The sequence below is a fragment of the Eubacterium sp. MSJ-33 genome (assembly GCF_022174665.1).
Lineage (GTDB): Bacteria > Bacillota > Clostridia > Lachnospirales > Lachnospiraceae > Coprococcus_C.
In genome coordinates, this window is the sequence record NZ_CP076562.1 from 1,122,501 (window position 1) to 1,235,000 (window position 112,500).

Genomic DNA, 112,500 nt, shown 5'->3' on the forward strand with positions numbered 1-112,500 from the left:
GCCCGACTTACAATGGCAACTGTATTCTGCGCAGAAGCATCTGACAATGTACCGGAATCCTGCTGCACCGATTCTGTCGTTGCTGCCTGATTTGGCTTAAATAAATCCTGTGTCTGATGTTTTCCTTTTTTTAGGCTCATCATCCATATTACCAGAATAACTGCCACAAAAATACAGGCATATCTGCATAACACCTTCATTTGCCGACGTCTTTTTCTTCGTCTGCGTTCCGATATCTTTTTATTTCGGTTATTTCTTCTAATTTCTTCTCTCTGTCGTTCCTGCAAGATTGTTCGCCTCCTGACGGAATTTAAATCATTTGGAATTATACCCATATTTCCCATCTGTTCATTCCGTCTGTATCCTCTATTTTCCATATGTTACATGCACTCCTTTATGTATTAATAACAGTTTACATAACGAATGCATCGTTTTTGTCTCAAATGCGCATCATTTTTGCATCATTTTTTAATATACCGCATATCGTCAAATTATTCCATGCTTATTTTAACAATTTAATAAATTACATTTGACATATCCATATCTTCAATACCTGAATCCTCTGTTCCATCCCCTTCTTTCATCCACATACCTATCTGCACACTTTCCATATCCGAATCCAAATCAGACTCATACTCATCATAGCAATCCTGCACCAGGCTCCCATTCTCATCCATCTTACATACGGTTCCCTTCTCATTGTATATACCGTACTGGTATTTCTCTGCGATAACAGCTTTGGAAACACCCAGATTATCTGCCATATACTGTGCAATATCTGCTTTTAACAGTTCCTGCCACTCCTCTTGTGTTATTTCCGCGTAAACAGTATACCCTAATATTTTTCCGGTTTCCACGTCAACTTCAATATACACATAATCCATAGACACCTGATAGGTCATATATGCAAGCATCAGGTATTGATTCATATTTTCCAGATTCACCAGGCTTTCATAATTGAAGCCAATCGTATCGGCATCCATGTTTTCAATCTCAAAATCAAACTGTGGCAGCAAATGTATATCCTGCATCTGCTTCACCTGCATCTGCACCTGCGCCTGCAATTTTTCATTACCTTTGAACGCATACGCATTATCTGACGGATATGAGGATGATACATGGAGTTCCATATTTCTCCAATCCAGCAGATCCAGTTTTTCTTCCATAGACATTTTAGATGCCTCATCCAGATATGATACATCAGCTTCCTGGATATATATTTTATTCAACTCACTGTTATCCATCATTGCAAATATGGTTTTTGGAGCCAAAATACCAAGCAGCAGCACCCCCACGCCCGCAATTGAGCACAGCAAATTCTGAATCCAATGTTTTTGTGATCGTTCTTGTTGTTTCTCTGTGTTTTTCTTATTTATTTTCTTTGTATTTCCTGTTTTCCCCATTATTCATTTTCCTCCATATCTGTTTTCGCCATACTATGCCTGCATACAGATTCCGGAAAGCAGACGCTCACCTGTGTTCCAACACCTTTTTTGCTCATTATCTGCAAATTTGCCTGATGAAGTTTCACGATTTCACTGCAAATTGCTAATCCGAGTCCGGCTCCGCCATTGGCACGGGAACGGGACTTATCCACCATATAGAATGCTTCTGTCAGCCGGTTCACATTCTCGGCATCAATTCCACATCCATTGTCCTTGATTCCAATTCGGTATTCATCAGAAATCCAGACACCAAATAATGATATTTTTCCTTTTCCATCCATTGCTTTTCTGGCATTATCGAACAGATTGATTAAAACCGTCTTCATCAAGTCCGGTTCCATCTTCACTACCGCCGGCTGAACATTTACTGAAAGTGCAATGTCATATTTATCTGCAACCGGAAGCAGAGTCTCATAGACTGTGTCTGCAAAATTTTGTATATCCATTTCATAAAATAAAAAATCCTGCTTTTTTAATACAATCAGATCCATAAGTTTCATTGACATTTTCTCCAGCCGTTTTCCTTCCACCACAATCTGATTGGCATAAGTGATCAGATCTTCTTCTGACAGATGATTCGAACGAATCAGATCGGCATATCCAATCATAGAGGTAAGCGGTGTTTTGAGTTCATGTGCAAAATTATTGGTAAACATTTCCTGGCTTCTGTTTTTCTCCTTCAATTCCTCCATCGTCTTATTCAGGCTCATAGACATGCGGTTAAAATCATCCGCCAATATTCCAATCTCATCTTTTCCGCGTTTTTTTATCCGGATACCCGCCCGTCCGCCGGCAACCAGTTTCGTTGCTTTCGATAGTCTCCTTATCGGAGCGACAATCATGTTATTCAGAATCGCCACCAGCATCAGACACACAGCCATAACCATAATCATGATGACACGAAACATCCGTAACTGTGCATTCCGTTTTTCATATTCTCTTGTAATATCCAAAAATGTTTCCACATAGTAATCCCGTCCTAAGAATTGGAAACTGATTCCTGTATACAACAAATACCGATCTCCATTCTTTACGATCGAATACCCCTCCTGTCCGGATTCCAGACTGTTTCGGCATATGGAATCACTCATTTCAACATAATCTTTTGTACTGAATATCCGCACTCTTTTATCCGACCAAAGCGAAAATTGTATTTCTTCTCCTGCATTCCGAATGGATGTTGACCGAGCTGCCTGACGCATGATCACATTTTTCTTGTTCTCATACGCCTCATCCTGATAAATAAGATTTACAATTCGATTTGCATTCTGCACAAGATTCACACATACAATCGATGCATTATCATATCCGTTTTGAATATCCTTTTCTCTTGCACTTTCAAACCCGGAACGAATCAGAATAGTTCCGCAGACAGAGAATGCCAGCATCATACATGTGCAAACTGATAACAGTAATTTCCAGAATAATTTCAATCCTTTACCTCCAGCCGGTATCCCACTTTATATACCGGTACGATTTTCTCTTCAAGCCCAAGTTTCTTCCGTAAACGCTGTACATGCAGGTCTACCGTACGGCTGTCTCCATAATAAGGTTCGTGCCAGACGCTTTCAAAGATTCGCTCTCTGAAAAGTGCCACATTGGGATTGCGCATAAACATAACAAGAATCTCATATTCTTTCTTCGTCAGGTGAATTTCTTCCCCTGATTTTTTCACCCGGAAAGACTGTGTATCAACTTCAACATCATATACCCTCAATGTCTGTGATACTTTATTATAACGGCGCAGCACACGTTCTACCCGTGCAAGCAATTCAATGATTTCAAATGGTTTTACCATATAATCTTCCGCGCCGAGTTTCAGTCCTTTTACCTTATCCTGTACATCTCCCATTGCAGTCAGAAAAATAACAGGCACATGATAATAATTAAAATACTCCATCAAAGAAAAGCCATCCGGTCCGGGCAGCATAATATCCACCAAGGCAAGATCGTAGTTTTCTTTTTCCAACTGATCCGCAACCGACATACCATCATAAACGCAATCGCATAAATACCCTGCATTGCGCAGGCTTATGTCAATCACATTTGAAATAGATGTATCATCTTCCACAATTAATATTCGATTCATTCCAAAACATCTCCCAGATATATTATTCTCCTACAAGCTTACGCCCGAATACATGCTTCATACACAATCACACCAATTTATTGATTGCACAAAAACAGAGAGAGGCCATACCTGACTTCTCTCTGTTATAATACATCATTTTTGCATCATTTTAGCATCATAAATAACGGATTTTCGAAATTTATGTAAATTTTATGCAAATACCTGTTTAATACTGTCATAATGAAGAAACTTTCCCTGTACACCAAGCTCTTTGATTTCATCGGCTGTCGCAAGCATATAACCATCTGTCTCGGCTTTCTGCAAATGCAGATCCGACTCTGAAAAATCACCTGTGAAACAATAAATGTCCACAAAATAGTTATCTCCTTCATCCGGATTTTCACGTGTATAAGAAAAGACATAGCCACCCGCAAAATCCGATACATCCAGTCCCGTTTCCTCTTTGATTTCTCTCTTTACAGCATCCAAAGATTCCTCACCTGCCTGTGCCGCACCACCGGATACTTCCCAATGTCCCGGCGCCCATGCCTTTGTCATAACGCGCTTCGTAATCAAATATTTACCATTTACATGACGGATCACACCAAGTACCGTCAAATGAAAATCCCCTGGCTGCATATGCCAGTCATTTCGCTTCATTGTACGTCCGGTCCGCTGCTTATTCCGATCGTAGATGTCCCATAATTCCATATATGTCCTCCTGTTATTCCGCCATGTACTTACTGAGCAAGATTATACTTCTGTAAAAAGTTAAAGAGAGCCCCTAACAGATTTGAATCATTTCCAAACTTACACAAGTCAATCTTCATACGATCATAAATATACGATAACCGTCTCAGTTTAGTGACGTATTTTACAATGCCTTCCAGGAATTTTGGCTGTGCCGTAATACCACCGCCAATCAGGATTATCTCCGGTGCAAGTGTAATGTACAAATTACAACAATGCCATGCAATATTAAAATACATATCCTCCAGAATGTCCTGCACTTCCGGATCTGTCTCTGCCATCTCGTAAATTTGCTCTCCGCTGATATTTTTCCAGTCCATGCCTTTCAATTTGCCAACCTTTATCCGAAGCGACTGAACAGATGCCTGCTGTGTCCAGATTGCGGGATCCGGCAATATCCGTTTCTTACCATCGTACTTCTGGATTGGGAGGATTTTATCCACGTTATCTCTTGTTAATCCGTCATACAAAAATGACATTTCACCGGCAATCATGCCAACGCCATGACGAATTTTACGATCAATTACAATACCTCCACCGACACCGGTTCCAAACACAAGCACACATGCATCCTTACAATCTTTCGCATTTCCAATCCAGATTTCTGCAAGTGCTGCACATTTGGCATCATTTTCCAAAGCAACAGGCACATTTCCACAACGTTTACTAATCAGATTTCCAAGCGGCATACGATCTAAATATGGCAGACTTCCACCACCATACACAATTCCCTGTGCCACATTCACCTGTCCCGGCAGGCTCAATGCTATACCTGTAATCTGATACTCTTTGCTATACTTGCTATAAATAATATCAATCTGATTCAGAAACTCCTCGATTCCTACCTCCGGTTTTACTGTATATGGTGTAATCTCGACACCTTTCTCATCCAGTTTTCCCTCCCAGAAAGGTGTGGGAACCTTATACTTCTCATAGATTTTACCACTTTTGTCAATTATGGCATATTTGATAAATGTACCACCAACATCAAATACAAGATACATAGGCATACCTCCTTATATTTTTTATGTCATTACATGCCAGTGTAATAACATGTGCACACATCAGTGTGCTTTCTTATATAGTTTACTCCGCGCACCACAAACGATGCACGGAGTATTCTGTTCTTTCATTACTTATTCTGTTAACCAAATGCTGTCATCCACGCTTTACATTGTTACGCCACCACAGTAACGCAGGAAGATTACGATCATGGAAATCGTAACGACGATAATCATCGCCGGAGCGGCTGTCTTACAGTATCTGCCCCATCCGATCGGATAACCGTTCTTTGCTGCCACGGATGTACCAACAACGTTTGCAGAAGCACCGATTGGTGTTGCACTACCACCGATATCAGTTCCGATAGATAATGTCCATGCAAGGCAATCAAGCAATGGCTGGTTTGCGCCTGCCAGGCTCTTGATGATTGGAAGCATCGTTGCTGCAAATGGGATATTATCTACAAATGCACTTGCAATCGCAGAAATCCAGATGATGATTGCTACCATTACGTATACATTTCCGCCGCTGACCTTACCAATAAAGGATGCAATAGACTTCAGGATGCCTGTCTGCTCCAGTCCGCCAACAACAATAAATAATCCGATGAAGAATAACAGTGTCTTATAATCTACTTTTTTAATCAGTTCTAACGCATCTTTTCCCGATGTAACCAGCGTAATAATTGCGATAACTGTACCGATAAACGCAACCGTCAATCCTGTCGATGCGTGCGATACAAGAAGTACCACTGCACATGCAAAAATCACGCTGCTGATGATAAACTTCTTCTTGTCTGTAATAGCTGTAGAAGGGTCCGGGATGTTGGATGTATCCAGCTCCTGTGACTCCTCGGACAGCAGCTCCTTACGATATACAAGATAGAAATAAATAATAACTACAACAAGACAGATGCCGGCTATCAGACCTGTATTTGTCAAAAAGTCTGAGAATGAAAGTCCGAGCCCTGTTCCGATGATGATATTGGGCGGATCACCACACATCGTTGCGGAACCACCTAAGTTCGCACAGAATACCTCCGACAGAATCATTGGTACCGGATCTAAATGCAATAACTTCGCAAGTTCGATCGTAACAGCAGCAAGGAACAATATAACCGTGATACTGTCAATGAACATAGACAAAACAGCTGCCATAACCATAAATGTCACAAACAGCGGTATCGGCTTATAATGCACCAGCTTCGCAAGGCGTAAGCATAACCACCGGAAGAATCCGGCCTTTGCCATACCTTCTACCATTACCATCATACCTGCAAGGAATATAATCGTCGCCCAGTTGATACCGGATGACTCCTCGGAACCCTCACCGGATGTAATCCAGAATCCCTTCGTGAAAATATTCTTTACATTCAAGGTCTCGATGACCGCGTCCATGCTATGCATTGCTACACCAAATACAAGAATCAGTGTCAGCGCACCAGCCACGAGTGTGATGTACTGCTTCTCAATCTTATCCAGCACCATCAACACAAACATGACTACAAAGATGGATACAGCCAAAATCTGTGCTACTGTCATATCATCGTCCTCCTTTAATCTATGTTATGCCACATATGTACCTGTGACAAGTTGCACATTGATTTTTCAACCTGCATTATAATAGCATTAAACATCGAAAAAAGGAACAACTTTTTTTACTTTTTTTACATATTAAAAAGAGTTCTCAAAATATGTATATTTTATTGGTTATAGATATCCTCTTTGTTCATGGATGTAAATGCAAGGATTCCCTTTGCTTTTACCTTTCCATCAACCATTACCTTCGCATTAAACTTCACCAGTCCGGCACCGCCGCTTTCCTTACGGACTTCGATCTCCAGACAGTCGCCCGGAATGACCGGTCTTAAGAACTTGAATTCCTCGCACTTTAACAGCACATAAATCTTATCGTCCTCCGTGCCCTGACTCTCCATCGTAATCGAGCAAAGCTGCGCACACGCCTCAATCACAAGCACGCCCGGCATAATCGGTGCATCCGGAAAGTGTCCTGCAAAATATGGTTCATTCACAGAAACGCATTTGATTCCCTTTGCATATTCGCCGTCTTCCACTTCTAAAACCTTCTCAATCATCTGAAATGGCGGGCGCTGTTTGATTCTTTTTTGTACTTCGTTGATATTCATCATTACAGGCTCAACCCTCCATCCAATACAATCACCTGTCCTGTCATATAAGAACATGCAGGTCCGGCAAGCATCGTAACTACATCTCCAATCTCTTCGGCTGTGCCAAATCGTTTCATCGGAATATCCTTTAAGTATTCTTCCTTCTTATCTTCCGGCAATGCCTCTACCATATCGGTTGCGATAAAGCCCGGTGCCACTGCATTGACACGGATTCCATATGGTGCAAGCTCCTTTGCCATCGTGGCTGTCATAGAGTTTACAGCGCCTTTTGTTGCACTGTATACACTCTGTCCCGGTACTGCAAGCTTAGAACTTACAGATGATACATTCACGATCACGCCCTGTTTCTTCGAAAACATCTTTAAGACTGCCTGCTGGGTACAATACATGTATCCCTTAATGTTCAGGTCAAGACACTGATTGATCGTATCCGGATTCATCATCAGGACAAATTCATCCTTTACAATCCCGGCGTTGTTGACAAGGACATCTAACTGTCCAAATGCGTTTATTACCTCACGCATCATTGCCTTTACTTCGGCAAGGTCGGATACATTTGCCTTGATAGCAACTGCCTCGCTGCCTGCGGCCTTGATCTTCTCTACGACCTCGTTTGCGGCTGCTTCGTTTGAGTTATAATTGACAGCTACCTTGTAGCCTGCCTCTCCAAGCTTGATTGCACACGCGCGCCCGATTCCACGGGACGCACCTGTGACAAGCGCTACTTTACCATTTGTCATGTTTTTCTCCTTTATTCTGTATATTCTACAATTGCGAACCCCACATATCTCGAATATATATTTCCAGTTTGTTCATTCCATATACAATGTATTGAATCTAAGAAGTTCTAAATGTTCTGATATATGTATCTATAATATGCGCCACCGCCGTCAATTCGCCATCCATGGCTCAATGACGGCTTGTTTGAACATCGTGTTCAAACATGGCTAATATTATTACAGAACATTAAGAACTTCTAATATTCAAACATATCGTATATGTTCATGAAACAAACTGGAAATATATAATTCACTTTATCATTTTGTTCGCAATTGCCTCTATAATTATCTTTTTATAATCCATACTATACCACTTTCTTTAAGATGACTGCGGCGTAGCTGCCACCGATGGCACAGCTTGTTGCGAGTACATACTTGTATGCGGATGTATCGACAACTTCCTTCGTTACCTCTTCTGTTGTTACATAGTATGCATTCTGTCTTGCGGCAAGATCTCCGGACAATGTAAGTGCGGCATGTGCAACAGACAGTGCGGAGCTTGCGGCTCTGCCTTCACCTGTATAATCCCTGACCTGATGTACAGGAATCTTTCCTGCAAAAATTTCTTCATAGACATGGCGTTCCAATGTATCGACTTCATCTGCACCGTTTGCAAATCCGTAAACGGCATCGATCTGATCTAATGTGATACCTGCCATAGCAGCTGCATCTACGATAGCGTTCACAAGTCCCTTCTCGGTACCTGCGACATCACCATAAGCAACTCCTTCGTGAGTCATGGCATAACCACATACCTCTGCATACTTCTTCGCATTATGGCTTGCTGCATATATCTCGTTCTCTAACGCGATACTCGTACTACCATCTGCAAGCACGAATCCGTCGCCGCCGGCGTATGCCTGCTTTACATCACCGGCTACTTTACCAAGCTTCGCGTAAAGCTTCTCCATAACCTCGCTGTTCTCATCGGTACCGGTTGCAAGCATTGCCTTGCCACGATTCTGTTTGATCTCGTTATATGCATAACACAAGCTGCTCATACCGGACTGTGCACCATTTGTCACTGTCACATTGTAACCACGCATACCTGTCTTGATGGAAAGATATCCGCCGGCTGCATTGTAAACGGTATTCGGGAAGTTGAAGGCAGAGCCTGCGGTTGTTCCGTTCTCTGAGATATGCTCCTGGAACTCATATACCGTTGTAAGCGGACCATCGCCGGTTCCAACAATCATACCAAGCTCTTCTGCATTCTCCTCTGTCACCTCGATGCCTGCCTCCTGCAGTGCCTCAAGACCGGAAATCACCTGCATCAGACTGAATTTGTCGAGCTTTCTGTAGAATGCCATCTTCAAGCCATATTTATCGTAATCTTCTTTTCCAACATTTGCATGTACAGACGCTGCTTCCGGCTTTGCCTGTGCATTTATCTTGTCGATATAATTTGCTACACCATTTCCAAGTGGGCTGACGATACCGAGACCTGTGATATATACCTTCTCGTCATTTTCTGTCTCCTTCACATTGCCCGGCTCCTTCGAGAAGATGATACTTGCGTTGCTTCCTCCAAAGGCAAAGGAATTGGACATCACATAGTGAAGATCCTTTTCCTTCATTGTATTCGGCATGAAATCGAATGTGCCTGCCTTCTCACCGAGTGCTTCGATATCCTCCTCGGAATATCCGATTGTTGGCGGAATCTTGTTTTCTGTCAATGCCTTAATCGCGAATACAGCCTCAATCGCACCGGCTGCGCCTAAGCAGTGTCCAACCATTGCCTTTGTCGAGCTGACACTTAAATCCGGATTTGCCTCATCGAAGATTGTATGTAAGGAAAGGAATTCTGCCTCGTCGTTTTTCGCAGTTCCCGTTCCGTGTGCGTTTACATATGCAACATCCTTTGGCTCAATGCCGGACTTCTCGATTGCCTGACGGATTGCATACATCTGTCCAAGTCCGTCCGGACGTGGTGCTGTAATATGATGCGCGTCACTGCTGATACCTGCCGAAAGCACGTCACAGTAAATCTTCGCATTTCTCTTCTTTGCATGCTCATAGCTCTCCACGATGATCGCACCGGAACCTTCACCGAGTGTGATACCATTGCTATGGTTAAACGGCGAACATGCCTGCTCGGAAAGTGCATGGAGGGCTAAGAATCCCGAGAAAGGAACAGATGCAAACGCATCCGCACCTCCAACGATAAACGCATCTGCCACACCGGCACGGATCAGCTCACATGCATAGGCAATACTAATCGTACTTGCGGCACAGGCATTACCGACATTTGTGACAACGCCCTTAGCACCTGCCATATTTGCCACATGGTTTGCGATAGAGGCGATCGTCATCTTATTAATATCATCTGCATGCTCTCCCTTTGTTACATAATTTTCTACACTGACAACACCACCGACGCAGCTTCCCATGACAACACCGACACGACCGGCATTGCTCTCGTCAATCACAAGACCGGCATCATCGAGTGCTTCTTTCGAAGCCTTCAGACAGAGCTTGCTGACACGGTCAACCTCCTTTGCCTCATCAATCTCATCAAGAGTATCACAATGCACTTCTGCACCGAGGTTTGCATAACAGTCGGTTGTATCGACGGATGCCACCTTATCAATTCCGGTTTTTCCAGCCAGTGCATTTGCGAAGCACTCCTCCACGTTATTTCCGATTGCGCTGATCATACCAAGTCCGGTTACAACGCAACGTGTATTTGTAATCTTATCCATTGTTATCTCCTTTTTATGTCACCACGCATTCGCGCGTTTCCTATCTACCTGTTCAGAATACACAGGGCTGCCCCAAAGTTTTCTTTCGGGACAGCCCTCTTTGTATGACTTCCTATTACATGTTTGCTACAACGTACTTTGTAAGGCTCTCGATGTTGTAGAAGTGCTCTTTTGCAACACCTGTCATAGCTACGCCGTAAGCAGAATCGATACAAGCGATAATCTCCAGGGAATCAACAGAATCAAGTCCAATTCCATCACCAAACAATGGAACTTCATAATCTAATTCTTCCTCAGGGATTCTAAGATTCTTTGAAAGCATTCCTTTAATGTTCTCAGCGATTTCTAACTCTTTTTCGTTCATTCTATGTATCCTTCCTTTTCTTATATTTTCCCCCGAATAAACGGGTATATTTAAAGAGTGTTGCCACTCCAAATATCATGATTGTTTCTTTACGCCATAAGTATCACGCAGCTTATAGATTCTGTCTCTGCAGACACCGGCATATTTCTTTAAGACAACGGATGGTCTGCCCTCTTCATTCAAATTCATCTCAACCGGCTTACCGATGATGATGTGCATACGATGGAACAGCTTGAATTCCCCGTCAATCACGACCGGTACAACCTGCGCCTCTGCCTGCCTTGCAAGCATCAGAAATCCAGGCTTAAATTCATCCATCACTCCGGTATGGCTTGTATGTCCCTCCGGAAATATATAGACCGGACAGCCCTCATTCATCTTCTCCAGCCCCATAGACAACCAGCTTGTATCCATCTCCTGCCGGTTCATCGGGATATATGGAAGATTCCGGAACAGCCAGTTAATCTTCTTCCTGTCGTACCAATCTCTTGCAACAAAGGTGTGTACCTTATATCTGCCAAGCAGACGCGTCATATAGAAGCCATCCACATGACTTGTATGGTTAGAATAGACAACACAGCTGCCCTTCTTCAATGCTTCCTTCGCTGCTTTTTTGTCTTCCCATGTCACTTTTGGCGGATAGAGAATCCGAATCACGCCATTTGCAATAGCAAAAGCAAGCTTCGCCGCAAATCTCTTTAGCATCTCCATGATGTTACACCAGCTTTCCGTAAGGACCAACCTCCGGGTTGTCCCAGTTCATATTAATTGCCATCTCGAATGTACTGTGTCCAAGCAACGGCCGTTGCAGCTTATTCCATGTACGATCCGATAAGCAGCCTTCCCTAGCATACTCGCGGCCGGCATCCGTGAATTTCTCCAGATATCGCGCCACCTTCTGTGCAAAGCCCTGCTCCGAGAGCGGTCCACCCTGCGGTGCCAGCACCGTCGTGTATTTCCCTTCTCCGCAGATCCGGTCAAACTCTGCAAACACGGCATCGTAACAGTTGTCTGTCACCTCATAGCCACATGTAGATACTAATATCAGTTTTTTCTTTTCCAGCTCCGGATACCGCATATTATGTAGGAACCTATGATTTTCCTCATCTCCCGGATTCCCGCGATACTCCTTTACATAAGAGATCATACGATCCGTAAATGCCTTCATCTTCGAAGGCAGTCCAAAGAAATAAAGCGGAAAGCTCTCAACAATGATATCGCTGTCCATCACCATCTGCCGGAGCTCGTCCATATCGTCATGGATACAGCACTGTCCCGGTGTTGTCTTCCAACAGGCAAAGCATCCATGACAATGGTCAATCCGCTTGTCCTTCAATGCTACCTCACAGACTTCCGTGTCCTCTCCATATTCTTCCACCATACCCTTTACAAATGCATGGGCAACTTTTAAGGAAGAGCTGTACTCTCCACGCAAGCTTCCATTAATCAAAAGTATCTTCATCTTCGCTCACACTTTATCTTCTAATTTCGCTATATTCTCCTCGCATATATCCGTTTGTTACCAGTATATACGTAGAAAATCACTGTGTTATTTTCGCATATATTCGCATCTCCTACAAGTGTCAAAAAACGGAATGTGTATAGTTTTTACACATTCCGTCTGATTTGCACAACTTTTTATCCGTTCTTATTCGCCAAATACCCGCTTCATCACCGTATCTTCACGCAGCACCTGTTTTGCTTTCTCCCGATACTTTTCCTCATGCAGATAGGTATAACGGTTCGGCTTAATCTGTGGAGCCATATCGATTGCCGCCTCATAGTCTGCACGGTTTAATCCAAGTGTCGCTACAAAATCCCAAAAACCGGTATCCGTAAATATCTTGTTCACACGCACATACCGGTGATCTTGTACGACTGCCATCACATAGGTGGCGATTCCGACCTGTACCCCATGAAGCTGCGGCACTTCCAACAGCTTATCAAGTGCATGTGAGATCAGATGTTCACTTCCACTCGTTGGTGCACTGCCTCCTGCAATCTCATTGGCAATTCCACTCATCGCCAGTGAATCAACCAGTTCCTTCAAAAACAGGTTGTCCTGAATACTCTCAAACGGCGTCCGCACAAAGCTGTTGACCGCTTTCTTTGCAATCATCACAGCGAAATCATTTACCTCGGACACACCATGCTCTGCCTCGAAAATCCAGTCGTAAAGTGCTGTGATCTTTGATACCATATCTCCAATACCCGAATATAAGAACTTCGCCGGGGCTGATTTTAATACATCGGTATCGACCACAATACCATATGCCATACGCGCCGGCACAGAAGTACGCTTGCCATTTACCAGAAGAGATGCACTTGCCGAAGAAAATCCATCACTTGATGCGGATGTCGGCATGCTGATAAACGGAAGTTTCTTAAGATATGCGGCATATTTACCGGCATCAATCACTTTGCCACCGCCGATACCTAAGATGACCTGCGTCTTTGCATCAATTGTGAATGCAAGATCAATGATATCCTTGATATCCGTTGTATCCAGTTCGCAATACGAAAGTACTTCAATATCCGCCTCAGAAAGAGAGTCCATTACCGTATTCCCAAACATCTCAACAAGTCCATTGCCAAAAAATACAACCGCCTTTTTAAATCCGCTTGATTGCAGATATTTTCCTACGTTTCCAAGTGTTCCGCTCCCAATCTTCAAGATTGTCGGAATCGCAATATGAGATCCTGCCATGTGTATACCCTCCTGTCACTCTGTCCTTTTATTTTCTTGTGCTTAAGTTTTTGAAACAATCTAATGTTTTGTCTCTATCTATTATCTGGGGTTTTATTCAGATTATTCAATAGTACCTGGCCGACACCATCCACTGCTGCAATAGCCTTCTCCATCAGCGCTACCGGATCCTGTTCCACACGTCCGCGTATCCATTCAACTGCATTTTCCGAAAGCATCTTCGCAAGTATATAAGATGTATCCTTGATTGCCTGTTCCTTGTATGTGATGTCCGGATTTTGCACCATTTCTTTTTCTGCATACGCCTGCACGCTCCGATAAATGGATCCGTAGCTGATTTCCAAAAGCTGGTCGCCAAATGCATCCCGTCCCATCGACCGGTAAAGATTTCTTATAAAGCTTTCATTTTTCTTGCCATACTGTCCAATAAAACGCATATTACTCTTCCACGAGTTCTCCAGATTCTCCTCATCTAAGACAAATAATTTCTTCGCCTTTGTGACAACAATCTCCTCCAACAGTGCATAGATATCCTGATAGTGATAGTAAAATGTATTCCTTGTAATTCCGATATAATCGGTTACTTTTTTTACAGTAATTTTATCGATAGGCATCTGCTTGGACAGTTCGATAAATCCATCCATGATTGCCTGCTTTGTGAATTTAGACATGTCATCTTCCTTCCCGTACATTACATCTGTTCTGTTTTTCTGAGATAATCCTCACATTGTTTCCGTGCAAACGCCTGCAATTCTTCACCATATTCTAACCGCAATCTGCACAATGCACATTTCGCCTGCCGCACATAAGCAATATACGCTTCCCTGTCTGCAAATTTCCGTATGCCAAAAAGCACCGCCTGCATATAACCTGCGGCATCGTCTTCTTTCAAAAATGCACGCAGGGCAAAATCCCAACGTTCGTACCAGACATCCGTTCCAATCTCGCCACCAGCCAGCAGATCTTCTGCCTTCAGAAATCTTGGCACAGCCGCCAGCAGTTTTGCAATTTTTGCTTCTCGATCTCCACTGAGTGCTAAGATTTCCAGATTTTCGCAATCATCAAACACGCCATTTCCAAAGCGAAGATTTATAAATCCATCCATTCCATCTGCCACTACCTCGACCAGATGTTCACAACGGGCAAATGCATAATCGTCCAGATAACGCAAGTTTTTCCCAAGATGTACGCACTTTAAATTTTTCTTATCATAGCATGCCTTTTTCCCTAGCTCCGAAACTGGAAGAACACGTGTATAACTTTTTCCCTGTATATCAAACAACGTAACCGGAAGTTCATCCGGTAGCACTAAGGTCTCCGTGTCACTGTCGATATGTTCAATCCGGACACGATCTCCATCGAGCAATGCAAGCCCTTTTTTTATTATACAGGTAAATGAACTTTCTTCATAAAGGCAGCTAAATTCATCCTGCGTCATACTTTTTATCCCTCATTTTAAAGCTTATTCTCTTCTTCCATGCAGAGTTTGCATGTGATGAACATCCTGTTTCCTACATCCGTGTACTGTATCATACCACCATTTTCATCGACGATTCTCTGAATGATCTGTGTTCCATATCCATGTATACTTTGATCTGTCTTCGTTGTCTGATATCCCGTTCCTGTATCATTCAAACACAGTTTCTGCGTGCTGTTCTTTGAATTCTGTAATTTCAGATTCATCATCTGTGTCACCGGATCTTCAGTGATTGCAACCTGAATTTTTCTTGGTTCTGTCTGCACACATGCTTCGATCGCATTGTCCAGCAGATTCATGATCAGACTGACCAGTGCCATCTCATCCATACGCAGATTCCCGGTCATTTTGCCCTGTACATCACACACAATCTGCTTTTGTTCTGCTTCCTGTATTTTCTTCTGTAATACAAGTTCCAGTAACTGTCCATGTGTAACAGTTCCCATACTCTCCCGCATGACCTGCACAAGCCACTGGTATTTCTTCAGTTCATGGTTCATCTGTCGATATGACTGATTCTGTTTTGTTACATCTGCGTATTGCTTCTGCATCTGTCCGATACTCTGCTCCAGCCTCTCGCATTCTGCCTTTGCCCGCTGTCGTTCCTTAAAATAATGTGCCTGCACAAAGGAAACTCCCACAATCAACAAAACCAGAAGCAATATCCCCATCGCTTTTTCCATCGGCAATCTCCTTTATACATGCTGCTCTATTAACCGCATATACTGCTCATGAAACTGACTGCGATAAGTCCGTCCGATCGGCAATTCTACCCCGGATGTCATTTCAACAGTCTCCCGCTTGCATACCTGAATATAATTATAATTTATGATATATCCGCCATGGCACCGCAGAAAGTTTCTGCCTAATTGCTTCGCGATTTTTGACAGAGACTGATAGCAACAATATTCCTGATTCTTTGTGTGCAGAATAACTCTGCGTTCCTGCCGTTCAATATATTCAATATCACTTTGTCTTAAATATACCGTTTTTCCATGTTCCCGCAGCTCATAAATATCATGCTCTTCCTGATCCCGGTAAACCTGAAATGCTTTTTCCATTGCACGTGGCAGCATTTTCTCCATATTCTCTTTTAATACAAAATAACAATGGATGGTATCATACACTTCCGGTGCGAATTCGAGTACCCATGTCAGATAAATAATCTGGCAAACCGGAAGCTTCTGATTGATTTCTCGGCTCAAGGCAATCCCGTCAAAGTTCTGACCTGTATATTCGATATCCATAATTGCAATATCACACGCAATGTCTCCTACTTCCAGCATCAATCGCAATTCCTGCGGTGTAACGATTGCAATATCCGCTTCATTTACCGCTTCGCAAGTAAGTAAGACCCTTTTTGCATGTTCTGCATCCTTCTGTTCATCATCGCATATTATAATATTCATACTAACTGTTCCAATTCATTTTTTCTTCTTGTATCACACGTCAGCGTGCTTCATTATATCTTATGTCACCATGCGCCAGCATGATGACCTGCGCACGCATCAGCGTGCTTCATTATATCATGTCGCCCGGCGGCTCCATGTGTGTTTCGCAATATGCCGGCTTGTGCAAGCACAGCCGTCGCATTGCTCATTATATCATATTTTCAGACTGATTCGGCAGAAACACGCAAATCTGCCGTTCTCTTCCGTTTTTCCGCAGTTGCTTACTGCCATCATATTTCTTAATCAGCGCATCTGCAAGTGCCGGCTCCTTCTTGTGCAGCAGGCGTTTACCCATCACATAATCCACATCCAGAAACAGACTTCCTTTTCTCTGTCGAACGGTAAGCTGCACAAACGCATCCGTGTCTGTCGAAGTTTGTGCAAATGCCATCTCTAACATCGCATCGACAATAACCGTTACATCGAGCTCTGCCATATTGGATATGTGCAATGGTTCTACAACCGCGTCAAACAAAAGCGTCCGCCCCTGCGCACGTTTCGTATAATCTGCGACCACTGCATCCAGTGTAACATTTCCACTCAATGCCTGTCCATAGACAAATGGCTGTTTCACAAGATCCTCATAATGTGCCAGACTTTCTGCCTGCAGTTTTTGCAACATTTTCTGCTCCTGTTTTCGCCACACGATATCAAGTTTATTATACACATATGGTACATAATTACAAACCATAACCAGAGATACAACCCACACGATACCCAGTGCCAGAACCTCGTATCCTGTAATCGTATTTTTCCTCATCTGGTCAATCAGCTTCCAGCGGGATGCCAGTGACACATACGAGATAAACGTATAGCCAAACACAATCCGTTTATAGATATATCCGCTTCCCTCATACTCCTGCTTAAACATTTTCTTTAAGACAAGTGCCGAGAGAATAAATGCCAGTGACATCACGCCAAACACCAGAATGCACGCCCGAACAGGGGCAACCGGTGCAAAACTCACTAATTTTATCAGATCTTCACTTAAATCCGGAGATGCGTAACCGAAAATCGAAAATAACAGACTTGTCATGCCCTGTTCCAAAATCAGTATACAATAATTGCGCCAGAAACATCCCTCATTATTGATTACAATTAACAATGCCAGCATTAAAATCTCCGACAGTCCGGTATAAAACCAGATTTTCTCTCCATGATAGAACATCATAATTTCGTAAATTTCAAAATACCCGACAATCATAAGCAGAGACAGCATCCGCACCCATATGCTCCGCCGTCTCCGCTTAATCAAAACCATGCACGTTATAAACAGCCACACGGAAATCTCTAACCCCAGTGCCCACACGGAAAATAATTCTTCTACCATAGTACCCCCACGTACAATTTATCCTTCTGCTTCCAGTCTCTATACCTGTTTCGGCAGAAACACGCAAATCTGCCGTTCTTTTCCTTTTCTTCTGATCTGTCTACTGCCTTCATATTTCCTGATCAGTGCGTCTGTAAGCGTCTGTTCCTTCTTGCACAAAATTCGTTTTCCTGTCATATAATCGACATCCAGAAACAAGCTGCCCTTTCTCTGCCGCACGGTAAGCTGCACAAACGCATCCGTGTCTGTCGAAGTTTGTGCAAATGCCATCTCTAACATCGCATCGACAATAACTGTTACATCCAGTTCTGCCATACCCGATATATGTACCGGCTCTACGACAGCATCAAACAAAAGCGTTTGTTCCTGCGCACGCTTCGTATAATCTGCCACCACTGCATCCAGTGTAACATTTCCACTCAGCGTCTGTCCATAGGCAAACGGTTCTTCTACCAGCCGCTCATAATGACGTTCACTCTCTGCCAGCATCTGTGCCAACATCTGCTGTCCTTTTTTCTGCCTTTTTGATTCTGACCGATTATAGACATACGGTACATAATTGCAAAGAATAATAATTCCTATGATCCAAACCATATACAGGGCTATAAAATTACCGATTTCCACATCCCCCTGTCGTATCCGGTCAATCAATTTCCAGCGCGAAGCAAGGGATACATATGCAATCAGAATATACCCGATCATGATATTCCGGTACAGATGTCCATCCCCGGTATATTCCTTTCGGAAAATAAATTTCAGAACAAGTGTTGCAACGATACAGCTAACATTCATCAAACCCAAAATCAAAAAATTGGTAACAGTAATCGGAAGCGGACGAAATCCGACAATATTCATTTGATACTCCTGCAATTTTGGAAATGGCAGTGCCATCATTGAAAAAACCAGACTTCCAACCCCCTGCTGTAACACAACGATGCAGAAGTTTCTCCATAGATCCCCCTCGTTATTCACGGCAACGACCGTCATCATGACCGCAATCTCCACAAGTCCTGCCGGAAACCACGCTACCTCACCGTGATAACTCATCAAAAACTCATACAGTATAAAATATACAATCAACACAGCCCACATGCCTGCATGAAACAGAAACGATCTCGGTTTCCGTTTCAGCAGGAACATGGAGCTTATAAACAACCATGATCCGGTTACAAGCCCTAACATAACAAGCTTATAAGCGTTTTCTGTCATACCCACACCCGTTCTATTACAATGCCTTCATCCGGTCGATTGCCTTGACCGTATTCTCATAGGTTCCAAATGCAGTCAGACGGAAATATCCTTCGCCGCTTGGTCCAAATCCCGAACCCGGTGTACCAACGACATTTGCCTTCTCTAACAGATAGTCAAAGAACTCCCAGGAACTCATACCGTCCGGTGTCTTCAACCAGATATATGGTGCGTTCACACCACCGGATACGGAATATCCGGCACTCTTCAATCCGTCGAAGATATATTTTGCATTCTTCATATAGTACGCGATCTGCTCACCGGTCTGTTTCTTTCCTGCCTCAGAGTACACAGCTTCTCCGGCTGCCTGTACAATATAAGGTGCACCGTTGTATTTTGTTCCGTGGCGTCTTGCCCAAAGTGGATTTAAAGCAACACCATCCGCGGACTTTAACTCCTTCGGAATCACTGTGAAGCCAAGTCTTGTTCCTGTAAATCCGGCGTTCTTCGAGAAGCTTCGAAGCTCAATCGCACAGGTTTTTGCACCGTCACACTCATAGATGGTATGTGGTACATCCTTTTCACTGATATATGCCTCGTATGCAGCATCGTAGATGATCACTGCATGCTTTTCGTTCGCATAGTCCACCCATTTCTGCAACTGATCCTTTGTGATCGTTGCACCGGTCGGGTTGTTCGGGAAGCACAGATAGATGATATCCGGTGTCTCCTCCGGAAGCTCCGGTGCAAATCCGTTTTCTTCCTTACATGGCATGTAGATCACATCGCTCCAAAGTCCGGTTGTTGCATCATACGTTCCGGTTCTTCCTGCCATAACATTCGAATCTACATAGACCGGATATACCGGATCGCAGACAGCGATCTTATTGTCAAGGGAAAAGATCTCCTGAATATTTCCGGAATCACATTTTGCGCCGTCGCTGACAAACACTTCGTCGATTGCAATATCAACACCGCGTGCATTATAATCGTTCTTCACGATTGCGCTACGCAGAAATTCATAGCCAAGATCCGGTGCATAGCCCTTAAATGTCTCCTGCACGCCCATCTCGGATACTGCCTCATGCAGACGGTCGATGATGGCTGGTGCCAGTGGCTGGGTTACATCCCCGATACCAAGACGGATGATCTCCTTGTCAGGATTTGCTTCCTGATATGCACGTACTTTCTTGCCGATGGTTGAGAAGAGGTAACTTCCCGGAAGTTTCAAATAGTTGTCGTTTACTTTAAACATGTCTTTTCCTCCTAAATTGTACAATATACGTATTCTTATACGAGTTGCCCGGATTATACAATTCTCCGCAGACACGCTCTCGCTCAGTTCAACACGCAGTGGTACTAAACTCATGCCAGGCAAGCCGGCACTCATTAAGTACCAGCGTGTTTCAATGGTCTGCTTGAGAATTGTATAATCCGGTCAACTCTATTAACATTTTCTCTAATATAATAGTTTAAATTTCTAATCCGTCTCCATTATATTCTATCCGATTTTGCAAACAAAATATATGTTTTCGTAAACTCTGCCCTGTCTGGATTATAATCCCTATACTTCAATTTCTCCGTCGAAGACGACCTTGGCAGGACCGGTCATATAGACGATATTTTCGTCGCGGTCCCAGCGGATGATGAGCTCGCCACCAAGCAGCTTCACCGTCACTTCATCTTCTGTCTTGCCATTTAAGATACAGGCAACGGCGGTCGCACATGTACCGGTTCCACAGGCAAGTGTCTCACCGGTTCCACGCTCCCACACACGCATCTTCGCATACGTCGGACTGACTAACTCGACAAACTCTGCATTGACACGGTTTGGGAAGATTGGATTCTTCTCAAACAGCGGTCCCACTTCCTCTAACGGGAAGTTCTCGACGTCATCCACGAAACATACGCAATGTGGATTGCCCATAGATACACAGGTAATGCGATATTCCTTTCCTGCTACCGTGATTGGATAATCTTTCACAAGTTCCCCTGCATCCGGAAGCTTCACCGGAACCTCCTCCGGAGTAAGAATCGGTGCACCCATATTGACACGCACAAGCTTTACTGTCTTGCGTCCGTTTTTTTCCTCATCGCCAAGTGTAAACTCTAGGTATTTGATACCTGCCAATGTCTCGATCGACACAGACGTCTTATCGGTCAATCCATAATCATACACATACTTTCCGACACAGCGGATGCCATTTCCGCACATCTCGCTCTGTGTGCCGTCCGCATTGTACATATCCATCTTGAAATCCGCCACTTCTGACGGTTTAATCAGTATCAGTCCATCCGAACCGATTCCAAAATGCCGGTCTGATACCCGTACCGCAAGCTCCGACGGATGTTCTACCTTTTCTTTGAAGCAGTTGACATAGACATAGTCATTGCCAAGTCCTTCCATCTTCGTAAAATGAAGACGCATACGCTCACCTTCCATCTTTTTTTCGTTTATTTTATATTTTACTCGTTTTTCCAAACTAAACCACTGAAATTTTACCATAAAAAAAAGGAGAGTGCAACGCACTCTCCAATAGAATCTGATATTTACCTTATAAGCATCACAGTACAAAGTTTGGATACATATATATCAGATACTGTCCTTCTATGATCTGTCCATCCACCGCACTGACCCCAAACAGAAATCGTTCTCTATCCTCCCCGGGATATCCATAATACGCCCACACCGGAATCACATTATAGTTTCCGTCTGTATAATGTACATAAACATAATTTAATTTCACCTGATCCACCGTTATTTTTTTAACATTCGCATAGAAATCTGTTTTTTCAAAATTCTGCATGTATTTCTGTGCAGCCGCATCAATCTGTTCCAAAGAAAGATATGATTCTATTTTTGTACCCTTCTCCTCCACATTGTAAAATATTCCCTGCATGTTCACTACAGCAACGCCATATTCATCTACAGCAACCAGAATTGACTCAAGTGGTGCCGACAATTCCTCCTCCACACCAAACTGAAGATCCCACGCACCTGCCGATGCAGCAAACGGAATTCCATCCTTTACACGCGTATAAGAAAAGCAGTACCATCGATCCACCATGTCTGACTGCATAGATGTACTATCCGTATCTTCTTCTAATTTTGCTCCAATTCCAACTTCATAGCAGGAAAAATCCGCATACCCAATATTCACAAGAAAGTCATATGCCCTGGACTCTGCGTCTTCCAAAACAAGCCCTTTTACTTCATCCGCATCTGTTTTTGTACGTACATAGATGCCAGATGCATACATCGGCGAATACATATCATACCTCATATATCTGACATTGGAAGAAACCTCACTTTTTTCGCTGTCGTAATAATACATTTCATATACATATGGTACACCCGCAATTTCTCCGTCCGCTCTCGCAAAGCTGGCAGCCGACTTATCCGGAAATGTCATCGTATAGATTGTATCCCCCGTTCCTGCAACAAAAGTCTCCTTGGACGGCTGTTCCAGATAATTTTCCACGCTTTCAAGATCTGCCTGCAGACCTTTCTCCATTATCGCATTCATCGTATCTTCTTCTAAGTCTGTCTGTACCTGCAGTTCCTGCTGCCTCTGTCTAAGCTCCATCTGTCTGTCTTTCAATTCCTGTTCACTGCACACTTCCCTTGGTTTTACAGACTGTACAGTTCCCTCGTCAAATGCTGCATAGACATGTTCCTTCACATACATCTCATCAAACTCCACAGGCTTTGCTCCATAGCAATAACTGTCTGCCAGCCTGTCTCCGCCTGCCACATCCACATCCACCGTAAATGTGATTTCCGGTTCACTTACCAGTTCATACTCCAAATGCCCCGAAATGCTGTTTCCATCTGCGGATGAATCCACCGCCAAATTATTCTTCTGATAATCCTTCGACAGATCATCGTCCCGGTTCTTTGCACATCCAGCCAGACACAAAACAGACATTCCAATACATAACACTTTTTCCCATCGTTTCATATCAATTTCCTCCCTTTGGTTTTATAACCTAAGTGTAGCACAGGAATGTATCTGTTTTGTATCTAAACTCCCCCTATTCAGGTTATTATTTTATTATTTATTCTCTGTAGTGTTGTTCCCTGTACCAAACGGCATAAATACAATTCCGGCCCCATCCTCTGTTTTATATTGCAGCGCCTGAAATTTGATGGATTCCCCTGATGTTTTAACTCGAACAACTGCACCACTTACAATCTCAGTCAGTGGTTTTTCTGTTGAAAATGATTTTGCTATAGCTTCACCAGTCAGCTCGTCCTCCATCGGATACGATATTTCAACTGCAGTCACAGGCATGTATTCCCCAATTGTCACCTGGTAAAACCGATTATCTCCAAATACATTTTTCATATCCAGATTATCATAGCATTGCTTCATTGTTATTTCCGGCGAATATTCCCCATCCGTCCATAGAAGCAGAATCGTACCGCTCTCCGTCATATAGGTAACACATTCCACACTGTCATCATATTTTGTGAATGTGATCTTCCACAGATATGCAGAATACGTATGGAAACTGCTATCTGTATAACAATAAAGTTCCGTTGCATAGGAAAACATATTGTCATATTTAATCTGCATGGAATATGGGAACACACCCGCCTGATAATAATATTCCATCTGTTCCTTCGCAAGTTCAACCGCCTCGACTTCGTTTAAAAAGCCATCTGTATTCTCACATTTTTGCATTTCACTTTCCCATGTACCTGCAATGAGCTTGATCCGGTCTACCGATGACAGATTTGAAGATGCACTGCGTGCCATCATTTTGCCTGCTTCTACATAATATTCCTCCGGTGCTACCACGACCTGTTCCATCTGCTCAAAAAGTGTTCGTGCAAGCAGATATTTGGGCACCAGCACGCCGGTACTTATAATGACTGCACAAAGAATTAAAAACAGACATATCCTTATTTTATTGTTCCGAAAGATTTTTCTCATGAAATACCACCCACATTGTTGTACCATGCCCAACGGCACTTTCAATCTCCAGTTTTTCCCCATGACTTTCTATAATAGATGCAGCAAGTGCAAGTCCGAGTCCGGCACCGCCCTCCTGCCTTGACCGCGATTTGTCCACCATATAGAATTCATCACAGATGCGTTTTAAATGCTCCTCTGAAATTCCAACTCCAAAATCCTGCACTAAAATCCGAACACCATCCGTTATCTTTTCCGCCACAAAACGGATCTTGCTTCCGTCTTCGGACGCCTTTCTTGCATTGTCAATAATATTGATAAACACAGACTTTAAGAGCTGCTCATCCCCTTTTATCCATGCATCCGTTATCTCGCATACCAGCTTCTGTTTTTTTCTCTTTAATATAGGTGTTACACTTTCCGCTACTTCCCGCATAAGATGCGAAACCGAAATCGGCTGATATTCTATCTTCCGATGTTTTGCATAAATAAAATCAAACAACTTCATCGACATAGCTTCCAGTCTTTTCCCTTCATGAAATATATACGACGCTGCAAGCACCTGATTTTCCCTTGCAAGTTCTTTGGATCGCAGCATGTCCGCATATCCGATGATCGTTGTCATTGGTGTCTTCACCTCATGTGTAAAATCTGCCACAAACTGTTCCTGCCTTGTAACCATCCCATGAAGCTCATCCATATGTTCACAGACGGCATCTGCCATCTGATTATATGTCTCCGCCAAGGTTCCCACTTCATCCTGACTTTTAATGTACACCCGGCTTTCATAGTCCCCCTGGCCAAACTTCTCCGATGCCTGATTTAATTTCTCCAACGGTCCTGTAAGAAGTGTTGCAGCTACAAACATTGCCGCCGTACACCCCAGCACGACAACAAACAGCAAAAGCACAAAATACTGTCGCTGTTGTTCAACAATCCGATATGTCTCCGTAATGTCTCTGGCATTGATAATATTCATGGATTTGTTCTGGACAAGGCTCGTTGAACTGACAAAAAGATAATATCCCCCTTGCTGTCTTTCCAATATGTATTGCTTCTGTCCTACAACTGCCGTACTCCACAGCTCGTCCGAACAGGTGAGCAGCTTATCCCTCGTGGAATGTACAACCTCCGTTCCATCGTATATCACAAAAACGCCATCGTTATTTCCGCCCATTTTCCCGGCTACATCCACACTCATATCCCGCATCTGGGAAATCAGTTTCGATGGCGTTGCATTCACCACATCCAGCAGACGATATTCTATCGCAGACTGCAGCAGATTATTCTCCTCAATTGCCGTCCTTATCTGTGTATCCAGAGCCAATTGGAAATTTTTGCGTATCATAAAAAAGCCCACGACACCAATCCCGAGCGAGAGCAATATAATATTAATCATTACGACTTTATATCGAAACTTCACCAAATATCCCCTGACTGTTTAATCTTCTAATCGATATCCAACCTTGTATATTGTCTTTAACTTCTCTGTCAATCCCAATTTCTTCCGCAGACGCTGTACATGAAGATCCAATGTCCTCGTATCCCCGTAACTGTCGTTTTCCCATACCAGTTCATAGATTTTGTCTCGGAACAATGTCATATTTTTATTACGAACAAGAAGTTCTAACAATGTAAACTCCTTCGGTGTCAGAACGATCTCCTGTCCATTCCGGCAGACAGTCCGGTTCTCTGTGTTGAGCACAATATCTCCAAATACCAATTTCGTTGCATCTTTATGATATCTGCGCAGCACAACCTGGATGCGTGCCATCAACTCCACGATTTCAAAAGGCTTGACAATATAATCTTCTGCGCCTAAGTTCAACCCCTTCACCCTGTCATTTAATCCTGCCTTTGCAGTTAAAAATATAACCGGTGTTCCCGTTGGTTTAATATATTCGAACAATTCATATCCATCCACCTTCGGCAGCATGATATCCAGCAGCACCAAATCAAATGTATGCTTTTCCAGAATATCCGCCGCAGTCAGTCCATCCAACGCACAAGTACACTGATATCCCGCGTCTTCCAGATTCATCCGAATCAGATCCGATATCGGTCGTTCATCCTCTACTACCAATATTTTTATCACTTATCCTGCCTCCAAAGTCCCTCTTAAATACGCTTATTCCTTCTTCTCCTCTGCTTCAATCACAACCCGTCCATTTTCGATATGCACTTTCACCTTATTTGTATCAATCCCCGCTGCCGCAAGCATATCATCGCTTAGCTGCACACGGTGTGCCTTATCAAGCACCGAATACTCCTCGTGTGTCTCGTCTGTCATATCCGGATTCTCCATCCCATCAATCATATCACGGTAATGCTGTTTCAATATCTTCTCTGTGCTGATCTTGCCATCCGAGATCATAACAACACGATCAACCTTATGTGCCAGCTTCATATCATGTGTCACAATGATGATCGTAAGTCCCAGTTTACGGTTTAACTGCCGGAACAGATCCTGGATCTGAGATGATGTCTTCGTATCCACAGCTCCGGTCGGTTCATCCGCAAGCAGAATTTCCGGTTCATTTGCAAGTGCAACTGCAATGGCAATTCTCTGCTGTTCTCCACCTGACATCTGCGACGGATAAGAATCCCGCTTATGTTCCATTCCGACAAGTGACAAAAGTTCCTCTGCCCGTGCTCTTCGTTTCTTTGCAGTTGTGCTAACGGCGAGCATTGGTGCTTCTATATTCTCTAACGATGTCAGATATGGAAACAGATTTCGACCACTCTTCTGCCACACAAATCCGATTTTTTTCTTCCGATACTGCACCATCTCCCGCTCTGAAAGTTCTGACAGATTTTTATTATCCACTTCGATCCGCCCCGCCGACGGAACTTCCAATCCACCAATAATATTCATAAGCGTACTTTTTCCACTGCCGCTTTTTCCGATAACCGCCATCAGTTCTCCACGTTTTACCGTCAGATCCAGTCCTTGCAGCGCCAGCACTTCCACTTCCTTGGTCTTATATATTTTTACGAGAGAATCACAGACGATCAACGGAGCCTGTTCACAATCAGCTGCCGCTTCATCAAAAGCTTCTTCCATATTCTCTTGTGTATCATCCTCGTATCTGTCTGTCAATAATCTCACCATCCTCTAACTCATATACTACGTCCCCAAGTTCCATCAGATTCGGATCATGTGTCGTCATCACAATTGTGACACCTTCTTTTTCAATCAGATCCCGGAACAACTTCATAACCCGAAGGCCGGTTTCTGTATCCAGGGCACCGGTCGGCTCATCTGCAAAGACAACCTTCGGTCGATGTGCAACTGCACGGGCAATTGCCACCCGTTGCTGCTCGCCTCCCGACATTTGCCCGGGCAAATGAAGCATACGCTCCTCCATACCTACGAGTGCAAGCGTTTCCCGAATTCTTGCATCAACCTCGTTAGGTGATAAATCAGCTTCTGCCAGCCGCATAGCAAAATCAACATTCTCATATGCATTCATAATCGGAATCAATGCCACCGCCTGAAAAACAAATCCAATCTCGTTTCTCCGAAGCTGTTCTTTCTCCAATTCTGTGATATCTCTGTAATCCTGTCCGTCAAATATCACATTTCCATCTGTCGGCGCATCCAGCGTACTTAAAATATTCATCAATGTTGTTTTACCACTACCGGAACGTCCCTTCAGAATTGTAAGCTTTCCCTGTGGAATTTCAACATCCACACCTTTTAACGCATAAAACTCTCCGGCTCCGGTCGGAAACATTCTTATAATATTGTTTGCCTGTATTATATTCATAGATGCCTCCTCACCTTACCTATTCTTCGCCTAATTTCAATGCTTGTGTAATATTGAGACTTCGTATCAGGCGCCGCAGGATTAAAATGCACAACAAAATCATCACAGCAAGCACAATCACCAGTTTCAACACATCAGTGGCATCCAGATATACATAAATGCTTAAATTATGTTTCTGTGGCAGATAAATTACACCAAACAACCGTACAAACAGATAGGTTGCAACACCTCCGCAAAGTCCTCCGGCCAATATAGACGGAACCGTTGAAAACAGATGTTCATTCGCAAGCATCCGATTGACTTCTTTTTCTGAAAGTCCCATCGCACGGTACACACCAAATAACAATTCTCTCTGGCGAATAGACGAGATCCAGTAAATCAGAAATCCAATCATGCACAAAATAAGCGCTATGATAAAGCTTAGTGTAAACATGCCATTTGTAATACGAATCATTGCAGCTTCCTTCATCGCCCAAATATCCTCATCCAATGCAGTATAGGATGAAAGTGTTGTATCTGATTTCTCAATCATTGCTTTCACCTGCCCGCTTGAGACTCCATCCGCAAGCTTATACCATATCTCATATGGAGAGATCTTAAAATTCTGAACGGTTTTCGCATAGTTTGCCACAACCAAGTAATGCTCAATTTCCTCCCCATCTTCATACGTATACTGTGTAAATCCAGGCCATGCATCTACGATGGCAACTACCTTTCCACTGATCGTTCCGCGCACAGTTTCCTGTTTCATTACAGAATCCCCATATCGATCGCAATTCACAAGATCCCCAACCTTCACCTCCAAGGCATTCGCCAGATTCTTTGACAATATCACACCATTTTCCTGTGTTGCAAGTGCATTCAGGTATGTGTACCAATGTTCTTTTTTATTTAACTCCTCCTGCAAATATGCAGTCTGTCCAAAATCCTTTGTGTGAATTCCCATAAACTCACAATCAGCGATTTTCTTTTTTCCCTTACTCACAGAAACATTATTCGTGCGAATCACCTTCGCCATGCTCGTGCATAGTCCCTGATTCACCGCCTCTTCATATTTGACTGGGTCCGGCTCCACATACTCATAATCAATATCCGTTGCATTCACATAATACGCCTGCATCTTCCAGTTTTCCTGAAGACGTATATCGGAACCATCCGCATACCGGATACGGTTCTCATAATTCTGATTGATTGTTCTTGCTGCATTTGCATTGAATAACCCAAGTGCTACCGTCAATATGAGAAAAACAGATATAAATCCCTGTTTTCGGAAATTCCGTGTAATCTGCAGAAACGATGCATATACTGCCGGTTTCCATTTTTTTCTGCCAATCCGGTATACGAGCTGTACCAGATAATGCACCAGCCTTAACACAACCAGTCCCATTGCCACAATAAACAGTACCGAATCCAGGAAAATCAACGGATCCATCTTCGAACCAAGCAGTGCACGCGCACGAATCTTTTCAATTTCCTGATTGAAATTATGCAACAGATACAAAGATCCTGCAAGCAATACAATATCCAGGAAATATTTCTCCCAGATCATCTTCGTATTCAGTTTATTATTTGATTTTTGCTGTACAATCGACACTCCGGAATGTACAACAACCGGAATCAAAATAAATATGATTCCAACTATAGATGCCAGCAATCCATACACCAGCATCATCGGCGTAAACCCATACATAGACAGATTTCCAACATGGAACGTAAGGAAATCCGTCGTGGATGCTGCAAGCATGCACAAACCATATCCAAGAGGGATTCCGATCAGCATTGCAGCAAGGCTTAAAATGCCAGCCTGCAGTGCATATTCTGCCACAATCTGTATTCTGCGATATCCACGGCTTCGCATCATCGCAATCTCACCGGTTTCCGCTTCCACGATTTGTCCGGTTACCATATAGATAAATGCAAGCACCAATCCCAGCAAAGGAAGCTCCAATACCCACAACATAATATTAACAGATTTCTCATTTGTGTTATATTGTTGAAGGATGTTCATGAAAGAGTCCTGAAAATTCTCATCTTCCTTATGAAATTGTTCCAGATAATACTGCACATCTGTTACATTCTTTTGATTAATCCGCGTATAATCCAGAAGAACATTGGTTGTATAGTTAATTTTTTCATATGAGAAATCCTGTACAATTGCATCGAATGTATCTTCACTCACAAAGATTTCTTCTTCCATCGTATTCGGTGCTGTATACCAAAACAAATCTGTACTCTCCCGCTCTTTGAATATACCTGCAATATACAACTCCAGATTCTCATTTTTATGATTCTTCAACTGTGGGAAATGCAGTGTTTCCCCGACTGTATAGCCACATGCATCCATCACGCTCTCCGACATGATACATGCATATCCTTCTCCGTCATAAGCAGCATAATCCTCACCTGTCAGTATCTGCGCATGATCCAGAATCTCCGGCATATACGATACCGCCAGATATTTTCCTTTTCCTCCGTAGCTTCCCTGACAAGACTGTGCTTCCAGTTTCAAGACAGACTGCGATTCGATTGGCGTTACATCATCAAGATATTTCTGCCATGTGCTCTGATATCCCGCAATTCCACGCATAACAGAATCGGCCGTTTCGTGTTTTTCTGTCTTATACGCGCCGACCCGTCCGATCACAGCCGGATACTGATTGTTCTCCACACCTGCATCATGAAAGCTGTCGAGCAGCATTTTATTGAGTGACCCGGCTTTAAACATTGGCTGGCAGGACACGGCGGCCACAAGAAAGATCAGACCTAAAAGCAGACAGGTTGTGAGCCACTTTTTATTCTGTATTTTTCGTAAAACAAATCGAATCATCTCTTACTCCTCTTCTGCGATTGGTCCGGCAAGAACATCGCCCTCGCTCAATCCATTAAAAATAACTGCCGTTGTACTTCCCTTTTTGTATTTGGAAGTATCCTGTGTTGCACTAAAACTCTTCATCTCGATGTATTGTTTTTCCAGATTTCCGTCCACAATTTTCCACACATAATACCTCTCCACACCTTTTTCACGTTTTGGTTTCTCTGTATATATCATATCAGAAGGAATCGTATATACATCCTGCAATGATACAGTTGGATATGACAACATCTGTACGTCCTGTATATCTGCAATATCTGCATTTCCTTCTAATTTGACATAATACATCTGACTGTCATATGCGATGCTCTGTGTAATATATACTTTATTTCCCTTCGTTGTTATATAATATCCTTCCGGCGCCCCTTCTGCTGTTCCTGTCGATCCACAGATTGTTCCCTGCAACTGTTTTTCGTCGGCATCCTGAATCTGAACAAGCGTTCCAAGCGGCACCGTATTCTTGTCGTTGATATAGATTGCAAGTTTCTCCTGTGCCGGTATATCTATGGCAAAAAGCTTATCACCGGCTTTTACCTTGGCTCCATTCTCAACATATACCGTATAAATCACGCCAGCATTTTCTGCACAAATAGATATCACACCGGAGCCATTATTGTTTTCACTCACTTCGTCATAATCCTGCTGTGCCTTTTTTGCCTGATACTCATAATCCAGTGTCTGGACCTGAAAATCTATATTCTCCATCTGAATATCCAGGTCCAGCATTGCCTGCATATTCGGATTTTTCTCCCGCTCTGCATCTGTGCCGGTCGCCATCTGTGCATCTGTCCCTGTCGCAAGTGGATTTCCCTGTTTTTCTGTCTGAAGCAAACGAATCCGGTCTTCATGTGCCTGTACCGATTTCTCCCGGTTTTCTTTCATACTTTCCATATTGGACCGCATCTCAGCAAGCTTTGCACTTCCTTCATCTGTACGTATCTTTACTATAGCCTCCCCCTGCTCAACAGATGCACTTCCCCCACTTACACAAACCTCCTGCACCGTTCCTTCATAAGATGATTTATAATATTTTCTGGTACTGTCTTCGACTACCGAACGGTTTGTATAATACATGGCATCAAAATCCGATGCTTTTTGCACAACATACTCGTCATATTGATCCGGCCAGGCAGCGTCCGTCGTATAATAGACTTTCTCCCCTTCCGAAAGTCCGGAAAGAACCTCCACATTCATGTTATCATCCACGCCCGTTTCAATATATCGTGCTTCCCGCTGCTCTCCATTTTTTACATACACAAATGTTCCCTTATCGTCTTCATAAATGGAATCCTTGCCAACATACAACACATCTTCCGCCCGGTTACGCACTAGATAGATTGGAATGACGGTTCCAACCTTTCCACGTTTTGTCATGTCTTCATACTGCATACGAAGATCCGGATATTTCATCTGATTTTCAGCAGCCATTCTCTCCTGGGCACTGTATGGATACTCCTGAAGTGCTATTTTCTGCCCATCCTGCATCGTATAATATTTGTCGTATTTTTTTAATATTTCATCTTTGATTGTTTTATTCTGCACACTGATATATGTATCTTCATAATCCGCAATGACAACCACATTTTCCGCACTTGTCACCTGATTTTCATATGGAAACTGTTTGACATATGTAATATATCCACTCGCCGCCGCCTTCAATGTTCCATTGTCAATCACTTCCTGCTGCGCCTGTATCTGTTCATCATAATTTGCAAGTTTATGCTTATATAACAATGCATCGTAATTTGCATTTTCCTGCTCCGTTGCAATCTCTTTTTCTGTCTGTGACACGCCCTCGGTATCCCCAAGCTGATTTTGTCCATCCTGCTTCAATTGAAGCTTCTGTATAGCAAGCTCATGTTTTTTACTTTCCAGTTCATATTTGCTTACAAGCAGTGCACGGTCTTCCTGCAGATCTGCCTGCGTCTTCTTCGCTACGTCCAGATCCGCGATTGCGACAATCTGTCCCTCTTGCACATAATCTCCCACATTAACAAGTATATCTGCCACTTCTACCTGTGTAGTCCAAAATACCGGATATTCCTTCGGCACAATTGAACCATACAGAATTTCCATAGAACCGACATCTCCATATGAAACTTCACGATAGGATTCTGTTCCTGAAACCGGTTCTAGAAGTTCTGGTGCGTCGGCATATTTTTTACCACAGGCAGCCAGCGAAAATGTACATATCACACTCATCCACAGGCAGAGCTGTTTTTTTATCTTTGATTGTATTCTCATTTTGAAACCACCACCTTGTCACCTTCCTGCAAGCCCTCTTCAATCACGGTGTATCCATTTACGGTACTTCCGGTTTTCACCGGAACCCCATGACGAAATCCCTGGTCATCCACCTGATACACATAAGTTTCGTCCTTCACAGACATGATTGCATCCTGTGGAACATATAATACATCCTTAATGACATCCTTCTTGATTACAAGATTGAGGGAACTTGAACTCGGACGTCCCGTCGAATCTGCCAAAACAAAGCTTAGTTTTCGTTTCGCACCCGCATCGGAATCTGTCGCAGTTTCTTCTATGTCTGATAATACAATATCGTAACTGCCCACGCCAAATGTTGCCGTGTATATCTGCCCCACCTGAAAGTCATAATCGTCATCCGTTGTCGTCGTATATTTGTCAGAACCATACAATAATTTTACAAGTGGATCATATGCATATACCGTTCCATATTCGAGCATATCGGATATGCTGCTGACAACGCCGTCTTCCTCCGCCTTAATCGTATATGTCTCCAGTTTTGCATCAAGCTCATCTATATAAAGTCTCGCTATTTCCTGATCTTTCTGCAACTCTTTGATGCTTTCCAGATTTGCATCTGTCTGGTTGATCTGATCCAATCGTGTGTAATGGTCTATCAGCAAGGCATCTTCTTCCACCCTGTTTTCATATTGCTGCCGCTCTTTATCTATATCATCTGACTGAAACGTGATCAATGTATCTCCCGCTTTTACAGCATCTCCTTGTTTCACATATACCTGATCCACCTTCATCTCGTCATGATCCGCATGATATTCCTGATACCGGAACTCCTTTGCCTCCAGGCGAAGGATAAGTTCCGGCTCGATATCGCCCCGCATAACCTTCTCCGTAGTGTATGTCATTTTCTCATATTCCGGAATTGTAATCGTGAGATCATCCGTCTGTTTTTTTCCGCTGCATCCTGACAGAAGACTCATCCCAATCGCAATTGCCACTATTTTTATACCTTTTTTTCTCACGGCAGTATCCTCGCAGTATTTTGATAAAAATATCATATCATATAAATGTATCTGAATTGTATCAATTTCTGTATATTTATAGCAAAAAAAGACTTCAATCTGCCATAGGCCGATTGAAGTCTTCACATTCGTCTTACTCTACTACGTAAGGAATAAGAGCTACGTGTCTTGCTCTCTTAATAGCAACTGTAAGTGCACGCTGATGCTTTGCACAGTTACCGGTAATTCTTCTAGGAAGAATCTTTCCTCTTTCAGAGATGTATCTCTTAAGCTTGTTTGTATCCTTGTAATCAATTACTGCATTCTTCTCTGCACAGAATACACAAACCTTTTTTCTTCTACGAATAGGTCTTCTCTTCATAGGAGCGTCTGGACGATCGCTCTTCTCTGTCTTATTATAAGCCATTACTAATTACCTCCATTTAATTTCCGCATTGCACGGATTCCAAATTACTTAAATGGTAAATCGTTGCCTAATGAACCTGTCGGAACATCCATAAAGCCATCTGCACTGGCATTGCCCGGTGCCGGTCTGTCTTCCTGCTGATATCCACCGCCATTGTTTCCAGATGCATTCTTGCTCTCTGCAAACTCCTGTTCTTCTACAACAACCTCTGTTGTATAGACCTTATTGCCGTCCTTATTTGTATAGCTGCCTGTCTGAATACGTCCTGTAATTGCAATCTTTGTACCCTGCTTCAAATACTTCTCAGCAAACTCTCCGTTTCTGCCGAATGCGACACAGGAGATAAAATCTGCCGTCTGTTCATTTCCGGAGTTATCTCTTCTCTGGAATCTACGATCTACTGCAAGTGTATATCTTGCGATTGCTAAAGGCTCAGCCGCCTGCGAATATCTTACTTCAGGATCACGGGTTAAACGACCCATCAAAATTACTTTGTTCATCGGAAATCCTCCTAACTACTACTCTGCGTCCTGTCTAACACAAAGATATCTGAGAACAGATTCCATAATACGAACACTTGCTTCGATCTGAGCTGGAGCTTCAGCGTTTGCATCAAACTGAATGAAGTAGTAGAAACCTTCCTTCATCTTCTGAATCTCGTATGCCAATCTCAGCTTGCCTTTTTCGTCAACGTTTGTGATTGTGCCGCCTGCCTTCTCGATAATAGCCTTAGCCTTATCTACAACAGCAGTTCTTGCGTCATCATCAATCTTTGCGCTAACAACCAACGCTAATTCATACTTGTTCATGTTATTGCACCTCCTTATGGTCTATTGGCCTCCGAACTAGTCGGAAGCAAGGAATATAAAAATATATCACAGAGTTAGATATTACCATACGATATTTTATTTTGCAAGCGATTTTTCATATTTTTTATCATTTCATTTTTATCCATCGGTATTATAAAGATTAACACACAAAGTTCTTCCCCGCCCCGGTTGTTGTATTCCTATTGTATTTATGTTACATTTAATCATATATCATGCATCAGCGTGATGACCTGTGTGCGCGTCAGCGTGCATCATTACATCATAGTAACCATAAAATAATAGGAGGGTTTTATTACAAATGAAAGATGAAACAAAATGCCTGCATGCAGGCTATGCACCAAAAAACGGTGAACCACGTGTTCTGCCAATCGTACAGAGTACAACTTACGTCTATGAATCAGCTGCAGAAGTTGCAGGAATTTTTGATGATCCGACAAAAGGACTCTGTTATTCCCGTTTTGCCAATCCAACAGTCATGGCTGTGGAAGAGAAGATTGCCGCTTTGGAAGGTGGTGTTGGTGCCATGTGTACCACTTCCGGTCAGGCAGCTACCCTGCTTTCCATCCTGAATATTTGTCAGGCCGGTGACAGCATCATCAGTACCCCGGAAATCTATGGCGGTACAATCAACCTGTTTTCTTTTACTTTAAAGAAACTTGGCATCGAATGTATCTATGTTGATAAAACTATGTCTGACGAGGAAATCAAAGCCTGCTTCAAAGAAAATACAAAGCTTGTGTTCGGCGAGACGATTGCGAACCCGGCTCTAACGGTATTTGATATTGAACGTTTTGCAAATATCGCTCATGCTATGGGTGTTCCATTGATCGTGGACAATACATTTGCAACCCCGATCCTTTGTAAGCCTTTTGACTTTGGTGCCGACATCGTTGTACATTCCACAAGTAAATATATGGATGGTCATGCCGTTCAGATTGGCGGTGTCATCGTAGACAGCGGTAAGTTTAACTGGGATAACGGCAAATTCCCAGAGCTTGTAGAACCTGATGAATCCTACCATGGAACCTGCTATACAAAAGCCTATGGAAACATGGCATATATCATCAAGGCAAGAATGCAGCTCATGCGTGACTTCGGTGTTTATCCGGCTGCACATTCCGCATTTTTGTTGAACCTCGGATTAGAAACACTTCCGGTTCGTATGAAACAGTACACTGAAAATGCAATAGCAGTTGCGCAATACCTTGAAAAGAGCGACGCGGTTGTCAGTGTCAGTTGTCCGGCGCTTCCTTCCGATCCAAACCATGCACTCGCAGAGAAATATCTCGGTGGCAAATCCTGCGGTGTTATCTCCTTCATCATCAAAGGAGGACGTCCGGCTGCCGCAAAGTTTATGGATTCATTAAAGCTTGCATCCAACGAAGTGCATGTTGCAGATATTCGTACCTGTGTCCTGCATCCGGCAAGTGAGACACACCGTCAGCTCACAGACGAACAACTTGTAGCAGCAGGAATTGATGCCGGTATGGTTCGTTTTTCCGTTGGTCTGGAGAACATCGATGACATCCTGGAAGATCTGGATCATGCATTAAAAGCAGCTATGAAATGATTTATTCTTTCATTATTAAAAAATGGGTTGAAACAAATAAGTTTCAACCCATTTTTCTTCTTATATCTGTAATTCCAGAACACTTCCAAGAATCACTTTCGGTTCCTTTACCTTACGTTCTTCCGCATAAAACGATTTGCTATATTCCTGCAGTTTCTGCAGGGATATCGGCTTATCTTCCGGTTCGTACATCTGTGCATTCTTTGCACAAAGCAGATTTGCCATACTGACAAATCCTGTCTCGATTGCAATACCACTGTCAGCGACCGGTGTCTCAGATTCCTTCGCAGGTCCCCACCATTTCATTCCAATGGTATCGGTATATTCTGCTGTTGGTATCTCACATAAAAACTCCAGTGCATACTGCTCAACCCGCTGTTTTGTACACACAAGCTTCCTGCATCCAAGCACAGCACCTTTTTCATCATATCTTCCAATCAATGCCGGATATGTGTCTATACCACTTAGATAATGACAATCCACATAATGCATTCGAAGTTCCGTGCGCTTGATTCCCCGTCGTTTCAACAAAACTGCTATATCCGGACGTACATTCATCATCCATCTGGCAAGGGGGTTTCGATAAGCCCGCTCCGTCCCAGACCATCCATTGATATGTTTTCCAAGATCAAATTCCGGATTGTCTGCATCCAATTCGTTGTCCAAATTATAAATATCCAAGCCTTGTACATGTTCCGCTTCCACATCTTCCAGCATAACACCTTCGGCTTCATCCCCTGCATACAAGGCACGAAGCTTACGATTCGCAAAAGTAAGAAGCTTACGATTAAACTCCGCCTTTTTATCAACGCAATTGAAATAGTCTCTCAAAAAAGCAGGTTTATAATAGGCATTTAATATTTCATAATTTTTATTTGCATAATTTTCAGAATCGATCTTGACCCGTTTGCATCCGTTCATAATCTGAAACAGGTACGCGGAAAACTGAGCTTCATCTCTACATAATGATTGCTCTCCATTTATATAGTCATTGATCAATATGTCCATATGTTATACCACCATTTTCTTATCTATTGTCAAATCCAAACGCTCCAAGAAGTGCTGCTGAGCCCTTTGAGAAGTGCCAGATCATAGGAGAATCTGCGCTTTCCAATACAACATATACAGTCTTATCCTCTGATACATCCGAAAAATCCAGATCCGGATAGTCTGCACGCACATCCGGTGCATCACCATTTGAAGCAGTAAATGTACCCGTATAAGTTCCACCATACTCCTCATCCTGTGATACAAGTGTCACAGTTACTTCCCCATCAAACAATCCATCTATCAGATTACCGGAACGTGTAACTGTAACAAGCTCATCGCCTGCATCTTCATTCACAGACACTTCTGCACCTTGTCCATTTGGTTTATCGTTGCTCCATGTTCCTTCAAATGTCTTATATGCCTGATCATAACCATCCATCTTCAGGAACATCGTTCCCTGTCCACTCCGGACACCATTCTCATAATCACCATAATAGAAATAATATCCTGAGCTGAACATCGTTGAATATGTGTATATTCCAGCAGCTTTACCAGTATAGGAGCTATCATATCCATCCGTTGCATAAACATAAGAATCTCCTTCCATGTTCGCAACTACAGTACTTGCATTCTCAGAACCATCGACATCCATCATTCCTTCAAAATCAGATGCGGACATCAAACTGATAACCTGTTCCATCAAATCATGTCTTGCATTCATAAGCTCGCGTTCTGACTCAATCTTATCCGTGTAAGAAGAGAAGTCTACATCTGACAGAGTATCTGCATATGTATTGATAAAGGATTCCGCCTGATCATACTGCTGAGCATCCATCATATCATCAAGAACCGCGTATGCGCATGCTTTTCTTCCACTCAAAGCATCATCATTAGATGAATCAAGCGCCAACGCATCTCCATATGCCGCAATCTTGTTATCATAATCCGTATCATCCATCGCATCTGCCCGATCCACATATGCATCTACCAGACTTGACTTCAATCCTGCATCATTAGTCAGATTATATCCTTCCTTATATGCATCAATCAAAGAATCTGTATCACTGTACAACTCTTTTGCAAATGCATAGAACGTAACAATATCATCCATGTTTTCAGTTACTGTGTCTTCATCAAATGCACCGATAACTGTACGGAACTCTTCGAAATTCTCACGTGCCGCATCACTTTCTCCCATAAGATTCTCTGCCTGGATCAAACCATTCATTGCAGGAACTCTGTCTGAGAAAATAGCAAGTGCAGCTTTATAATCTGTTACAGCCTCTTCATAGCTTGAATTCGTAATAGCACTCTCTGCGGCTTCCATCTTCCGATCATACCGCTTCTCCGGAGTAAAGAACAGGAAATACGCACCTGCAGCCAACGCCAGTACTACAACGACACAAATTGCTATAATCAAACCGGTTTTTTTCTTCTTTTTAGAACCGTCTTTATTTCTCTTTGCCTGTTTTGGTGCCTTCGGTTTCTTTTCCTTCGGTGCTTTTGGCGGCTTCGGAGCTTTCGGTGGCTTTCCCCCATTCATCGGCGGCATCTGCCCGTTATTCGGTACCTGTCCCATTGGTGTTCCCATCGGACCGTTTGGCATCTGTCCCATCGGTGCAACCATCGGACCGTTTGGCATCTGGCCCATCGGTGCTCCCATCGGACCGTTTTGTATCTGGCCCATCGGTGCTCCCATCGGACCATTTTGCATCTGGCCCATCGGTGCTCCCATCGGACCGTTTGGCATCTGGCCCATCGGTGCTCCCATCGGACCGTTTGGCATCTGGCCCATCGGTGCTCCCATCGGACCGTTTGGCATCTGGCCCATCGGTGCTCCCATCGGACCGTTTGGCATCTGGCCCATCGGCGCAACCATCGGACCGTTTGGCATCTGCCCCATTGGCGCAACCATCGGACCGTTTGGTCTCTGTCCACCCTGTGGTGCTACCATCTGTGTTTTATCCTCAAAACGCGGTTTTTCATCTGGAACGACCGGTGTATCCTTTATCATTGGATCTGGTCCTGTCAGAACCGTTGTAGCACCTTCTTCGTCATCGTCTGCCACATCCGGTGCTCGTAAAACCGTTGTTTCTCCCTCTTCTTCCTCTGTCAGATTCGTTGCATTTTCATTCTTGTTTTCGTCCATAGCATATCCTCCTGCTAAACTACAATACCTTCTTTACAGTTTATACTTTTTATACCATATATGTCAACATGCTTTCATGTATTTCAACCCGGAATTAGGAAATCTGCCTATTTTTCAGTGCAAAAACCTCCTGCTTCGTCAATTTGCGATACTGTCCACATGCAAGTGTCTCATCCAATCGCAAGGTTCCCATTTGCAACCGCTTCAAATAAACCACCTGCATACCAACTGATTCGAACATACGCTTAATCTGATGATAGCGTCCCTCTGTAATTGTAATCTCTATCTCGCTTTCTGCTCCTGCTCTTTTGACAACCAACTCAGCCGGCGCTGTAAGCATTTCATCCCCTATATTCACCCCTTCCGCAAAAGCAGTGATTTCCTGTTTTGTCACCAGTCCTCTGATTCTTGCATAATATGTTTTTTTCACATGTTTGCCAGGGGCAAGCAAATCATTCGCAAGTTTTCCGTCATTTGTGAGAATAAGCAAACCTTCCGTATCCTTATCCAGTCGTCCGACCGGAAACAAATCTCTTCTTTTATGTCCGGTAATCAGATCGATAACCGTCTTTTCTTTTTTGTCAGTTGTTGCAGATACTACCCCCTGTGGTTTATGCAGCATATAATAAGAATAACTTTCATATATAACCGGCTTTCCCTGCACGCAAACCGCATCACATTCCAGATTGATTTTATCTTCTGCCCGTTTACAGACAACGCCATTGACCGTTATCTGTCCGGTCTTCAACAATCCCTTTACATCCTTCCTGCTGCCAAACCCGGCATCTGCCAGATACTTGTCCAATCTTATATTCGCCATACTATACCTGTCCTTCTTAATTCTAAGCAAAAGAAAAGATCCACAGTCGCCCGCGGATCTTCCCATTCTTATTATCAATCCTCTTGGGGAGATTGAACTATCTATACTTTTGACTAAAATAGGCTATCGTAAAAATTCCCGATGGATGCACCTGCAATCGTTCCGGATGTATTATAGATTCCGGATGTCATATATGCAGTGGCATCATTTACAAGCTGCATCAGACGATTCTGTGTGTTGCTTCCAAATGAGAAATCTCCTGCAAATAATTTCTTTACATCCGCCATATCTGCAGAAGCAAACGTCTCTTCATTCAATGACAATGTATTATCATCCTTAATCGTAATACCGATCTTAGATAAAGCATTCGCATAATTATCTGTCTGTGATGCCAGACGAGCCGCATCCTTTTGCACATTAGAATTATCTGATTTCTGTGTACCTTCAATGACGCTGTTATAACTGTCTACAAAGCTCTTCACATTCTTCAAAACCGTATCCGTATCTTCTGTCTGATACATCTTCTCATTGCGAAGCGTTGTAATGTCCTTCCACGCACTCTCCGATGCAGATTTCGTTATCTTATCTTCCGATTTTGTACTAATATCGTTCGAAAACCGTTTCTGTGTTGCCTGCTTTGCACCATCCTTGGAATAATAATGTTTCGCAAGCTTCAGATAACTACCATTTCGTATAGAATTATAATCACTTAAGAGGCCCGTCATACTGTTCGAGTTGCTAGAAGATCTTCCTAACATACTATTAAAAAAATTACTACTAATATTAAAACTCATATTCCAGCCTCCTTTCCATATATTGCTGTTCATTCTTATTTGCAGTATACTACATTTCTATCCTGTTTGTAAAGTCATTTACGGATTCGCTCCGTTATTTTCTGTTGTCTCCGCACTATCCGAAGTAGCGCGTTTCAGATATATAACTTCATCGGTGTACATCCCATTACTTTCAAGTGCCGTTTCCGTCCATATAGTTGTGCATGCCTCATCCGAATAAGCACTGTACTCCATCAATCCAAGTTTCACCGGCTTGTCAATCGGAACATTATATGTACTTTCCAGCCCGTTTCCTTCCAATACCTTGCATGTAACGGTTCTTGTCAATACTGCATTCTGCGTTGTCTCTATCTCTTCCGGATACTCATATTCGCATCCCTCTGTAATCCATGAATAGGATACCTTTTCGCCATTTGAATCATAGCAATAATACTCCAAAACCCTATAAGAGTCATCCAATATATACTTGAATACATACGAAGCACTTTCGTTCTTGTAATCTGTTTCTACAACCAGATCCTCATCTTCCCTGTAAATATCTTTAATTGTCTGATCTGCCTCTGTCAACGATATAATCATATCGTTATGGTTTGTGCTGATTATCGCATCTGCCACATTTGGTTCCGGATAGATCAAAACATAACACACTCCATCCGTATCAACCAGATACCAGTACCCATTTTCTTTATCTAATATCTGAGTAAACCCATTAGAATCTTCGTATACCTGCAAATAAAGACCGTCTTTTGTAAATCCAAGGAACTGATACTCCGAATACAATTCGATTCCATCGTTGTAATATATTGTATTCATGCTATAATTTTTCCCGCCGGACAGCAACGTGTCACCTTTATTGGCATCGTAGATTGCCTGCAGTGTCACCTTTTTATCTTCTTCAGATGCAGGTTCTCTTTTTTTCTCCTCTTCCGTTGTATTCTCTGCTTCTTCTCGGATATCTGCAAGAATATCTTCCGTCGTTGTTGCATCACTTTGTGTCGCCGCAGCTTCCGTTGTCACAAGTACAAGTTTATCTTCTTTTCCACATGCAGTCAGCGCAAGCATTGACGCCGCCACCGCACATACCACCCATAATTTCGACTTTCTCATACGTTCTCCTTCCCACATACATGGTTTTCGCCAACCTACGTTATACTCTGTCAAGCCTGTCGTCTTAAAATCCGCAGCACAAGATTCTTTACTTCTGCAAATTCATTCATTTTGAAGTAGAATACAAACATCAACACATTGGATACAAGCACGGACACAACCGCTTTCAGTATCAACGCAAGGATTCCAACACCCGGTATCTGACTTGCTACCAGATAAGTAAGTGTACATACAATTGCTGTCACAATTGTATAATATAAAAGCTTCCGTATATATTCCCATGCATTCCGCTTGAACAAAACCGTAAACAGATTGTGCAGAATCCAAGGCATACCTACAACCAGCACAGAAATAACTGTGGACAGGATAACGCCATAGATGCCGATAAACTGCACGAGTATAATATTCAGCACCAGATTTACGAGTGCCGTCACAAGCGGGCGGAACCGGTCTTCGTGCCAGATTCCGGCTGCGTCTTTGTATGTGATCAGAATCTGATTTACCTGACTGATGAAGAAATATACTACCATGCAGACAACGACCGCAAACGGAAGCATTCGTTTTTCTTTTACCCAGAGCCGCATGAACGGCTGATACAGACAGAGCATAACCGCACTGCACATACCTGCAAGCCACATAATAATAAATGAAAGTTTCTTCAGATCCATATAATTTTTTTCTTCCGTCTCCACAAGAATACTGTTTCCGATACCTGCTGTACACGACACGAACACAACATTCATAATTCCGGTTACTGCAGTCAGTACATAGTAATAATTGTTGTAAAATGCATTGGCCGCAAGTCCTAAGAATGCCGATATAACAATCGTATCTGCGGACGACACAATAACCTGTCCCACCTTCATGGTGAACAGATCCCGGATCCGATTATTGATTTTTTTCACTGTCTCCTTCGGCAGCTTACCTACTGCTTTATACTCCGGATACATTTTATTTGCAAAATATGCCGTTACCAGATTCGTCACAATCTGCGTGAATATCTGCACAATCAGATAGATATAATAATCGCCGATTGTCATAATGACAATCAACTGTGCCACATACTGGAACGTGTTCGTCACAAGCATAACCTTACTTGCCACATCGTTTCTCTGATGTGCAGTCAGCAGACTGTTCTTGTACGCGAGTAACCAGTATGACATGCAGGTACAAAACAGATTGAGCAGATACACAACATAGATGCTCACACCATCCGGCATATCGCTCTTTACAAGATACGGAATAAACGGTGTCAGAATTCCACCAACAACCGCAATCACAAGTCCAATAATCTGATAATATTTCTGATATAATTTTAACAGTGCACAAATCTGCTCTTTGTCATTGTCAATGATCGGCTGATACATGGAATATACCATCGCCGAACCAACGCCCAACTCCGCAAGGTTCAGCACCCACAGTACCGATCCAAATAAACTGTTTAAACCGAGATATCCATCACCCATGTAGTACATGATCGCTGTACGCATGATAAATGGGAGCAGTATCTGATAGCCTTTCAAAAACATGCCAAACACAACATTACGTGAGGCATTTTTTACACGGGTTTCCTGTTGCATAACAATCCTTTCCAACTACGAAAAAAGCCGCACCAAAGTTTCCCCGGTGCGGCAATAATATCTTACATCAATTCATTCATTGAATCTCTCAGGATATCTAATCCGCGAATCAATTCTTCATCTGTTGCGACAAGCGCCGGCATCAACTTCACAACGTTGTTGTCACGCCCTGCACGCTCCATGATCAATCCCTTTTCAAAGCTCTTGTTACAGATTTCCAAAGCAAGCTTTCCATCTGCAACCTGCACACCCCAGATACAGCCGATTCCTCGAATCTCTACACCCGGTCTTGCAATGTTTTCATCCATATACTTACGGATGATTTCTTCTTTCCGTTTTACTTCTGCCTCTACCTTATGGTCAAGCATAAATTCAAGTCCTGCCTTCGCTGCTACCATAGAAAGCTGGTTGCCGCGGAAGGTTCCGTTGTGCTCGCCCGGTGACCAGATATCTAATTCCGGCTTGAACATTGTCAGGGCAAACGGCATACCGTATCCACCGATTGACTTGGACATTACAAACATATCCGGTACGATGCCTGCACGTTCAAATGAGAAGAATGTTCCGGTTCTCGCACATCCAACCTGAATATCGTCAACAATCATCAGAATGTCATACTTATCACACAGAGCACGGACACCCTGCAGATATTCATTTGAAAATACATGGATGCCGCCTTCTGCCTGTACTGTCTCAATAATAATGGCTGCCGGCTTTTCTACGCCGGAATGATCATCGGTAAGCAATGTCTCCATATATTTGATCGTATCAAGCTCCGGAAACATATATGGTGCCGGGATATGTGTGACATCATTCAGACACACACCTGCACCGCCACGGCTGCCTGCATCACTTGTGAGAGACAATGCTCCAAGTGTCATACCATGGAAACATCCCATAAGTGCCCAAATCTGATTTCTCTTCTTTACTTTCCGTGCCAGCTTTAATGCTGCTTCCACAGCATTTGTTCCGGTTGGTCCGGGAAACATCACCTTGAAGTTCAACCCTCTTGGCTGTAATACCTTTTCTTCAAAAAACTGCAAAAACTCTTTCTTAGGCACAGTCATCATATCCATCGAGTGCATAATTCCATCACTCATCAGGTATGCAACCATCTTTTCCTTTATATAATCATTATTATGTCCGTAGTTTAAGGCTCCAGCTCCGCAGAAGAAATCAATATATTCCTTTCCGTTCTCATCCTTCATGATCGACCCCTTCGAAGTTGTAAAAATCGCAGGGAAGCTTCTACAATAAGAACGTACCTCTGATTCATAATTCTCAAATACTTCAACGCCAGTCATACACTCGTACCTCCTACTCTGTGTGACTCATTTTCTTCATAATCAAGCTATAATATACTCCTCATTTTCCCACTTAGCAAGTGAAAAAACAATGAATTCCATGCTGCTTACTTAAGATAATTCCAAATCCGGCTTATCAAAATCCTTTAGTTTCTGTGCATATGCTTCGCGCATCTCATCTTCGAGCGGCAGTTTTTCCTGATCTGCACCTAATAATTTAAGAATATAATGTGCGAAATCCGGATTTGCAACCAGAATTGGACCCTGCATATACGTTGCAATGATCTTTCCTTTATGGATACCTTCATACACTGTCTTCGGATTCATTCCTGCGCCGATTTCCATCTTGCAGAATGCATCCTGTTCCGGCACACCAAATGTATGAGAAAACCGGCTCGTATAACCAAGCAGTGTCATATTCTCAAACTTCGCCTTCATCAGGGAGTTAAACCGGTTCGGTGTCTGTCTGACCGAATAACTGTTAAAATACGCCAGTGCCTCCACCTTGCTGCCGTCTTCCCGTTTGATATATTTGCCTAGCAGCTCCAGTGAATTGCCAACGAAGAAAAACAGTGTTTTCTGCGCATCCAGCACACGGAAGATTTCCTCTTTTAACGGAAGTAACCGATCTAAGATCAGTTCCTGGCTCTGTTCACTCATGGAACACATATATACCATATCAATGTCTTCTGTCAAAAACAATGGCTTTGCATTTAAGGTTGTCTCTACAAATTCCGCTTCCGGCAGACAAAGCTTTAAATACATTGTATTTCCCTTGTCTCCATAAAGTGTACATATTTCTGGATAAAGGATCTCAATCTTCATTATTTTTCATCCTCCAGTCTCTTCAAAAGCTTCTGCTTCATTCTGTTTGAGATACCATCAGTATAACAGTCAAACAGGATGAAGAATTTCTCTACGCCTTCCAGCTGTACTTTATCTACCGCTGCTATTTCATCCAGGTCATATGCGATCTTCTCCTCCGGGATTCCTGCCATCAGCGCACGTACCCGGTGATCGAGACATCTAGGTCCGCAAAGCACAATCTGTACAATATCATCCTGATTTGCAAACAGTTCATAATCGACATCATAGATCCAGCCGATATATTCTACACTCTTGATTCTGTCCTCATGGTCATCTTCTGCAATCATGATTACCTTTTTGCCCGGCTCATGTGCTACATAGTCAAACGCACGGGAGGAACCAACGGAATTCAATCCTTTACTGATTGTCTGAATGATTGAGATATCACCAAACTTGGACTCAGAATGGCGAAGCTCCGGTAAATGCAGCTTATCGATACATTTCTTTACATTGTCTGTCTTATATCCAAGCTCACGTAAAACTGTGATGACAGTCAACTCATTGTAGATGTTATGCAGCGCATCATGGATCAGAGCGTATTCTGTCTCTGTTCCATCCTGTTCACGGACGACCATCTTCTTATTCTCAATATCCACCTTTGTTGCCAGATAATCAGCATCAAAGGACTTGTATCCACAATTTGGGCAATATGCATTTCCAATATGATGATAACGAAGATAATTAAACTTCAGTTTTGTACCACATTTTGGACAAAGTGTATAATCTGCAACAATATTATATGGCTCAGTCTTATCCGTATCGAGCTTGCCAATACCGAAAAATACATGTTCATTGTTTGGCTTTAACTGGCTGCTACAAAGATCATCTGCATTCAGAATCATCTTCGTTGTGTCCGGACAATAGGTATCAATGACACTGAAAATATAATCCGGATGTGCATTTCGCTTCTGTGAATCGCGGAACAGGTTCGTCACAACAAGATAATCCGGCTTGATATATGGAAGAATCAGACGGGATGCCCGCTCATCCACCTCAAACACTGTGATATCCGCACGACATTTTCCAAGCCAGTTGACACTGTTCAAAAGATTGGTTGTACATCCTGGTACAATATTGGAACCTGCACGATTGCTCACAACCTTCTTGCCTTCTTTTTCAAGCATATCTGTCAACATATTCGCCACTGTAGTCTTTCCGTTTGTACCAGTCACACAGATACACAGCGGTGCCTTCGGTGCCTGTGCCAGGAAATCCGGACAGATTTTTCTTGCAACAACACCCGGTGTGTGTGTACCCTTCCGTCCGGAAAGGCGGATTATGACTTTGCTGAATTTCGCAGCCATGACTGCGATATGATAACGTAACTTCGACATGATTGTCTCCTTTGAATTTGTATGAAAGTACAATATCTACTGTGTAAAATCCAAGACATTATATATCTTGTAGGTAGGATTGTCAATGTATGGAAATTCAGTTTACTGAATGTCCCATTGCTTCTGTCCTGCTTGCTGATTGGAGCAAATCTCCCAACTGGGGGTGCTGTACTCCAACCGTTTTTTTACCCTGGTCCGCATTTGGAGTAATTTCTGTTCTTGCTACTATTTACTCCAACCGGTTTTTTTCAATTTATATAACAATTGGAGTAACTTCCCTATTTTTGCTGTTGTTACTCCTATATGACTTGCTTGGCATTTTTTGATTTTGGAATTTTCCTTCTGAAAATCAGTTATTTACTCCAATTGAAGCCATTCCTTGTATTTATGGATAGGAGTAAATTCTTCATATTTTCAAATTCACTCCAATTCCATCGCATCTGTTTTTACTCCCATTGGAGTATAATCTTCATTTTTCAAATTCTACTCCAATCCATCACATCTGTTTTTATTCCCTTTGGAGTATACTTTTTATCACTTACTAATTGCTCCAAATCACATATACTGCCCGCATAACAAATGCGCTCCTATCTTTTACAGATTTTCCTAAAATCATTCTTACTGTAACAGATCGTGTTCAAGTGACGCAATCACGGCGGCACCATCGCCGATTGCAGTTGCAATCTGACGGACATTCTTTGTGCGCACATCACCGATTGCATATAGAAATGGTACATTCGTGCGGCAGTCTTCACCGGCGCAGATATAGCCATTCTCCATCTCTACGACATCTTTTACAAATGCAGTCTGTGGCTGCATGCCAACCGCGATAAAAATGCCGGATAATGCGAGATCTCGCTTTTCTTCTGTCCGGTTATCCTCGATCAAGATATGGTCAACCATGTTCTCACCACAGATCTCTCGTACTTCGGTGTGTGGTAAGAATTCGATATTTACTGCATCGAAGATTCTCTGCTGCAATACCTTGGCACCGCGCAGTTCATCACGCCGATGAATCAGATAGACCTTCTCACATACATTTGCAAGGTACAGGGCATCTTCGAGTGCCACATCACCGCCACCGACAACGGCTACCGTTTTATTCCTGAAAAACGCACCGTCACAGGTTGCGCAGTATGAAACACCGGCGCCGGAAAACTTTGCCTCGCCTTCCACGCCGAGCTTTCGATGAGTAGCTCCTGTCGCTACAATCACTGCCTTGGTCTCGATCACACTGCCATCTTCCAGATGCACTTCCTTATAATCGCCCTGATCGGCAATGTCCGTCACCGTACCCTCCATAAATAGAACCTCCAGCGCATCTGCATGTTCCCGGAACTTTACTGACAGATCATAGCCATTTGTTCCGTAGAAGCCAAGCAGATTATCCACACGATCAGTTGTAACAATCTGTCCGCCACTGAACATTTCCTTCTCGATTACTGCCACATCCAGCAACGCACGCTTCGCATAGACCGCCGCCGATAAACCTGCGGGACCACTACCGATAATTACAACATCTTTCCTTGTATCACTCATCGTTTTCCTCCAAACTGGTTTCTATTTCATTCATTTCGATTATTTCTAAATCAATTTCTTATTTTATCCACGATCTATCTATGTGCAAATTCTTTCATAACATCAATCGTTTTCCGGATATCTTCCTCTGTATGTGCATCTGAGATAAACATTGCCTCAAACTGCGACGGAGCGAGGTTGATTCCATGATCAAGCATATAGCGAAAGAATGCTGCATACTGCTTCGTGTCGCTCGTCATGGCGGTATCCATATCAACCACCTGCTTGTCCGTGAAGAAAATGCTCATCAATGAGCCAATCTGGTTGACACAGACCCGATTGCCAAATGCCTCTCTTGCTGCCTGTGCAAGTCCTGCGGTCTTTCCTTCGAGCTTTGCATATACTTCCGGATGTGCATCCAGCAGCTTCAATGTCTCAATGCCTGCCGTCATCGCAATCGGATTACCGGACAAGGTTCCTGCCTGATATACCTCACCAAGTGGTGCCACGCACTGCATGATCTCCCGTCTGCCTCCGTAGGTTCCAACCGGCATACCTCCACCGACGATCTTGCCAAGCGTTGTCAGATCCGGCTTGATATGGAAATATTCCTGCGCGCCGCCCGGTGCCAGACGGAATCCTGTGATAACTTCATCGAAGATCAGTAATGCGCCATCTGTCTGTGTGATGTCACGCAGAAACTCTAAGAATCCTGCTTTCGGTGGCACAACACCCATATTTGCTGCAACCGGCTCGACAATGATTGCTGCAATCTGTCCCTTATATGCATCGAATAACTGTTTTACGGATTCCTCATCGTTATATTCTGCGACGAGAGTATATTTCGCATAACCCTCCGGAACACCCGCGCTGTTTGCCACCGTCTGTGTAATCACGCCAGAGCCAGCTTTTACCAAAAGTCCATCACTATGTCCATGATAACAGCCTTTGAATTTCACAATGTAATCTCTTCCGGTATATCCACGTGCCGCGCGGATTGCACTCATCACTGCTTCTGTACCGGAATTTACCATACGTGACATTTCCATTGAAGGCATATGTGCCGTGATAAGCTCCGCAATCTCCAGCTCTTTTCTTGTCGGTGCACCAAAGGTCAGTCCGTCATCGCAGGCCGCCTTCACTGCTTCGATTACCGTCTCCTTTGCATGTCCGAGAATTCCCGGTCCCCATGAACATACATAATCTATATATTCCCTTCCATCCTCATCGAATATACGGGAACCTTTCGCTTTTTTTATAAAAATCGGGGAGCGTCCGACTGAGCCGAATGCACGCACCGGCGAATTCACACCGCCCGGAATATATTTCTTGGATTCTTCAAATAACTGTTCAGATTCTGTCTGCATGATTATGCTTCCTCCTCATCTATCGCGATACACATTCCTGCGAATCATTTTATTGTTCATCCTGCAGCCATCTAGCCACGTCAAGTGCATGATAGGTTATGATAATATCCGCGCCTGCACGTTTCATCGCGATCATGTTCTCCATGACGATACGCTTCTCATCGATCCATCCGTTTAACGCTGCTGCCTTGACCATCGAGTACTCACCGCTTACATTGTAGACTGCGAGCGGATGCTTCGTTTCGCCACGCACCGCTTTCACGATGTCAAGATAAGCAAGTGCCGGTTTCACCATGATGATATCGGCGCCCTCTTCGATATCTGCCTCACATTCGCGCAATGCTTCCCTGCCATTTGCAGGGTCCATCTGATACGTTCTGCGATCGCCGAATGCCGGAGCGGAATGTGCCGCATCCCGGAACGGAGAATAATATCCGGACGCAAACTTTGCGCTGTATCCCATAAGCAATGTATCCACGCATCCATTTTCATCCAATGCCTTCCGCAGATATGCGATATGTCCATCCATCATGTCTGACGGTGCGATCATGTCTGCACCCGCCTTGGCAAGTGTCACCGCCATCTTCGCCAACAGCGGAAGTGTCTCATCGTTCAGGATTTTTCCGTCCTGCACCAATCCGCAATGTCCATGGGAGGTATATTCGCACAGGCACACATCTGCGATAATCAAAAGCTCCGGTGCTTTCTTCTTGATCTCGCGCACCGCACGCTGCGTAATACCATTTTCATCATAAGCGCCGCTACCGCATTCGTCCTTATGTTCCGGGATACCGAAGATCAAAATTGCCGGAATGCCAGCCGCCTGTATGCGCTCTAGTTCCTCATCGAACCGATCCAATGTATACTGGTAGATGCCCGGCATGGAATCGACCGGGTTTTTCTCATTGGTTCCTTCTTTGATGAATACCGGGTAGACGAGATCGGATTTGCTGATTTGTGTCTCGCGCACCATGTTTCGCAGTACTTCATTTTCTCTCAATCTTCTTAATCGTATCATGTGTGTATATTCCTCTTTTCCTATAACTTACAGTAATTATAAATGTACCTCTCTACAGGAGTTGAACATACTTACCATTTCTACGCAGACGCGCTCTCGGGTATCGCCACATCGTTTCACTCTGTGGCAGGTTGTCGGGCGCATCCTAAATATGAATCTTCGATTCATATGCGCCCTCCGCGCTCGGTTCAGCACGCAATGGTACTAAATTCGCGACGATGAATCCGTCGCTCATTAAGTGCCAGCGTGCTTCAACGGTCTGCTTAAGAATTGGTAAGTATGTCCACCTCCATCTACATTTTTACTCTTTATTATTATCTGTCTTTTTCATGTCAAAGGCAATATCCAATGCCCTTACTAAGCCTTTTGCGTCGCACTGTTCCGGGACGACATCGGCTGGCAGACCACATTTTATAAGGGCGTCTGCTGTCACCTGTCCGATTGTGCCAAGTACAATGCGCTTCTTTCCTTGTGCCGGGTTCCAGTCTGGTTGTCCGGTCTCGGCAAGGCATTCTGCAAATGCATGCACCCCGGAAGCGCTTGCAAATAAAATTCCATCGTAATTATTTAAGTATTTCCAGTTTTCTGTCCGTGCGCCACGCACATCGTAGATGGATAGAATCTCCGCGTCAATCCGGTTCGCAGATAAAATCTGTTCTAAGACCGGACTTCCTTCCTTCGCACGCGTAATCAAAACCTTTTCTTCTGATTCTACAACGGTACAAAGCCCATTTGCAAGACTTTCTGTCGTATATTGCTCCGGTATATAATCCGCATAAAATCCATACTGCTCCAGCGCCTGCGCACAGCCACTTCCAACCACGGCGAATCGGATATCTGCAAACTTCCGAAGATCGACCTCACACGCGCGCACCCGGTCAAAGAATAACCGGATTCCGTTCTGGCTTGTGAATACGATCCACCGGTAATCTGACAAATTCCGAATTGCCACATCTAACTTTTCCATATCCGGACACGTTCTGACATGCATATCACAAATTGAAAATAATGATGCGCCTTTTTCTTCCAGCAGTCCGCGCAGCTTCTCCCGGAATACCGCCGTGCCAACAACACCAATCTTGCAGCCATCAATTGCACTGCGCTTCTTGTCCTTCATCGTGCAGGCAGCTGTCTGCCCGACGACTATGATTGCCGGTGAAACAAGCTCGTTCTTCGAAACAAGTTTGCCGATCGTCCCTACCGTACCGCGCACGATTGTCTCTCCGGGCAGCATACCATTTGAAATCACACTAACCGGTGTCTCCTCCGATTCCCCCTCTTCGCGCAGCCTCTGCATAATCGGTTCCAAATTCGAAAGTCCCATCAGGAACACACTGGTTCCCTCCTGTTTATGGATGTTCGCAAGTGCATCTGCCTCGCCCTTCTTCGTATGTCCGGTAATCACATGAAAGCTCCGGCTCATTTCCCGATGTGTCACAGGAATTCCAAGCACCTCCGGCACCGCAATTGCAGAAGTCACACCCGGAATCACCTGAAACGGAATATCCGCTTCCTGCAATGTAAGGATTTCCTCGCCGCCACGTCCGAACACAAACGAATCGCCGCCCTTTAAGCGGACAACATTCTCGTATTTTCCTGCGGTCTCTACCAAAATCCGGTTGATTTCCTCCTGCTTCTTATAATGCGCACCTGCCTGCTTGCCGACATAGATTTTCGCACAAGCCGGTCGCACAAGATCGAGAAGTTCTCCTGTTCCAAGCCGGTCGTAGATCACCGCATCACACGATTTTAAGATCTGCAAGCCTTTGTATGTAATTAATCCCGGATTGCCGGGACCTGCTCCGATTAAATATACCACTTTTACTGTCCTTTACTGTTGTTTATATTTTTTACTGTTGTTTATATTTTTTACTGTTCTTTACTGTTTTGTTTCTTCCACATAAGTTTGATATGTATATCTCGTGTCCCTCTGTCATGCAAAATTTTATCACATATTTGACATTTGCTCTACATATTTTAATATGACAGGAGGACTTTTATCCATCTCCAACGTAAAAAGCCCGAAAGTATCTACTTCCGAGCCCTACCCTTTCATATGTTTTACCAATTTTTTTCTACAAATGCTTCCGCTTCTTCCTTCGTCATGTGGCAGTTGTCCATCAATTTCTGCGCAGCCAGTGTTTTGTCACCCGCTAATTCTTTGACCAGTTGAACGACGGATTTCATACTTTCTATCTGAGCTTCCTGCAGTTTTTTCTCCGCTTCTCCAAGCTTTTCTTCCGCTGCTTTCGTCTTCGCTCGCTCTTCCTGTATGTCCATAGGCTCCATATTCTCAAACCAATTTCCCATCTGACTGCCTCCGATCATCTTTATCAAACAATCCGTCGCTTCGCCTATGGATACCTTCATCTTCATGAATCAACAGTTGCTCGTTCGTATACTGATGTACATTCACAAGCCGGTATGTAAAGCTTGGGATATACGATGCAAATATCTCATTCATAAAAATCCGTTCACTCACATTCATCACCGCCGTCCACATTCCTTCAGTAATAGGGGCATTGAAATAATTTCTTTTCTCTCCATTATCTTTTTCATCTTTTTTACATAATTCTAATAGTTTCCTAATTTCCTTTTTTAAACTATTGTTTTCCGGTACTTTTCTCATGCCGACTTCCTTTCCGTGCCGTTAAATTCAATCCTCCACTGGCTTACAGATTGGTAATCCCCGTATGCATACGCCGATCTTATACTTTCTTAAACTTCTATTCTTTTCCCAGAAAACAACTGTATAGCTAAACTCCGGACCATCATTTGTGAGCAACTCTCGAAGATAGCCAAGCCCCTTGCTTCCTGATTCTACGAAGATTAGGCTATCTTTTTCCATTTCAAGTAAGTCCTCATATATAGAATTATACAATCTATAATATCTGTCACGGCTAGTATAATTCGCGCGTATATCTATCCTGTTCAGTTGTTCTATTTCTTTCTCGAGAGTATTAAAATCCATTTTTCTTCTCCATAAAACACATCATCCCGACAAATAGAAGTTATCAGTCTGTTTCATCTTTTTTATATATTACGCCGTCCCATGCATAATATCCCGCGATATATTCATAATCAGGATATTCTTCTATCTCATATAATTTTCTCCCACTGTCAGATGTACAAATTACCGCATTTGATATTTTATAATTTTCCAGTTTCGATGTTTGAGAATATCTTACTCCATTAAGATATATATAATCTCCTTTTTCAATTGCCTCATTTTTATAACTTTTATTGTGTGCAAAATAATATCGACCACAAATAAAAATAACAACAATTGTAAGTAAAATAATAATTAATGCTATTGATTTCTTTTTTTCTACCATCATTCTCATTAGCTTCCTCTTAACATTTCATGAAATCCCGATTTGTCCCGCACCCATTTCATTCATGCGGAATTTCCAGCATATCAAGTAATTTCACAAAAGTGTCCTGCCCATCCAGACACGTATCCACAAGCCAGCCATTTTCCCTTCTCCACTCGGAAAGTCCTCTGTAATAAAAACTTTTTTTGCTATCCTCAATAATAAAAGGAATGACGTTATTTTTGAGGCATTCCTTTAGGGCTATCAGCCTCCCGACTCTTCCATTCCCATCTTGAAAAGGATGAATGTATTCAAATTCTGCGTGAAATTCAATAATATCGTCTATCGTAACATTATCCTTGGCATTATATCTTTCCAGAAGTGCCCGCATATCTCTGGCAACTTCTGAAGGTTTTGAGGTTTCTCTTCCCCCAACTACATTCGCACGTTTTTTATAATCTCCTACTGCAAACCAGGGAAGTGCTGCGTCCTTTGTATCATGCTTAAGCATGAAATGCAGTTTTTTTATGATTTCTTCTGTCAGTTTCTTCTCTGCAATATCAATGCAATAATCAATCGCTCTGAAATGATGAACCGTTTCCAGAATATCATCCACGGGGATACCGTCTCCCATGTTAATCGTGTTCGTTTCAAAAATAAGTCTGGTCTGGTCCTCCGAAAGTTTACTGCCTTCCATATGATTGGAATTGTAGGTCATTCTAACTTGAAGTTCATGATACAGGCCTCCGGAAAGCTGTATTTCTTTTTCATCCCTTAATAACTGAAGAATTTTGTTGTCGGATTCCTGGCGGCAAAGAAGCTCGGGCGCAACATTTAAATACCCGGCAATCCTGTTTAGGCTGCGCGTGGATAATTTCTCACCTTTTGCAATTTTGGCAACGGTACGCGTGGATAAACCCGCTTCTGTACTGAGTTCTGTTTTTCCAATTCCTTTTTCTTTTAGAATTTTTTCAAGTCCGGCATATGAAATCACTTCCGCAACCTCCTTTTATATCTTTACTTATTATATCATTATTTTACCTTAAAAGTAAAGATTTTAGTCGGCATCAGAATAAAAAGGTAAAGATCACCCCGTAAGTTTCCTTTACATTCCGCACTTTTCTTTCAAAAAAGCAAACCTCCGGCAATACCTGACAGCATACCCTTTTGCAGGGATGCAAACATTACGGAGAACAACAGTCCCATGGGAATGCCCCATCCCAGCTAGCATATGTTTTTCATAATGGTCTCCAATCTTTTCATGATTACCGGTCGAAAGCATCATAAGGTGCTTTATCATCAAATGGCTTTCTTTTACTAAATTGCGCTGATTCATCAATGTGTGCAAATATAACGTCAGAATATTTTCTGATACCACTATGCCCTGTACAGACATATTCTAATTGAATGTGTTGGATATTATCAATCAATGCCTTCAATTTCACCAGAGACTTTTTGTTCATATCTGGATATTGGGTGAAAAAATCAAAAAAACTATATCCACCTTTTTCATTTATTGCAAGACAATCTCCGGTAAACAAAATCTTATCATCAACAATATAACAGGTATGCCCCAGAGTATGTCCAGGTGTAGGAATAGATTGTACCTTAATGCCTCCGATATCAAACTTTTCATTTTTATCTATAGCGTAATATCCTTCTTTAATTCTGACACAATTTTTAATCTTCACCCCTAATTTTGTCATACGATGGATGCTTCCATTCAAGTATGCGCTTTCCGCTTTCCCCAGGTACACTTGTGCATTTGGGTATATATTTGTTCCGCTTGTGTCAATTCCACCACAATGATCCACATCGGCATGAGTAATAAAAACATGTTTAATTTCTTCTGGATTAATACCTATTTGTTGAAAAGAATTTTCAACACCACGATAATTCAAATGTCCTGAATCAACAGCTATTGTCACGCCATTTTTGGTATAAAACCAAAGATTTACATCCCCTTGCCTGATACAACTTATTCCGCATTCATAATTTCCTGTTTCTGCCGGATTGCAATATTTTTTCCCCCTCATAATATGGCGCTTTATTTTATCATCAAAAAAATACATAAACTTCATAGCAATTTTCTCCTCCTTATAATTATATTAGCCACTATAACCGAAGGGAAAACTTTTTGCTTTCAAAAATCTGCTGTTTTTCTGTTTATTTTAATACATCCGTAATAGAAACACCCGTTAATTTCTTACAAGTGTATGCAAGATGTGCCGAACTTGAGAAACCGCTTTCCTGCGCTGCCCAGGTAATTTTACTACCCGTGCTTATCAATCTGTATGCATATTCCATTCTGCGCATCAGAATATAACTTTTTAGCGAAATTCCCGCTTCTTCCTTGAATAAATGCGTCAACCTGCTTTCAGAAAGGAAAACTTTCTCCGCAATCTGCTTAACACTGTAACTTAACCATTCCCCAGAAATAACTTTGCTGATTATCAGTTCAATCCTTTCATCTCTTACGTTGTTTTTTCCTGTTGAAATACCCATGGCAAGAAACATATTTTCAACAATACGTATAATTTCATTTTCCGGCAAATTGTGAATATCTTCTGATATCTCTGCAATTTCATCCGAAACATTGCAGTAGGAACCACCTTTTATATATTGCTCGCGAATCTGTTCCGCAATAATGCTTGTGGGATCAATCAGCAGAAAAAAAGCGCAATTGTTTCCTACTTCAACTGCATGCCTGACTCTTGAATCAAGCAGAATAATATTTCCCCATATATTTTCTTTACCCACTGTAATTCTGCAGCTCTTTTTCCCTGCAAACAAATGCAGAAATGGATGTTTATGAATGTCCGTCTTATAATATGATGGTATAATAACAATATATGAACTTTGAAAAATAAGACTACTCATTTTTTCGTCCTCATACTCCCTGCCCATCTGTCCAAACTCTCTATTGCGGTACGCTAATTAAAGCTCTGCAATTTTTGTCTCGATACTGGGACAAAACCCTGGTATCATGCCAGAAGCTGTAACCTTACCAGATTCCTGCCAAATCCTACAACGAAATTCTCATATTTTGATACTTGGCTACAACATCTTCAAACCCAACAGATCTGTATAAGGAATATCCATCCTCTGTTGCCTTTAATTCAATATTGCTCACGTTTTCTGCTTTTGCGTCCTCCAACATCATGTTCATTAATTTCTTAGCATATCCTTTTTTCCTATACTCTGGCTTCGTATAAACATTCAAAACATTCCCTGTCTTCCCAGTAATAAATGATGGGCTCATAGGTTTTTCCACGATCAACAAGAATGCACAGGAAACGATATCCTTCTCATTGCGTGCAACATAGACCATTAGATCCTTATTAAGGTGTTTTTCATAATAACCTGGCAATAATGACTCTATCAATTTTAAATCCGCATCCCCAATTTCTCCTAAATCCTCTTGCAAATATGCGATTCTAAGTTCTGTCAACATACCTGTATCTTGAGCAGTTGCTTTTTCAAATGTCATTGTCATTCCTCCGAATGCTTTTCTCTTTCCTCAGCATTTTTCATAAATTTCATAAATAAATCCGCCGCTTCTTTTGAAATCTCACTTTTTTCTTTAAGCATTCGAATTATTTCTTTCAACATATCTCCGAAATTTTCAAACTCATCATTTACTTCTCCTTCAAACCATCGTATAAAATTTCCATTTTCTTTTGAAAAACAAAGTAATTCTCCATCCCCAATCAACCATCCGATAATAACCAAATCTGACGGAACAATTTCCGAGAATCGCGGAAAATAAAAACCGGCCAAATTCTGTCTTATTTGGCAATCAGCGGAAAACCTTAACCACTCTTTATAAGACTCAGGTATCCTTATTTGATTATTTTCTTCCCATTGTTTCATTTCTTCTTCTGATGCACCTGCATTAAAAAACGATGCTTTTTCACCATATTCAGGTATCGCTTTCTCACATAACTTTACAATTTCTTCAATTTCCTTTTTGTAACTATTGTTTTCTGGTACTTTTCTCACTTTGTATCCTCCTTCATTCATCATAGCATTCGCTTCCCATACATTACAGGAAACGATATTTTCTTCTTCAATGTCTGCTTTTTGCGAATTATTAAATTTACCACTCACATGCATCGTTCTGTTATGCAGCTCATTTTTTTCATCCAGTAACAAATTTTTAAGGAACAATTCCAAATATTCTGTTGTTTCATGCACTCCATTTTTCAGATCTGTATAATTTGCCCGCACCAGTGCATTTCTAAAATACCAGCTTCACCTTTTAACATCCTTGCTTTTTCTTTTTTTCAAATGTTCTTTCAACAAAAAGACCGGCAAGTATGTAAGACTAAAATCAAGCAGTGCAATAAGCATCAACCATTTATTCGGTGAGAAAAAACCTGCCAGCAAGAAGAATACGAAAGGAACTCCCGGCACTCCGGAAACATGATATCCCCGCTTCTTGCTTTCAAGCGGTGCCCCAATATAAGTAGCGATCCAGCACAACAAACCAATCGCCCAGAAAACTCCGTCAATTATCCACATTGCTATTGGATAATGTACATACAAACTGCTCATACATTCCTCCCAGGTTACCGCTTATCTCCCAATTTCAATGTACGTTTGGAAGGTAAATCAATAATAATATTCTTGTCCTGATACGAAAACCGGAAATAATCCAGCATCCTATCGGCAATATATCTCAATGATATTGACCTTGATTTTCAATTTTATTTTGCCGATAGCTCCTCTGCATTTTTCCGCAACCACTTATAATCCGATTGCTTCGCCCGCTCCAGATACGCTTCTAATCTCAGTGAGTTGAGCTTCGCCAATACATGCAACGCCATGATTTTTTGATATTCATCTTCCGAAGAACCTGCCGGATATTTCCCATGATTCCAAAATTCAAGTGCATAGCGTTCCGCGCATTCCGGCTTTAATTCTGCCATCGTCTGAAGTGCCATTCTGGAAGTATATTCATACTCCGATTTGATAAATAGAAAAATAAGTTCTGGATCACAACCCGCGCAATCTCCAAGATGCTTCGCAAATTGCCACTCTGCATTCACGTATTTTGATCCAATACTCTTTCTCGCAAGCAATTCAAACCAGTCCCTGCGCAACACCAGTTTCTCTTCTACAAGCTCCTCACACTCATTATCTCTGGCTATTACAAACAGCAATGCATGGATCAGTGTCTCGTCGGCTTCACTGCATGGATATTCATTTACAACGTCCTCCGCTGCACCACACAATTCTTCAAAATGCGGATACCCAAGCTCCCATTCTCCATTATCGCGTTCCTCCGACCATGTTGGTTGACATTGATCCGCCCATTTTGTGAACTTTTTAATTTCTCGATATAGTTTTTCTTTATGATTCATAACTTCCTAATTCCACCGTATTATCCGCCATTTTTAATTCAGACGCTGCCACTTGTGCATCCTCCATCTGCGTTTTATACATATATTTCGTTGTTGACACCGCCAGATTACTCACGAGCGCACAGACAATCGCCCAGAAGATTGCAAATACAATAATATTCTCAAGATTCAGGCGCTCTTTGCGCGTTTTGTCACATTCCACATCATCCCGGTACTTCTCTGTATTTCTCTGCCGCCACATAATTATCGCAAGAATAAGCCAGACGCTATCCAGAACCAGACACACAGTGAACAGAAATGTACAGATATCCTTCATAAAATGCCATTTGATCAGATACATCACATCCACCACCAGAAACAGGACAAAGCATGCGAAATACATCCACATCCCAATCCGGCTGTGCTTTGCAAAAAGCGAGCTTCCTGCCTCGCGCGTCTTCGGAAGATTGTTCAGATTATTCCCATATATTTTTTTATTATCCGGGATTTCGTAGCCGTAGGCCCGCAGACGGGAAAAATACAGCTTTGCAGCGAGAACCACAACATAACACGGAAGTCCTACAAGCACGCCTGTATAAACTGTCATGATATAAAACACCTCTGTACCGGGGATTTCGAGAAATGAAAAAACCAGACCGATAAGCAAAAACACTGTAAATATAAGTGCACAATATTTCGCAGTTTTTGCAGTTATATTGTCGAATTTTATTTTCATAGATCCGCACCTCTCTTCCTTGACACGATTATACTCTAATTATAATAAACAATTTCCCGCATGCCAAGACCTTTATAGTGACTTCTCGCCAACCGGCTCGTTGAATATTGTCCATCATAAAAACTTACACAGGCGCAATTTCTGCACGACGACTTATCACGAAAAAACGGGCAATGAATCTGCTTCATTGCCCGCCTTGTCTCTCATTTATTATATTTCATTATTATTTCTTTACGTTAAATGCCTTCATACCCGGATAGCTTGCTGCTGCGCCAAGTTCTTCCTCGATACGAAGCAGCTGGTTGTACTTTGCAACACGCTCAGATCTTGACGGCGCACCTGTCTTGATCTGGCAGGTATTCAATGCAACTGCAAGGTCTGCAATCGTTGTATCAGCCGTCTCGCCGGAACGGTGGGATGAAATAGCTGTATAGCCTGCCTTGTGAGCCATCTTGATTGCTTCCAATGTCTCGGAAACTGATCCGATCTGATTCAGCTTGATCAGGATAGAGTTCGCTGCGCCCATGGCAATTCCCTTGGAAAGTCTCTCTATGTTTGTTACGAACAGGTCATCTCCGACAAGCTGAACCTTGTGTCCGATCTGGGCTGTCATCTTCTTCCATCCTTCCCAGTCCTCTTCATCGAGACCATCCTCGATAGAAATGATTGGGTACTTGTCAACCAATGACTCCCAATGTGCGATCAGCTCATCGGATGTATATTCTTTGCCGGACTTTGGCTGCTTGTAATATCCGATTCCCTTCTCAGACTTCCACTCAGACGATGCCGCATCCATAGCGATCATGAAATCCTTTCCCGGCTCATAACCGGCCACACGGATTGCATCAAGAATCTTCTCGATTGCTTCCTCATCAGACGTAAGCTTATTCGGTGCAAATCCACCCTCATCGCCAACGGCTGTCACATCGCCCATATCTTTGATGAGACCTCTCAATGCATGGAACACTTCGGCACACCAGCGAAGAGCTTCCTTAAAGGAAGGAGCGCCAACCGGCATGATCATGAATTCCTGTGTATCAACAGCAGAATCTGCATGTGCACCACCATTCAGGATATTCATCATTGGAACCGGAAGTGTTGTACCCTGAATACCGCCAAGGAACTTATAAAGCGGAATGTCAAGTGCGATAGATGCGGCTCTTGCTGTTGCGATCGATACGGCAAGAATTGCATTTGCACCAAGATTAGACTTATCCTTTGTGCCATCGAGTGTAAGCATCGCTGCATCAACTGCATAAATATCGGAAGCATCCATACCTACAAGCACATCTGCAATCTTTGTATTGATATTATCCACTGCCTTTGTGGTTCCCTTGCCAAGATATCTTGACTTGTCACCGTCACGAAGCTCCAACGCCTCGAATTCTCCGGTTGATGCACCCGATGGTGCGGTTCCACGTCCAACTGTTCCATCGATCAGAGTAACCTCTGCCTCAACCGTTGGATTTCCTCTGGAGTCAAGGATTTCTCTTCCATACACTTTTTCAATCTCTAAATACATGTTACTACTTCCTTTCTTACTTGTTTTCGTTCAACAAATACATCCCCGCATACGCCATATAGATTCACTCATTTCCCTATAATAATGGGCGGATGCATATTCTTAAATTTATGCACGGACCGTCATATCGTATATGTTCCTGCCATCTTCGTATACCCGTGTATACACATCCCTGCACTTTTTCAGCTTGCAGAAAAATGATATGGCCGCAGGAACATCATGATACACCTTCCATTCCCCGCAATAGGCACAGCCTTCCCCTTTCTTCTCGATGAAATCTCTTACATCTTCAATCGGATATCCGAGAAATACACCGATTTCATGTGGGAAACAGGGTTCCGTATTGATTCGCTCCTTCAATTTCTCTATGTAAGAAGCAAGATTTCCAGAATCTTTATAACCATAGTTTTGCAGAAATGTGTGCACTTCCGGATCCACGATTCGTTCTTCCAGTTTCGATTTGCGATACACATAAAGCAAGTAGAAATCCTTTACATTTTTCATCAATCTTATATAGATTCCCTTTTGATTGAGACGCTTGTTCATCCTATGAATCGATTCTATGCATTCCCGTAGATTCTTAAATCGGAAATTATATAAATTTGCTGTTTTAATCCCTGCTAAGGTCGGAGCCGCATTCCGGATTAGGCTTTCTTCAAATCCCATATATATCAGATCCTTAAATTGCTGCAAGTTTCTTTCCGAGTTCGTTGCATGCCGCAACCGCTTCCTCATCCGGTGCCTCATGTGCGATCAGACCTTCTCCGTCGATCACGCTTGCGCCGGCTGCTGTCATACGGTCAACCCAGTCACGCATCCACTCGCCATCGCCCCAGCCATAAGAACCGAACAACGCGATCTGCTTTCCGGCTGCGATGCTTTCCACTTCTGCAACAAAAGGTTCCATCTCTGTCTCTTCCAATACCTCTGCTCCCATTGCCGGACATCCCATTGCGAATCCCGGAAGATCCTTCAATTCGTTGATGTCTGCCTCAGAAGGAGAAAGGAACACAGGCTCTTTCCCGGCTGCCGTTACGCCATCACCAATTGCAGATGCCATCGCACCTGTATTTCCACCCTGTGTCCAAAAAACAATATAAACCTTATCCATAAAACACCTCCAAAATTTTTATTGCCCCTTCGAAACATGGCAGGTAGCCAGCCTTCCATTTTGTAACATTTCAAAGGAGCCACAATGATTTACACCAGAGTTAGTTTTTCCTAACCCTGTGTATAAGTTAGTATATCCTAACTGTTTTGTCAAGAGTTTTTATACATAATTTATAAAGTTTTTAACCGCTTACCGTGTGTCTTTCATTTCACGTTCATACGTCTCACGCTCGATGCTTCCGCTTCTGGCATTCATCACGCGTACGCAAAGCTTCTTCTCATTTTTCCATGTCGCATATACACCGATTGGCTCATGGCAGCCCGCTTCCATCTCACGGACAACCGCACGCTCGGCACGCAGACAACCAGCTGTCTCCGCGTCACTGATCATGTGCGCCATACGATACGGAAGTGTTCCCTCGCACGCCTCGATCGCGATAATGCCCTGTCCGGCTGCCGGAAGCATCGCATCCACATCGAGATATTCATAGACAAGATCCGGCTCCTTCTCGATGCCTAGCCGCTCGATTCCCGCTGCCGCAAGGATGATTGCATCGTACAAGCCATCCCGCAATTTCTGTATACGCGTCGTGACATTTCCCCGAAGTTCCATGCACTCTGCCTGTGGGTATAACTCCTTGATCTGACAGCGTCTGCGCAAGCTTCCGGTTCCCACGGTAAATGTATCCTTCGACCGGATATCCGTATCCACACGATAGATCAGCACATCCTGCACACAGGCGCGTGGCAGAACCCCTGCGATGCCAAGCCCCTTCTTGCATGGATTCGGCATATCCTTCGCGCTGTGTACCGCCAGATCGATCATACCGTCCAGCAGGGCTTCTTCGATTTCTTCTACAAACACCGCCTTGCCTCCAAAGGAACTGATTGCCGCCTCCTTCTGCTTGTCACCCTTCGTCGTCACGATCACTTTCTCAAACCGCACATCCGGGTAATGCTTCTTTAATTGTTCAATCACCATATCTGTCTGAATCTGCGCAAGTTTACTCCCCCGCGTTCCGATCCGGATTCTCTGTTCCTGCATTTTTGCCTCCACAATTGATGCAAATCTTCGTTTTCTTGCCCGTTCATCCGGCTCCTCTGCCAGAATTTCCTCACGGATAGCACCAAGTTCTTCCGCGATCTGACCATAGTCTGTCCGAAGCGTCTGCCGGATATCCTTCTTGATCTTCGATGCAAGCATCGGACTGCTGCCTCCGGTAGACACCGAAACAACAACCTCGCCCTGCTTGATAATTGCCGGGAAATAAAAATCACAATCTTTCTTCACATCGACCACATTTACAAGTATATGCTTGCTTCTGCAAAGCTCCGCATAATGTGAATTAAGCTCCTCATCATCTGTTGCCATGATTACAACGTCCATACCGGAAATGTCCGACTCTGTGACTTCCCGCCTCCTCACCTGAATTCGGTTTGGTTTCTTCTGACTGTTATCTTCTGGATTATCTGCTGTATCTATCGTTTTATCAGTGCGCTCCTCGCCTGCCACAGCCAGCAGTTTGGCACAGGTCTCCGGTGCTACCACGGTCACACGCGCACCAAATTCGCACATCTGTTCCGCCTTCCGTGCTGCGACTACACCGCCGCCTACAATCAGACATTTCTTATCATCGAGTTGTATCATGAATGGAAAATACGCCATCTTCTATCCCCTTTAATACATGATTTAAGTCCTGTGCATCCAAAACATCTTTCAACCGGTACAAAAGCCACATCGCAGATTTCTCACCAAGCTTCTCCGTGATGTCCTTCCTCGTCCCGACAAATGTACGAAATGCAAGCAGCTTCTGCATCTCATCCACATGTTCTTCAATCAGCAATTCAATCTTCTTTGCCTCAGAAAGCTTCTTCTGGTTATTCTCCGAAGCAAGCGACTTGATATAGTCGAGATCTTTCACGACACAGCCGGAAAGTCTTCCTATCTCTGCATCAATATCCCGTGGAATCGCAAGGTCTAAGAACAACTGTGGTTTCGTTTCCTTCCGTATTTCCGCAAGCTTATCTGCAAGAAATGTATAGTGCGGACTGTCCGTCACACTGATTATCACATCCGCCCAGTTTAGATATTCATACCGCTGGTCGTAATGCACCCATTGCACCCGCTCATGCGAGAGGATTTTCTGCAATGCCTGCTTATGCTTCCGGCTCGTACCGACGATCTGCACCTGTGCATCCGCATCAAGCAGATCCCGCATCACGATGCTTCCCATCTGCCCGGCAGCTCCGATGATGAGGATATTTTTTCCTGCACCAAACTCCAATGCCGCTGTACATGCAAGTGTTCCAACCGATACCGGAAGATGTGTCATCTGCGAAGTCTCAGCCACTTCCTTGGCAAGCCGCAGTGCCCCTTGGAATACCATATTCATCTCTGCATCGGTCTGCCCGCGCGTTTTCGCTGCAAGATACGCATGCTTGACCTGCCGGATGATTTCAACCTCTCCAAGCACGGCAGAATCCAGTCCACAGACTACGCGGCATAGATGTGTCAGGCAGCTTCGTCCTTCATACCGCATAGCGGCACCTTTCAACGCCTCAACCGGGAATTTCTTTGTATCCGCAAACTGCTGTTCCAGCCATACAAAATCCGTGTCTGTGCCACTCATATAGATCTCGCTTCGATTACATGTCATAAGTAAAACCAACCCGGCTTCCGGATATGCCTTCGCCACGGTGTCTGCCAGTTTTATCTGTTCCTCATCATTACAGGCAAAGCACTCCCGCTTCGCCGCTGTTAAATTCTTATGTGTGATACTGATGCATATCATAGGTGCTTCTTCCTGTTATCTGTTATTTTTCTGATTACCTGATGTAATCCGCATATTGATCTCTGTTATATTATTAATATATCTTTTTGTTTATATATTTTCATTAACATACACATACTGCATATTATAATTGACATTCTTGTTTCATTCAACCTTAGAAATTGCTCTTGTTTCCGGTTCTGGGTTTTCTGCTTACTTTTCTGTCTCCGAAACCCAAGTCGTGGGTTTTTCCACTTATTTCTTGCTCTCTACACCCACATCCTGCTCCACCTCTACGATTTATTTTCCGGTTCTGGTTTTTCTGCTTGCTTTTCTGTCTCCGAAACCCAACTCGTGGGTTTTTCAGCCTGTTTCCCGTTCGCTACGCCCACATCCTGCTCCACTTCTACGATTTATTTTCCGGTTCTGGTTTTTCTGCTTGCTTTTCTGTCTCCCGAACCCAACTCGTGGGTTTTTCAGCCCGTTTCCCGCTCGCTACGCCCACATCCTGTCAGCTTACCACGCAGAAGCGGCAGGAATCCCCTTCCTGCCGCTCAAATAATCTTATTCGATTACAAGTTCTTCCTTGGTCACATTTTTTTCCTCGTCAATATGGAATGCGTTCAATACCGGGTTCTCAAAATCCATCAAAGAAAGGATCAGATAATTCACCTTGGAATCATATGCCAGACGCTTGTCCTCCTCAGACGGGCGGGATGGGGATTCCGGATGAGAATGGAAGTTGCCGAGCAGCTGGTATCCATTTGCCCGCATATCTTTGACTGCGGCAAGCTGCTCCTTCGGGTCCATCGAGAAATGCTCGTTGCTTGCATCAATATTCGTAAGCAGATACACCTTCTTGATGTACCTCATTCCATCTTCAACGACACCGCCGATCAATCCACAGGATTCATTTGGCAGCCCCTTCTTGCAATGCTCTAATATCTTCTCATAATCTGCTTTTGTCATCACTAACATGGCTCTACCTACTTTCCGTCACACTCGACCTGTTCATAATCAATCAGCTTGTGAATCGTCGGATGGTCACCACAGATTGCACATGTCTTATGGTTATCCGGAAGCTTGATCGTATGGAATTCCATCTTCAATGCATCAAAAGTCAGAAGCTTGCCTGTGAGCAGATCACCGACGCCGATCAGGTACTTGATTGCTTCCATCGCCTGCAAGCTTCCGATGACACCGCCCATCGCACCGATAACGCCAGCCTGCTTACAGGTTGGAACTGCATCCTTTGGTGGTGGATTCTTGAATACACAACGATAGCAAGGACCTTCTCCCGGTACATATGTCATAAGCTGACCCTTGAAGCGGATGATACCTGCATGGGAAAATGGCTTCTTCGCCATAACACAGGCATCATTGATCAGGAACTTCGCCGGGAAGTTATCGGTTCCATCAATGATGAAATCGTAATCCTTAATCAGATCCATGATATTCTCTGAGGTTACAAATTCACGGTATGTATTGACTGTGACGTCCGGGTTCATCGCATTCATTGTCTCTTTTGCGGATTTTACCTTTGCCTTGCCTACATCGGCAGTTCCATGAATGATCTGTCTCTGCAGATTTGAAAGGTCAACCTCATCGGCATCGACAATACCGATTGTACCAACGCCGGCTGCTGCCAGATACATTGCTGCAGGTGCGCCGAGACCTCCGGCACCGATAATTAAAACCTTGCCGTTCATCAGCTTCTTCTGTCCTTTTACACCGACTTCCTGCAGAATGATATGACGGCTGTAACGCTCCATCTGTTCATTCGTAAATGCCATTAAAATGCGCCTCCTCCCATGAAGTACAGGAACTCTACCGTATCCCCGTCCTTCAGTTCTGTCTTGTCAAATACGTCGCTGTCAACGAAGTCATCATTGACGGTAACTGTTACATAATCCGGATTCTCCACCTTCTCATCTACGATGAGCTTTGCGATGGTTGTTCCTGCTTCTACTTCCTTCTTAACGCCTGCCACTACAACTGTCATTTATTTATCCTCCTTTGTTCCAAACAATTATGAAGTTTTTACCCTATCTATGAGTTGTATATAATTACTATTCTACGCAGACCCGTACGGGTAACACCCCCTCACTTTCGTTCGGCGGTAAATCGTCGAGCGCATCCTAAATATGAACCTACGGTTCATATGCGCTCTCCTCTCACTCACTTCCACACGCAGTGGTACTAAACCCACGTCAAACAAGTTTGCCGTTCGTTAAGTGCCAGCGTGCTTCAATGGTCTGCTTTAGAATTAGTAATTATGTGCAACTCTATTCAGTTAAGTCCAGTTTCATAATTGTTTGTAATTAACTGTTCTACCTTATTCCAGTATACTCTTGACCTTGCCTTCCAGCTCCGGGCGCTTTACCAGTCCGCGGATACGGTCAACTTCCCTGCCATCCTTGAAGAAGAGAATCGTCGGGGATGCCATTACCTGATATTCCCCCGCAAGGTCTGCGTCGAAATTCACATTGACCTTGACAACCTTGACCTGATCCTCGTAATCATCCTCGATTCCGCCAAGAATCGGCGATAACTGCTTACATGGGATGCAGCTGTCAGAATAAAACTCTACGATCACCGGAAGCTTCTCTTTCAGCACTTCCGCTTCAAACTCTGCGGTTCCTACTCGTTTTGCCATCGCTGCCTCCTACTCTTCGACCTTCTTCACGATCAGATCGTATGTGCCGTTCTCGTTGTCAATCAGCTTTAAGATCTGCTGTCCTTCTTCCTTGAAGCTTCGTGGTACATTCTGCACCGGCTCACCATCGTTCATGGTAACTGCAAGCACCTGACCGATCTCCAGCTCTTCCATTGCTACCTTTGCCTTTACAAATGTCATCGGGCAGACAACATCTGTGATATCAACTCTCTCATCAATCTCAAAATCACCCATTATAAGCCTCCTTTATAACTTCCTTAAATTTATCGATTCCAACACGCTCCAGTGTAAAACGAAAACGTTCACTTGGATTTGCGTAATCATCAAAAAACTGAATGGCTGCATCTGTCACACGGAATAACTGTTCCTCCGATGTGATAACCGGAAGGAAGGATTCTCCCTTGCAGATCTGATTTCCGAACAAACCACCGAAGGATACAAGATATCCGCTCTCACCCTTCCATGCATCTGTCGGGCATGCCTTGGCACATCTGCCACAGTAATTACATTTGCTTGTATCGAGTGTCAGCTTGCCATCCTCGATCGTGATCGCATTCTCGCGGCACGCCTTCACACAGACACCACACACGATACAGCTCGGCTCATCGTAAGAAACAACACATGCGCCCTTGATTCCGACATCATTTTCCTCTGCCTTCAAGCAGTTGTTCTGACATCCGGTCACACCGAACTTGAACTTGTGCGGCAATTCTCTCGCATAATACCGTGCGTCTAATTTCTTCGCGATATCGTAAGTATCAATATTTCCGCTTGGACAGATCTGATTTCCCTGGCACGCAGTTACGGTACGGACACGTGGTCCACACACACCCGGCTTACAGCCACCCTTGGCAAGCTCTGCCTTTACTTCCTCCACATCATCAAGCTTGACAAATGGAATCTCCACACTCTGTCTCGACGTCAGATGGACATGTCCATCCCCATATTTTTCTGCTACCTCAGCGATCTTCTTCAGATTCTCCGCCGTCAGATTTCCTCCGACTACCTGTAAACGAAGCGAGAAGTTGTTCTTCTGCTTCTGTCTCATAAATCCACCTTTTTTTAATGCTGCATAATCAACTGCCATCTCTTTTCATCCTCCTGTTGGTAATGCATGCCCTAACGTCTAAGCGAGTGCCGCTTTGAAATCTTCGATCAGATCCTCGATATCCTCTATGCCCACACTGATTCGGATCAGATCGTCAAAGACGCCTGCATCTTCTTTTTCTTTCTCTGTACTATGTGCATTCAGCGTTGACTCCGGATGAATGATCAACGTCTTCGTATCTCCGATATTCGATACGATCTTTGGAATACTCAGGTTGTTGATAACTGAAAATGCACGTTCCTTTGATCCTACACGGATCGTTAAGATTGCACCATATCCATTTGCAAGCACCTTATCTGCCACCTCGCGCCAAGGACTACACGCTAACCCCGGATAGTTCACCGTGATATCCGGGTATGTATTCAAAAACTCTGCAAGCACCTTTGCATTACTGCAGGCACGCTCCATCCTAAGTCCCAGCGTCTCCATTCCAATCAGGTTGTAAAATGCCGTCTGCGGTGCCATGCAGGCTCCCGTATTACGGAACAACCCATTCCGAAGCTTTGCTGTATAAGCCATTTTACCAAATCGCGCATATTCTGCAACCCCCGGGTATTTCTCTTTGTTCCATTTGAACCGTCCGCTCTCTGTGATCACACCGCTGATCGCGTTGCTATTACCATTGATATATTTCGATGTGGAATTAACAACAATGTCTGCACCCTTCTCAATCGGCTTTACCAGATATGCCGTTGCCACGGTGTTATCCATCACAAGCGGCAGATCATGCCGATGTGCCAGCTCGGCAAGTGCCTCGATATCCACAACATCGAGTTTCGGATTGCCGATCGTCTCTGCGAATATCACACGCGTATTCTCATTGATAGCTGCCTCTACCGCATTCACATCGCTGATATCTACGAACACCGTCTTGATTCCAAATGCTTCGAAATCATGGAACACATCAATCGAACCTCCATACAGACTGGTCGATGCGACAATCTCCTGTCCGCATGTCACAATATTCAATAGTGCATTCGTGATGGCTGCCATACCGGATGCACAGGCAACCGATGCAATTCCGCCTTCAAGTGTCGTCATACGTTCCTCAAAGGCAAGTATCGTCGGGTTATTGATTCGTGTATACGAAAATCCGGTTGCCTTATTGTGAAACAGCTTCTCGTGCTGTTCCGCAGATGGCTGGTAAAAGGCACTTGACTGATGCACAGGTGTGAGTGTTGCGCCGGTATTGGCATCGCCCATTTTATTTCCATGTAAAAGTTTTGTATTAAACTTCATGATGTGGCGCCTCCTAAATATAATCTCTTCCTGCAACGATCGTACCCGCATATGCGGATGCAGATCTTATCTTCCTGCTTACCTCTTCCTCATTTGCATCGCCTGTAAATACGAGATCATAGGTTCCGGTAAGTGCCTTGTCCTGCTTCTCGTTTACAAGCAGCAATACGACAAGTCCTGCACGGTGCAGATGCTTCACAACGGTTTCAATCGCCTCGCCATCGGCCGGTGCGTACAAGTATGTATGACGTCCTTCGATGCTCAGTGATTTCTCCACTTCCTCGACATACGCACGGTTAATTGTCTTTCCTTCTACGAACTTCACAGTAACTGCCTTCTGACTCTTTAATGCGGCTCTTGTATTTCTGTCAACTCTGCCCTCGTACAGTCCGGTTTCCTCGGTATGTACCTGCTCTACGACACCGCAGGCAGAAGTCATATTTGTAACACGGTCGATCAGGATGAACTCGCCCAGTGTCTTATGATTCTTAAATTCATCGACCACGATCTTATCTGCCAGAGAGATCTTGCAGACCGCAATCTCATTTTTGCTTAAGCTACTAACCTTCTTTTTCTCGCCGGTGTTGACATCGATTGCATATTCGATATCGGTCACGGCTCCAAGGATCATCTTCGTGCCAAGCTTGAAGAAGAAGTTCTTGCCGTTTTGCAGTTCCTCATCATCCATCCACAGCAGCGTTGCTGTGATCGAAGAAGCAACCTTCGCGCCGGATGCAACTGACAGAACACATCCCCTTGATACGTCCACCTCACGGTCAAGCTGGATGGTAACCGGCTGGCCTTTCGCTGCAAATTCGCTGTCCTTGTCACCGATATAAATGCTCTTTACCTTCGCTGTCTCGTTGCTTGGAAGTGTTGTGATCTCATCGCCCACATGAATGCTTCCATACTCGATTTGTCCCTGGAATCCACGGAACGTATGATCCGGACGGCACACACGCTGTACCAGCATATAAAAGCCCTGCTCGCTGTCGTCCTCTGCAATATCGATATCTTCGAGATACGGAAGCAATGCCTTACCTGTGTACCATGGAATATTTTCTGACTTTGTTGTAACATTGTCGCCCTCGGTTGCGGAAACCGGAATAATCGTTACATTGGGAAGTGACAGCTCTTTTGTAAGCTCCGCAATCTGCTTCTCGATCTCACGGAAACGTGCCTCATCATAACCGACAAGATCCATCTTATTGACTGCAAATACGAAGTACCGGATACCCATCAATGCACAGATTCGTGCATGCCGCCTTGTCTGGACGAGCACGCCCTGCTTTGCATCCACTAAGATTACTGCAAGGTCTGCAAAGGATGCTCCGACTGCCATGTTTCTTGTATACTCCTCATGTCCCGGTGTATCTGCCACGATAAAGCTTCGCTTGTCTGTTGTGAAATACCGGTAAGCAACGTCAATTGTGATACCCTGCTCACGCTCTGCCATCAGTCCATCTAACAGAAGGGAATAATCGATTGCACCGCCGCGGCTTCCAACCTTACTGTCTAATTCAAGTGCCTTTTCCTGATCTGCGTAAAGCAGCTTGGAATCATATAAGATATGTCCGATCAATGTGGATTTTCCATCGTCCACACTACCGCAAGTGATAAATTTTAATAATCCGCTCATCTTAGAAATATCCCTCCCGTTTTCTTCGTTCCATGCTTCCGGCTGCCTCGTTGTCGATAACACGCGTTGTACGCTCGGAAGAAACTGCTGAAAGCGTTTCCTCTATAATTGCATCTAATGTATCTGCAGTTGACTCGCATCCACCGGTCAGCGGGTAACATCCAAGGGTACGGAAACGCACGCTCTTGTATTCAATCTTCTCGCCCGGCAGAAGCTTCATACGGTCATCATCTACCATGATGATATTTCCATCCCGGTATACGACCGGCCTCACCTTTGCAAAATACAGTGATGGGATCTCGATGTTCTCACGCTTGATATACTGCCAGATATCCTTCTCTGTCCAGTTCGAAAGCGGAAATACCCGGACTTCCTCTTTCTTCTTGATCTTGGAATTGTAAAGCTTCCACATCTCCGGTCTCTGGTTCTTCGGATCCCATGCGTGATGCTCATTTCTAAAAGAGAAGATACGCTCTTTCGCTCTCGATTTCTCCTCGTCTCTTCTGCCGCCACCAAATGCCGCGGTAAATCCATATTTGTCGAGTGCCTGCTTCAATGCCTGTGTCTTCATGATGTCTGTGTAAGCACTGCCGTGGTCAAATGGATTGATGCCCTGCTTTACGCCTTCCTCGTTGATATACTCAATCATCTCAATGCCAAGCTTCTTTGCCATGTAATCACGGAACTCGATCATCTCCTTGAACTTCCATGTCGTGTTGACATGCAGGAACGTAAATGGCGGCTTCTCCGGGTAAAATGCTTTCATCGCCAGATGCAGCATGACGGAGCTGTCCTTTCCGATGGAATAAAGCATAACCGGCTTCTCACACTCGGCTGCCACTTCTCTGATAATGTAAATCGCTTCTGCTTCCAATTCATCCAGATGTGATAACTGTCCCATCCTCTTGTACCTTCCTTTCGATCTAATACTTGTTCGATTCTTTCTGGTTGATCACAACCTGTTCGGTCGTGCCGTCCCGTTTCTCGATGTTCCAATAAAGCTTGCCGTCCTCTGCATTCACGGTCATCTTACTTCCCATGCCGCCGATGTCTGCGCCAAGGTATAAGGCGATTGCACCGAACTTACATTCCTTGATGCATGAAGAACATCCCCAGCAGTCTTTCGGGTAGCGCATGCATGCGGTTCCATCCGGATTCTTACCGATCAGGCTGCCCGGACAGACGGCTGCACATTTCCCACATTTCTTACATTTTTCTTTATCAATGAAGATGCTCATAAGCTTCCTCCCTTCCTACTAAGTCACGGAAGATGATTTTAATCTCGCCGTCCTCGTATCTGGAGTTTACATATTTTAACCACGCATCGCTCTTCTCCGGATAATCCAGATTTTCTGCGAAGCTGTGCCATCGTGTCTCTTTTCTTGCCTCAAGATGTGCGATCACGGATAAGCATACAACCAACCGCTCCCGCAGCTCATAGACAAACATCAGCTCATGCATGTCGTCCGCCTTCACATCGGGTAAAAGCTCCTGTAGCTGCTTGATCTTCTGTTTTGCCAGTTCTAATTGCTTCGCATTGAACTGATAATGGGTGGAGATTCCGCCCGCGTAATTATCCATGACCTTCTGCATCGCTTCCTCAAGTGCCTCTGTCCCAAACATCCCGGAAGGATTGTTCAGGTAGTGGGTGTATTCGGTGATCTTATCATCCACAACCGTCTGTAGCTCTGCATCGAGTGCCGCATCTGCGGATCCCTCATCCGATGTCCCTGCCTGCGCATCGAGCATCTGCACGATATGCTTCGCCGCGATCTCGCCCTCGACCATCGCGCCTGTCACATATTTCTGTGGACAGCCACCTGCCACATCTCCGGCTGCATATAATCCATTGATCGTCGTCTGACGGTTCGTGTCTACCCAGTAGCCACTCGCGGTATGTCCGCCTACGATATACGGCTCGGTTCCTTCGATCTCAACATTCTGCTCACTCGGCTTCCTGCCGGATTCGAGCCATTTCAGCGTCTGGCTCGGCGCCATGTTCAGATATGCTTTCTTGAGTGATTCGTTCTGTTCTTCTGAAATACCTTCTGTACGGAGATAGCAAGGACCTCTGCCCTGTAAGTTCTCCATCACCGTGCCATACACACGCTCGGAAGTTGTCAGTCCGTATTTTGTCTCATATACCTCGCCGAGTGCATTGACCTGTTTCGCGCCAACGCCCTGGGCGATCGTTCCGGTCGGTGCAATCGTGTCCTTACAGCGAAGGGCGATAAACCGCATCTCGAACGTTGTCATCTCGGCACCGCCAAGGATTCCCATTGCGAATCCCGCTCCGGTATTAAATGGCGGATACCACATCTTATGTCTCGAAAAGCCCGGATTGTTCGGTCGGTACAAACCGGCCGCACCACCGGTTGCGCAGAGCACTTTCTTCGCCCGGATCACATAAACTTTCTGCTCTTCGATGGAAAATCCGATCGCACCTTTGATCTCATTATCTTCGATTAAGTAATCAGTGATATTTACTCGGTTCAAAATCGTCACCTTCGGAAGTGCTTCCACTGCCGATGCGAGAAGCGGTTTCATGTTCTCACCGTTGATCTTGATATTCCGATTGCCTCTGGCGACATACTCTCCATTCTCATCCTTTAAGATGACCAGCCCAAGCTGTTCCATCTTCGCTGTCACACGGTTCAGGCCCTCGGACATCGTGAGCAGCAGATCCTCCCGCACGATATTGTCCGCGTCCTTCTTCGCATACTCCACATAATCTTCCGGCTTTCTTCCCTTCACGATATAGGCATTGATTGCATTGACACCGGCAGCTAAGCATCCGCTCCTCTTGATGTTCGCCTTTTCCGCTATGATGATCTTGTAATCGGAATTCTCCCTTACGGTAAGTGCCGCATAGCATCCGGCGGTTCCGCCTCCGATGATCAGCACGTCCGTATGAAGAATCTCTGTGTTCTCGATATTCATAAGCGACTCCCTTCCAGTTTTCCTTTGCGCTAGATGTAGAATACATCCTGCTCCTGCATCTCTTTATTCTCTAACAAATATGTCTTTTCTTCATCAAATACATATAACCGGTAGATCAGCACATGTACCGTCTCTCCGACCGATACAAGATCTTTTTCGAGCGACCGCTCGCCGGTTAACTCAATTCCGTTGATATCGACAACGACATCCATGCGGTTTCCTTTGAAGATCACTTCCTTGACCGTTCCAAGCTCGGCAGCACTGATATACCGGTCAAGCTTTCCGCTTTTCGAGATCTTCACGAACTCTGGCCGGATAACCGCCTTGTCTGCATGTGGGATTCGTTCAAATCCTTTCAGCCGGTCGTAATCTTCCACCACAGATGACCGTCCGATAAACTGTGCCACAAACGGGGTATCCGGAGATTTGTAGATTGCAAGCGGTGTTCCCATCTGCTCGACCACACCGTGGTTCGTGATGATAATCTCATCCGCAACCTCGACCGCCTCATCCTGATCGTGAGTGACGAAGATACTTGTGATACCAAGCTTTGTGACCATCTCTTTTAACCATGTCCGAATCTCGGTCCGCACCTTCGCGTCAATCGCTGCAAACGGTTCGTCCAACAGCAGTACCTGCGGATTCGGAGCTAACGCTCTGGCGAATGCCACACGCTGCCGTTGTCCACCGGATAACTGATTCGGATACCGCTTCTCCATGCCGGAAAGTCCGGTCAGCGATAACAGCTCGGTCACACGTTCCTTGATCTGTTTCTTCGGCATCTTCTGAAGCTCCAATCCAAATGCAACATTCTCATACACCGTCATATACCGGAACAGTGCATAGCTCTGAAATACAAATCCGATTCCACGTTTTGACGCCGGGATATCATTGACGCGCTTGCCGTCAATAAATATATCACCTTCGTTTGGATTCTCCAGTCCTGCGATCATCCGGAGAAGTGTTGTCTTTCCGCTTCCGGATGGTCCAAGCAGAGCGACCAGCTTTCCTTTCTCGACGCCGAAACTCACGTTGTCCGATGCAAGGAAATCACCATACTTTTTATAGATATTTTTCATTTCCACATACATAGTCTCTACCTTGTTCCTTTCGGCTCCTTCTCTTTTCCTCTATGCTCGATAATATTTCTTGCAATCAGTAAGATGATCGCTAAAATCACAAGAATCGAAGATACCGCAAATGCCGCGGTGATTGAGGTCTTTGTCCCCGACATATACAGGGCATCGATCTCAAGCGGCAGGGTGAATGTCTCGCCCCGCGTCTTCGAGAGTGCATTCACCGCACCGAACTCTCCCAGCGCCCGCGCCGTACAGAGGATGATGCCGTAAATCAGTCCCCATTTCATATGTGGGAATGTGATCTTTCGAAATATTGTAAATCCCTTTGCACCCATCAGCGCAGCGGCTTCTTCCTCATCCTTTCCCTGTACATTTAATACCGGGATAATCTCTCTTGAGACAAACGGAAATGTGACAAACACCGTGGCGAGTACCACGCCCGGAATCGCAAATGCGATTCGCACATCCGTTCCAAAATACTGGTTAAACGCCCGGATCACCGGGTAGAACCATCCGAGTCTGCCGAACGTCATCAGGTAGGCAAGTCCTACGATAACCGGCGAGATTGAAAACGGAATATCAATCAACGTTGCAAGAATCTGTTTGCCACGGAAAGAAAACTTCGTGAGCAGCCATGCGGCGCAAATTCCAAATATTGTATTCACGACAACTGCGATGCCTGTTGCAAGCAGCGTCACAAGCAGCGAATGTCGCACATACTCTGTCGAGATTGACTCGATGTAAAAGGCGAATCCCTCCCGCAGGGAATTGACGATCACAGAGAGTAGTGGCACGACCAGCATCAGCACGATAAACAGTACCGTAATCGTGATTAATATAATTTTTGTCCGGCGTCTGCTTCGCTCTAATTTCTCATTTTCACTCATGCTGGCTCCTCCTTCCTAATGTATCGCCCCTCACATCCGTTCAGTGGCAGATTGCCAGCGTCATCCTAATATGGAACTTCATCCCACGGACGCTCTCTAAAGCAGATTCGTTCTGGCAGATTGTCTCGCCTGAACGATATTGATAAACAACAATAATACAAATGATATTATTAACATTAGAAGTGCTATCGCTGTGGCACTCTCATAGTCAATCATTCCAAGCTTCTGCATGATTACATATGAGATGACCTGCGTCTTATCCTTCGCGCTGTTTCCCGATATGTAGATGACACTTCCGTACTCTCCGATGCCTCTGGCAAATGCCAGACCGAACCCGGTAAGAAGCGCCGGTCGTAACTCAGGAAGGATGACTGCAAGAAACGTTTTCCTGCGGCTTGCGCCAAGCATGAACGCCGCTTCCTCATACTGTCCATCCATCTTCTCCAATACCGGCTGTACCGCCCGTACAACAAACGGGATTCCGACAAAGATAAGTGCAAGCACAAGTCCGGTCTTCGTATAAGCAATCTGGATTCCGAACTTCGCGAATATCTTTCCGTAAAATCCACTGTCCGAGAAAAGCTTCGAAAGCGTGATACCTGCAACCGCGGTCGGAAGTGCAAACGGAAGCTCAATGAAACCATCTAACAGCTTCTTCCCCGGAAACTCATATTTGACAAGTGTCCACGCAAGGATCAGTCCAAACACGGTATTGATTACAGCTGCCAGGAAGGAACATCCGATACTTGTCAGAAATGCATTTCTTACATTTTCCTTCATGATAAGCCGGAACCACTCCCCCGGCGAAAGCTTCAATGCATAGACAAGCACCGATGCAAGCGGGATCAGTACGATCAGGGATAATAATGTAATTACGATTCCAAATGTCAGATGATATCCCGGAATCACACGCGTCTTTTTTGCTTTGTTCATCACTTTTGTACTCTTTCCTCTACGAATGGTTATAGATCTGATCGAACAATGCACCATCATCGAAATACGTTTCACAGGCGTTGTCCCATCCACCAAAATCATCAATACTCCACAGATTGATAGTCAAATCAAATTTATCTGCATATTCCTCCAGAATTTCTGCATTGGCCGGACGATATCCATAGGTTCCGATCAACCGTTGTGCCTCATCACTGTACAGATATTCAAGATACTGCCTGCTTACTTCCTGCGTACCGTTGGCATCCGCGTTATCATCAACGATTGCCACACTCGGCTGTGCCAGTATACTGACGGAAGGATTGATAATCTCATATTCACCGGCATAAGAATTCTGGATTGTAATTGCCTCGTTCTCCCATGCCACAAGCACATCGCCTTTTTTGTTCTCTACGAAGGTTGTTGTAGCGCCTCTGGCACCGGAATCCATCACAGAAACCCGGCTGTATAACTTCCGCATGAAATCCTCCTGCCCGGATTCTTCCTTATATACAGTCTTCGCATAACTTAAAGCGGCTAAGAAATTCCAGCAGGCTCCACCGCTGCTCTTCGGATCCGGTGTGATTACCTCCACATCCTTGCGGATCAAATCATCCCAATCCTGAATCTGCTTCGGATTTCCCTTTCTTACAAGAAATACGATTGTCGATGTATATGGGGATGAATCATCGGCAAATTCAGCCTTCCATCCCGCATCAATCAGACCAGTATTCTGAATCAGTGTAATATCATGTTCGAGTGCAAGCGTTACGACATCCGCATTACAGCCCTCCACCACGGATCGTGCCTGCACCCCGGAACCGCCATGTGACTGGATAACCTCTACAGTCTCGCCATATGTATCCTGGTAATGTTCCTCGAACATCTGATTATACGCTTCATAGAATTCCCGTGTCGGATCATACGATACATTTGTAATTTGGATTGTCCCGTCCTCCTTCTTTCCGCATCCGGCAAGAAGGAGCGCAAATACGAGAAGAACGGGAATTGTCTTTTTTTTCATAGTTTACCTTTTTATACAAACAGAGAAGTCGATAAATATCTCTCCCCTGTATCCGGAAGCAATACAACGATCATCTTGCCCTCGTTCTCCGGGCGTTTTGCAAGCTCTGTTGCCGCGGAAAGTGCAGCTCCGGAAGAAATACCAACAAGCACGCCATCCGTTCTTGCCACATCTCTGGATGTCTCAAACGCCGCATCGTTTTCTACCGGGATAATCTCATCTAAGATATCCATACGAAGCACATCCGGTACGAATCCTGCACCGATACCCTGAATCTTATGCGGTCCCGGCTTTCCTCCAGAAAGAACCGGGGAACTTGCAGGCTCTACCGCAACCACCTTGACATCCGGATTTTTCTCTTTCAAGCCAAGTCCGGTTCCTGTTACCGTTCCGCCTGTACCTACAGCCGATACGAAAATGTCGACCTGTCCGTCTGTATCATTCCAGATTTCCTGTGCTGTCGTTGCCTTATGGATGGCTGGATTTGCAGCATTCTCAAACTGCTGTGGAATAAATGCATTTCCATATTCCTCCTTCAGACTCTCTGCCTTGGCGATTGCGCCCTTCATGCCATCGCGTCCAGGTGTCAGGACGATTTCTGCTCCAAGCGCACCTACGATTTTCCGACGTTCCACACTCATCGTATCCGGCATCGTCAGAATCAGATGCAGTCCCTTTGCCGCACATACAAATGCAAGACCGATTCCGGTATTTCCGCTTGTCGGCTCAATGATGACGGTATCCTGATTGATCTTGCCATCCTTGATTCCCTGCTCAATCATTGCATTTGCAACACGATCTTTCACGCTTCCAAGTGGATTGAAGTATTCAAGCTTGACAACGATCTTTGCCTTTAATTCCTGCTCCTTCTCATAATTCGTAAGCTCGAGAAGCGGTGTATTTCCAATCAATTCAGTTAACTGTTTTACAATCTTCATAATTCCTGTCTCCTTTTATTTAAAATATTTTCCTACATATCATATTTATTTACTAGGAATAGTATGTATTCGTTGAAAACGATATTACTACTCAATTCCTACAAAGTCAATAGGCTTTTAAAGAAATTTAGAATTTTTTGGAAAAAAATAGACATGCATTTTTACATACATGTCTATTTCCTGACCGCCCTTCGCAATTTCTTCAGATATTCCCGCGTTTTTTTATAGGTAGTTTCCTCTACAGTCTGATTTGAAAATCCCGCAATATTTAAGGTTTCTATCACCTCATCCACATGCGCCTCAAGCTCTGTTTTTTTCTCTCCCGCCGTCATTTGTGCAAGCATATACAGGATCTGATTTTCATAGTTTTTACATGTTGCAAACTCTTTATGCCGCTTTCCGTATCGCTGTACTATCCTGCTGTAGTAAAGCACCAGCTTATCATTATAGGAAGCTTTTGCAAACCGGATGTAAAACAACAGCCAGATCACAAACCGTCTTCCAAACAGGAATACAACAAATAAAGCCGCGATTGCCACCAATCCATATACGATATTTTGCATCAGATTATCCGGAATTGTGAGCGCATTTCCATTCTCTGTAATCGTATCAGAACCACTTTCACTATCGCCCATAAAATCCGCAAATTCATCCCAGAAATTCGTGATATCTTCTTTCTCGTCCGAAGATGGTGTCACATCGACCGGATACCAGCCAATCACCGGATCATAGACTTCCACCCACGCATGAGCATCCGCATCGGTGACATTCACCTGTACATACGCGGTCTCACCAATCTCTGAATATCCATCATAATAATCTGCATAATCCGCTCCATCGACAAGTTCTCCACTTAAAATCTGCTCATAGTCGATCGCATACCCTTCCACATATCTCGTCGGAATTCCCATATATCGGAAGATCAGTACTGCCGCACTTGCAAAATACGAACAATATCCCTTTTTATTCTCCGTCAGGAAATAATTAATAAAATCCTTTTTCTTTGGTGTTTTTCCCGGACGGATCGTATATGGATAATTATCATCAAAATATTTTTTCAGTGATGCGATCACGTCCTCTGTCTTTCCAATCGTACCAAGTTCCGTCGCCACCTCCGACACTGCATCCATATTTTCCTCCGGCACATACAGATCCGCATCCGTGTATGCCTTTGTCTGATAGTCGACCGAAGCACGATTGTTCCCAACCCTTGGATAATACGTAATTGTGTATCCATTCCGTATCGTTCCCACATCATCCGTATAATATGGCTGATAGACCTGAGGATACACACCGACACACTGAATTTCCATCGTTGCTTTGGCACCGTCTGCCGCATTTTTCTCATACTGCTCTTTCAGCGACCTTGCCTCTGCATTCATATCCATGCCATCATATTCTTTAATCTCACTCATCGGCGTCCATTCATTTGCATAAGGATTATAACGCACTCCGGTAAATGATTTCAGGTAAATCCGGTTCGATGTATAAGGTGCAAGCTTCACAACCAGATCTGTCTGATTATCCAGATAAACCGTAGATACATCTCCAAGCTTTCCTCCGCCGACACCGCCATTGGTACCGGTTCTATGGTACAACCCCTCAAAGCCATCGACCAACAGTGTTGACATCGCTGCCATCGTTAATTTCTTATATTTGTTGCCGGTATATCCCACATTAAATGTATCCTTCGGGCGGAAGCTGCCTGCCATCGTCGTAACTAGTATCGCCGAAACAACCGCCAGTACACCCGCCTGCAGCATAGCTTTGACATCATAGACATAAGCAACTTCTTTTTTCTTCTTCCCTTGTACACAAAACCGTGCACTGCTCCGTTTCACCGCCACCTGCGGACTGTAATGCTTTCCTGCTTTAAATATAATTGCCATGGATACACCCGCAAGCATCATAAGCACATATAAAAGATCCGGCTCCATCGTCAGATAAAGCGGAATTACATTCAGAGACATAATAATCACGAACGCCGTCACATACTGCATCCGTCTGGAAATATAGACATTTAATAAGATATCGAGCACGATACCGATAAAGAGTGCAACAAATGTAACTGTCACATACCGGTTTCCGATCTTCTCCTCGTACAGTCTCTGAATATCTACATCAAAATACTGTGCCGCATTATCCACTGTGATATTCACAACTGCATAAAATCCACTATTGATATAATCACGGAATGTAAATACTAAAAATGCGAATGTAACAAACAAAAACAGATACCCGAGATTTTCCACCAGCAGACGATAATATAACATGGCACATCCAAGTGATGTCAGTAAAATCAGAACATGGCAAAGCACGACATGAAACGAAATGTTAAATGCCGTCAGATAAAAACCGATACTTCCCATTGAAAGAAGATAAACAATGAAACCCTTCAACAGCAAAGTAAGTACCCGGTTTTCCTTCTTTTCAAAGAATTCCTCCTGCAGGTACACACCCTCGCACAGTTCCATCGGTTCAATTGTATCTGCACCTTTCTTTTTTGCCATTCCAAAACCTACTCATTTTCCCGCACAACCATCTGTGCGCCCTGCCCATCTGTAAAAATATGCAGATATGCATGCATCTCCGGGTGAACCAATGCCATATGATCCGCTGCCTCACTCGGATTCTTATATGTTTTCTCGTAATACATGTGGGTAAACGCCACATCTAATTCTTCCTTATAATCAATTCTCACATCTTCATACTCATAACGGTTTGCGCTCCAATACAAAAGCCGCACCGTTGTCTGCTTCTGTATAAGTTCAAAAATAACCGAATACGTCATCGTCAGAACCGCTGCCAGGTTAACCGGCCGGTCAATAAAAAGCTCCGGTACGATTACAAGCTGATGATCTGACATGCTCACGCGATCCTTTACCATCAGGATATCCCGTTTTGCCGACAGCTTCCAGTGAATGCTCATCAGCTTATCGCCCGGAATATATTCCCGGACTTCCTGCACATCAGAGAAATCATTCCCCCGCTTCGAGCTTTCCTCGCTCTCCAACATGCCCTGTTCGAGCGCTGTCTTTTCATATGCGATATCCGTCACTGCCCGAGGCAGGATACTAAGCTCTGCGGTCTGCTCCACGTTTTTCTTCAATCGGAAAAATCCCATCAGATCTTTGATATACACACGTGACACGCTGATCTTTAACAGTCCTGGATACTTCGCCACAACCGGAAGCGTAAGTGTATATCCTTTTCCCGCATGTATCGGTACTGAGAATACCTGCTGCCCGATTGTCTCCATCAGCGCATTCTCCACATTCACGATCAGCTTCGTATCAAGTGAGACAAAACATGTGGGGTTTTTGACCTGTATCGTAAAATACGCAGTCTCCCCCTGTACCCCATAGGAATCCTGCGCATGATGAATCTCTACCTGTAAATAGCGCCGCAACACCCACACAGACAATGCGGAAAGAACCGGTCCTGCTACCATCAGCACGAGCACCAGAAAATAAAACTGGCTGTGCAGAAAATAGTAAATCATCGCATTTACAAAGAGCAATATCCCATATCCAATTATCCGAACAATATATTCTGTCAATCCTTATACCCTCGGTGCTGCAACATTTGCGATCACCATGCCGATTGCCTGCTGCATTGTGATTCCCTGTGCTTTTCCACGTGCTGAAAGCTTCACACGATGACCTAACACATCGCATGCCACATCCTGCACATCCTTCGCACATACATAATCCCTGCCATTGATCACTGCCATCGCCTTTGCCATGCGCAACAGCGCAATCGTACCTCGCGGGCTGGCTCCCATTGTGAAGATTTCCATCGTCCGGGTTGCCTCCACAAGATTTACAATATACTCATAGATATCATCTTTTACATAAAGATTATTTGTCATCGCACGAAGCGCAAGTACCTCTTCCATCGAGATTACTTCCTGCACCTTCGAAAGAGGACTACCTGCATTTCCCTTCAGGATTGCCACTGCATCCGCATGGCTCGGATACCCCATGGACAGACAGACCATAAAACGGTCAAGCTGGGATTCCGGCAGCATCTGCGTACCGGAAGAGCCATATGGATTCTCTGTTGCGATTACAACAAATGGATCCGGCAACGGTCGGGTCACACCATCAACCGTAGCCGTTTTTTCTTCCATAACCTCAAGCAATGCGGATTGTGTCTTCGGAGAGGTTCGATTAATCTCATCCGCTAAGAACAGATTTGTAAAGACTGCACCTTCGCGATATTCAAATTCCCTGGTAGCAGAGTTATACATAGAAAATCCTAAAATATCACTTGGTAATACATCGGGGGTAAACTGCACACGCTTATAGTGCATTGACATACTCTTTGCAAATGTTGTGGCAAGCGTTGTCTTACCTACACCCGGGATATCCTCCATCAGAATATGTCCGCCTGCAATCACAGCCGCGAGAACCTTCTTAACAACATCCTCCTTGCCTTTGATCACTTTATTTACTTCCGCCTGCACTTGTTCCAGCTTCTGACTCATCCCATCCATCTGCACACCTCCCACATCTTTACAACTACAATACCTGGAATTTTCTTCTTTTTTGATTTTCTGAATTATTACTTCACAATTCCAAGCTTCTTTGCTTCATCCGATACTGCCTTTGCAACCACCTTTGCAACCCTATCATCAAAAGCCCCCGGAATGATATACTCCGCATTTAATTCCTCATCTGTTACAATTGAAGCAATCGCCTTGGCTGCTGCAATCTTCATCTCCTCAGTGATAGCCTTTGCCTTCGCATCCAGTGCTCCACGGAAGATTCCAGGGAATACAAGCACGTTGTTAATCTGGTTTGGATAATCGGAACGTCCTGTTGCCATCACACGCACGCCGCCCTTCTTTGCTTCCTCCGGCATAATTTCAGGTGTTGGATTTGCCATTGCAAATACAATTGGATCTTTTGCCATAGATGCAACCATCTCCGAAGTTACAATGTTCGGTGCGGATACACCGATAAATACATCCTTCCCCTTCATGATCTCAGCAAGTGCCCCTGTCTGCTTGTCCTTGTTTGTCACCTCTGCCATTGCTGCCTGTGCCGGATTCATCCAATTTTCACCCGGACAGAGTGCTCCGTTTTTATCGACCAGTACCACATTACCGATACCGAGCGCAAGCAACAGCCTGCAGATGGAGATACCGGCAGATCCCGCCCCATTGATTACAACATTTGCCTGATCAAATGGCTTTCCAACCAGCTTCAACGCATTAATCAGACCTGCTGATACAACGATTGCTGTACCATGCTGATCATCATGAAATACCGGAATATCCAACTCTTCCTTCAAACGTCTCTCAATTTCAAAGCAACGCGGAGCAGAGATGTCTTCCAGATTGATACCGCCAAATACAGGTGCAATCCGCTTCACTGTTTCCACAATCTCATCAACATCCTTCGTATCCAGACAAATCGGAAATGCATCCACACCTGCAAATCGCTTGAACAAAACAGATTTTCCTTCCATAACCGGAATTGCCGCCTCGGGTCCAATATCGCCAAGTCCAAGCACAGCCGTACCATCGGATACAACAGCGACTGTGTTTGCCTTGCAGGTATATTTGTATACATCTGCCGGATTCGCATGAATCTTGCGGCATGGCTCCGCAACACCCGGTGTATAAGCAGTACTTAAGTCATCGCGGTCATTGATTGCAACCTTGGAGACAACTTCCAATTTACCATGATTTTCCTCATGCATCTTCAAGCTCATCTGATTATAGTCCATTCTTCATTTTCCTCTGCTTTCTTATAACTTTTATTTTTCAGGCACCTGTCTATTTAGTTCATCTTCACATGATCTATCTCATCATTGCAGTTTTTGATTGCCGCTTTCGCCGCGTCAATCTTCTCTACGAGCGGTAAAAACTCCGGATCCATCTGAGCACCTTCTTTGACCTTATTATAAAAGATCTCGCCGATTGCCTCGTATGTCTCTTTAATCGTTGCCTTTTCCTTGCTGATCTTCGCCTTCAGTTTTGTAACCTCCACTGCATCACCAGCTTCACTCTTTACTGTTTTTACAAAATCCTTAAATGCCATTTTCATACCCTCCTACACTTTATCTATTTTATTAACAGGTACTGCCTGTCTTTTTATACAACTTTAAACCATACATCTGTCCGAACAGATTCACTACTGCACAAACAAGATTTGCGATCAACACATACAGATAGATTGTATAAAGCCCCACCTGCTTATGCACTTCCACTCTGGAAAACATATTCGAGATATCCCCTGTTTTTGCATGTCCGACCAGATACAACACCAATGTGGCAACTGCCAATACAGTCATCGCTGCCGATATCGGGAAGAGTGGCTTCTTCTTCGGATTGATCGCCGTTACAGTGCCAACCAAAGACAATACAACCTGTACCGCCATCAACAGTCCCATCACATACAGGAAAATACGGATTGACGGACTGAAATCTGCTGCAACCAGATTATCACTCAAAAGAACGATATCCGTCTTTGTTTCATCATACAGCGTCTGCAAAATATAATAAAATCCTCTTGACGCTACAAGCATTGCCACCACCGCAGAAGCAGCTGCCATGATTGTCGTAATCATCGACATACCGGAATAAAAATTCATCTTTACATCTGCCGAAGGATCCGGCTGTGAATTTTTAATCACTGGGGCCTCTTCTGTCTTTTTATTCTCTTCCACAGATTTCTTTGTCTGCACCTGTGCCTGTCGCTGTTCCCTTTTTTCCTGTTGTCTTTCCTTTTTGCTCTTACTCATCTTCTCCATCTCCTCCATGTAAGAAAATCCTATTTTGAAACACCTATATCATATCAAATAAACTAAGCTGGGTACCAATCGTCTTATTCTTATACTCTCTTGTGAATCGAAGAAGTTCTTCCTTATCATATTGGATACCATGTGCCTCACACGTCTCACGGATATATGTCATGATTGCATCGTAATTTTCCGTCTTCAATGTCTTCTCGTCTCCATACACCTCTTCATAACGGTCATAAATATCCGGAAACTTCTTGTATAACTGCTGATAAAACCGTTCCCGGTTGCCCTCCCGCAATACCGGACACATCTTATCTGTCAATATACCATATACATTTGCCTGCTCACAATAAGAAAGCAGTTCCTGTATATTCTCCAGGCTGTCATTGATGAACGGAAGGATTGGTGCCAGTCTTACAATAACCGTTATGCCACGCGCTGTAAGCTTCTTCATCAGCATGAGACGTTCTGATGGAAGCGATGTGTCTGCCTCCATTTGTTTCGCCAACGCATCATCAGAAGTACTTAGACGGACAATCACAATACATTTTGTTTTACGATTGATCTTATCCAAGATATCTATATCCCGAAGCGCCAGCGTCGAATGTGTATATAATACCAATCCAAAATCAAATCGTTCAATCTGATTCAGGCATCGCCGCACCAACTGTAATTCTTCTTCGAGAGGTATATACGGTTCCGATGAAGCACCTATCTGTATCATACTTTTCGTCCGTTTTTTCTTTAACGCATACTCCAGCATATCCACTGCATGCGCTTTCACCTCAATATCATCAAACTCATGGTCCATCCTGTGACAGGTACTCCGTGCATCGCAAAACACACAGGAGTAACTGCATCCCCGATATACATTCAAACCATTTTGCGGAGATAAAATTGCCTTTACTTCCTTGTAGTGCATAACTTATCCTCTGTCTTTCCCTAGATAAAGTCGAAGCTGACCTGCTCATATTCCAGATCCTGATAAACAAGCTCCTCCTGCTCGACTTTGCTCGTATAATCGACAACCACGGTCAACTGCTTTCCACCTGCCATCTGTTGTCCTAAAATATAATTGACATCAAACCGTCCGGTAATCGCCGGTGTCGCGCCACGTGCCGGCACAATCAACTGCACATGATTTGCTGCAAGCAATGCGAAGATCGGCTCCCAGATATACACATCCTTCGCCGCACCAAACGGATTATCAATAAAGATTGTCTTTGTTCCCGTATCCTCATTTCCAGTCCGGTACATGCCGGAAATATAATTAATGATTGATATCAAAAACTGTATATAAATACCCTGTGACTGTCCGGTACTGCCAACCGCTTCCTCATACTTTAAATACCGGCTCTGTTCCCGTATCCGTTCACGCTTATACAGACTCAATCTAATCGCATTCATATCCGTCACAATCACGCTAAACAATTTCTTCAGTGTCAGACTGCCTCGAATGAATTTCATGCGATCCCGATCCTGCTCATAATCATCTGCCTGCGCCACAATGCGGTCAATATAATCTGACATTCTCTGCTTTAAGAATTCATCTTTCACATATGGAACCTGCAGGCCCACCATCTGGATCGCCTCATCATCCATAATAATTCTGGAAAGCTTTGGCAATTTATCCAACTCCGTCCGGACATCCAGACAACGCTGCAAGCACTGTTCCTCGAAGTTTGCCTTCAGACTCTCCATGTCAGTCAGGCTCTTCTCCACTCGATCCCTCTCCAGATGCACATAGCCAACCATAGACTCCAGATTGTCAACCAAAGTCTTTGCCTCTGCATAATCCTCTGGGATCCGTACGTCATCCCGGATAGTCCCTGCCAATTCATAGGCATGCATCTCATCAAACGCCTGTGCGGTATTTCCTTTGAACTTAAGCAATTCATTCTTTGCACGATCAAGTTGTTTGCATGTCCGGTCAAAATTCATAAGCTGCGATTCAAACATTTCCCGCAGTTTTTCTTTTTCTTCTCTCATTGGCTGTGCATGTTCCAGATTGATTTCGTGTGTTGTTACAATCCGCTTAACGTCTTTGTACAAATCCATCATATATCGCTGATTTTTCTCATATACACGATATTCCTCATCACACGCTTTTGCCTCCGCTTCCAGGCGGCTAAGCAATGTCTGTCCGCTTTCCAGACTCGCGATAATCTCAGATTCGCTTTCCTCCACTTCCTCGTAAGAACCATATCCATTTTGTATGTTCTCGATTGCATACTGAATACTTCCATCGAGCTTATCTGCTTTGGATCTGATTTCTGCAAGCTGACGCTCCTGCGTCTTTAACTGTTCTCGGGTCTGTGCAATATTATCACGGCAAGCCGTCATTACCTGATCATCCGACCGATATAGCAGATTCCGGCTCTCCAAATCTGCCAGTTCTGCAAAATCAACACCACGGCTTGCAATATTTTTCTTTGATTTCTCCATTGAAGCAAGCAGGGTCGCAATTACAAGCTGCTTATCTTCCATCGCATGTATGTCTCCACGGTTCTCATCCACCATTGTGCGGAATCGCGCACGCAGATCTTCATCTGATATGGTCAGAACATCATATTCCTGTTCCATATCATAATATGCATCATAGTTTTCTTTCCACTCCCGATTGAGCAATTCCAGTTTATCCTGCATAGAACGAATCTTTGCTTCTGCCTCTTCTGTATAAAGCCGGCTGTCCCCGCCTTGTTCCAGAAACATATTTTTCTGTTCTTCCATGCGTTCTAATTCTTTCTGTGCCTGTGCCTGCCGCTGCTCTTGTTTTGCAATTACCGCAGTCAGTTGTTCAACCGTATATAAACGATTGACATCCTCCAGACAGGATTCATATTCTTCCTTATAACCAGCCTGTTTTTCTTTTGACTCTGCAATCTTCTTGTGAATCAGTTCGAGTGCATCCATACAGACCGTCAGTTGCTGTTCTGTTTCCGCTGCCTGTTTTCTTGCATCTGCAAGTCTTTTCCCTGCCTGTAACAGATCCCGGTCGGACAACCGAATCAGGAATGCCTGGTCATCACGGTACGCGGAAAGCATCTCCTCCTGCATCGCAAGCTGATCCCCTATCTCTTTCTCCCGCTGCCGTTCTTTTGCTACAAGCTCACTAATTGTCTCTGCATCCAGCAGATATTCCGGTGTTGCCGATACTGCAAATACATTATCACCCAAATGCATTGCCATATCTTCCATATGATCCCGGTCATAGATATACACCGGTACTGATCCGGTATCAATCATGCGGATATTCGGATCTTCTTCCAGCGTATCATAATCTTCAGTCACAATTCCATAAACTAGCTGTGGGTTTGCCGAGAGAACCGCTGCCTGTTTTTCTGCCGGAAGCGCAGATACGTAATCCATACCGTACATTGCCGCAATTCCATGCCGTGTCTCTATATAATCCAGCACCTTTTTTGCTGCATCGGATACACCAATCAATCGTCCCTCTGCGAGACGATCCGCGTTTTTGGAGCAGTCCACGCCCTGTTTTTTCAAGTCTTCTATTTTTAATACCGCATCCCGGATACGATCTGTAAGCACATCCATCAATGCTTCCATCTCAACAGCTCCATAGATTGTCTGGATCTTGTGAAGCTTTTCTTCGGCCTCCTGATATGCCTGTTCCTTCGTGATCAGTTCTCCCAGAATCTTTTCATTTTCTGTCTGTCTGGATCGAAGCTGTATCAACTGTTCCTTCTGTGTTTCCTCTTCTGCCAGACACTCTGCAACAACAGCCTCTTCCTTCGACTGTTTTTCCTGCAGTTCCTGCAACAGCTGTTTCGATTCCTGCAATTGCTCCTTCGCGTCCGTAAAACGGATTTCATTCATCTGCATCCGAATCTCAGAAAGCTGTTCCGACAACTGTTTGATTTCCTCATCCGCTTCCTGCTTACTATGCTCCCAGACTGCCGTTTCTACCTGCATCTGTGCAAGCATTTTCTCATTGTACTGTTTCTTCGCCAGATTTCGATTTCTCTCATCCGTCAATTGTTCAATCTGATTGCGCAAATTCGTCATCTGCACATCCATGCGCATCTTTATATTATAGGCATATGTATATAACAGCGTCTCATCAAAAGAAGAAGCATTCATCTGCGCCTTCACCCACGCATCCAGTTCGTCCTTTTTTCTACGCTCCTCTACATACTCCAGATATTCATTCATGCTCTCTTTTTTTGCAAGATCCGCATGTTCTTCATCCAGACGTTTCTTCTGCAGATCCATCTGCTTTTCTGCCTGTTTTATCTGTCCAAGCAGCTGTTCCAGATGCCGCTTATCCCTAGATACCTTCAGGCATTCCATCCGTTTTCTCTGCGCATCCTTTGCTGCCCGTTTTTCGGTTCGTTTTTGATCCAGTTTCTCCAGCGCATCCGCATCATTTCTTACAAATTCTTCCCCAGTCACACAGATATCCGCGAGAAGCTGCTCCATAGATGTCTGTTCCTGATACAGTCCCATAAAAGACGCTACTTTATCGCGCAATACCTCCATCAGCTCCGCCTGATGATCATAGCTTGCAATATCCTTTTTCTTTCTTGCAAGTACCGTCAATTGCTCTTTGATATCCATGAGCATTTTCGCCATCGTATCAGAATCTTCTCCATCCCGCATCGTCTTAACCGCATACGCTTTCTCGATAATGCCCTCAATCAGCAGATCTTCTACGACCTTACGTGTCGTCTTATAATTTGTCTCAAAATAGGTACGGACATGTCCCTCTGTCTTGTTAATGCCCCGGATAATCTCCCACTGGCTCTCATGCAGACCATAATGACTGATAAATCTCTGATATTCACCCTTCCGGTCAAAAATCCGAATTTTCAAAGACATATCCCGATGTTCCAGCTCCTTCAGATAATTCCGGAGTCCCTGAAAGGTAATACGCTCTTTATCTCTGGATAACGGAAGGTTGATAATATCGTTCTTATTGTATTCCCGGTAGAAAATACAATAATTAAAATACTCAATTGCCGCAACATCTTTCTTTGCAGCCTCACCTTCCACTTCCTTTGCTTTGCGTGCGCAAAATCCCGTTGTCATATAACGGTAACCTTCCGCTCGATCCTGCTCATCCAATTTCCATTCCACAAGCGAATGAATCGTTGTGTTACCATTTCCTGTACGAAACAGTTTTTCGACTGGCTGTTTCTCATCCAATGTACAGTTTGGAATCATATTCTGCATCAGCAGAAGCATCAACACACTTTTTCCGCCACCGTTTGCAAGATCATACAATGTGTTTTTTCCATACATACGCATCGTGAAATCATCATAATACTGTGTTCCAAAATTATATTTTACATTATTCACCCGGATACGGTTGATACTAGGCATTGGCTTCTCCTCCCAGTACTTTATAGATTTTCCCTTTGTACTCTTCGAAATAATTCTCTACGATTGCATGAAACCGATCAGTCGGATAATACCGATCTTCCACTGTAATAAACAATTTCTGTTCCTGCAGAAAATTAAATGTCAGCTTGACATATCCCGTCCGTGATGCCCGGCTGGCACGGTTTTTATCCTTCTCATCTGATGTCACAAGCGGAAGCTCATCCCACAAAAGTGCCAGTGATTTAAAACTGTCCGCTTCCACATCACTCATCGAATATACGGATAAATCTTTGGTGATAGAAGCAAGATACGTTGTTACCTGCTCCAGAATATCTTCCAGTCGCACATATTCCTTCACCTGATATGATGCCGAATCCTGATAAAAAAGCAGCAGAAAATTATACATGATAAAATAAACCATATACAATTCCCGATTCAGACGCAGTCCAAGCGCCCGTTTCATATCATCGTTTGTATACCCGAATATCCGGTTTCCTTCTCCTGCCGTCAAATAAATTGCATCCTGATACTCATAGAGGTTCAGATTTAACTTCTTCATCATCTGTGTCACGATATCATACACAGCAGCATTTGCATAAAACTCTTCATACATGTCCCGTGTATCCGGATTGTTCCGTGAGATTTCCTGCCCGGTAATCAACGCGGCATACACGTCCAATGCTTTTTCCAGATTTCTCTGTTCCATTACTCTGCTGCCTCCCTTTCAAAATTCATATCCGTTACCACAAATGTATCAACTGCCTCTGCTTCCTTTATTTGTGGTTTTAACTCTACCTGTTCTGTTCCAAATGTGATTGCAAATCGAACATCCCGGATCTTTGTTTTTTCCTCTTCTGTCAGGTGTTCAACAACCATCTCTTCCAGCATCGTTTCCTGTTTTTCCAGCATAGATGCCACATCATAGACTTTCTTTCCGGACAGATGGACCAGAAATGCATAATAATCACGGTTCGTATAGATTTCCTCCCCAAATTTGATCTCCAAAATTCCGTTATATTCCTTTAACGTCACACAATTCCATTTTTTCAACTGATCACATAACTCATAAAAAAGCCGTGCAAAATTCTGTCCGATCTTCTGTTCCAAAATTTCATCTTCATATTTGAAATCCGGAGTCAGCTCCCGTTTTTCAATCTTTTCTGTCTCCTGCTTATCATCGCTCCGCAATGTCAGAATATTATCAATGTTACGCATTGTGAAATATTTATCTGTGTGCGGTGCAAAAAGCGGCTCGAGTACATGTGCAAGCATATCCGGCTTATCCTGCTTCATAATCGTATTTAATGCCTGTTTAAAATCAAATACAGGTCTTAGCTTCCGTAATTTGGCACGGTGAATAATCTGATCCGACAACTGCGATAATTCCGTTGTTTCACCGATTAACCGGCTATGATTGTAAATCGTCTTTTTCAGTTCCGTCTCCAACTGGCTGATCTCCGCGAGTGCTTTCGAATGTAATGACGGTGCACCTCCATCGGTATCCCGTTCAAACTCTGCCTTTTCAATTGCTTTGTCCACCAGAGCCTTATTCTTCACAAATAATTTTTGTTCTTCCGAAAACCATTTTGCAGTTGTATCCATAAAATGCTCGTACGCCTTCGCACCTTCAAACACATCAACACCCAACAGTTTTACGACCTGCTCCTTCTGTTCGATCAGAGATATCACCTGACTGTTGATCCGGCGCACAACATCAATCCCACCCTTAAAGTTGTTCGCATTGATCATCTTCTCCAGCAACAACTGTGATACGTTTATTTTGCTCTCGTCTTTGATTTCCTTAGTATCCAGATAAAACTCGATTCCTTCCGGTGTGATTGTATAAAAAACTGTTCCCTGTGTGATATGACTGTCAATCAGCTTCACACGCGCCACCTTATTCTCTCGCGCTTCCGGATCATAAAAACGGAACTCAAACGCACGTCCATCATTTTTAATCTTATCAAATATATAGGATATCAGCTCGCGTAATTCTGCTGCCTCCTCTTCTAATTTGAAATCCCGTATCAAAAGTTCCCGCAAAAATGTCTCATACTCTTCATATGTAACATCTTTCTCATGGAAATTATTCTCATTGATAAAAAAACGCAAGGTTGCCATCGTAATATATCCCATATCCAGAAACGCATATTTTCCTTCCTTGTACTGCGTAAAGGTCGTTTCGTTCAACACAAAAAAAGGATAGTATTTTTTCAGATTCTGCATCCGGGCGCTGTGCTCTGCAATTATATCATTGATCATTACGTGTTTAAGTGCCATGCGTGTGTTCCTTTTGTGACTTCTTTTCATTCTCGTTTGACAGTAGTTTACATAAAAGGGCATACTGTCACATAATTATAATAATTATAATACAAGCAAACAAAGGAAACAAGAGAAATAAGAAAGAAAACCGGCGAAAAAGCAGTAAAAAAGTCGCCCTACAAATGTAGGACGACCTGCATCTAGTTTTTTAATGAAGTTACTAATTAAGCCTTTCCAACAGATCCGAAAAGTTCCATCTTCTCTTTTACTGTTGCCTTGATAGCCTCTGCACCCGGTGCAAGGAGCTTACGTGGATCAAATCCCTTACCTTCAAGATCCTTACCAGCTTCAATGTACTTTCTTGTAGCTTCCTGGAATGAAAGCTGACACTCTGTATTTACATTGATCTTAGATACACCAAGTGTAATTGCCTTCTTGATCATATCAGCAGGAATGCCTGTACCACCGTGAAGTACCAATGGCATAACACCTGTCTTCTGCTGGATTGCATCCAATGTCTCGAAAGAAAGTCCCTTCCAATTTGCCGGATACTTACCATGAATATTACCAATACCTGCAGCAAGCATATCTACGCCAAGGTCTGCGATTGTCTTACATTCCTCAGGATCTGCACACTCACCCATACCTACAACGCCGTCTTCTTCTCCACCGATCGAACCAACTTCACACTCGATAGAAAGACCAAGCTGATGTGCTACATTTACAAGCTCTGTAGACTTTGCAAGGTTCTCTTCGAATGGATAGTGAGAACCATCAAACATGATAGATGTGAAGCCAGCCTTGATACACTTATAACATCCTTCGTATGTTCCATGATCCAAATGCAGTGCTACCGGAACCGTGATTCCAAGTTCCTCGTCCATAGCCTTAACCATAGCTGCAACTGTCTTGAATCCTGTCATATACTTTCCGGCACCCTCAGATACACCAAGGATAACAGGGGAGTTTAATTCCTGTGCTGTTAAAAGAATTGACTTTGTCCACTCAAGGTTATTAATGTTGAACTGACCAACTGCATAATGACCAGCCTTAGCCTTTTTCAACATTTCTGTAGCTGAAACTAACATTTGTAATTCCTCCATTTTCTTTATTTTATCCTAGATAGGCACATTATACTATACTATCTCAAAAAATAAAAGACTATTGCTTACAATAATCCAAAAATTTCTCTTTAATCTCTTCACGCTCTTTTCCAAGCACCAGGGCAAGCTCGCTGTACAAACCATCTTCCGCCAGCTTCATATACCTCTCATCTGTGACAGTTACTTTCTTTCCATGTGCCTCACGTTCTTGTTTTCGAATCAGCAAAGCCTTGATTACCTGAACACACTGTCTGAGATCACAGCTTTTCATAGCCTTTTTATAACTGTCATCCCGCATTCTCTCACTTTCCACTTGCAGCGGTTCGATTCCTTTCACTTCTTTCATCAAAGCATCCGCCTCCTCGGCAGAAATGACACTTCGCAGTACCACCCGGCTGTTGTCTGTCGGGCAGAACAAACGGCTGTCTCTTGTCTTTTCCGGCACTAACACATAATACAATTTGTCTGCATCAATTCCTGCTATATCCGGATGTGTAATTTCCTCCACCCGGCATATGCCATTACTTCCATATACGATATAATCTCCTACATGAAACACTCTCTCGCCTCCATTTTTCCTGTTCAAACCCATTGAAATCTCTTGTAATAATGATACCACGTTTTCCCATCCACAGTAAGTCGGTTTTTCTGAATCTCCGGATTTTCAGCACTTTTGCAAATATGCTTTACTATTTTTTTGTGTTTTTTCACAATGAAATGATACATTTTTTACAAAATCCGAAAAACATGTTGAAATTTCAATTAAAATGTCGATAATGAAATTATAAGTGATTTGTTCGGTTTCAATACGCAAGGGGGAATTTCTTTGAGAAAAAACATTGGATTACTAATCGATGATTTGAATACTGAATATACATCTGCGGCGGTGAAAGGTGCTGAATTGGGGGCACGTGCCATTGATGCCAATATGTATATATTTCCTGGTATGTATCTTGATAATACTCAATTTTTTGACAAGCATCTGCAGTATGAATATCAGTACAACACCTTGTTCCAATTTGCAAATGATAATCATCTGGATATTCTCTATATTATGATGGGAATGATTGGTTGTCGTATAAATCTGGAAGCACGTCGGAAATTTCTTGCTCAGTTTCTTGGAATTCCTGTTGTGATTCTCTACACAGACATGCCGGGATATCCTTCTATTATCTTTGATAATCAGGGAGCATTTATGCACGGTATTCGTCACCTGATTGTCGATCATGGTGCAAAAAAAATCGGTTTTGTAAGCGGACCGAAAACAAACATCGATGCCATGGAACGTTTGAGCGCATATCGGAAAGTTCTGGAAGAACAGAACATTCCATACAATGAAAATTATGTTGTGTATGGCAATTTCGAAGAAAACAGTGATAAATTAATTGGAGCATTTGTCTCTACACATCCGGAATTAGATGCTATTATCTTTGCGAATGATGAGATGGCAAAAGGCGGATACCATGTATTTAACAAGCTTGGAATCAAAGTTGGGAAAGATCTTCTGGCTATTAGCTTCGACAATGCTCCGTTTGCATCTACGTTGAATCCGCCACTTACGACCATTGAAGCAAATGCGGCAGAATTATCGTATACGGCAATCGTCCGCATGAACGATTTCCTAGATGACACATCCGTACAGCGTACACAGCGTGTTGCAACACACTATATTCATCGTTGTTCCTGCGGCTGTGCGAATTACGACTATGACTCTCTTGCTTCAAAGCTCTGTCTGATTGATCTCCTCGATGAAGAAAAAAGACCGGATGTGTTGCGGCATATCATGAATTACCTGTTCAGCACATATACCGGGACTGACATTATTCTTCAATTAAAGGATGATTTGTCTGTATTCTTCCGTCTGGTCTGTGATTTAACACATTCGGATGATATTGCGGCAGACCGTCTCGACATAAAAACAATATTTACACAGATTGTAGAACAGCCGATCTTCTCTTATACTTCGGTTGAGTTTTTTGTTAATCTGCTGTTTTCTCTACAATTTGTACTGGAGCGGCAGATTGCGGATCCGGAGAAACGGATTGCCTTTGTTGATGTATTTTCATCGATGTTCCAGCATCTTTCTATCTCCAACTTCCGTACCTACCAGAAGCAATACAGCAGTATGTCACAGATTACACATTTGGTAGATGAGATCAGTGCGAACCTGTCACAGTCGAAATTAATGGAGCTTCCATTTGAATCGGTCCTGAAAAATATGAGTTCCATCGGAGTCCATGCATCCTTCCTGTACACATATAAACATCCAATCAATCATCCACGTGATACAGCCTTCCGCAAACCGGATTCCTTACTGTTACGTGCATATACAATTGAGAATCAGTCATTTGGTGTACCAAAGAGTGAACAGCTTGTGACGGTCAACAGCATATTTAATAACACAAAGCTAAGACAGGATAAGCGAAGAACTTACATTCTGGCACCGCTCTTCTCCCAGGAACAGTTGCTTGGCCTGATTGTATGCGATACGGATATCGAATATTTTAATATGATTCCATCTCTTGGCATCCATATTTCGGCAGCTTTAAAGACATTGCTCCTGTTAGAACAGCAACAGGAAATCAGTGCACATCTGCAGCAGAACCTAGATCAGATGTCCAAGCATAACCTGATCTTAAAAGAGATATCGAAAACAGATCAATTAACCGGTTTATACAACCGCTGGGGTTTCCTGGATTATGTAAAAACCATTACAGAGAATCCAATGAACAAAAACCGTGAGATTCTTGTGCTTTACGCAGATATGGATAATCTGAAAATGATCAACGATAAATACGGACATGATGAGGGTGATTTTGCACTTCGTGAAATCGGTTCCATCTTAAAGGAAGCTTTCCGTAACACCGATGTTATCTCCCGTTTTGGTGGTGATGAATTTGTTGCATTTGCCCTACTCGGCATACCGAATTATGAAAAGATCATGAAGCATCGTATTTCTGAGATTACAGAGCGTCATAACCAGATGGTTCAGAAACCATATCGGATAGAGATGAGTATTGGTATATGTGAAGTAACCTGCTCCAAAGATCTTGACATTGAGAAGGTCCTGGAACAGGCAGATAAAAAACTTTACATTGAAAAGAAAGCAAAAAAAGAAAAGAGAAAGTAGCAAATCCGCTACTTTCTCTTTTGACTTATTCTACGAATCCGCGAAAACCTTTTTCTACTGTGCGCCGTGGAATCATAACCATATGACCACAAGTTCTGCATTTCAATCGAAAGTCCATGCCTACTCGTTGAATCTCCCATGTATTACCCCCACACGGATGTGGTTTTTTCATTTGAATACACTGTCCTATCTGAAAATCCATAGCCTTAACCTCTTTCCTATGTTAGATTCAATCATTCACATTTACAGCATCGTACCCGGTTTCCCACATACAGGAAACACTATTGCAAAATCATCTTCACCATCTCTTTTGCATCGGCTGCAACATATCTACAGGCACAGGCATCAAACTCTTCCTTACTTCCATATCCAAACAACACGCCGATCGTATCAATCCCAAATTCTCTGGCACCAAGCACATCAAATTTTCGGTCACCAACCATAATAATATCATCAACCGCTGGCTTTATCTGATTTGCTGCAATACTTGTAATCAGATATTCAATCACCGCCGCCTTCGTATCTCTTGCCTTATCAAAGGTACTCCCTGCAATAATATCAAAATATCCATCCAACTTCAGATTTTCCAGAATCTGCTTTGCATAAAGCTCCGGCTTTGATGTTGCCACATAGAGATGACACCCATGTTTCCGTAATGTCCAAAACGCCTGTTCCATCCCTGGCATAATGTCATTTTGATAAATTCCCTTCGTACTGTAATATTCACGGTAATAAAGAATTGCCTGTTCGGTATCTTCCTCTGACAGCCCGTGATAGTCCCGGAAAGAATCGCGAAGCGGAGGGCCTATATATGGATACAGGGTGGTACGATCTTCAACTGTAATACCAAACCTTGAAAGCGCATACAATACCCCGTTGATAATGCCCTCTTCCGGCTCCGTTATCGTTCCATCCAAATCAAAAAACACATACTTATACATTTTAGTTCTTCAGATACAGAATGATACTCTTTCGTGTGATAATTCCGATAAAACAATCCCGGTCATCTACCACACAAAGAAAATTCCGATCCAGAATCCTTTCCATAATCTCATCTTTTTCCACAGTATTTAATACCTTAGCGCCCTCATCCTTATTAACGATATCCGCTACCTTATACTTGGCAAGATTCTCCCGTCCATACCCCATGACCGCACGAAGAAAATCCCCTTCGCTGGCAATTCCGACATAATGTCCCTGATCGTCCACAACCGGAATCGCAGTATACGTTGTACCAAGCAAAAACGCAACCGCCTGATTCAAAGGATCATTTGCATTCAGATACGTTAATGTATGCTTCGGAATCAATATACTAAAAATATTCATACGTAACCTCCTGGCTCAAAATAAGCTGCCGATTGGTCCAAACCAGCAGCCTATACATAAGTCTTAATTTGCTTACAGCTGCTCTGCCATCTCCAGAAGCAGTCTCTCTGTCTTCTTCCATCCAAGACACGGATCTGTGATAGACTTACCATAGCATCCACCACCGATTGGCTGGTTTCCATCCTCGATATAGCTCTCTACCATAACACCCTTAACCAAATGTTTAACTTCATCACTGTGTCTTCTGCTGTGCAGAATCTCATTCACGATACGAGGCTGCTCATCCCACTTCTTACCGGAGTTATTGTGATTTGCATCCACGATACATGCAGGATTTACAAGCTTGTACTTGCCATATGCCTCTGCAAGATATTTGAGATCCTCATAATGATAGTTTGGAATCGAACGTCCGCTCTTGCTCAAAGATCCACGCAGGATACAGTGTGCCAATGGATTTCCATCCGTCTTTGCCTCATATCCCGAAAACAGGAACGTATGCTTTGCCTGTGCAGCCACACAGGAATTGAGCATAACAGCGAAATCGCCACTCGTTGGGTTCTTCATTCCTACCGGAACATCAATACCACTGGATGTCAGACGATGTGCCTGGTTCTCCACACTTCTTGCTCCGATTGCTACATAAGAAAGTATATCTTCCAGATATGGCCAATTATCTGTATACAGCATCTCATCGGCTGCTGTAAGCCCTGTCTCTCGGATTGCTTTGATATGCATCTTACGGATTGCCTTTACACCCTCGATAAAATCCGGCTTATCCTCCGGGTTTGGCTGATGCAGCATGCCCTTATATCCGGAACCGTTCGTACGTGGTTTGTTTGTATAGATTCTTGGAATTACTAATACCTTATCCTTGATTTTCTCCGCAACTGCTGCCAGTCTGCACAGATAATCAAGCACAGAATTCTCATAATCCGCAGAACAAGGACCGATGATTGCGATGAATTTATCGGACTCACCGGTAAATATCTTTTTAATCTCGGCATCTCTTTTTGCCTTAATCTCCTGTAACTCTTTGTCCATCGGATGCGCTGCGCGAATCTCTTCCGGCGTTGGAACCGCCTTTACCATATGTAAACCCATTTCTTTTTCCTCCAAATATTACTTATGCGTCTTTGTCAATATTGGTAAATGCATATCTGAGCTGCTTTTTTTGATTACACAGTCTGACTTGCACACACTGACGCAAATTATATTATAACATACTTACTCGATAGACTTCAACGATTCCGCCATATCTATTTTATCAATTTTCCGGCGCATGACCAGATCCACAACAATCAGGAATGCCAGTACAATCAAAACGCTATACAGATAACTGATATTCATGATTCTCGTTGCAAATGCCACCATATCGACCTGAATCTGGGACATAACAAACCGATGTAACAAACAGCCGAGCGGTAGTCCGACAACGATTCCCATCAGTGTCAGTACGAGATTCTCCCGGAAAACATACGATCCTGTCTCTCCCGGATAAAAGCCAAGTACCTTGATGGTTGCGATTTCCCGCACACGCTCCGTAATATTGATATTGCTTAAGTTGAATAACACGATAAATGCAAGAGCGCCCGCACTGCCGATAACAAGTCCGACAACCGCATCCATCATCTTCATCATATTCTCCACACGGTCTTTGATGTCTGCTACAACCGAGACACTCATCACCGGGGAGAGAGCAGATAGTTTTCCGCCTGCCTCATAGGCGGTACTGTCCGTATCGACATGTACATACATAGTGTTCGGATCACAGGTCTTGTCAAAATACTGCTCGTAGCATTCCGGTGTGATATATGCGTAGTGCCATACATAGTTTTCGAAGATTCCCGATACCGTAAGCGTCACATCTCCCGCATCCGTATCATGCAGGGTAATCGGATCGCCAACCGTCACATCTGCAATCTCCGCAATTTTCTTTGACAACATCACCTCACCGTTTCCCGGATAAGAGCCATTCTTTGTTGTCATATCAAACTTCACAAAGCCATCTAAATCTTCCGGTTCTGCAGCAATCAGATACACTGTTTTAATTGCGGAAGCTGCATGATATTCTACCGTGCTTTTGAAGAGTGCCGTAGATGATTCAAAGCCATCGCCGACAGCATCTTCCACCTCCTGCTGTATATCCTTGTTATATGTGCCTTTCAAGGTTACTTCCATATCGTAAGTATCGATATCTCCATACTGGAATTCTGCCAGATTCGATACCGAATCCTTCACTCCGAGCCCCGTCAGGACAAGCGCCGTACATCCGGCAATACCAAGCAGCATCATAAACATACGCTTCTTAAAACGGAATACATTTCGTGCTGTTACCTTATGTAAGAATTTCATTGGCTTCCAGATAAAAGGAATCCGTTCCAGTAAGATTCGCTTACCCGCTGCCGGTGCTTTCGGCCGGATCAGCTCTGCCGGCATACACCGAAGCTCATTGATGCAGGCAAGGAACGCCGTTCCCATTGAGCAAAACAGCGATACAATCAGGCAGATTACAAAAAGTCCCGGTGAAAAATAAAATTCGATACCTGTTCCGAAGTCATACAACATCTTATACGCCTCAGATATTACATACGGGAACAGATAGCTTCCTCCGAAAAAACCAATCACGCATCCAAGAAATGCTGAACTTCCGGAATAAATCAGATACTTCGCCATGATGCTTCCATTTGTATAGCCAAGTGCCCGGTACGTTCCGATCTGTCCACGCTCATCATCTACCATACGTGTCATCGTTGTCGAACAGACAAGTGCCGCAATCAGGAAGAAAAAGATTGGGAATACCTTTGCCACGCCATCGACGATGTTCGTATCATTGTCATAGCACATATACCCGACATTAGTTGAACGATCCAGCACATAAGTCTTCACTTCACCAAATGCTTCCTTCGCCGCCTGTTCTCCATATTCCTGTACGAGCGCATCCTGCTGTTCCTGTGTAAGCGGCTGTAACTGTTCCATCTGGGCTATCTGCTCCTGCGTGAGCGTATCAATCTGTGCATCCTGCATCATCGCCTGTAATTCTTGCTGCTGTTTTTCAACCGCGTCCTCCACAAGTTTCCTGCCCAACTCTGTCACAAGCCGGTCATACCGATTATCCGTAACCTCCTGCAATGCTGTTTCCATATCCGGGGTGACGTCGTCGATAAAATCATCATATGCATCCGTGTAAATGTCATAGGAATCCTGACTTTTCACATAGATTTCTTTATATGCATCAAAGGAAAATCCGTCTTCCGGAATGAAAATAAACGCACTGACCCGCCCATTTCCAAGCGTTGTCGTGCCTCGTTCAATATTGATATACATCGGTGAATTCACTGTACCGACAACTTTGTATTTCTTATGTGCAAATGCATCTTTTGTATCCTTCGTATTGCTGTCCGCAATCTCGATTTCCTGTCCGATGATATCCTGTCCCTTGAACTGATATGCATCCACCACACATTCATCGTCCGCTTCCGGCATACGCCCATCCCGTAGTTCCAGTGTATTCACATGCTCCGTAATGGACTGTGCCCGCAACACCTTCTCCTTGCCATCCGTATCTTCATAAATCATATCTTCGTAATAAGAACCATCTGCCTCCAGCACATGATCCTGCTTCCGCATTTCTTCCACAGCCTCCGTGTCAAATCCAATTGAAGAAAGCAGCCGAAAATCATAGAAATTATACTCCCGCAGATAGTTATTGCCGGTTTCCACCATGCCGGGTTTCGTCACTTTGAGGCCGGAGAAAAATCCAACACCAAGCGCAATGATTGCAAGAATTGCCAGATAACGTCCCATACTCTGTCCAATTGTTCTACGTATATTTTTTCTATATGCCCGCATCTTCTATCACCACTCAATTTCTTCTACCGGTACAATCTGTTCATTCATCTTCACCGAAGCAATCTTACCACTCTTTACTTTGATGATCCGGTCTGCCATCGCCGTAAGTGCCTGATTGTGGGTAATGATCACAACGGTCATGCCACGCTTCCGGCTGCAATCCTGCAACAGCTTTAAGATTGCCTTTCCCGTCTCGTAATCAAGAGCTCCTGTCGGCTCATCACAGAGCAGAAGCTTCGGATTCTTTGCAAGCGCACGTGCGATTGCCACACGCTGCTGCTCGCCTCCGGATAGCTGTGCCGGGAAATTATTCATACGTTCTTCCAGTCCGACATGAACAAGCACCTCTGACGGATTCATCGGATCTTTGGATAGCTGTGATGCAATCTCGACATTCTCCAGAGCAGTCAGGTTCGGAATCAGATTATAAAACTGAAATACAAATCCGATATCCCGCCGCCTGTACGTTGCAAGCTGCTTCTTGTTGTAATCCGAAACCGCTGTGCCATCCAGATACACTTCGCCTTCGGTCAGACGGTCCATACCGCCAAGGATATTCAGCAGGGTGGTCTTACCTGCCCCCGACTGTCCTACGATGACACAGATCTCGCCCTTCCCGATCTCAAAGGATGCATCCTTTAAGGCTTCAACCCTGACATCTCCGGTCTTATAGGTTTTGCTTACATTCTTAAACTCTACATAACTCATTTGTGTGTTCCTTTCTACTAATCTATAACCAATATCACTTTCCCCAGCTCGCGATTCGAAGCAGCACTTCCTTGTCGAGAGGATATGGACAAAGCGCAAGCTTCGCTTTGTTTTCGGCTACATTATCGACAACCTGACGGATATTTTCCTCCGGCAGGATACCACAATCGCTCACCACCTGAAAGAAATCTGCAAATTCATCCACTGAAGCAAATCCAATTGCTGATAACAGATATTCCTGATCTGCTGCATCTGCCTCACGAATATAGCCCGGCAGGAAATATCCGATTGCAATGCCATGTGGCACGCCAAGCTCATAGGTAATCGCATAGCTTAAACTATGCGGAATTGTCGTTCCCGTCTGTGCAATCGCCATACCCGCAAGTGTCGATGCCAACAGAAAATTGCTGTAATCTTCATCTGTCATCTCGCGCATACCAAGCAGCGCATCCTTGCTTCGTGCCCATACCTTTAGTCCCTGAGCAACAAACATCCGACTGTAATCCGTTGCCGTCCGATTCAGGTAACTCTCAATCATATGTCCAAGCGCGTCAATCGCAGTCTGTCCGATGACCTTCCGCGATGCAGTCTTCAAATATTTCGGATCAGCTAATGCCAGCACCGGAAATACACGGTGCGGCAGCGATGCCTTTGTCCGCTTCGCGTGTACGGTAAGCACAGCAACTCCCGTGACCTCCGAACCGGTTCCACAAGTCGTCGGAATTGTCACAACCGGAAGTGCCTTTGTATGTGCAACACTCTCATACAGATAATCTGCATTCTCCTCCGGATTGGCAAGCATAATCGCAATTGCCTTCGCTGCGTCCATTGGAGAACCGCCGCCGATTGCAATTACATAGTCCACGCCATTTCTCTTTCCAAACTCCGTTGCCTTCATCACCGTTTCTACAGATGGATTCTCTTCAATCTCATCATACTGCACATGTTTCTTTCCATATACATTGAGTGCTGCTTCCACATCTGCCAGTGCCCCATTCGCCCGCGCAGAATACTTCCCTGTCACAATAAGTGCACAACTTCCATAGTCTGACAGCTCCTCCGCATGTACTTTTACTGCATCTATCTCCTGGTATACTTTTGTTGGTATATAATATTGCATGTTATGCCTCCAATAACCTGTCTTATTCCGAATGCCCACCACAGTGCAGACTCCTAATAATATGTTATAATGGATATCCATATTTTTCAAGCTTAGCTTTGTGAATTGTTTGTGTTTTGCGCACAAAAAAGACATGACATACACATGTATATCATGTCCTCCTTTTTACTCAAACAATCTCATCAATACATCATAGACTTCCTTCGCTACCGCCAGCTTGTACATTAACCGGCTTGGCTGCTGTGGAATCTCAACCACATATGACCGGACAGTTCCTTTCAGGCTTATCGCAAAATAAACCTGTCCCGGAACCGATGCATCCGCATTGTCCGGATCTGTATTTCCCATCGTTCCCGTGACGCCGATTCCGATATCCGCACCATACATATTCGCACAGGCTGTTGCCATCGCCTCCGCTGTCTCCTTCGAATAAACCGTATACTTATGAATCACCTCTGCGGATACACCCTGCATGATCTTTGTCTCATTACTATACGTAATGCTCGCACCTTTGAAGATGGCAGATGCCCCTTCTGTATCTGTGATCAAAGACGCAATCTGTCCGGCAGTTGCACTCTCCATCGTTGTAATTGACATGTTCCATTCAATCAAAAGCTCTGTCAGTTTGCGATAGTCCTGGCGGATATCCTTCTCCACATATTTTTTCTTGACCGGACGAACCTTCGGTTCTTTCTTCTTATCTGCCTTTTCTTTTTTTGTTTTTTCCTGATTCGCAATATCCGGATTCTGTAAAAGATTTGCTTCCTCGCAATATGGACAGATTTTATATCTGTCTCCGTTATAAAAATGGTCGTTTTTACATTTTCTGATATTCATAATTTAACCTCTGTTATTTTCTGTTTATTATCATTCCTGTCACCAGATAAAACCTGATAATCAATACACAAATCTTTTTTATTATATCGTAAAAGCGAAAAAATAACTAGATGGTTATTTTATTGAATTCCAAATATATCTCATTATCCCCGAACTACACATTTCTTAATTTCGGAATAATACTTTCGGCTTACAGGAATCTCCACTTTACCATGTTTAACCATAGTTCGGTTGAATGACACGATATCCTTCTTTCGAATCATGAAACTCTGATGCACGCGAATAAATCCATTTAACATCAATTTCCCCTCTATATCAGACATTTTTGAGTAGAAGGTTATCTCTCCACAATTCAAATGCAAAATAATTTTTCTACCTCTACTCTCCACGTAATCAATAGAATCGATTGGTACGTTTCTTTGTTTTCGATTTATAGTCGCCACCAAACACCGATTTTCTTCGAGTTGAACACAATTATCAATCTCTATCATAATACACACGCTCTCCCAAAACAAATTTATCTTTTGCTATTTTCCTAATACAGATAAAATATTTTTATTATAATACCATATATTTTTTAAATTTTCGCAATCTTGCATAATCAGTATATATCTTGTCAAAATTTACAAGTTATTCTTCCTTTTTACTCTGCTTATACACCTGATTAATCCCCGTAGATGCAAATCCGGACATAATCCCCACCGAAATTGCTGTGATAATATCGTCTGCCGGAAAATTCTTCATCACATACATAGCAGGCACCGCAACAATGCCACCAACAAGACCAACAATCACCGGAATTGCTTTATCGCTGATCTTCATACTTACCTTGCAGCCAATTCCAACCAGATAACAGATAATCACAATCGGCAGTACCGTAACATAACTTGAAATATCCATTGTTTTCCCCACCAAAACTCTCTTATATTATACCTATGCCCCAGTCGTTCACATTGATAGTAAATTTAGTGCTGTTGATATATTTTCTTATCTTTCTACAAAAAATATATTTGACGCTCATTACGGACACTAATATAATAAATTTGATTTATACAAAAACTTATACTATGAACATATATACTTTATTTAAATTAAAAAAGTATGAAATTTTTATAAATTTTGTAAAAAGGAGATTGTATATAATGATTCAGATTGATCTGATTACCGGATTTTTAGGCTCCGGCAAAACAACATTTATAAAAAAATATGCCACATATCTGATGCAACAGGGAATGAATATCGGCATTCTCGAAAATGATTTTGGAGCTGTAAATGTAGACGCTATGCTCCTCCAGGATATCTTAGGCGAGCACTGCACATTGGAAATGGTTGCAGGTGGATGTGACGCAGACTGTCATCGCCGCCGTTTTAAAACAAAGCTCATAGCAATGGGCATGTGTGGGTATGATCGTGTCCTTGTAGAACCATCTGGTATTTTCGATATGGATGAATTCTTCGATGCACTACATGAATCACCACTCGACCGTTGGTACGAAATAGGAAATGTAATCACCATCATAGATGCCAATCTGGAACAGACACTATCTGATTCTTCCCGCTATCTACTCGCATCACAAGCAGCACAGGCAGGTGCGGTTCTTTACAGCCATATTCAGGAAGTAAGCAAAGAAAAACTTATTTCCACAAAAAATTATGTATCACAATCGTTTGAGATTCTTCATAGTGAAAAGAAACCAATGCCTTCTGTTACGATTGAAAAGGACTGGAACGATTTAACTACCGAGGATTTCAAAGCGATTCTTTCTTCGGGATATCATTCAGCAGACTATACAAAACTATGGTTTGATGACAAGAAAACATATGACAGTCTATATTTTATGAATATGGATTTCACAGAAAAATTCCTGAAAGAATCCTGTTCCAGAATCTTAAATGATCCCGCATGTGGAAACGTATTTCGTATCAAAGGATTTCAGAAATTACACGATGGTTCCTGGCTCTCATTAAATGTCACCCACCAGAAAACAGAGATTCAGCGAATTCCAAATGGGCAGGCAATCCTGATTGTTATCGGGGAAGGTCTGAACAAGGCTGCAATTGAAAATTACTGGGGAAAATCGAATGTTTAATTTTTGCGCAGTAAATGCGCAGTAACGCAATTTCCAAGCAATAAAAAACGGCGGAAACCCTTGATTCTACGTGGTTTCCGCCAAATAAAAAAGATGCCCAGAGCCGGAATCGAACCAGCGACACGAGGATTTTCAGTCCTCTGCTCTACCAACTGAGCTATCTGGGCATATATCTTATGTAATTAGTAGCGGGGACAGGATTTGAACCTATGACCTTCGGGTTATGAGCCCGACGAGCTTCCAGACTGCTCCACCCCGCGATATTTAATAATCCTTAAAAGGAAAAAGTGGGCGGAGGTGGATTCGAACCACCGAAGCATATAGCAGCAGATTTACAGTCTGTCCCCTTTGGCCACTCGGGAATCCGCCCAAATTTTTAAACTGATAAGCCGATGATCGGACTCGAACCGATAACCTGCTGATTACAAATCAGCTGCTCTGCCAATTGAGCCACATCGGCACGCTAATAATCAGTTTAAATGGGACCTATAGGGCTCGAACCTATGACCCTCTGCTTGTAAGGCAGATGCTCTCCCAGCTGAGCTAAGATCCCATATATTTAATTATGCAGCTATCGCTACAAGCGACCCGGATGGGGTTCGAACCCACGACCTCCGCCGTGACAGGGCGGCGCTCTAACCAGCTGAGCCACCGGGCCATCCACCATTGTTTTCACAATGATAAAAGGTAACATGTACCTTCAGAACTTCATACAAAGATCTTATATCTAGCTCTTAACAAATCATCTTTCCGTTCTCTAAACCTCTAAGGATAAGCCCTCGACCTATTAGTACTTGTCAGCTGAACGTGTTGCCACGATTACACTCCAAGCCTATCAACCTTGTAGTCTTCAAGGGGTCTTACTCTTAATGATGGGATATCTTATCTTGAGGGGGGCTTCACGCTTAGATGCCTTCAGCGTTTATCCCTGCCGGACTTGGCTACTCTGCCATGCTGTTGGTACAACAACAGATACACCAGCGGTCCGTCCATCCCGGTCCTCTCGTACTAAGGACAGCTCCTCTCAAATATCCTACGCCCACGCCGGATAGGGACCGAACTGTCTCACGACGTTCTGAACCCAGCTCGCGTACCGCTTTAATGGGCGAACAGCCCAACCCTTGGAACCTGCTACAGCTCCAGGATGCGATGAGCCGACATCGAGGTGCCAAACCACTCCGTCGATGTGAACTCTTGGGAGTGATAAGCCTGTTATCCCCAGGGTAGCTTTTATCCGTTGAGCGATGGCAATCCCACTTTATACCACCGGATCACTAAGTCCTACTTTCGTACCTGCTCCACCCGTCGGTGTCGCAGTCAAGCTCCCTTCTGCCTTTGCACTCTTCGAATGGTTTCCAACCATTCTGAGGGAACCTTTGAGCGCCTCCGATACCCTTTCGGAGGCGACCGCCCCAGTCAAACTCCCCGCCAGACATTGTCCCCCAGCCGGGTCACGGCTGCAGGTTAGGAATCCAGTACTACAAGGGTGGTATCCCAACAGCGGCTCACACGAAACTGGCGTCCCGTGATCGTAGCCTCCCACCTATCCTGTACAGGTAGTACCGAATCCCAGTATCAAGCTGGAGTAAAGCTCCATGGGGTCTTTCCGTCCTGGCGCAGGTAACCAGCATCTTCACTGGTATTTCAATTTCACCGGGTGTGTTGTTGAGACAGTGCCCAAATCATTACGCCTTTCGTGCGGGTCGGAACTTACCCGACAAGGAATTTCGCTACCTTAGGACCGTTATAGTTACGGCCGCCGTTTACTGGGGCTTAAATTCAAACCTTCGCTTGCGCTAAGCTCTCCTCTTAACCTTCCAGCACCGGGCAGGCGTCAGCCCATATACCTCACCTTTCGGTTTTGCATAGACCTATGTTTTTGCTAAACAGTTGCTTGGGCCATTTCTCTGCGGCCTCTTCCGAGGCACCCCTTCTCCCGAAGTTACGGGGTCATTTTGCCGAGTTCCTTAACAACACTTCTCCCGCCGGCCTTAGGATTCTCTCCTCATCCACCTGTGTCGGTTTACGGTACGGGCACATATATCACAATAGCGGCTTTTCTCGACAGCTGGCTCATACACTTCCCTACTCTAGTTCGGTACGCATCACGTCTTCAGATTGAATGGTGGATTTGCCTGCCATTCTCCTACCTCGCTTGCCCCGGTCTTTCCATTCCCGGGCTGTACTTTCCATCTGTGTCCCCACATTTCTGAATATATGCGGTACAGGAATTTCAACCTGTTATCCATCGACTACGACTTTCGTCCTCGCCTTAGGCCCCGACTTACCCAGGGAAGATCAGCTTTACCCTGGAAACCTTAGATATTCGGCCTTTAAGATTCTCACTTAAATCTCGCTACTCATTCCGGCATTCTCTCTTCAATACAGTCCACAGCTCCTTCCGGTACTGCTTCGTTCCGTATTCAATGCTCCTCTACCAATCTTTCGATTCCTAAGCTTCGGTGTCGTGTTTCAGCCCCGGACATTTTCGGCGCAGGACCTCTCGACTAGTGAGCTATTACGCACTCTTTGAATGTATGGCTGCTTCTGAGCCAACATCCTAGTTGTCTTCGAAATCCCACATCCTTTTCCACTTAACACGTACTTTGGGACCTTAGCTGTAGGTCTGGGCTCTTTCCCTTTTGACTACCCAACTTATCTCGTGCAGTCTGACTCCCATACATCATCTTTACGGCATTCGGAGTTTGATAATCTTCGGTAAGCTTTGACGCCCCCTAGGATATTCAGTGCTCTACCTCCGCAAGACTAATATGAGGCTAGCCCTAAAGCTATTTCGAGGAGAACCAGCTATCTCCGGGTTCGATTGGAATTTCTCCCCTAC

At 43.7% G+C, this 112,500-nt stretch carries 105 protein-coding genes, 6 tRNA genes and 1 rRNA gene (2 of these 112 running past the window's edge); 3 read left to right on the forward strand and 109 right to left on the reverse strand.

What is annotated here, in order from left to right:
• From KP625_RS05205 to rpsF, 34 genes are all read right to left on the reverse strand, one after another.
• Positions 1–377, reverse strand: partial view of a C39 family peptidase gene (locus KP625_RS05205; RefSeq protein ID WP_238299651.1) — the beginning only. The gene continues 748 nt to the left of window position 1, outside the view; only the first 377 of its 1,125 coding nucleotides appear in the window; its start codon is at positions 375–377; its stop codon lies beyond the left edge, outside the window.
• Positions 378–515: 138 nt separating this feature from the next.
• Positions 516–1,403, reverse strand: a complete 888-nt coding sequence (locus KP625_RS05210; protein ID WP_238299652.1) for a hypothetical protein — start codon at positions 1,401–1,403, stop codon at positions 516–518.
• Positions 1,403–2,878: a sensor histidine kinase gene (locus KP625_RS05215; RefSeq protein ID WP_238299653.1), complete on the reverse strand. Its 1,476-nt coding sequence runs from the start codon at positions 2,876–2,878 to the stop codon at positions 1,403–1,405. Before KP625_RS05215 ends, KP625_RS05210 begins: the two co-directional genes overlap by 1 nt.
• On the reverse strand, positions 2,875–3,534 hold the full coding sequence (locus KP625_RS05220) for a response regulator transcription factor (protein ID WP_238299654.1): 660 nt from the start codon (positions 3,532–3,534) through the stop codon (positions 2,875–2,877). The genes KP625_RS05215 and KP625_RS05220 overlap by 4 nt, the downstream gene beginning before the upstream one ends.
• A gap of 192 nt (positions 3,535–3,726) precedes the next feature.
• The gene (locus KP625_RS05225) at positions 3,727–4,227 is read right to left on the reverse strand and encodes an NUDIX hydrolase (protein ID WP_238299655.1); all 501 of its coding nucleotides are present in this window, start codon (positions 4,225–4,227) and stop codon (positions 3,727–3,729) included.
• A gap of 29 nt (positions 4,228–4,256) precedes the next feature.
• Positions 4,257–5,270, reverse strand: a complete 1,014-nt coding sequence (locus KP625_RS05230; RefSeq protein WP_238299656.1) for an ROK family protein — start codon at positions 5,268–5,270, stop codon at positions 4,257–4,259.
• Positions 5,271–5,435: 165 nt separating this feature from the next.
• Positions 5,436–6,809 (reverse strand): SLC13 family permease, encoded by a 1,374-nt coding sequence (locus tag KP625_RS05235; RefSeq protein ID WP_177969406.1) that lies wholly within the window; start codon positions 6,807–6,809, stop codon positions 5,436–5,438.
• 161 nt (positions 6,810–6,970) lie between these two features.
• The gene (gene fabZ, locus KP625_RS05240; RefSeq protein ID WP_177985754.1) at positions 6,971–7,417 is read right to left on the reverse strand and encodes a 3-hydroxyacyl-ACP dehydratase FabZ; all 447 of its coding nucleotides are present in this window, start codon (positions 7,415–7,417) and stop codon (positions 6,971–6,973) included.
• A complete protein-coding gene (locus KP625_RS05245) occupies positions 7,417–8,157 on the reverse strand; it encodes a 3-oxoacyl-ACP reductase family protein (RefSeq protein ID WP_238299657.1) in 741 nt (246 codons plus the stop codon). Before KP625_RS05245 ends, fabZ begins: the two co-directional genes overlap by 1 nt.
• 344 nt (positions 8,158–8,501) lie before the next feature.
• Complete coding sequence (locus KP625_RS05250) at positions 8,502–10,898, reverse strand: beta-ketoacyl-[acyl-carrier-protein] synthase family protein (RefSeq protein WP_238299658.1); 2,397 nt, start codon at positions 10,896–10,898, stop codon at positions 8,502–8,504.
• 115 nt (positions 10,899–11,013) lie between these two features.
• Positions 11,014–11,262, reverse strand: a complete 249-nt coding sequence (locus KP625_RS05255) for a phosphopantetheine-binding protein (RefSeq protein WP_021984116.1) — start codon at positions 11,260–11,262, stop codon at positions 11,014–11,016.
• A gap of 75 nt (positions 11,263–11,337) precedes the next feature.
• Positions 11,338–11,973, reverse strand: a complete 636-nt coding sequence (locus KP625_RS05260; RefSeq protein WP_177969403.1) for a lysophospholipid acyltransferase family protein — start codon at positions 11,971–11,973, stop codon at positions 11,338–11,340.
• Positions 11,974–11,977: 4 nt separating this feature from the next.
• A complete protein-coding gene (locus tag KP625_RS05265; RefSeq protein WP_238299659.1) occupies positions 11,978–12,724 on the reverse strand; it encodes a flavodoxin family protein in 747 nt (248 codons plus the stop codon).
• Positions 12,725–12,910: 186 nt separating this feature from the next.
• Positions 12,911–13,969: an iron-containing alcohol dehydrogenase family protein gene (locus tag KP625_RS05270; protein WP_177969401.1), complete on the reverse strand. Its 1,059-nt coding sequence runs from the start codon at positions 13,967–13,969 to the stop codon at positions 12,911–12,913.
• Between the two features lie 74 nt (positions 13,970–14,043).
• Positions 14,044–14,640: a TetR/AcrR family transcriptional regulator gene (locus KP625_RS05275; protein WP_238299660.1), complete on the reverse strand. Its 597-nt coding sequence runs from the start codon at positions 14,638–14,640 to the stop codon at positions 14,044–14,046.
• 20 nt (positions 14,641–14,660) lie between these two features.
• Positions 14,661–15,407 carry a leucine-rich repeat domain-containing protein gene (locus tag KP625_RS05280; protein ID WP_238299661.1) on the reverse strand — a complete coding sequence of 249 codons (747 nt, stop codon included), beginning with the start codon at positions 15,405–15,407 and terminating at the stop codon, positions 14,661–14,663.
• A gap of 17 nt (positions 15,408–15,424) precedes the next feature.
• Positions 15,425–16,129 (reverse strand): GHKL domain-containing protein, encoded by a 705-nt coding sequence (locus KP625_RS05285; protein ID WP_238299662.1) that lies wholly within the window; start codon positions 16,127–16,129, stop codon positions 15,425–15,427.
• A 12-nt stretch (positions 16,130–16,141) separates the two neighbouring features.
• Positions 16,142–16,855: a LytR/AlgR family response regulator transcription factor gene (locus KP625_RS05290; protein WP_238299663.1), complete on the reverse strand. Its 714-nt coding sequence runs from the start codon at positions 16,853–16,855 to the stop codon at positions 16,142–16,144.
• Positions 16,856–17,045: 190 nt separating this feature from the next.
• The gene (locus KP625_RS05295) at positions 17,046–18,227 is read right to left on the reverse strand and encodes a hypothetical protein (RefSeq protein ID WP_238299664.1); all 1,182 of its coding nucleotides are present in this window, start codon (positions 18,225–18,227) and stop codon (positions 17,046–17,048) included.
• 39 nt (positions 18,228–18,266) lie between these two features.
• Positions 18,267–19,436 carry a hypothetical protein gene (locus tag KP625_RS05300; protein ID WP_238299665.1) on the reverse strand — a complete coding sequence of 390 codons (1,170 nt, stop codon included), beginning with the start codon at positions 19,434–19,436 and terminating at the stop codon, positions 18,267–18,269.
• 16 nt (positions 19,437–19,452) lie between these two features.
• Positions 19,453–20,670, reverse strand: a complete 1,218-nt coding sequence (locus tag KP625_RS05305; RefSeq protein WP_238299666.1) for an LL-diaminopimelate aminotransferase — start codon at positions 20,668–20,670, stop codon at positions 19,453–19,455.
• A 309-nt stretch (positions 20,671–20,979) separates the two neighbouring features.
• A complete protein-coding gene (gene dapF / locus KP625_RS05310) occupies positions 20,980–21,843 on the reverse strand; it encodes a diaminopimelate epimerase (RefSeq protein ID WP_238299912.1) in 864 nt (287 codons plus the stop codon).
• 136 nt (positions 21,844–21,979) lie between these two features.
• Positions 21,980–23,377 carry a DUF6034 family protein gene (locus KP625_RS05315; protein ID WP_238299667.1) on the reverse strand — a complete coding sequence of 466 codons (1,398 nt, stop codon included), beginning with the start codon at positions 23,375–23,377 and terminating at the stop codon, positions 21,980–21,982.
• Positions 23,378–23,470: 93 nt separating this feature from the next.
• Complete coding sequence (locus tag KP625_RS05320) at positions 23,471–24,355, reverse strand: hypothetical protein (protein WP_238299668.1); 885 nt, start codon at positions 24,353–24,355, stop codon at positions 23,471–23,473.
• Positions 24,330–25,733 (reverse strand): HAMP domain-containing sensor histidine kinase, encoded by a 1,404-nt coding sequence (locus KP625_RS05325; protein ID WP_238299669.1) that lies wholly within the window; start codon positions 25,731–25,733, stop codon positions 24,330–24,332. Before KP625_RS05325 ends, KP625_RS05320 begins: the two co-directional genes overlap by 26 nt.
• Before the next feature lie 42 nt (positions 25,734–25,775).
• Positions 25,776–26,429, reverse strand: coding sequence for a response regulator transcription factor (locus KP625_RS05330; RefSeq protein WP_238299670.1), 654 nt, complete (start codon positions 26,427–26,429; stop codon positions 25,776–25,778).
• Positions 26,430–26,462: 33 nt separating this feature from the next.
• The gene (locus tag KP625_RS05335) at positions 26,463–27,446 is read right to left on the reverse strand and encodes an ABC transporter ATP-binding protein (RefSeq protein ID WP_370641423.1); all 984 of its coding nucleotides are present in this window, start codon (positions 27,444–27,446) and stop codon (positions 26,463–26,465) included.
• The gene (locus KP625_RS05340; protein ID WP_238299671.1) at positions 27,412–28,104 is read right to left on the reverse strand and encodes an ABC transporter ATP-binding protein; all 693 of its coding nucleotides are present in this window, start codon (positions 28,102–28,104) and stop codon (positions 27,412–27,414) included. Before KP625_RS05340 ends, KP625_RS05335 begins: the two co-directional genes overlap by 35 nt.
• Positions 28,105–28,123: 19 nt before the next feature.
• Positions 28,124–30,931 carry an ABC transporter permease gene (locus tag KP625_RS05345; protein ID WP_238299672.1) on the reverse strand — a complete coding sequence of 936 codons (2,808 nt, stop codon included), beginning with the start codon at positions 30,929–30,931 and terminating at the stop codon, positions 28,124–28,126.
• Positions 30,932–30,934: 3 nt separating this feature from the next.
• Entirely contained in the window at positions 30,935–33,220 is a 2,286-nt protein-coding gene (locus tag KP625_RS05350) for an efflux RND transporter periplasmic adaptor subunit (protein WP_238299673.1), read from the reverse strand.
• The gene (locus KP625_RS05355; RefSeq protein ID WP_238299674.1) at positions 33,217–34,260 is read right to left on the reverse strand and encodes an efflux RND transporter periplasmic adaptor subunit; all 1,044 of its coding nucleotides are present in this window, start codon (positions 34,258–34,260) and stop codon (positions 33,217–33,219) included. Before KP625_RS05355 ends, KP625_RS05350 begins: the two co-directional genes overlap by 4 nt.
• A gap of 97 nt (positions 34,261–34,357) precedes the next feature.
• Positions 34,358–34,630, reverse strand: coding sequence for a 30S ribosomal protein S18 (gene rpsR, locus KP625_RS05360; RefSeq protein WP_021984140.1), 273 nt, complete (start codon positions 34,628–34,630; stop codon positions 34,358–34,360).
• Between the two features lie 44 nt (positions 34,631–34,674).
• Entirely contained in the window at positions 34,675–35,130 is a 456-nt protein-coding gene (locus KP625_RS05365) for a single-stranded DNA-binding protein (RefSeq protein WP_177970811.1), read from the reverse strand.
• Positions 35,131–35,148: 18 nt separating this feature from the next.
• Complete coding sequence (gene rpsF, locus KP625_RS05370) at positions 35,149–35,439, reverse strand: 30S ribosomal protein S6 (protein ID WP_021984141.1); 291 nt, start codon at positions 35,437–35,439, stop codon at positions 35,149–35,151.
• A 319-nt stretch (positions 35,440–35,758) separates the two neighbouring features.
• On the opposite strand from rpsF, the gene KP625_RS05375 reads away from it, so the two are divergent.
• Positions 35,759–37,030, forward strand: a complete 1,272-nt coding sequence (locus KP625_RS05375; RefSeq protein WP_238299675.1) for an O-acetylhomoserine aminocarboxypropyltransferase/cysteine synthase family protein — start codon at positions 35,759–35,761, stop codon at positions 37,028–37,030.
• 60 nt (positions 37,031–37,090) lie between these two features.
• Here KP625_RS05375 and KP625_RS05380 read toward each other — a convergent pair whose 3' ends face one another.
• The 58 genes from KP625_RS05380 to KP625_RS05665 all read right to left on the reverse strand — a co-directional run bounded on the left by KP625_RS05380 (position 37,091) and on the right by KP625_RS05665 (position 97,157).
• On the reverse strand, positions 37,091–38,038 hold the full coding sequence (locus tag KP625_RS05380) for a hypothetical protein (RefSeq protein WP_238299676.1): 948 nt from the start codon (positions 38,036–38,038) through the stop codon (positions 37,091–37,093).
• A 19-nt stretch (positions 38,039–38,057) separates the two neighbouring features.
• Positions 38,058–40,169 (reverse strand): hypothetical protein, encoded by a 2,112-nt coding sequence (locus KP625_RS13605; RefSeq protein WP_305000019.1) that lies wholly within the window; start codon positions 40,167–40,169, stop codon positions 38,058–38,060.
• A 94-nt stretch (positions 40,170–40,263) separates the two neighbouring features.
• A complete protein-coding gene (locus KP625_RS05390; RefSeq protein ID WP_238299677.1) occupies positions 40,264–40,989 on the reverse strand; it encodes a pseudouridine synthase in 726 nt (241 codons plus the stop codon).
• Positions 40,990–41,102: 113 nt separating this feature from the next.
• Positions 41,103–41,783 carry a flagellar filament capping protein FliD gene (fliD, locus tag KP625_RS05395; protein WP_238299678.1) on the reverse strand — a complete coding sequence of 227 codons (681 nt, stop codon included), beginning with the start codon at positions 41,781–41,783 and terminating at the stop codon, positions 41,103–41,105.
• Between the two features lie 78 nt (positions 41,784–41,861).
• Positions 41,862–42,890, reverse strand: coding sequence for a hypothetical protein (locus KP625_RS05400; RefSeq protein WP_238299679.1), 1,029 nt, complete (start codon positions 42,888–42,890; stop codon positions 41,862–41,864).
• A 50-nt stretch (positions 42,891–42,940) separates the two neighbouring features.
• Positions 42,941–44,470: a lipopolysaccharide biosynthesis protein gene (locus KP625_RS05405; protein ID WP_238299680.1), complete on the reverse strand. Its 1,530-nt coding sequence runs from the start codon at positions 44,468–44,470 to the stop codon at positions 42,941–42,943.
• Between the two features lie 62 nt (positions 44,471–44,532).
• Entirely contained in the window at positions 44,533–45,774 is a 1,242-nt protein-coding gene (ectB, locus tag KP625_RS05410) for a diaminobutyrate--2-oxoglutarate transaminase (protein ID WP_238299681.1), read from the reverse strand.
• Between the two features lie 111 nt (positions 45,775–45,885).
• Positions 45,886–46,599, reverse strand: coding sequence for a hypothetical protein (locus KP625_RS05415; RefSeq protein ID WP_238299682.1), 714 nt, complete (start codon positions 46,597–46,599; stop codon positions 45,886–45,888).
• Positions 46,599–47,975, reverse strand: a complete 1,377-nt coding sequence (locus KP625_RS05420; RefSeq protein WP_238299683.1) for a Mur ligase family protein — start codon at positions 47,973–47,975, stop codon at positions 46,599–46,601. The genes KP625_RS05415 and KP625_RS05420 overlap by 1 nt, the downstream gene beginning before the upstream one ends.
• A 618-nt stretch (positions 47,976–48,593) precedes the next feature.
• Entirely contained in the window at positions 48,594–49,514 is a 921-nt protein-coding gene (locus KP625_RS05425) for an NAD(P)/FAD-dependent oxidoreductase (protein WP_238299684.1), read from the reverse strand.
• Between the two features lie 74 nt (positions 49,515–49,588).
• Positions 49,589–50,863, reverse strand: coding sequence for a glutamate-1-semialdehyde 2,1-aminomutase (gene hemL, locus KP625_RS05430; RefSeq protein ID WP_370641437.1), 1,275 nt, complete (start codon positions 50,861–50,863; stop codon positions 49,589–49,591).
• Positions 50,864–50,909: 46 nt separating this feature from the next.
• Positions 50,910–51,878 (reverse strand): porphobilinogen synthase, encoded by a 969-nt coding sequence (gene hemB, locus KP625_RS05435; protein ID WP_238299686.1) that lies wholly within the window; start codon positions 51,876–51,878, stop codon positions 50,910–50,912.
• A gap of 301 nt (positions 51,879–52,179) precedes the next feature.
• Positions 52,180–53,697 (reverse strand): uroporphyrinogen-III C-methyltransferase, encoded by a 1,518-nt coding sequence (gene cobA, locus KP625_RS05440; protein ID WP_238299687.1) that lies wholly within the window; start codon positions 53,695–53,697, stop codon positions 52,180–52,182.
• A 242-nt stretch (positions 53,698–53,939) separates the two neighbouring features.
• Complete coding sequence (locus KP625_RS05445; protein WP_238299688.1) at positions 53,940–54,188, reverse strand: hypothetical protein; 249 nt, start codon at positions 54,186–54,188, stop codon at positions 53,940–53,942.
• Entirely contained in the window at positions 54,172–54,507 is a 336-nt protein-coding gene (locus tag KP625_RS05450) for a hypothetical protein (RefSeq protein ID WP_238299689.1), read from the reverse strand. Before KP625_RS05450 ends, KP625_RS05445 begins: the two co-directional genes overlap by 17 nt.
• Positions 54,508–54,534: 27 nt before the next feature.
• The gene (locus KP625_RS05455; protein ID WP_238299690.1) at positions 54,535–54,726 is read right to left on the reverse strand and encodes a hypothetical protein; all 192 of its coding nucleotides are present in this window, start codon (positions 54,724–54,726) and stop codon (positions 54,535–54,537) included.
• A gap of 166 nt (positions 54,727–54,892) precedes the next feature.
• The gene (locus KP625_RS05460; protein WP_238299691.1) at positions 54,893–55,222 is read right to left on the reverse strand and encodes a hypothetical protein; all 330 of its coding nucleotides are present in this window, start codon (positions 55,220–55,222) and stop codon (positions 54,893–54,895) included.
• Positions 55,223–55,271: 49 nt separating this feature from the next.
• Entirely contained in the window at positions 55,272–56,186 is a 915-nt protein-coding gene (locus KP625_RS05465) for a Fic family protein (RefSeq protein WP_238299692.1), read from the reverse strand.
• A gap of 271 nt (positions 56,187–56,457) precedes the next feature.
• On the reverse strand, positions 56,458–57,273 hold the full coding sequence (locus KP625_RS05470; protein ID WP_238299693.1) for an MBL fold metallo-hydrolase: 816 nt from the start codon (positions 57,271–57,273) through the stop codon (positions 56,458–56,460).
• 85 nt (positions 57,274–57,358) lie between these two features.
• Complete coding sequence (locus KP625_RS05475; protein ID WP_238299694.1) at positions 57,359–58,072, reverse strand: helix-turn-helix transcriptional regulator; 714 nt, start codon at positions 58,070–58,072, stop codon at positions 57,359–57,361.
• Between the two features lie 145 nt (positions 58,073–58,217).
• Positions 58,218–58,682: a GNAT family N-acetyltransferase gene (locus KP625_RS05480; RefSeq protein WP_238299695.1), complete on the reverse strand. Its 465-nt coding sequence runs from the start codon at positions 58,680–58,682 to the stop codon at positions 58,218–58,220.
• Positions 58,683–58,684: 2 nt separating this feature from the next.
• The gene (locus KP625_RS13655; protein ID WP_370641424.1) at positions 58,685–59,422 is read right to left on the reverse strand and encodes an SMI1/KNR4 family protein; all 738 of its coding nucleotides are present in this window, start codon (positions 59,420–59,422) and stop codon (positions 58,685–58,687) included.
• 24 nt (positions 59,423–59,446) lie between these two features.
• Entirely contained in the window at positions 59,447–59,749 is a 303-nt protein-coding gene (locus tag KP625_RS05490; protein ID WP_238299696.1) for a hypothetical protein, read from the reverse strand.
• Between the two features lie 152 nt (positions 59,750–59,901).
• Entirely contained in the window at positions 59,902–60,558 is a 657-nt protein-coding gene (locus KP625_RS05495) for a hypothetical protein (RefSeq protein ID WP_238299697.1), read from the reverse strand.
• Positions 60,548–61,273 carry a hypothetical protein gene (locus tag KP625_RS05500; protein WP_238299698.1) on the reverse strand — a complete coding sequence of 242 codons (726 nt, stop codon included), beginning with the start codon at positions 61,271–61,273 and terminating at the stop codon, positions 60,548–60,550. Before KP625_RS05500 ends, KP625_RS05495 begins: the two co-directional genes overlap by 11 nt.
• Positions 61,274–61,496: 223 nt before the next feature.
• Entirely contained in the window at positions 61,497–62,795 is a 1,299-nt protein-coding gene (gene eno / locus KP625_RS05505) for a phosphopyruvate hydratase (protein ID WP_238299699.1), read from the reverse strand.
• Positions 62,796–62,903: 108 nt separating this feature from the next.
• Positions 62,904–63,461 (reverse strand): DUF3793 family protein, encoded by a 558-nt coding sequence (locus KP625_RS05510; RefSeq protein WP_238299700.1) that lies wholly within the window; start codon positions 63,459–63,461, stop codon positions 62,904–62,906.
• Between the two features lie 13 nt (positions 63,462–63,474).
• Positions 63,475–63,906, reverse strand: coding sequence for a flavodoxin (locus KP625_RS05515; protein WP_177987372.1), 432 nt, complete (start codon positions 63,904–63,906; stop codon positions 63,475–63,477).
• Positions 63,907–64,095: 189 nt separating this feature from the next.
• Positions 64,096–65,571 carry a hydroxymethylbilane synthase gene (gene hemC, locus KP625_RS05520; protein WP_238299701.1) on the reverse strand — a complete coding sequence of 492 codons (1,476 nt, stop codon included), beginning with the start codon at positions 65,569–65,571 and terminating at the stop codon, positions 64,096–64,098.
• Positions 65,537–66,697 (reverse strand): glutamyl-tRNA reductase, encoded by a 1,161-nt coding sequence (hemA, locus tag KP625_RS05525; protein ID WP_238299702.1) that lies wholly within the window; start codon positions 66,695–66,697, stop codon positions 65,537–65,539. The genes hemC and hemA overlap by 35 nt, the downstream gene beginning before the upstream one ends.
• Before the next feature lie 543 nt (positions 66,698–67,240).
• Positions 67,241–67,654 carry a M67 family metallopeptidase gene (locus tag KP625_RS05530; protein WP_238299703.1) on the reverse strand — a complete coding sequence of 138 codons (414 nt, stop codon included), beginning with the start codon at positions 67,652–67,654 and terminating at the stop codon, positions 67,241–67,243.
• An 8-nt stretch (positions 67,655–67,662) separates the two neighbouring features.
• Positions 67,663–68,469: a thiazole biosynthesis adenylyltransferase ThiF gene (gene thiF / locus KP625_RS05535; RefSeq protein ID WP_021984374.1), complete on the reverse strand. Its 807-nt coding sequence runs from the start codon at positions 68,467–68,469 to the stop codon at positions 67,663–67,665.
• Positions 68,469–68,678: a sulfur carrier protein ThiS gene (gene thiS, locus KP625_RS05540; protein WP_178017107.1), complete on the reverse strand. Its 210-nt coding sequence runs from the start codon at positions 68,676–68,678 to the stop codon at positions 68,469–68,471. The genes thiF and thiS overlap by 1 nt, the downstream gene beginning before the upstream one ends.
• A gap of 333 nt (positions 68,679–69,011) precedes the next feature.
• Complete coding sequence (locus tag KP625_RS05545; RefSeq protein WP_117780302.1) at positions 69,012–69,332, reverse strand: thioredoxin family protein; 321 nt, start codon at positions 69,330–69,332, stop codon at positions 69,012–69,014.
• Positions 69,333–69,341: 9 nt separating this feature from the next.
• Positions 69,342–69,587 (reverse strand): sulfurtransferase TusA family protein, encoded by a 246-nt coding sequence (locus KP625_RS05550; RefSeq protein WP_021984377.1) that lies wholly within the window; start codon positions 69,585–69,587, stop codon positions 69,342–69,344.
• Positions 69,580–70,440: a 4Fe-4S binding protein gene (locus tag KP625_RS05555; protein WP_238299704.1), complete on the reverse strand. Its 861-nt coding sequence runs from the start codon at positions 70,438–70,440 to the stop codon at positions 69,580–69,582. Before KP625_RS05555 ends, KP625_RS05550 begins: the two co-directional genes overlap by 8 nt.
• Positions 70,441–70,479: 39 nt before the next feature.
• Positions 70,480–71,700, reverse strand: a complete 1,221-nt coding sequence (locus KP625_RS05560) for an O-acetylhomoserine aminocarboxypropyltransferase/cysteine synthase family protein (RefSeq protein ID WP_238299705.1) — start codon at positions 71,698–71,700, stop codon at positions 70,480–70,482.
• Between the two features lie 13 nt (positions 71,701–71,713).
• Positions 71,714–73,339 carry a sulfate adenylyltransferase subunit 1 gene (locus tag KP625_RS05565; RefSeq protein WP_238299706.1) on the reverse strand — a complete coding sequence of 542 codons (1,626 nt, stop codon included), beginning with the start codon at positions 73,337–73,339 and terminating at the stop codon, positions 71,714–71,716.
• A gap of 1 nt (position 73,340) precedes the next feature.
• On the reverse strand, positions 73,341–74,240 hold the full coding sequence (cysD, locus tag KP625_RS05570; protein ID WP_238299707.1) for a sulfate adenylyltransferase subunit CysD: 900 nt from the start codon (positions 74,238–74,240) through the stop codon (positions 73,341–73,343).
• A gap of 22 nt (positions 74,241–74,262) precedes the next feature.
• Positions 74,263–74,577: a 4Fe-4S dicluster domain-containing protein gene (locus KP625_RS05575; RefSeq protein WP_021984382.1), complete on the reverse strand. Its 315-nt coding sequence runs from the start codon at positions 74,575–74,577 to the stop codon at positions 74,263–74,265.
• The gene (locus KP625_RS05580) at positions 74,561–76,279 is read right to left on the reverse strand and encodes an adenylyl-sulfate reductase subunit alpha (RefSeq protein WP_238299708.1); all 1,719 of its coding nucleotides are present in this window, start codon (positions 76,277–76,279) and stop codon (positions 74,561–74,563) included. The genes KP625_RS05575 and KP625_RS05580 overlap by 17 nt, the downstream gene beginning before the upstream one ends.
• Before the next feature lie 29 nt (positions 76,280–76,308).
• Entirely contained in the window at positions 76,309–77,370 is a 1,062-nt protein-coding gene (locus KP625_RS05585; protein ID WP_238299709.1) for an ABC transporter ATP-binding protein, read from the reverse strand.
• Between the two features lie 5 nt (positions 77,371–77,375).
• The gene (locus tag KP625_RS05590; protein WP_238299710.1) at positions 77,376–78,245 is read right to left on the reverse strand and encodes a sulfate ABC transporter permease; all 870 of its coding nucleotides are present in this window, start codon (positions 78,243–78,245) and stop codon (positions 77,376–77,378) included.
• A gap of 96 nt (positions 78,246–78,341) precedes the next feature.
• On the reverse strand, positions 78,342–79,178 hold the full coding sequence (cysT, locus tag KP625_RS05595; RefSeq protein ID WP_238299711.1) for a sulfate ABC transporter permease subunit CysT: 837 nt from the start codon (positions 79,176–79,178) through the stop codon (positions 78,342–78,344).
• Positions 79,179–79,197: 19 nt separating this feature from the next.
• Positions 79,198–80,199, reverse strand: a complete 1,002-nt coding sequence (locus KP625_RS05600) for a sulfate ABC transporter substrate-binding protein (RefSeq protein ID WP_238299712.1) — start codon at positions 80,197–80,199, stop codon at positions 79,198–79,200.
• An 11-nt stretch (positions 80,200–80,210) separates the two neighbouring features.
• Positions 80,211–81,140, reverse strand: a complete 930-nt coding sequence (gene cysK, locus KP625_RS05605) for a cysteine synthase A (RefSeq protein ID WP_305000021.1) — start codon at positions 81,138–81,140, stop codon at positions 80,211–80,213.
• Between the two features lie 170 nt (positions 81,141–81,310).
• On the reverse strand, positions 81,311–83,647 hold the full coding sequence (locus tag KP625_RS05610; protein ID WP_238299714.1) for a transglutaminase-like domain-containing protein: 2,337 nt from the start codon (positions 83,645–83,647) through the stop codon (positions 81,311–81,313).
• An 8-nt stretch (positions 83,648–83,655) separates the two neighbouring features.
• Entirely contained in the window at positions 83,656–84,696 is a 1,041-nt protein-coding gene (locus KP625_RS05615; protein WP_238299715.1) for a DUF58 domain-containing protein, read from the reverse strand.
• Between the two features lie 3 nt (positions 84,697–84,699).
• A complete protein-coding gene (locus KP625_RS05620; RefSeq protein ID WP_238299716.1) occupies positions 84,700–85,635 on the reverse strand; it encodes an AAA family ATPase in 936 nt (311 codons plus the stop codon).
• Between the two features lie 68 nt (positions 85,636–85,703).
• On the reverse strand, positions 85,704–86,873 hold the full coding sequence (locus KP625_RS05625; RefSeq protein ID WP_177970299.1) for an NAD(P)-dependent malic enzyme: 1,170 nt from the start codon (positions 86,871–86,873) through the stop codon (positions 85,704–85,706).
• A 53-nt stretch (positions 86,874–86,926) separates the two neighbouring features.
• On the reverse strand, positions 86,927–87,187 hold the full coding sequence (locus KP625_RS05630; RefSeq protein WP_238299717.1) for a hypothetical protein: 261 nt from the start codon (positions 87,185–87,187) through the stop codon (positions 86,927–86,929).
• 31 nt (positions 87,188–87,218) lie between these two features.
• Positions 87,219–87,890: a hypothetical protein gene (locus KP625_RS05635; RefSeq protein WP_238299718.1), complete on the reverse strand. Its 672-nt coding sequence runs from the start codon at positions 87,888–87,890 to the stop codon at positions 87,219–87,221.
• Between the two features lie 43 nt (positions 87,891–87,933).
• On the reverse strand, positions 87,934–88,812 hold the full coding sequence (locus tag KP625_RS05640; RefSeq protein ID WP_238299719.1) for an SPL family radical SAM protein: 879 nt from the start codon (positions 88,810–88,812) through the stop codon (positions 87,934–87,936).
• 20 nt (positions 88,813–88,832) lie between these two features.
• Positions 88,833–93,233 (reverse strand): hypothetical protein, encoded by a 4,401-nt coding sequence (locus tag KP625_RS05645; protein ID WP_238299720.1) that lies wholly within the window; start codon positions 93,231–93,233, stop codon positions 88,833–88,835.
• Positions 93,226–93,939: a DUF6063 family protein gene (locus tag KP625_RS05650; protein ID WP_238299721.1), complete on the reverse strand. Its 714-nt coding sequence runs from the start codon at positions 93,937–93,939 to the stop codon at positions 93,226–93,228. Before KP625_RS05650 ends, KP625_RS05645 begins: the two co-directional genes overlap by 8 nt.
• Positions 93,939–95,513: a hypothetical protein gene (locus tag KP625_RS05655; protein ID WP_238299722.1), complete on the reverse strand. Its 1,575-nt coding sequence runs from the start codon at positions 95,511–95,513 to the stop codon at positions 93,939–93,941. Before KP625_RS05655 ends, KP625_RS05650 begins: the two co-directional genes overlap by 1 nt.
• Positions 95,514–95,719: 206 nt before the next feature.
• Entirely contained in the window at positions 95,720–96,583 is an 864-nt protein-coding gene (fba, locus tag KP625_RS05660; RefSeq protein WP_177984246.1) for a class II fructose-1,6-bisphosphate aldolase, read from the reverse strand.
• A gap of 73 nt (positions 96,584–96,656) precedes the next feature.
• Positions 96,657–97,157 carry a CarD family transcriptional regulator gene (locus KP625_RS05665; RefSeq protein WP_238299723.1) on the reverse strand — a complete coding sequence of 167 codons (501 nt, stop codon included), beginning with the start codon at positions 97,155–97,157 and terminating at the stop codon, positions 96,657–96,659.
• 267 nt (positions 97,158–97,424) lie between these two features.
• Between KP625_RS05665 and KP625_RS05670 the strand changes: the two genes are divergently transcribed.
• A complete protein-coding gene (locus KP625_RS05670) occupies positions 97,425–99,728 on the forward strand; it encodes a substrate-binding and GGDEF domain-containing protein (protein WP_238299724.1) in 2,304 nt (767 codons plus the stop codon).
• Positions 99,729–99,753: 25 nt separating this feature from the next.
• On the opposite strand, the gene KP625_RS05675 is transcribed toward KP625_RS05670, so the two are convergent.
• The 10 genes from KP625_RS05675 to KP625_RS05720 form a co-directional block, all read right to left on the reverse strand.
• Positions 99,754–99,930 (reverse strand): DUF951 domain-containing protein, encoded by a 177-nt coding sequence (locus KP625_RS05675; protein ID WP_177969527.1) that lies wholly within the window; start codon positions 99,928–99,930, stop codon positions 99,754–99,756.
• A 79-nt stretch (positions 99,931–100,009) separates the two neighbouring features.
• Entirely contained in the window at positions 100,010–100,669 is a 660-nt protein-coding gene (locus tag KP625_RS05680) for an HAD hydrolase-like protein (RefSeq protein ID WP_238299725.1), read from the reverse strand.
• Between the two features lies 1 nt (position 100,670).
• A complete protein-coding gene (locus KP625_RS05685) occupies positions 100,671–101,054 on the reverse strand; it encodes a CBS domain-containing protein (RefSeq protein ID WP_238299726.1) in 384 nt (127 codons plus the stop codon).
• 72 nt (positions 101,055–101,126) lie between these two features.
• Positions 101,127–102,155 carry a 3-deoxy-7-phosphoheptulonate synthase gene (locus KP625_RS05690; RefSeq protein ID WP_177969530.1) on the reverse strand — a complete coding sequence of 343 codons (1,029 nt, stop codon included), beginning with the start codon at positions 102,153–102,155 and terminating at the stop codon, positions 101,127–101,129.
• 123 nt (positions 102,156–102,278) lie between these two features.
• Positions 102,279–104,903: an FtsX-like permease family protein gene (locus tag KP625_RS05695; protein ID WP_238299727.1), complete on the reverse strand. Its 2,625-nt coding sequence runs from the start codon at positions 104,901–104,903 to the stop codon at positions 102,279–102,281.
• A 6-nt stretch (positions 104,904–104,909) separates the two neighbouring features.
• On the reverse strand, positions 104,910–105,611 hold the full coding sequence (locus KP625_RS05700; RefSeq protein WP_238299728.1) for an ABC transporter ATP-binding protein: 702 nt from the start codon (positions 105,609–105,611) through the stop codon (positions 104,910–104,912).
• 34 nt (positions 105,612–105,645) lie between these two features.
• Positions 105,646–106,731 (reverse strand): iron-containing alcohol dehydrogenase family protein, encoded by a 1,086-nt coding sequence (locus tag KP625_RS05705; protein WP_238299729.1) that lies wholly within the window; start codon positions 106,729–106,731, stop codon positions 105,646–105,648.
• A gap of 165 nt (positions 106,732–106,896) precedes the next feature.
• Positions 106,897–107,568, reverse strand: a complete 672-nt coding sequence (locus tag KP625_RS05710) for a CinA family protein (RefSeq protein ID WP_238299730.1) — start codon at positions 107,566–107,568, stop codon at positions 106,897–106,899.
• Between the two features lie 143 nt (positions 107,569–107,711).
• The gene (locus tag KP625_RS05715; RefSeq protein ID WP_177969535.1) at positions 107,712–108,059 is read right to left on the reverse strand and encodes a LytR/AlgR family response regulator transcription factor; all 348 of its coding nucleotides are present in this window, start codon (positions 108,057–108,059) and stop codon (positions 107,712–107,714) included.
• A 139-nt stretch (positions 108,060–108,198) separates the two neighbouring features.
• Positions 108,199–108,468, reverse strand: a complete 270-nt coding sequence (locus KP625_RS05720) for a phage holin family protein (RefSeq protein ID WP_177969536.1) — start codon at positions 108,466–108,468, stop codon at positions 108,199–108,201.
• 242 nt (positions 108,469–108,710) lie between these two features.
• On the opposite strand from KP625_RS05720, the gene KP625_RS05725 reads away from it, so the two are divergent.
• Positions 108,711–109,658, forward strand: a complete 948-nt coding sequence (locus tag KP625_RS05725; protein ID WP_238299731.1) for a GTP-binding protein — start codon at positions 108,711–108,713, stop codon at positions 109,656–109,658.
• Positions 109,659–109,752: 94 nt separating this feature from the next.
• Here KP625_RS05725 and KP625_RS05730 read toward each other — a convergent pair.
• From KP625_RS05730 to KP625_RS05760, 7 genes are all read right to left on the reverse strand, one after another.
• Positions 109,753–109,825 (reverse strand) — tRNA-Phe (locus KP625_RS05730).
• A gap of 19 nt (positions 109,826–109,844) precedes the next feature.
• A tRNA-Met gene (locus KP625_RS05735) sits at positions 109,845–109,918 on the reverse strand.
• A 28-nt stretch (positions 109,919–109,946) separates the two neighbouring features.
• A tRNA-Tyr gene (locus tag KP625_RS05740) sits at positions 109,947–110,028 on the reverse strand.
• Between the two features lie 17 nt (positions 110,029–110,045).
• Positions 110,046–110,118 (reverse strand) — tRNA-Thr (locus tag KP625_RS05745).
• Between the two features lie 20 nt (positions 110,119–110,138).
• Positions 110,139–110,211: transfer RNA gene (locus KP625_RS05750), tRNA-Val, on the reverse strand.
• 31 nt (positions 110,212–110,242) lie between these two features.
• Positions 110,243–110,316, reverse strand: a tRNA-Asp gene (locus KP625_RS05755).
• A gap of 109 nt (positions 110,317–110,425) precedes the next feature.
• Positions 110,426–112,500 (reverse strand): 23S ribosomal RNA (locus KP625_RS05760) (it continues 805 nt past the right edge of the window).

Coding starts and splice junctions, on each gene's coding strand:
- KP625_RS05210 (WP_238299652.1), bottom strand. CDS start 1,403: ATGGGGAAAACAGGAAATACAAAGAAAATAAATAAGAAAAACACAGAG.
- KP625_RS05220 (WP_238299654.1), bottom strand. CDS start 3,534: ATGAATCGAATATTAATTGTGGAAGATGATACATCTATTTCAAATGTG.
- KP625_RS05225 (WP_238299655.1), bottom strand. CDS start 4,227: ATGGAATTATGGGACATCTACGATCGGAATAAGCAGCGGACCGGACGT.
- KP625_RS05230 (WP_238299656.1), bottom strand. CDS start 5,270: ATGTATCTTGTATTTGATGTTGGTGGTACATTTATCAAATATGCCATA.
- KP625_RS05235 (WP_177969406.1), bottom strand. CDS start 6,809: ATGACAGTAGCACAGATTTTGGCTGTATCCATCTTTGTAGTCATGTTT.
- fabZ (WP_177985754.1), bottom strand. CDS start 7,417: ATGATGAATATCAACGAAGTACAAAAAAGAATCAAACAGCGCCCGCCA.
- KP625_RS05245 (WP_238299657.1), bottom strand. CDS start 8,157: ATGACAAATGGTAAAGTAGCGCTTGTCACAGGTGCGTCCCGTGGAATC.
- KP625_RS05250 (WP_238299658.1), bottom strand. CDS start 10,898: ATGGATAAGATTACAAATACACGTTGCGTTGTAACCGGACTTGGTATG.
- KP625_RS05255 (WP_021984116.1), bottom strand. CDS start 11,262: ATGAACGAAAAAGAGTTAGAAATCGCTGAGAACATTAAAGGAATGCTT.
- KP625_RS05260 (WP_177969403.1), bottom strand. CDS start 11,973: ATGGAGATGCTAAAGAGATTTGCGGCGAAGCTTGCTTTTGCTATTGCA.
- KP625_RS05265 (WP_238299659.1), bottom strand. CDS start 12,724: ATGAAGATACTTTTGATTAATGGAAGCTTGCGTGGAGAGTACAGCTCT.
- KP625_RS05270 (WP_177969401.1), bottom strand. CDS start 13,969: ATGGCAGGATCTCATATTGCGATTCCGACAATCTTGAAGATTGGGAGC.
- KP625_RS05275 (WP_238299660.1), bottom strand. CDS start 14,640: ATGTCTAAATTCACAAAGCAGGCAATCATGGATGGATTTATCGAACTG.
- KP625_RS05280 (WP_238299661.1), bottom strand. CDS start 15,407: ATGACGCAGGATGAATTTAGCTGCCTTTATGAAGAAAGTTCATTTACC.
- KP625_RS05285 (WP_238299662.1), bottom strand. CDS start 16,129: ATGGAAAAAGCGATGGGGATATTGCTTCTGGTTTTGTTGATTGTGGGA.
- KP625_RS05290 (WP_238299663.1), bottom strand. CDS start 16,855: ATGAATATTATAATATGCGATGATGAACAGAAGGATGCAGAACATGCA.
- KP625_RS05295 (WP_238299664.1), bottom strand. CDS start 18,227: ATGGTAGAAGAATTATTTTCCGTGTGGGCACTGGGGTTAGAGATTTCC.
- KP625_RS05300 (WP_238299665.1), bottom strand. CDS start 19,436: ATGACAGAAAACGCTTATAAGCTTGTTATGTTAGGGCTTGTAACCGGA.
- KP625_RS05305 (WP_238299666.1), bottom strand. CDS start 20,670: ATGTTTAAAGTAAACGACAACTATTTGAAACTTCCGGGAAGTTACCTC.
- dapF (WP_238299912.1), bottom strand. CDS start 21,843: ATGCGTCTTCATTTTACGAAGATGGAAGGACTTGGCAATGACTATGTC.
- KP625_RS05315 (WP_238299667.1), bottom strand. CDS start 23,377: ATGAAACGATGGGAAAAAGTGTTATGTATTGGAATGTCTGTTTTGTGT.
- KP625_RS05320 (WP_238299668.1), bottom strand. CDS start 24,355: ATGAGAAAAATCTTTCGGAACAATAAAATAAGGATATGTCTGTTTTTA.
- KP625_RS05325 (WP_238299669.1), bottom strand. CDS start 25,733: ATGATTAATATTATATTGCTCTCGCTCGGGATTGGTGTCGTGGGCTTT.
- KP625_RS05335 (WP_370641423.1), bottom strand. CDS start 27,446: ATGGTGAGATTATTGACAGACAGATACGAGGATGATACACAAGAGAAT.
- KP625_RS05340 (WP_238299671.1), bottom strand. CDS start 28,104: ATGAATATAATACAGGCAAACAATATTATAAGAATGTTTCCGACCGGA.
- KP625_RS05345 (WP_238299672.1), bottom strand. CDS start 30,931: ATGATTCGATTTGTTTTACGAAAAATACAGAATAAAAAGTGGCTCACA.
- KP625_RS05350 (WP_238299673.1), bottom strand. CDS start 33,220: ATGAGAATACAATCAAAGATAAAAAAACAGCTCTGCCTGTGGATGAGT.
- KP625_RS05355 (WP_238299674.1), bottom strand. CDS start 34,260: ATGATATTTTTATCAAAATACTGCGAGGATACTGCCGTGAGAAAAAAA.
- rpsR (WP_021984140.1), bottom strand. CDS start 34,630: ATGGCTTATAATAAGACAGAGAAGAGCGATCGTCCAGACGCTCCTATG.
- KP625_RS05365 (WP_177970811.1), bottom strand. CDS start 35,130: ATGAACAAAGTAATTTTGATGGGTCGTTTAACCCGTGATCCTGAAGTA.
- rpsF (WP_021984141.1), bottom strand. CDS start 35,439: ATGAACAAGTATGAATTAGCGTTGGTTGTTAGCGCAAAGATTGATGAT.
- KP625_RS05375 (WP_238299675.1), top strand. CDS start 35,759: ATGAAAGATGAAACAAAATGCCTGCATGCAGGCTATGCACCAAAAAAC.
- KP625_RS05380 (WP_238299676.1), bottom strand. CDS start 38,038: ATGGACATATTGATCAATGACTATATAAATGGAGAGCAATCATTATGT.
- KP625_RS13605 (WP_305000019.1), bottom strand. CDS start 40,169: ATGGACGAAAACAAGAATGAAAATGCAACGAATCTGACAGAGGAAGAA.
- KP625_RS05390 (WP_238299677.1), bottom strand. CDS start 40,989: ATGGCGAATATAAGATTGGACAAGTATCTGGCAGATGCCGGGTTTGGC.
- fliD (WP_238299678.1), bottom strand. CDS start 41,783: ATGAGTTTTAATATTAGTAGTAATTTTTTTAATAGTATGTTAGGAAGA.
- KP625_RS05400 (WP_238299679.1), bottom strand. CDS start 42,890: ATGAGAAAGTCGAAATTATGGGTGGTATGTGCGGTGGCGGCGTCAATG.
- KP625_RS05405 (WP_238299680.1), bottom strand. CDS start 44,470: ATGCAACAGGAAACCCGTGTAAAAAATGCCTCACGTAATGTTGTGTTT.
- ectB (WP_238299681.1), bottom strand. CDS start 45,774: ATGACTGGCGTTGAAGTATTTGAGAATTATGAATCAGAGGTACGTTCT.
- KP625_RS05415 (WP_238299682.1), bottom strand. CDS start 46,599: ATGAAGATTGAGATCCTTTATCCAGAAATATGTACACTTTATGGAGAC.
- KP625_RS05420 (WP_238299683.1), bottom strand. CDS start 47,975: ATGTCGAAGTTACGTTATCATATCGCAGTCATGGCTGCGAAATTCAGC.
- KP625_RS05425 (WP_238299684.1), bottom strand. CDS start 49,514: ATGAGTGATACAAGGAAAGATGTTGTAATTATCGGTAGTGGTCCCGCA.
- hemB (WP_238299686.1), bottom strand. CDS start 51,878: ATGATACGATTAAGAAGATTGAGAGAAAATGAAGTACTGCGAAACATG.
- KP625_RS05445 (WP_238299688.1), bottom strand. CDS start 54,188: ATGGGAAATTGGTTTGAGAATATGGAGCCTATGGACATACAGGAAGAG.
- KP625_RS05450 (WP_238299689.1), bottom strand. CDS start 54,507: ATGAGAAAAGTACCGGAAAACAATAGTTTAAAAAAGGAAATTAGGAAA.
- KP625_RS05455 (WP_238299690.1), bottom strand. CDS start 54,726: ATGGAAAAAGATAGCCTAATCTTCGTAGAATCAGGAAGCAAGGGGCTT.
- KP625_RS05460 (WP_238299691.1), bottom strand. CDS start 55,222: ATGAGAATGATGGTAGAAAAAAAGAAATCAATAGCATTAATTATTATT.
- KP625_RS05470 (WP_238299693.1), bottom strand. CDS start 57,273: ATGAAGTTTATGTATTTTTTTGATGATAAAATAAAGCGCCATATTATG.
- KP625_RS05475 (WP_238299694.1), bottom strand. CDS start 58,072: ATGAGTAGTCTTATTTTTCAAAGTTCATATATTGTTATTATACCATCA.
- KP625_RS05480 (WP_238299695.1), bottom strand. CDS start 58,682: ATGACATTTGAAAAAGCAACTGCTCAAGATACAGGTATGTTGACAGAA.
- KP625_RS05490 (WP_238299696.1), bottom strand. CDS start 59,749: ATGAGCAGTTTGTATGTACATTATCCAATAGCAATGTGGATAATTGAC.
- KP625_RS05495 (WP_238299697.1), bottom strand. CDS start 60,558: ATGAATCATAAAGAAAAACTATATCGAGAAATTAAAAAGTTCACAAAA.
- KP625_RS05500 (WP_238299698.1), bottom strand. CDS start 61,273: ATGAAAATAAAATTCGACAATATAACTGCAAAAACTGCGAAATATTGT.
- eno (WP_238299699.1), bottom strand. CDS start 62,795: ATGTATTTAGAGATTGAAAAAGTGTATGGAAGAGAAATCCTTGACTCC.
- KP625_RS05510 (WP_238299700.1), bottom strand. CDS start 63,461: ATGGGATTTGAAGAAAGCCTAATCCGGAATGCGGCTCCGACCTTAGCA.
- KP625_RS05515 (WP_177987372.1), bottom strand. CDS start 63,906: ATGGATAAGGTTTATATTGTTTTTTGGACACAGGGTGGAAATACAGGT.
- hemC (WP_238299701.1), bottom strand. CDS start 65,571: ATGGCGTATTTTCCATTCATGATACAACTCGATGATAAGAAATGTCTG.
- hemA (WP_238299702.1), bottom strand. CDS start 66,697: ATGATATGCATCAGTATCACACATAAGAATTTAACAGCGGCGAAGCGG.
- KP625_RS05530 (WP_238299703.1), bottom strand. CDS start 67,654: ATGTTAGTGATGACAAAAGCAGATTATGAGAAGATATTAGAGCATTGC.
- thiF (WP_021984374.1), bottom strand. CDS start 68,469: ATGGCATTTACGAATGAACAGATGGAGCGTTACAGCCGTCATATCATT.
- thiS (WP_178017107.1), bottom strand. CDS start 68,678: ATGACAGTTGTAGTGGCAGGCGTTAAGAAGGAAGTAGAAGCAGGAACA.
- KP625_RS05545 (WP_117780302.1), bottom strand. CDS start 69,332: ATGGCAAAACGAGTAGGAACCGCAGAGTTTGAAGCGGAAGTGCTGAAA.
- KP625_RS05550 (WP_021984377.1), bottom strand. CDS start 69,587: ATGGGTGATTTTGAGATTGATGAGAGAGTTGATATCACAGATGTTGTC.
- KP625_RS05555 (WP_238299704.1), bottom strand. CDS start 70,440: ATGGCAGTTGATTATGCAGCATTAAAAAAAGGTGGATTTATGAGACAG.
- KP625_RS05560 (WP_238299705.1), bottom strand. CDS start 71,700: ATGAAGTTTAATACAAAACTTTTACATGGAAATAAAATGGGCGATGCC.
- KP625_RS05565 (WP_238299706.1), bottom strand. CDS start 73,339: ATGAGCGGATTATTAAAATTTATCACTTGCGGTAGTGTGGACGATGGA.
- cysD (WP_238299707.1), bottom strand. CDS start 74,240: ATGGGACAGTTATCACATCTGGATGAATTGGAAGCAGAAGCGATTTAC.
- KP625_RS05575 (WP_021984382.1), bottom strand. CDS start 74,577: ATGAGCATCTTCATTGATAAAGAAAAATGTAAGAAATGTGGGAAATGT.
- KP625_RS05580 (WP_238299708.1), bottom strand. CDS start 76,279: ATGAATATCGAGAACACAGAGATTCTTCATACGGACGTGCTGATCATC.
- KP625_RS05585 (WP_238299709.1), bottom strand. CDS start 77,370: ATGTATGTGGAAATGAAAAATATCTATAAAAAGTATGGTGATTTCCTT.
- KP625_RS05590 (WP_238299710.1), bottom strand. CDS start 78,245: ATGAGTGAAAATGAGAAATTAGAGCGAAGCAGACGCCGGACAAAAATT.
- cysT (WP_238299711.1), bottom strand. CDS start 79,178: ATGAACAAAGCAAAAAAGACGCGTGTGATTCCGGGATATCATCTGACA.
- KP625_RS05600 (WP_238299712.1), bottom strand. CDS start 80,199: ATGAAAAAAAAGACAATTCCCGTTCTTCTCGTATTTGCGCTCCTTCTT.
- KP625_RS05610 (WP_238299714.1), bottom strand. CDS start 83,647: ATGGCAAAAAAGAAAGGTGCAGATACAATTGAACCGATGGAACTGTGC.
- KP625_RS05620 (WP_238299716.1), bottom strand. CDS start 85,635: ATGGATGGGATGAGTCAGAAGCTGGAACAAGTGCAGGCGGAAGTAAAT.
- KP625_RS05625 (WP_177970299.1), bottom strand. CDS start 86,873: ATGGACTATAATCAGATGAGCTTGAAGATGCATGAGGAAAATCATGGT.
- KP625_RS05630 (WP_238299717.1), bottom strand. CDS start 87,187: ATGGCATTTAAGGATTTTGTAAAAACAGTAAAGAGTGAAGCTGGTGAT.
- KP625_RS05635 (WP_238299718.1), bottom strand. CDS start 87,890: ATGAGTAAGAGCAAAAAGGAAAGACAACAGGAAAAAAGGGAACAGCGA.
- KP625_RS05640 (WP_238299719.1), bottom strand. CDS start 88,812: ATGCACTACAAGGAAGTAAAGGCAATTTTATCTCCGCAAAATGGTTTG.
- KP625_RS05645 (WP_238299720.1), bottom strand. CDS start 93,233: ATGCCTAGTATCAACCGTATCCGGGTGAATAATGTAAAATATAATTTT.
- KP625_RS05650 (WP_238299721.1), bottom strand. CDS start 93,939: ATGGAACAGAGAAATCTGGAAAAAGCATTGGACGTGTATGCCGCGTTG.
- KP625_RS05655 (WP_238299722.1), bottom strand. CDS start 95,513: ATGGCACTTAAACACGTAATGATCAATGATATAATTGCAGAGCACAGC.
- fba (WP_177984246.1), bottom strand. CDS start 96,583: ATGTTAGTTTCAGCTACAGAAATGTTGAAAAAGGCTAAGGCTGGTCAT.
- KP625_RS05675 (WP_177969527.1), bottom strand. CDS start 99,930: ATGGATTTTCAGATAGGACAGTGTATTCAAATGAAAAAACCACATCCG.
- KP625_RS05680 (WP_238299725.1), bottom strand. CDS start 100,669: ATGTATAAGTATGTGTTTTTTGATTTGGATGGAACGATAACGGAGCCG.
- KP625_RS05685 (WP_238299726.1), bottom strand. CDS start 101,054: ATGAATATTTTTAGTATATTGATTCCGAAGCATACATTAACGTATCTG.
- KP625_RS05690 (WP_177969530.1), bottom strand. CDS start 102,155: ATGGGTTTACATATGGTAAAGGCGGTTCCAACGCCGGAAGAGATTCGC.
- KP625_RS05695 (WP_238299727.1), bottom strand. CDS start 104,903: ATGCGGGCATATAGAAAAAATATACGTAGAACAATTGGACAGAGTATG.
- KP625_RS05700 (WP_238299728.1), bottom strand. CDS start 105,611: ATGAGTTATGTAGAGTTTAAGAATGTAAGCAAAACCTATAAGACCGGA.
- KP625_RS05705 (WP_238299729.1), bottom strand. CDS start 106,731: ATGCAATATTATATACCAACAAAAGTATACCAGGAGATAGATGCAGTA.
- KP625_RS05710 (WP_238299730.1), bottom strand. CDS start 107,568: ATGAATATCAGAAAATGTAAAAACGACCATTTTTATAACGGAGACAGA.
- KP625_RS05715 (WP_177969535.1), bottom strand. CDS start 108,059: ATGATAGAGATTGATAATTGTGTTCAACTCGAAGAAAATCGGTGTTTG.
- KP625_RS05720 (WP_177969536.1), bottom strand. CDS start 108,468: ATGGATATTTCAAGTTATGTTACGGTACTGCCGATTGTGATTATCTGT.
- KP625_RS05725 (WP_238299731.1), top strand. CDS start 108,711: ATGATTCAGATTGATCTGATTACCGGATTTTTAGGCTCCGGCAAAACA.